Below are 110800 nucleotides of genomic sequence, written 5' to 3'. Positions count from 1 at the left end.
CGTGAAAATCGAGCGCTTGCGCCACGCGCTGGGAGACGTCCATCACGCGTCCGCCATGATAGGGTCCACGATCGTTGACGCGCACCACGATCGAACGGTCATTGCGCAAATTGGTGACCCGCGCATAGCTCGGCAGCGGCATCGTGGGATGGGCGGCGGAAATCGACGCCCGGTCGAATATTTCGCCATTGGCGGTGCGTCGCCCATGGAAGTCCGAGCCATACCAGGAAGCCGTTCCTGTCGCCTTATAGGGCCTCTCGCTCGGATAATAGGTTCGGCCGGCGATTTTGTACGGCTTGCCGACCATATAGGCGCCGCCGCCCTTCGGCACTTCTTCGCCCTCCGCGATGACCCTCGGGCTGGGACGCACGCCGTAACGCGGGTCGATCTGACCGAATCCGCCGAGGCCGGCGCTTCTATGCGATCCCGTAGTGGAAGAGCATCCGGCGAGCGCGCCGAGACAGACAAGAGGCAGTAGTTTGGAAAGGATGATTGAGGAGCGAACCAGCGGACGCGGCGCATGAGCAGCGCTTTTAAAGACGACAAATCGCATCCAGACAGTCCTTGCCACCAAACTTCGATCCGCCGCCGACTGCACTGAAGCACGCCCCATAAGCGGCGACGCGTCCTTCATTTTCGGCGCGACGTGGAACCGCCGCGCGGCACAATCCGCGGAGTGTCTCGTTGATGTGTGAAGTTGTCGTTAAACGCAGTTACGCTGACGTCAGCAGGCGTCGCGAATGAGACCAAAATGCGACACTCGCCCTCTAAAAGCGTGCGCGCACCGAGATTGAAAACAGATGTGGCCCTGGCGCCACAGTCTTCTCGGCTTCATTGAACGCGCGCGAGATCGACGATTCGCGTCTCGACGCGCTCGATGCCGCGAAAGACATTGCGCGACAGTTTCGCCGCGACGTGAAGCTGTGCGCCGTCCCCCCTCAATAGGGCTTCGCCCAGCGGCGAGTGCAGGGCGCGAAAGGCGATTGCGTCAACCGTCGCGCCGTCGCGCGAGCGCAAGCGGGCGCGCACATGATCGGCCCCAACCGTCTGAGCGAATGTGACCTGCTGCTCAGGCAGAGCAAACAAGGGTTCAGGGTTGCCCTGCCCGAATGGCCCCGCCCGCTCGACCCGTCGCAGCAGTTCGAGACAGACTCCTCGTCCGGCGACTGCCGCATCGACAACCAGCGCATCGTCGAGACGCGCGGCGTCGACGGCCGCTCCCAGCGCCTCATCGAGAAAAGCGCGAAAGTCGTCGATTTTGCCCCGGGCCAAAGTCACGCCGGCGGCCATCGCATGGCCGCCCCCCTTGACCGCCAAGCCCAGATCGACGGCGCGCCGTACCGCCGCTCCGAGGTCGACGCCACTTAAACTCCTACCTGAACCTGTTCCATATTCTCCATTGAAAGCAATAACAAATGCGGGAGTATTAAAGCGCTCCTTTAAGCGTGATGCGATCAGCCCGACAACGCCCGGATGCCAATCCTGGCCGTGCACGACGAGACATGACAGGCGATTGGATCCCGCCACTTGCGCTTCCGCCGCGGCCACCGCCTGCTCCAAAATCGCCTTCTCGACGACCTGCCGTTCGCCATTCAGCCGGTCCAGCTCGAGGGCGATACGACGCGCGTCCGCGCCGTCGGCGAGGGTGAGAAGCCTTGCGCCGAGGCCAGCGTCGCCGATCCGACCGCCGGCGTTAATGCGTGGACCGAGCGCGAAGCCAAGATGATAGGCGCGCGGCGGCCCATCCAGACGGGCGGCGTCCATCAGCGCGGCGAGCCCTGGACGGGATCGCCGCGCCATCACCATCAAACCCTTGGCGACGAGCGCCCTGTTGAGCCGCGCAAGCGGCGAGACGTCGGCGACTGTCGCCAGCGCGACGAGATCGAGCGCGGCGAGAAGATCCGGCTCTGGTCGATCGTCGCTCCACCAGCCGCGCGCGCGCAGCGTCCTCGACAATCCGATGAGGACAAGAAAAACGACCCCTGCGGCGCAAAGCGCCCCCTGCCCCGAAAGGTCGTCGAGCCTGTTGGGGTTGACGACCAGCGCGTCCGGCAGGACTTCCGGCGCCTGATGATGGTCGAGGACGATCACATCGAGGCCAAGCGCCCGCGCCACGGCGAACGCCTCGTGACTTGAGGTCCCGCAGTCGACGGTCGCCAGCAGAGTCGCGCCACGCGCCGCGAGATCGCGGATCGCCTCGACGTTCGGCCCATAGCCCTCGATGATCCGGTCGGGAATATGGAGCAAGGGCTCCGGCGCGCCGGCCACGCGCCAAAAGTCGATGAGCAACGCGGAGGAGCAGGCGCCGTCGACGTCATAGTCGCCAAAAACGGCGATCTGCTCGGACTTTTCGATCGCCTCCGCGAGCCGGTTCGTCGCGGCGTCCATGTCGCGCAGCGACGACGGGTCCGGCAGGAGGTCGCGCAGCTTGGGATCGAGATAGCCAGCGGCGTCGGCGACCGTCACGCCGCGCCCGGCGATCACCCGCGCAAGGAAATCGTCGATGCCGTGCGCCTGGGTCAGCGCGAGCGCCTGCGCTTCGCCTCGAGCGTCGAGCCGCCCGCGCCAACGTCGACCGAGCACGGAACGCTCGACTCCAAGAAAGGCGGGAACCATCGAATCGGACATTGGCGCCTCAAATCGAATCGCTAAGCCTCGCCGGCAAGCGACGCAAGTTCTTCCGATCGCGATGAGCGCGGGACTCTCCGAGTGGCGCAAATCGTTCATCAATTCTAACGTCTTGGGAATTCACTCGATATCACTGTCCATTGGCTGCGTCAGAATGCTGGTGAAAAATTTCCAATCCAGTCCGTTTTGATGAGGCGAACATCCAACTGAAGTTTGTAGATTTTTCGCGCACTTAAAGCCTTCGCGCTTACAGCTTCGTCGGATTGCATAAAAGGAATCGTGCGGAGAGCTTATGGAGACCAAGAAGCTCGCGACGGGCGCCGCCCCTCGCAAACTCAGCGACTATCTCACGCGAGCGCGCGACAAAGCGCCAGCGCACGCTGGTCATGGCGCGGGCGGCGCGCAGTCGGTGCGCCAGGACAATTATCGCGGCCACGAGATCGAAATTGTCACGACCTACAAGATCCTGGTCGACGGAAAGAAAGTCCGCGCGCCGCTCGGCGTCGATGCCTCCGGCCAGGTTCATTGTCATTCATTGCCGAACTACCAGACCGCGTCGGCGGTCGACATGGTGCGGGCGCTGATTGACGGCTTTCCCGAGGAGTTCGAGCGAAAGCCGGCCCGGGCAAAGAGGCGGCCCCCAGCCAGCCGCAAGCGCCGGCCCCCTCCTGCTCGCAAAAGCAGGCCCGCCGCGAAGAAAGGTGCAAAACACGAGCATTGATTTTTCAGGAGGGCATTGATTTTCAGGAGAGAGACGATGGCCGTCGTCAGAAGCAACATATCAACGAACCCAGGAGTTCGGGACCAATATATTGAAGGCGTTAAGCTGTTGAAAAATGAGGCGTCCGGCCGAACGACCGATGAATTCGGCATTCCCGGCGCGGCGCGCTCAGTGAGCACCTACGATCTTTTCGTCATCTGGCACGTCACCGCCATGATGATCGAGACCCCGCCCGGAAATCCCGCGCAGCGAAACGCGGCGCACCGCGGGCCAATTTTCGCGCCATGGCACCGTGTGATGCTGATGGTTTTCGAGCAAAACCTCCAGCGGGTCCTGGACGACGCGAATTTTGGTCTGCCCTACTGGGATTGGGCGGAAGACGGCGACCTGCCGCCGCAGGAGCAGAGCGCGGCCACGATCTGGGGCGCTGACTGCATGGGCGGCGAGGGAAATCCGGTCGCTACCGGCCCGTTCGCGTTTCGCGCAAACGATCCGTCCGCGTTCAGAGTGCGCGTCTCCACGAATATTTCCGGAGAGTTGCGTTCGGTGAACCGCGGCCTCCGACGCGCCTTTGGCGTGAGCGCCGACGCGCTGCCGAGAACGGCGCATGTGGCGAATGCGCTGGCGCTGTCGCCCTATGATTCGCCAGATTGGGACGCCGACGCGAACAGCTTTCGTAATCGCATCGAAGGGTGGATGAACGACGACGGCGATTCCGCGACCTCGATGCACAATCTCGTCCACGTCTGGGTCGGCGGAGAGATGCTGCTCGGATCCTCGCCCAACGATCCGGTTTTTTTTCTCAATCACTGCAACATCGATCGCCTCTGGGAGAGCTGGATGTCCCGAAATGGGCGCGTTTACGTTCCCGATATGGCGGCGGGCGCGGATCTCAAGGGTCACCGCATAGATGATCCGATCAGCTCGCCGCTCGGTCGCAGCGCGACTCCGCGCGAAACGCTCGACGTGAGCGAAATCTATGAATATGACGCGCTCGCCTGAGCGCCGAAGCATTTTGATTTTCGATAGAATTCGGATCGGCGATGGCGCTCAAGTCCACTCATATCATTTTCGTGCATGATTTCTTCGGCTGGGGGCCTCAAGAGTTCGGACTTCCCTATTGGGGCGACGCGCTCGATGAGGTCGGCGAACCCTTCGCGGTTCACGAAGCGAAGGTAGGTCCGGTCAGCTCCTTCCATGATCGCGCCTGCGAGCTTTTCGCTCAGATTGCCGGCGGACGCGTGGACTATGGCGCCCGGCATAGCGATGAGGCCCGTCACGCCCGCTATTCGCGGGAATATACAGAGCCTTTCGCGCCCGAGTGGTCGGCGGAAAACCCGGTGATCCTCGTCGGCCATGGCGCGGGCGCCCAGACCGCCATGCAGTTGCAGGCGCTGCTCGCCAGCGATTTCTGGGGGCAAGGGACCAACGCCGGCTGGGTGGAAGGGGTGATCAGCGTCGCCGGCGCCATCAACGGCTCATTGCTGCCCTACGGCTTCGGCTGCGACCGTGAAGACGGACGGCTCAAGCGCAGGCCGAGCCAGTTCATTTCGGAATCATTCAATTTTCTCGGAATGGCCGCCGGCGTGCCGAGCGCCATGCGCAAGCCCTTCGATCTCCATCTCGACCAATGGACAGATGGCGAAGCCGACGCGAAAGCGGCGATGGCGCGTCTGGACGCAGGCGCCTTCGTTGCCGGCGAGGACAATCTCGCCTTCGACATGACGCTGCAGGGCTGCCGCAAGGCCAACGCCCGGTTCAGATCGCATCCGGGCACCTATTATCTGTCGCTGGTGACCAACGCCACGCATGTTCGCGCATCTGGCTTTTTCAGCAAGACCTGGCGGCCCGACCCGACGATCCATCCCATTCTCTGGCAGCCGGCGCTCTATCAGGCGCGCGAGGCCAACTTCGCCAAGGCGCCGATCGTCGGTTGGGGCGGCGGCGACCTTTCGCTGCCGCAGTGGCGGCCCAATGATGGCGCGGTGAGCGTCATTTCGCAAAGATATCCCTTCACGGCGCGGGAAGAGCCGGTGGGAGGCGAAGGCGTTTTTAAACGCCAAAGACTCAAGCCGGGGCGCTGGTATTACGAATATCTCGACAAAGCCATCGGACAGCGGTTCGACCATTTCGACGCGGTCGTCGGCGCGCGGCTCAAGCCGTGGGTTCCCGGACTGCGCGACGCGCATCGGGAGATCTATCTGAGGCTCGGCGAGACCTTGCGCAGCCTCTAGCCTTGTCTGAAGAGCGGCTAATGCAAGCCGCCAAAGCCTGCCGACCGAAGCGCGTCCATGACGCCGTTGAAGATCAACGATACGCCCATCGCCGAGACGAAGAAGCCGACGATCCTGGTCGCCGCGTCAATCCCCAGCGGCCCCAGCATCGTGGTCAACCGCGTCGCGAAGGCGAGGCAGGCGTAAGTGACGGCCACGGCGAGAAATATCGCGCCGAGAATGACGCCGAACGCCAACGCCTCATGAGACGAGTGCTCCACGGTGGCCATCATCCCGAGCACGGTGGCGATCGGGCCGGGGCCGATCATGAGCGGCATCGCAAGCGGCATGAAGGCGATATTGCCCGTCGATCGGGCAAACGCTGGCGTTCCGTCGCCGTCCGACGAGGGTAAAAAAAGCTCAAAGCCGATCTTCATCAGCACGATCCCGCCGGCGATGCGCACCATGCTGAGCGAGACGCCGAAGATTTTTAAGATCACCGCGCCAAAGAACAAGAAGAAGAGGATCAGCAGCAGCGCATAGAGACAGGCCATGAAGGCCACGCGACCGCGCTCATGGTTGCTCTTATCGCGCAGGAGCAACAGGAAGACCGGGAGCACCTCAAAAGGATTGATGACCGCCAGCAGCGTCGTGAACGTCGAGAAAAAGAGCGTCAACTCGGTTCTGAAAACTCCGGCGCCGATGTCCGAGACGAGACTGCTGTTCATAAGGCCTTCTCATTGGCGTTGCGCTGCGCCAACATGCGTGGCGGGTATGGCGGCAGCGGCGTGGCGGCGCGACCTTATTGCGGCGGGCGCCGCCGCTCAAGCGCCGCGCTGGAGGATCGCGCTGATTTTGTCAGCATTCGCTTGGACTTGTGTCTCACGATGGAATTGACCCATGACCGACGCGATTCAGCTCACCCATGCCTCTGGCGACGGCGCGGAGATCCTGGCTTTCGGCGCGGAGCTTTCGAGCTGGCGCGCGCGGGGAGTCGACATGATCTGGGCGAAGGACCCTAAGGTCTGGGAGCAGACCGCGCCCGTGCTGTTTCCCGTCGTCGGCTGGACGCGCGACGGCCGCGTGCGCGTCGACGGCGAGACCTATCCGCTTGCGCTCCATGGCTTCGCCTGGAAAAAGCGCTTCGACGTCGCCGAGCGGCGCGACGACTATCTGCGCCTCGCGCTCGTCGACGACGCCGAGACCCGCGCGCTCTATCCCTTCGCCTTCCGGTTCGAAGTGGAGTTCCAGCTTCGCGCCGGGGCGCTCGAAAATAATCTCATCGTCATAAACGCCGACTCGCGACCCCTGCCCTACGCCTGCGGCTTGCATCCCGCCTTTCGCTGGCCGCTCGCCGGCTCTTCCTCGCCGCATACGATCATATTCGAGAAGGCCGAGCGCGCCGAAGTTCCCATCATCGGACCGGGCGGGCTTTTCTCGAAACCCATCCGCAAAACGCCGCTTGTCGGCCGGCGACTGCCGCTCGAACCGGAAATGTTCACCCGCGACGCGCTGTGCTTTCTCAATCTTGCGAGCCACGGCCTGGTGTTTGACAATGGCGAAGGCGCGCGTCTTTCGGTCACGCTCGATGATTTCCCCCATGTCGGATTTTGGACGCTGCCGCCCGCCCCTTATCTGTGCATAGAGCCCTGGACAGGCCATGGCGATCCGGACGACTTTTACGGCGATCTCTACGAAAAGCCCTCGATGCGAATTCTGGCGCCGGGCGCGCAGGCGCGGCATGGCGCGATTTTCGCCTTTGAGCGGGAGCCGCCGGTCGGCTAGGAACGAACCGCCACTCGCCAGGAATCATAAATGACCGTCGCCTCCAGCGTCATCGAAGCCATCGGGCGCACGCCGCTCATTGAATTGCACGGCGCCTCGAAAGCGACCGGCTGCCGCATTCTCGGCAAGGCCGAGTTCATGAACCCGGGCGGCTCGGTCAAGGACCGCGCGGCGCTGTCCATCGTCGAAGATGCGCGCGCGAAAGGATTGTTGAAGCCGGGAGGAGTCATCGTCGAAGGCACCGCCGGCAACACCGGCATCGGGCTCGCGCTCGTCGCCAACGCGCTCGGCTTTCGCACTGTAATCGTGATTCCCGACACCCAGAGCCAGGAAAAGAAGGACATGCTGCGCCTGCAGGGCGCGCAGCTCGTCGAAGTGCCGGCGGTTCCCTACGCCAACCCCAATAATTATGTGAAGCTTTCCGGCCGCCTCGCCGAGCGCCTCGCCAAGGAAGAGCCGAACGGCGCCGTCTGGGCCAATCAATTCGACAATGTCGCCAACCGCGTCGCCCATCTCACCACCACCGGGCCCGAGATTTACGAAGCGCTGGAGGGCGCGGTGGACGCCTTCATTTGCGCCTGCGGCACCGGCGGCACGCTCGCCGGCGTCGGCATGGCGCTCAAGGAGAGAAATCCGGACGTGAAGATCGGGCTGGCCGATCCTTTTGGTGCGGCGCTCTATTCCTATTACACGACCGGCGAGTTGAAGGCTGAGGGCTCATCCATCACGGAAGGGATTGGCCAGGGCCGGATCACCGCCAATCTCGAGGGCGCGCCGGTCGACGTCGCCTACCGCATCCCCGACGACGAGGCGCTGCGCATCGTTTTCGATCTCGCCGAGCAGGAGGGCCTGTTGCTGGGCGGCTCTTCGGGAATCAACGTCGCGGGCGCCATCAGACTGGCGCGCGATATGGGCCCCGGCAATACGATTGTGACCGTGCTGTGCGACGGCGGCGCAAGATACGCCTCGAAGCTCTTCAACGCCGACTTCCTGCGCAGCCAAAACCTGCCGACGCCGCCCTGGCTCGAAGGCGCCGTCGCGATGGATCCGGGCTTCGTTTAGCCCTCGATCGGTTCCACGGGCGCGCGCGACGCCGCAGGTTCGGCCTCGCGCTGCGGTACGAAATTCTCGCGACGCACGAAGAGCACCTTTCGCAGCTCCGCCTCCCCGACCAGCTTGGCGAATTCGCGGAAGCCAAAGAACGGGATCAGCGCGGCGAAGGTGACCAGTCCGACCGACAGTAGCGTGCGCAGATTGTCGAGATTCACGGGGTCATGGTCGGCATGGGCCGGCCAAAAATGCTCCAGCAGCGCCTGTTCGATGACGTCCATGCCGATGAGCAGCAGACCGAACAGCAGCGACTTGGCCAGAATCGGCACGATCAGCGGCTTTTTGTCGAAGACGCGCCAGATGCCAAACTTGTTGGCGACAAACAGCACCTTCGCGAACGCAAGCGCCTTGGCGGCGGCGAAGCCCTGATGCTGCACGATATGCGCTTGCGACAGAACAACCGATTTGTGCACGCCGAGCACGGCGAGCAGGAACCACACGTAGAGGAACACCGGGTAAAAGGCCCTGGCTTCCTCTTTCACCTTGCTCGTCAATCCCTTTTTTGTCCGCTCGCTCATGTCCCATCCTGCGCCGGTCTCTTCAGCCTTGGCTGCGCGTCAATTTAGCCGCGCGACTCGTCCTTGGCTATCGCATCGGCGCGCGCCAGATCCTCCGGTCGGTTGACGTTGAAGAAAGGGTCGTAGGGCTCGATCGGCCAATCGACGATCACATTCGCATACCGCCCGATGAAGGCCGACACTCTGCGCTCGTCTTCCGCAACGAGCGCGCGCCGCAAATCGTCGCGCAGCGCGACCGGCCACAGCGCCACGGCGTGATGGGTTCGCCCGTTCGAGGCGGCGACGGCGATCGTCGCGCCTGTGCGCGTTCGGGCGGCTTGAAGTCGCGAGAGAAGATCGGCGGGCAGGAACGGGGTGTCGCCCGGCGCGCTCAGCACATGCGCCGCGCCTTTCGCCGCGCCAAACTCCATGCCGGCGAGAACGCCGGCGAGCGGGCCCGCGAAACCTTCAACGCTGTCGGAGATGACGGGCAGTCCGAAGGCGGAAAAGCGTGCGGGGTCGCCGTTGGCGTTGATCGCGAGACGTCCGCACTGCGGCTTCAGGCGGTCGATCACATGCTGAAGGATCGACCGGCCGGCGATCTCGACGAGCGGCTTGTCGCCCCCGCCCATGCGCCGCGCCAACCCGCCGGCGAGGATGACGCCGATGCAGTCGTTCATGCGCTGTCCGGTTTGGTTTCAAAGAGGGGCGCCATTATGTTCGTTCATAATCCCGAGCGCCGCTCGCGCAAGGGGCAGCCTTTCGAGGGAAGCACATGATCTCGCGTCGCCGACTCGCCGTTTCCGCCTTTCTTTTCGTTTCCGCAATCCTTTATTCGGCCGCGCCCGCCGGCGCCGCGGAACAGAGTTTTACGCCCCAGGCCTTCGCGGCCGCGCAAACGGCCGGCAAGTCGATCATCGTGCATGTTTATGCGCCGTGGTGTCCAACCTGCCGCGCGCAGGAGCCGGCGGTGCAGCGCGTCGAGGCCGATCCGAAATATGCCGACGTCGCCATGTTCCGCGTCGATTTCGACGGCCAGAAGAGCGCTCTCCGCTCGCTGAAGGCCAACCGGCAAAGCACGATCATCGTCTTCAAAGGCGATAAGGAAGTCGGGCGCTCTGTCGGAGTGACCGATCCGGGCGAGATTTCGGCGCTTCTCTCAAAGGCTCTGTAAATCGATGGATGCGAGCGCGCTTGGCGCCTTCGGCGTCGCCTTTGTCGCCGGCCTGTTATCGATTTTGTCGCCCTGCGTCCTGCCGCTTTTGCCTCTGGTGCTCGGCGCCGCGGCGGCGGAGCATCGCTACGCGCCGGCGCTTCTGGCGCTGGGCGTCGCCCTGTCCTTCGTGGCCATCGGCCTTTTCATGGCGACGATCGGCTTCGCCGTCGGGCTCGATGGAGATTCGCTGCGGCTCGTCGCGGCGGCTTTGCTGATCGGGCTGGGCGTGATCCTGCTCGCGCCTGAGCTGCAGGCGCGCGTCGCCGCCGCCGGGGGCCCGATCAGCGACAGATTGAATGCGGCCTTTGGCGAGGGGGCTCGCGGCGGAATGTTCGGTCAGTTTGGCGTCGGTCTGCTGCTCGGCGCCGTTTGGAGCCCGTGCGTGGGTCCGACGCTCGGCGCCGCATCGGTGCTCGCGTCGCGCGGCGAAGACCTGAGCGCCGTCGCGGCGACGATGGCCGCGTTCGGTCTCGGCGCGGCTGCGCCGCTGATGTTGCTTGGAGCCCTATCACGGCAAGCGATGGCGCGTTGGCGGGACCGGCTGCTGACCGTTGGAAAACAGGCGAAGCAAGCGCTCGGCGCGTCGCTCGTGCTGATCGGCGTGTTGATCGTGTCAGGCTACGACAAGACGTTGGAGGCGGCGCTTGTCACGGCTTCGCCAGAATGGTTGACGCAGTTAACGACGCGTTTTTAGCGCTTCGCCAAATCAATACGGTCGATGCTCGAGATGCTAACCTTGCCGGGTCAGCGCAAGACGCTCGATGCAAGCAAACCCAGGCAAAAGCAGACGCCGCTCTGGTATTGGCGGTTGCGCGGTCGGCGCGCCAAGTCTCCGAACGCCGCATATTCCTAAAATTTAGTTTATTTTCCATTGCTTATAGAGGCTATCCGTTTAGGCAATTCTTAAAGCGGCGCCTCTATAAAGACGCTACAACGTGGCTGTTTGAGTAGCGAGTGAGTGAGATGACCGAGACGCACCGTCCCCGTGTCAAATATGTCATCGGTCCCGATGGCAGTCCGCTGACCATTGCGGATCTACCCCCCGCTTCGACCAAACGCTGGGTGATACGGCGTAAAGCGGAAGTGGTGGCGGCGGTGCGCGGCGGCCTGCTCTCGCTCGACGAAGCCTGCAGTCGCTACACGCTGACCGTGGACGAATTCCTGAGCTGGCAGATGTCGATCGACCAGCACGGCCTCGCCGGACTGCGGACCACGCGCCTTCAGCAATATCGCATGTGAGCGCGGCGGCGACAGACGCCAAGAAATTCGAAACGCCGGTCCGCGATGGCCGGCGTTTTTTTATTTTTGAGGCTGTTCCTCTATCCGGCGCCAGCGCTCGACGAGTTTCCTGCGTTCGAAGAGCGCGACAACGACGAGCGCGATCAGCAGCGGGACGATGAGATAGAAGAGTCGCCAGACGAGCAGCGCAGCCAGGACCTTCAGCCGCGGCACATCCGGCATGACATTGATGAACAGCAGCTCGAAGACGCCGAGCCCGCCCGGCGCATGGGACACCAAAGCCGCCGAAAAGGACAAGAGAAACGCGCCGAGCACGACGAGAAAGCCGGGATTGCCCTGCTCCGGCAGCGCGAAATAGATGATGCCGGCGGCGCCGATCAACTCCAAGGGAGCCGCGAAGAGCTGGCGCAGCATGATGCCGGGGCGCGGGTAGAGAATTTCGAAACGCCCGAACAGCCGGATCGCGCGGAAATGCATGAGCGATCCGAGAATGTATAGAACGACGAAGGCCAGGCAGGACAAACCGACGACGAGCGCTGTGCTCGGGTTTGTAATTATGTCCGGAAGGAAGCCCGACAGTCTTTGCATGATCGCGGGGTCATAGGTCAGCAACAGTCCGGCGAGCAGCACATTGCCGAAGCCGAAGGTGTAGGAGCACAACACCACCAGCGTGGCGACCTGCGTCGCTGTCAGCCCCTTGGTGGAATAGGCGCGATAGCGCACCATGGCGCCCGAGAAAACGCTTGCGCCAATGTTGTGCGACAAGGCGTAGGTCGTGAACGAACAGACCGAAATAAACAGCCAATTTATGTGTTTGACGCCTAAGTGCAGCAGCGCGATGCGATCGTACCAGGCGAGCGCCGCATAGGCGACAAGCGTCGACAGCCCAGCGAGCAGATAGCGGCTTGTCGGAATGGCCTGGAGATTGGCCCAAACCTCGGCGCCGACCGACTCTCCTTTGAATTCGTGATAGAGAAGGAAGAACGAGGCGACGACCGCGACGAGGCCGACGGCCGGCCAAAAATATTCCAGCAGTTTTCTCATGCGGCCCGTCGCGTTAGATTTCACCGTCGATCATCGAACCGGCCGCAGCTGGCCGCACTCTCCCTCGCATGGAGGACCCGGCGCCCGCAAGCCCCGCTCCATGACCGCCTCGGTAATGAGCGCTTGCGGCGAATCAATGGAGGGCGAAATGCAATTGCTATCGCGGATCAAGGGCTTAATCCTGGCCCCGCAGACCGAATGGGCAAAGATCTCGGAAGAGGAGACGTCCGTCTTCGATCTCTACCGAAATTATATTGCGATATTGGCGCTGCTTCCGCCGTTCGCGAGCTTCTTCGGCTCGTGGCTTTTCGGCTTCTCCTACGGCTCGCAAGGAATCATGCACCCGACGTTCGCGGGCGGGCTTTATCGCGCCTTCGTGCAGTATCTGCTGAGCCTGCCGGCGATTTTTATCGTCGCCTTCGTCATATCGGCCATTGCGCCGCATTTCGAAGGGAAGACCGACGACCGCCGCGCCCTGTTGCTGACGGCCTATTCCTACACGCCGGTCTGGCTCGCCTCGCTGTTCGGCTTGATTCCCGGCCTTCGATGGCTGGACGTGCTCGGCTTCTATGGAATTTATGTTTTCTCCGTCGGTCTGCCGCCCATGATGCGCGTGCCCAGGGAAAATCTCGACGTCTTCACCCTCGCGACGCTGTTTCTCGTCGTCGCGACCGTCGCGCTGCACGGCTGGCTGGTGCATCTCATCGCGCCGCAGCAGCTGATCTAGCGCCAACGCTCCGCGGCCGCTTCGTCCTCGGATGTCGCGCTGACCCAATCGCCCGACGCGCCATCGGCGCGGCGCTCCTTTTTCCAGAAGGGCGCGCGGGTTTTAAGAAAATCCATCAGAAACGCTGCGGCGGCGAAAGCGTCAGCGCGGTGGCGCGCCGCCGCGAGCACGAGGACGATCTGTTCGCCCGGTTGGATGCGGCCGAAGCGGTGAATGACGGTCAATCCCTGCAAAGGCCATCGTTCGAGCGCTTCGTCGGCGACGCGACCGATCTCGGCCTCGGCCATTCCGGGATAATGTTCGAGCTCCAAAGCCTCGAGCGCGCCGTCCTCGTCCCTGCAGAGGCCTAGGAAGCTGACGAGCGCGCCGACGTCTCGCCGCCCGCCCGTCAGCAGCGCCTGCTCCCGCCCAAGATCGAAATCTTCCGCTTGCACGCGCACCGCCGGAGTCGGCCGCGGCGTCATCTCAGCCGCCCGTCATCGGCGGGAAGAAGGCGATCTCCCTTGCTGCGCCGATTGGCGCGTCAGGCGCCGCATGCGTCTTGTCGAGGGCCGCGCGGATCGTCGCCGGATTGGCGAAAGCGGCGGCATATCCCTCGTCCCGCGCGGACAGCCATTCGATCAGCTCACGGACCGTGACCACTTCACGCGGCGGCGCGATCTCCTCTTCCGCCAGACCGATGCGCTCGCGCACCCAAGCGAAATACAGCGCCTTCATGTCGCCTCGTCTTCTCCGAAATGGTTCCACGCCGACTGCAGGTAGTCGAACCCGGTATAAAGCGTCAGAATCGCCGCGGCCCACAAGAGCGCCGCGCCGATCTTGACCGTGCCGGGGAGAACGACTTCGCCGGCCGGTCCGGCGATCAGGAAGCCGAGCGCCACGAGCTGCGCCGCTGTTTTCCATTTGGCGATCGCGGAGACGGGCAAGCGCACCTTGAGCTCGGCCAAGTGTTCCCGCAAACCAGACACCAGAATTTCACGACACAGAATGATGATCGCCGCCCAGATCGTCCAGCCGGCGACCGTTCGATCGGCGACAAGCGCCATCAGGGTCGTCGCGACGAGCAACTTGTCCGCGATGGGGTCCAGCATCCGCCCGAGCGGCGACTGCTGCTGCCAGATTCTCGCGAAATAGCCGTCGAGAAAGTCCGTCACCCCCGCGGCGATGAAAATGCCGAGCGCGGCCCAGCGCGCCCAGTGCTCCGTAAAGCCCAGGAGCAGCCCCGCCACCACCGGGACGGCGGCCATGCGGCCATAGGTCAGCAGATTAGGCAGCGCCAAGGCTTGAGACCGACGCTTGGCGGTGAGGGCCGTCTGAGACATACCGCAAGGGAATATGTCCCCCGCCCCCAATGTCAATAGAAAGGGCGTCGCCGCCGGAAATCGTTTGCGAAATGCGAAGTCACTCGCGGTCGAGCGCGAAGGCGCCGGGCCCTGCCGCTGCAAAAAACAGAAATACGAAGCAGTAGAGCGCGGCAAGCTCGCCCTTGTTGAGGAGCGGCCACAGATCCTGGCCGGCGTGGAAAAAGAAGTAAGCGACCGCCATTTGGCCCGAAAGAATAAAGGCGACGGGCCGCGTGAAGAGGCCGAGCAGCAGCAGCAGTCCGCCGACAAGCTCAAGGACTCCAGCCGCGCCCAAGAGCGAGAACAGCTTCAAATTGTCGAACATCGCGACATGTGGGACGCCGAAAAGCTTGGCCGCGCCGTGCTGCATGAACAGCAAAGCGGCGGCGATGCGCAGCAGTCCCTGCGCGTGCGGGGCGAAGCGTTGGGGAATAATCCGCAGAGTCATGGAATTGGCCTCCTAAAGAATCGTCGCGATTTCCTCACAAGCGAGCCGCGGGCCGCGAGGATAGAGCTTTGCGGGATCACCGTATCCGATGTTGATCAGAAAATTCGACTTTATCCGCGTTCCTTGGAAGAATTCCGCGTCGACCTTCGCCCTGTCGAAACCGCTCATCGGTCCGCAATCGAGACCCACCGCGCGCAGCGCGAGAAGAAGATAGGCGCCCTGCAGCGAGCCGTTGCGAAAGGCCGTCTCCTCGATCAGCGTCTCATTGCCGACGAACCAGGAGCGCGCGTCCGTCGCCGGATAAAGGTGTGGGAGACTCTCAGGGAAATCGAGATCATAGCCGACGATCGCCGTGGCGGGCGCGGCCATGGTCTTCGGACGATTGGCGTCCGACATCGCCGGCGCGAGCCGGGCCTTCGCCTCCGGCGAGCGCACGAAGATGATGCGCATCGGCGAGCAGTTGGCGCTTGTCGGGCCCCATTTCGCGTAGTCAACGGCGAGTTCGAGCAGGCTGTCCGGCACCTCTTTGGGAAGCCAGCCATTATGGGTTCGCGCTCCCGTAAAGATCTGCTCCAGCGCTTCGGGCGCAACCGGACCCGGAGCGTGCCTCTCAATCGTCGTCATCGCATTCCCCGCAGCGTTCAGATGTCGCGCCCCTCGACGTCAATATGCAGACGCTCCTCGACTTTGCGGAGCGACTCCTGCTGGGGCGAGATCGCCAGCGACTTCCGATAGGCCGCGAGCGCCCCTCTCTTGTCGCCGGTCTTCTCCTTGAGCGCGCCAAGAGCGGCGAGCGCGTCAAAACGCTTCGGCTCAAGCGTCGCCGCGGTTTCGAGGTCGGCGATCGCGCCGCCGTCGTCCCCCTGCTCCGCCCGCACCTTAGCGCGCTGAACATAGCCTTCCGCCCACTTCGGCGAGAGCGCGACCACATAGTCGAGAAGCTTCAGGGCGAGAGGCGGCGCGCCGGCCGCGTCCGCCGCAAGGGCGCGCGCCGCAAGCAGGCTGATCGTGTCCGACTCCGAACGCGCCCAGCGGTTGACGATCGCCGCCGAAACGCCCTTCGCCTCCCGCTCGTCTTCGGCCTGCTCCAGGCGAAGGTAAAGCCGCGCCATCTCTTCGGCCCGCTGCTGATCGGGGTCCTTGGGCGGCGGGGGCGGCGCCGCCGCGGCCGGCGCGCGGCGCTCTGGATCAAGATCGCGTCCGCCTTGTCCGGGGCCGAGCGCGCGGGTCCCAGGAGGCAGCGGAATCCTTCCAATCCCAGGGATGAAAAGGAAATCGCCCTCTTCCTCGCCAAATGATTCGATCGACGGCGCCTCCGACGCCTGCGCCAGCGCGAATCCGGCCGGCAGGGCTCCAAGAAAGACCACGATCGTCAGCGGAAGAAGTAGCGGCGTTCGCATCGCCGCTAACATAGCGCAGGTCAACAGAAACGGCCACAGAGCCGAGCATTAGATTAACCATTTGTAAGCCACGACTCGCCCGACGCGCGGCGAATTCATCCTGCGTTCAGGCGAGGCGCCCGAATCCTTGGCGCGCTAGTTCAGGTTGTTAGGAAACCCTCGCGCTTATCGCGACAACAACGCTGCAGCCCGCTTCAACCGCGGAGCTCATGGAGTTGGATCGATGATTGATAAGATACGCGGTTTGCTGCAAGAGCACGGCCGTCTGCATACCCCGGTGGAACATCTGTCTGATTCGGACGATCTCTACAGCGCAGGGCTGACGCCTTTTGCCGCCATCCGCACGATGCTCGCGCTGGAAGAAGCCTTCGACGTCGAGTTCCCAGTCTCCATGCTCCAGCGGCAAAGCTTCGTTTCGATCGCCGCCATACATGATTGCGTCAGCAAATTGGCGCCGTCGGCGGAGCGCCGCGCCGCTTAAGCAGCGCGCGCTTCAGCTCATGCAGGGCGCGAGAGCTCGCGCCCACGCTGACCTTGTCCTGCTCGGCGCACGCGCAGGGCTAAACGCCGCGAAAGCCGCGGCTTCGGCTGCTCCCACCGCAGTTGCGGCGGTTCGTTGGCTGCGATAGTCGTCTTTGGAAAGGCTCGAATGACGAGCCTTCGCGACGGCGAGAGTTCAATGCCTCCTTATCATTCACGCACGACGACCCACGGCCGCAACATGGCCGGCGCGCGCGGCCTCTGGCGCGCGACAGGCATGAAGGAGGAGGACTTCGGCAAGCCGATCATCGCGGTCGCCAATTCCTTCACCCAATTCGTTCCGGGCCATGTGCATTTGAAGGATCTCGGCCAGCTCGTCGCCGCCGAAATCGAAAAGGCCGGCGGCGTCGCGAAGGAATTCAACACCATCGCGATCGATGACGGAATCGCCATGGGCCACGATGGGATGCTCTATTCCCTGCCCTCGCGCGATCTCATCGCCGACAGCGTCGAATTTATGGTCAACGCGCATTGCGCCGACGCGCTGGTCTGCATCTCGAATTGCGACAAGATCACGCCGGGCATGCTGATGGCGGCGCTGCGCCTCAACATTCCGACGGTGTTCGTTTCCGGCGGTCCGATGGAGGCCGGCAAGGTCGTGCTGGCTGGCAAGGAGCACGCGCTCGATCTTGTCGATGCGATCGTCGCCGGCGTGGACGACACGGTCAGCGAAGCGGACGTCGCGACGATCGAGCGCTCGGCCTGTCCGACCTGCGGATCATGCTCCGGCATGTTCACGGCGAACAGCATGAACTGCCTGACCGAGGCGCTGGGGCTGTCGCTTCCCGGCAATGGTTCGATTCTCGCGACCCATGTCGATCGCCGGCGCCTGTTCGTCGAAGCCGGCCATCTCATCGTCGATCTCGCGCGCCGCTACTATGAGCAGGACGACGAAAGCGTGCTGCCGCGTTCGATCGCGCGTTTTGAAGCCTTCGAGAACGCCATCACGCTCGACATCGCCATGGGCGGCTCGACCAACACCATCCTGCACCTGCTGGCCGCGGCCCAGGAAGCCGAGATCGACTTCGACCTGCGCGACATCGACCGCCTGTCGCGCAAGGTGCCGCAGCTGTGCAAGGTCGCGCCGAATATCCAGAAGTACCATATGGAAGACGTCCATCGCGCCGGCGGCATCTTCAGCATCCTCGGCGAGCTGGCCCGGGGCGGCCTGCTGCACACCGACGTAGCCACCGTGCACAGCCCGAGCATGAGCGACGCCATCGCCCAGTGGGACATCACCCAGACCGACGACGAGGCCGTGCATACCTTCTTCAAGGCGGGCCCGGCCGGCATCCCCACCCAGACCGCGTTCAGCCAGAGCACCCGCTGGCCGAGCCTGGACATTGATCGCGCCGAGGGCTGCATCCGCAGCGTCGAGCATGCCTACTCCCAGGAAGGCGGGCTGGCCGTGCTCTACGGCAATATCGCCCTCGACGGCTGCGTGGTGAAGACCGCCGGGGTCGACGAGTCGATCCTGGTGTTCGAGGGCAGCGCGAAGATCTACGAGAGCCAGGACAGCGCGGTACGCGGCATCCTCGCCGACGAGGTCAAGGCCGGCGACATCGTGATCATCCGCTACGAAGGCCCGAAGGGCGGCCCGGGCATGCAGGAGATGCTCTACCCGACCAGCTACCTGAAATCCAAGGGCCTGGGCAAACAATGCGCCCTGCTCACCGACGGCCGCTTCTCCGGCGGCACCTCGGGCCTGTCGATCGGCCACGCCTCACCGGAAGCCGCTGCGGGCGGCGCCATTGGTCTGGTGCGCGCAGGCGACAAGATCTTGATCAATATCCACGAGCGCTCGATCAACCTGCTGATCAGCGATGAAGAGCTGGCCGCACGCCGGGTGGAACAGGACAAGAAGGGCTGGAAGCCGGTGGAAAACCGCCCACGCAAGGTCACCACCGCGCTCAAGGCCTACGCCCTGCTCGCCACCAGCGCCGACAAGGGCGCTGTTCGTGACAAGGCGCTGCTGGAAAAGCTGGTGCCCTAAGCAGCTCACCCCTGCAGAAGCCCGGCCCTGTGCCGGGCTTCTGCATTGTGCGGTTAACGGCCGCTGGAAAATGTAACGCTTAAGACGAACATGGCGAAGCCGCGGCATATTCCCCAACACACCCAGCCAACAGGACGATGCATGAGCGGCACACGCCTCAGCTTTGATAGGCTCCCAGACAACTGCCAAGCCGCGCTCTTCGCCCTGGTCACCGCCTTCCCCGGCAAGGGCAAGACGGCGCTGCTCAAGCCGCTCAGGGCGATGAGCGTCCAGGACGACAAAGGCAAACTGCTCGATGCCAGCAAGCTGCCCCCCCTGCTCGACACCTTGGGAAAACTTGGCTGGCTGATCATTGAACGGCGTAGCTCGGGAGAGCTGTTCTGCCTGCCCGCCCAGCAACGTACCCTGGTGTTGCAGCATCTGCTCCAGCACAACCAGTGCAACGCCTGGCTGCATTGCCTTCAGCTCGATCTGCCAACACCCCAGCCTTGGCAAGCCCCCAGCCAAGGGTACGCGCTGCAGACACTCTGGCTGGCCCTGCTCAAACCCGAAAGCAAGCTACTGCAGGCGTCCCTGCTGCGCTTCGCCCAGCTGATACCCAGAACTCAGCAGCTGGAATTGCACCCCGTCACCATCCTGCAGCGCGACGCCGCTGGCCAGCAGGTATTCGAGCGTCTCGCGCAACAGGCACGCCAACTGTTGCTGGAAGACTTCCTCGCCCTGTGCAACGCCCCGCTGATGCCGGTCGGCCAGGCTTACAAGCTGGGCCTGGCGCATTTCACCACGCGTACGCTGGACACTACTCTGGGCCTGCAGCTGTTGCTGCAGGCATTCTGGCGCGGCGACTGGAATACCCTGGAACAGCTCGGCGAGCATGGCCTGGACATGATGCAGCAGGCCATCCAGTACCTGCTGCGCGGGCAGAAAGAGGCGGTGGTGACACTGATCGACGCCTGGCTCAAGGAAGTACGCAAGCAGACCAAGAAACGCAAGATCGACCTGCCGCCCACCCTCAATGCCCTGTACTGCCTGGCCCTGATCGGCATCCCCGAACAACGGCAGTCGGCCAAGCTCGCCCAGGCCCTGGATAGCGGACTGAGATCGGGCTATGACGCTGCCTATCAAGGCCTCTCTTGCCTGTATGAGCGCTTTCAGGGCAACAACCTGGCGCTGCAGGGCAGCCTGCACCAGCTGCCCCAGCAGCTGAACGGCCTGCACGGGCTGCTCCTGGCCCTGGCGCTGTACTGGCTGGATGAACCCTTGGCCAAGCAAGAGGCCTGGAAAAACCGCCTGCAGGACTACCGAGACGAGCTCAGCGAACAGGGCTATGCCTGGCTGGCGGCGGAGTTCGATGCGCTGCGGGCCGTGCAGTTCAACCAGCCTCCGTTATTCGCCGAGCTGCACCAGAGCGCCGGCCTGCAGCCCCTGGTCAACCTCTACCAGCGCCAGGAAACCTGGCAGCACGCCCTCACCGCGCTGAGCCTGCTCAAGCCGGGCAAAGCCGCGACCAGCTCGAACACCCCCAAGACCTCGCGCCTGGCCTGGTTTATCAGCCTCGGCAGCTATATGGACAAGGTCGAACCGCGGGAACAGAAGCTCGGCGCCAAAGGCCAATGGAGCAAAGGCCGCGCCGTTGCGCTCAAGCGCCTGCTGGAAGACGGCGAGGCCATGGACTTCCTCTGCGAGCAGGATCGCCAGGCCATCCGCATGATTCAAATGAGTCACGCCTACTACGGCAGTGTCCACTATGAACTGCCGGCCGAACTGGCCCTGCCCCGACTGGTCGGCCATCCGGCGCTGTATTGGAGCGATGCACCGGACGTGCGCATCGACCTGGTAAGCGGTCAAGCCAGCCTGCAGCTGCAAGCCAGGGACGGTCAGATCCACCTGCGCCTGCAACCGGAAAATATCGCCGAGCAGGACGGGCTGATGCTGCACAAGGAAACCCCGACCCGCCTGCTGCTCTACCCGATCAGCCGCGAACTGCGGCAGATCGCCGATATCGTCGGCGCCGGTCTGAGCGTGCCGCAGTCGGCCAAGGCGCAACTGGTCGAAGCCATCGGCGCCATCGCCCCGCTGCTGCCGATCCACTCGGACATCCCCGAACTGGCCAGCCACCTCGAGCAGATCCCGGCCGACGCGACCCTCTACGCCCACCTGCTGCCGCTGCAAGCGGGGCTACGCCTGCAACTGCTGATGCGCCCGCTGGCCGAGGGCGGCTGGTTGCGCCCCGGCCATGGCGCACAAAACCTGCTGGGCGAGCTGGACGGCAAGGCGGTGCAAGCGTGCCGTGACCTGACCGGCGAGCGCCAGGCCCTGCAGCGGGTGCTGGACGCCTGCCCCGGCCTGGCCCGCGCCGACAGCGATGGCCAGGAATGGCAACTGGATCAGCCCCAGGACGCCCTGCAGGTGCTCAGCGAGTTGCACGCCCTGGATGGCCAACAGCTGCAGTGCGTATGGCCGGAAGGCGAGCGCATGCGCATCAAGGCCAAGACCGGACTGAGTCAGCTCAAGCTCGGCCTCAAGCAGCAGGGTGACTGGTTCGTTCTGCAGGGCGAAATCCGCCTGGACGACGGCAAGGTGCTGCAACTGCGGCAGCTGCTGGAACTGCTCAAGGCCAGCCCGGGCCGCTTCCTCAAGCTCGACGAGCGCGACTGGCTGGCTCTCGACGACAACCTGCGCAAACGCCTGGACGAACTGGCGCACCTGGCCGACCGGATCACCGACCAAGGCGCCCGCCTGAGCCCGCTGACCGCACCGCTGCTGGCCAGCCTGGCCGGGGAAGTCGGCGAATTCAACGCCGATGCCCGCTGGCAGGCGCACCTGGATAAGCTCGAATCGCTGCGCAGCTACCAACCCCGGCTACCCGGCACCCTGCAGGCACAACTGCGCGACTACCAACTGGAAGGCTTCGCCTGGCTGGCGCGTCTGGCGCGCTGGGGCGTCGGCGCCTGCCTGGCCGACGACATGGGCCTGGGCAAGACCGTGCAGACCCTCGCCCTGCTGCTCTACCGCGCCGCGCAAGGCCCACAGCTGGTGGTGGCGCCGACCTCGGTGTGCCTCAACTGGCAAGCCGAGAGCCGGCGTTTCGCGCCCAGCCTGCAACTGCGCGACTACCAGCAGGAACGCCGCCTGGACGACCTCGGCCCGCTCGACCTGGTGATCGTCAGCTACGGCCTGCTGCAGCAGGACAGCGCTGCCTTCGCCGCCCAGCCCTGGACCAGCGTGGTGCTCGACGAAGCCCAGGCGATCAAGAACGTCCAGACCAAGCGCTCCCAGGCCGCCATGGCCCTGCGGGCCGACTTCCGCCTGATCGCCACCGGCACCCCGCTGGAAAACCACCTGGGCGAGCTGTGGAACCTGTTCCGCTTCATCAACCCCGGCCTGCTCGGCAGCCAGGACAGCTTCGCCCAGCGCTTCGCCACCCCCATCGAACAGGGCGACGCGGGCAGCCGGCGCGCCCTCAAGACGCTGATCCAGCCCTTCATCCTGCGCCGCCTGAAAAGCCAGGTGCTCGACGAACTGCCGGCACGCACCGAGATCACCTACAAGGTGCCGCTGTCCGAGGACGAAGCGCACCAGTACGAGGCCCTGCGCCAAGAGGCCGTGGACGGCCTCGGCGAGGCCGGCCCCGAGAACGGCCAGGCGATGCGCGTGCTGGCGGCCATCACCCGCCTGCGCCGCTTCTGCTGCCACCCCGCGCTGGTCATGCCCGGCAGCCCGCTGCAGGGCAGCAAGCTGCAGGCGTTCGGCGAAATCGTCGAGGAGCTGCTGGAGAACCAGCACAGGGCCCTGGTCTTCAGCCAGTTCGTCGACCACCTGAGCATCGTCCGCGCCTGGCTGGACGAGCGCGGCATCGCCTACCAGTACCTCGACGGTGCCACCCCGGCCAAGGAGCGCCAGGCGCGGGTACAGGCCTTCCAGGCCGGCGTTGGCGAGGTCTTCCTGATCAGCCTCAAGGCCGGCGGCAGCGGCCTCAACCTGACCGCCGCCGACTACGTGATCCACCTCGACCCCTGGTGGAACCCGGCGGTGGAGGACCAGGCCAGCGACCGCGCCCACCGCATGGGCCAGCAGCGCCCGGTGACCATCTACCGGCTGGTCACCGAACACACCATCGAGGAGCAGATAGTCGCCCTGCACGGACGCAAGCGCGATCTGGCCGACAGCCTGCTGCAGGGCGGCGAACTGAGCGCCAAGCTGGACGCCGAGGCGCTGCTGCAATTGCTGCGCGGCGCCTGAATAGCCAGGCGCCTCCGCGGCAGATCAATGGCTCGGGTTTTGTGGGGTGCTGGTTTTTGTTCGGAGCGGGGACGCGCCTCTTAGAACGCCGGACCGCAGTTGTCCGGGGAAAGCGCTACCGCCCGCTAATGCCGCTCAGCTCACCCCCATATAGCGCCCGGCACGGTGATTGATCGCCAGCACCATGTTCAACGCCAGCGCGCCGAGCACCGACAGCGCGACCTTGTCCAGCGGCACGCTGAACACCGCCGCCAGCACGATGGCCGCGTCTATGCCCATCTGCACCTTGCCGGCGCGCAGGCCATAGCGCTCCTGCAGGTACAGCGCGAGGATGTTCACCCCACCGAGGCTGGCGCGGTGGCGGAACAGCATCAGCAGGCCGAGGCCCATGGCGAAGCCACCGAACAGCGCGGCATAGAGGACGTTCAGCTGGGCGAAGGCGACCCACTGCGGGGTCAGCTCGGCCAGCAGCGACACCAGGCCGACCGCGCAGACCGTGCGCAGGGTGAACTTCCAGCCCATGCGCCAGATGGCCAGGCCGTAGAACGGCAGGTTGATCAGGAAGAACGACCAGCCGAACGACCAGCCCAGCAGGTACTTGAGCAGGAAGGCCAGGCCCACGGTGCCGCCGGTCAGCAGCCCCGCATGGGCGTAGAAGGCGATGCCCAGGGCGACCATGGCGGTGCCCATCAGCAACGCCAGGGCATCCTCCCACAGCGGATGACGGATGATGATCGCGGCCAGGGTATCCGCCTGCGGACTTTCGGATTTGACTGCAGCCATGATGCAAGCCTGTAGGTGCAATGGACGAGCCGTAAAGGCTAGACCACCGGGCGCCCGGGCGAATTGGCCAGGGTCAAGAAAACCGCCGGCAGGCCAATCGCCCTGCTCAGCGGCGTACCCAGGTCTCGAAGGCATGGGCCGGCGTATCCGCCGTGGCGGGGTACTCTTCCAGGGAGTCACGCCGCCAGTCGGCCTCGCTGAACGCGGGGAACCAGGCGTCGCCCTCGGGGCTCAGCGCCACCCGGGTCAGGTACAGCCGCTCGGCCCGGGCCAGGGCCTGGCCGTAGAGCTGTGCGCCGCCGATCAGCATCAGCTCGCCGGCGCCCCGCTCGCGGGCCCATTGCTCGGCACGCTCGACGGCCGCATCCAGCGTGGCGAAGACCTCCGCGCCTTCGAGCTGCAAGCCGGGCTGGCGGCTGACCACCAGGTTGAGCCGGCCCGGCAGCGGCCGGCCGAGCGAGTCCCAGGTCTTGCGGCCCATGATGATCGGCTTGCCCAGGGTCAGCGCCTTGAAGTGCTTGAGGTCCGCCGGCAGGTGCCAGGGCAGTTGGTTGTCGCGGCCGATCACGCGGTTCTGCGCGAGGGCGGCGATCAGGCAGAGGGGGAGGGTCTTGTTCATGGCGGCGAGGATACCGACTGCCGCGAAGGAGAGAAAGCCAACGGCGGATCGGTGCACCCCATTGGGCACCCGATCAGTCGGTCGGTAACCTGCCGGCTCCCCCCAGGGAAGGTCCGGCGGCCTTTGCCGCTGCCATTCGTCGATCTTGCAATTGCTGATCAATGGGTCAGATACCTACTCCATGCATTTCCACGAATTTTGCGACAAGTTCAGGAAATTCGCCGAATTAACGCGCCAATAAAATGTATACAAACAACTAGCCAATACACCATGTAGTTGTCTACAGTCGCCGAACAAATACAACCGCGAGAGCCCATCATGACAGCTCCATCCGCACGGCCGTCTTCCACCCAACGCCCGGAAGACGAAAACCTCGGCATCGGTGCAAACCTCGCCTACGGTTTGCAGCATGTCCTGACCATGTACGGCGGCATCGTCGCGGTCCCCCTGATCATTGGCCAGGCCGCCGGGCTGTCGCCGGCAGACATCGGCCTGCTGATCGCCGCCTCGCTGTTCGCCGGCGGCCTGGCGACCCTGCTGCAGACCATCGGCCTGCCCTTCTTCGGCTGTCAGCTGCCGCTGGTCCAGGGCGTCTCGTTTGCCGGCGTGGCGACCATGATCGCGATCATCGGCAGCAACGGTGCCGGCGGCATTCCCGCCGTGCTCGGCGCGGTGATCGCCGCCTCGCTGATCGGCCTGTTGATCACCCCGGTGTTCTCGCGGATCACCCGCTTCTTCCCGCCGCTGGTGACCGGCATCGTCATCACCACCATCGGCCTCACCCTGATGCCAGTCGCGGCGCGCTGGGCGATGGGCGGCAACAGCCGGTCACCCGACTTCGGCAGCACGGCCAATATCGGCCTGGCCGCGTTCACCCTCGCGACCGTACTGCTGCTGAGCAAGCTGGGCAGCTCCGGCATCTCGCGACTGTCGATCCTCCTGGCGATGGTGATCGGCACCATCGTCGCGGTGTTCTTCGGCATGGCCGACTTCTCCAAGGTGCTCGACGGCCCGTTGATGGCGCTGCCGACGCCGCTGCACTTCGGCATGCCGGAGTTCCACGTCGCGGCGATCCTGTCGATGCTGATCGTGATCATCGTCACCCTGGTGGAAACCTCGGCGGATATCCTCGCGGTCGGCGAGATCATCGGCACCAAGGTCGACTCCAAGCGCCTGGGCAACGGCCTGCGTGCAGACATGATCTCCAGCAGCCTGGCACCGCTGTTCGGCTCCTTCACCCAGAGCGCCTTCGCCCAGAACGTCGGCCTGGTGGCCGTGACCGGCGTGAAGAGCCGCTACGTGGTGGCGAGCGCCGGTCTGATCCTGGTCACACTCGGGCTGCTGCCGGTGATGGGCCGACTGATCGCCGCAGTCCCCACCTCGGTCCTCGGCGGCGCCGGCGTGGTCCTGTTCGGCACCGTGGCGGCTTCCGGCATCCGCACCCTGGCGCAGGTCGATTACCGCAACAACATGAACCTGATCATCGTCGCCACCTCGATCGGCTTCGGCATGATCCCCATCGCCGCGCCGACCTTCTACCAGCACTTCCCCGCCTGGTTCGAAACCATCTTCCACTCGGGCATCAGCTCGGCAGCGATCATGGCGATCGCGCTGAACCTGATCTTCAACCACCTGCAAGCCGGCAACTCCGACCAGCAGTCGGTGTTCGTCGCCGCCAGCGAGCGCACCCTGCACTACCAGGACATCGCCGCGCTGAACGAGGGCGACTACTTCCGCGACGGCAAGCTCTACGACGCCGACGGTAACGAAGTACGGGTCACCGGCGCCGACGACCACCACGGCGCGCCGCCAGTACCGCGCCTCAAGATCGCTGCGGCCAGCACCACGGAAGGCTGATTCGGCAAGGCCGGCGTCCTGCGCCGGCCTTCTCATGGTGATGGGTTGCGCATCAGCGGTTATCCTCTGGGTTCACCCTTGGCCTTGAGGCCCTTCGTGAGCGAGCCCGACCCCGTCCCCATGCCCCTCTCCCCACTCGACCGGCTGTGGCTGACCGAAGCCATTCGCCTGCGCGAGGAACACGCCGGCCCGCTGGAGGACGGCGAGGCCAACCGCCGCGCCCGGGCCGCCGGCGGCAGCCTGGCGGTGCGTATCGAGCGGCGTGCCCTGCTGCTGGCCGAACGCGACGGCCAGTTGCAGGCGCTGCGCCACTGGCGCCAGGGCGCGCAACTGGCCCTGGCCGCGCTGTTGCTGCTGGCGATGCTCAGCGGCGCCGGCCTGGCACTGGCGGCCCTGGGCGACGGCCAGCGCCCGGTCAATGTGTTCTGGGCCCTGGGCAGCCTGCTCGGCCTCGACCTGCTGCTGTTGCTCGGCTGGGCCCTGGGCCTGCTGCTCGGTGGCGACAGGGCCGGAGCACTGGGCCGATTGTGGCTGTGGCTGAGCGAGAAACTCGCCCGCGACGCCAGCGCCGCGCAACTGGCCCCGGCGCTGCTGCTGGTGCTGCAACGCCGGTGCCTGGGCCGCTGGGGCCTGGGCCTGCTGGTGCACGGCCTGTGGCTGCTGGCCCTGCTCGCGGCGCTGGCGACCCTGCTGGCCCTGCTGGTGACCCGCCGCTACGGCTTCGTCTGGGAAAGCACCCTGCTCGGCGGCGAGACCTTCATCGCCCTGACCCAGGCGCTCGGCGCATTGCCGGCGCTGCTCGGCTTCAACCTGCCGGACGCCGAGCTGATCCGCGCCAGCGGCGACACCGCCCTGGCCAGCGAGGCGGCGCGCCACGCCTGGGCCGGCTGGCTGCTCGGCGTAGTGCTGGTCTACGGCCTGCTGCCGCGCCTGTTGTTGCTGCTGCTGTGCCTGTGGCGCTGGCGCCGCGGCTGCGCGGCGCTGCAGCTGGATGTCGAGCTGCCCGGCTACGGCCTGCTGCGCGAACGGCTGCAGCCGGGCAGCGAACGCCTGGGCGTCTGCGATGCGGCGCCGGCCCGGCTGCACCAGCCGCCGGCCGGCAGCCATGCGCGCGACAGCCAGGGCGCGCTGCTGGTGGCCGTCGAGCTGGACCCGCAGCGCCCCTGGCCGCCGGCGCTGCCCCAGGGCATCGGCGATGCCGGGGTGATCGACAGCCGCGAACAGCGCCAGCGCCTGCTCGAACAACTGACCCGCTTCCCGCCGGCGCGCCTGGCGATCGCCTGCGACCCGCGCCGCTCGCCGGATCGCGGCAGCCTGGCGCTGCTCGGCGAACTGGCGCGCAGCGCCGGCAGCACGCGGGTCTGGCTGTTGCCGGCACCGCCCGGCGAGAGCCTCGACGGCGCCCGCCTCGGCGACTGGCACGACGCACTGGACCAGCTGCACCTGGCGCATAGCGACAGCGCGCCGTTGCGCTGGCTGGAGAGCGGCCATGACTGACAGCGATCAATCCGGGCTACGCGACCTGGGTAGGGTGGATGACGCCTTTTTCATCCACCATCGTTGTTGGTGGATGGGTAAAGCGTCAGCTACGCGCCCCGATCCACCCCGGAGCCTACGATGAACCAGCCGCTGAAGCTGGCCGTGGTCGGCCACACCAATGTCGGCAAGACCTCGCTGCTGCGCACCCTGACCCGCGACGTCGGCTTCGGCGAGGTCTCACATAGTCCCAGCACCACCCGGCATGTCGAGGGCGCGCGCCTGTCGGTGGACGGCCAGGCGCTGCTGGAGCTGTACGACACCCCCGGCCTGGAAGACGCCATCGCCCTGCTCGACTACCTGGAGCGCCTCGACCGCCCCGGCGAACGGCTGGACGGCCCGGCGCGGCTGGCGCGCTTCCTCGACGCCAGCGAGGCGCGCCAGCGTTTCGAGCAGGAGGCCAAGGTGCTGCGCCAGTTGCTCGCCTCGGATGCCGGCCTCTACGTGATCGACGCCCGCGAGCCGGTGCTGGCCAAGTACCGCGACGAACTGGCGGTGCTGGCCATGGCCGGCCGGCCGCTGTTGCCGGTGCTGAATTTCGTCGCCGCCGGCCAGCACCGCGAGGACGACTGGCGCGAGGCCCTGGCCCGCCTCGGCCTGCACGCACGGGTCGCCTTCGACACGGTGGCGCCGCCGCTGGACGGCGAACGGCGGCTCTACGAGAGCCTGGCGCTGCTGCTGGAAACGGCCCGTCCGCCATTGCAGCGGCTGATCGACGACCACGAGGCGCAGCGCCAGGCCCGCCGCCACAGCGGCGCCCGCCTGATCGCCGAACTGCTGCTCGACTGCGCGGCCTGCCGGCGCGGCGTGGCGCCCCAGCCGACCCTGGAGCAGGGGGCGATCCGCGAGTTGCGCGAGGCCGTTCGCCAGCGCGAGCAACGCTGCGTCGAGGCGCTGCTGCGGCTGTACGCCTTCCGCCCGCAGGACGCCCGAGCCGGCGAGCTACCGCTACTCGACGGGCGCTGGGGCGACGACCTGTTCAACCCCGAGACCCTCAAACAGCTCGGCCTCAAGGTCGGCGGCGGCATGGCCGCCGGCGCGGCCACCGGGGTCGGCATCGACCTGCTGGTCGGCGGCGTCACCCTCGGCGCCGCCGCAGCCCTCGGCGCCGTGCTCGGCGGCGGCGCACAGACCCTGCGCAGCTACGGGGCGCGGTTGATGGGCAAGCTCAAGGGCCAGCGCGAGCTGAGCGTCGACGACGCCGTGTTGCGCCTGCTCGCGCTGCGCCAGCAACAGCTGCTGCAGGCCCTGGAACGGCGCGGACATGCGGCGGTGGACGCCATCGAACTGGCAGCGCCGCAGGACACCACCTGGCGCCAGGGAAAGCTGCCCGAGGCCCTGCACAGGGCCCGCGCCCATCCCGAATGGTCGTCGCTCAATCCCGGGGCGCGGCTGGAAGACGGCGAACGCCAGGAACAGGTGCAGCAGTTGGCGGCGGAGTTGCGCTAGGCCTTTCAGGCGTCGCGGCTAAAGCCCCTCCCACAGACAGGTAGCCGTCTATGTGGGAGGGGCTTTAGCCGCGATTGCGCTTCGATAGGGCCAGGCAGAACAGTAGTGCTCTCATCGAGGCGTTCTTCACTGCCATGAGCCGTAGGGGATGCCGTGCTGTTCGATATAGGTTTTGGCTTGTTCCGATAGAAAGTAGTACTCGCCCTCGGACAGCCCTTCGTATGGTCCCTTGGGCTCAATTTCCGCCTGCGCCTGAAACACCTCGATCAGCTTGCCGCAGGTGCTTGTTACCCAGCCCTTGACCACTCCGCCGGGTGCTAACCCAATCGCCATCGCCTCGCGGTACTCACTGGCCTGACAGGGCGGGTCGAGCCGCTCGCTCATCAATTGCCGGGCACGCTCGGGAATATCCACAATCACTCGATAGGTCTGGGGCTCCGCCAACGACTGCCAGCGCACATAGATGCGTTTAGGCAGGTCGGCACCATTGACGTAACGGCCTTTACCCCATGTTTCTCTCCAGCCCGTGGCATTACCGCTTCCGTCATTGGGTAGATGTACTGAGACAGTTCCACCACCCATCTTGAAGAATCTTTGCCCACGAATATCTTCGACATCCGCGGTTTCCACCCAGACCTCCATATAGTCCGGCGCCAGGAAACCAAGCCGCCAATACGTGTAGGGCAGGCTGCCAGGGCCCTTGTCGGCATGGGCACAGCCACCGAGCATCGATAGGGCCAGGCAGAACAGTAGTGCTCTCATCGAGTGTTTCCTCCAGGAGTGGAGGCATGGCGTGCCCGCTCGTGCTCGGCCGGGGCGTTGATAAAGACCACGTCAAGTGTGCTGCCACCTTGGCCGGCACCGGCGTTCCAGTTGGCGGACAGGTGGATATAACGTTGGCGTAATAGACGTTCTTCTTCCTCATCCAATGCACCATTGCCGCCTCTCGCCCATGCCACCAATTTTTTGCTGACAGATTCCAGCTCTTTAGGTAGCGTCAAAGAAGGGTCTTTCTCTTGAATCCTGTTCAAAGGAACACCCGCCTCCAAAGCCAGCGCATGCATAACCCTCAGGTAAGCCCGCGACAGATGGCCGTAGACCTTGCGCTCGATAAAGGGTGCGGCCAGCACGTATTTCATCTGGTCGGCACGCCCGCCGCTGAAGGGTAGAAAATGCTCCCATACATCGGTGCCCAGCTTGGCTGAAGGGTCTTGCGGGTCGAGCAAGCCAAGCTCATGGGCGTGGCGGGTATCGATCAGCGCGTCACGGTAAGCCGGGGTATTTTCCGGGAGCGTGGCCCGGCTTACCCAGTTGCTGCGCGGGCGCATCAGGTACAGCCGTTCCGTGGCCTCGGGCTGATAGCCGCCGCCCAAGTCGGAATGTGCGCCGGGCAAGATGATCTCCCTATGGGGCGACGCCACCCGGTTGAGGGCGAAGTTGCGCCGGTATTCGTCACGGGCGACCAAGTGCACCACCTGGCGTGCACAGTTGGGTGCCAGATACAGCTCGACACCGCCGTTGATCGCATCCCCCGGGTTGCCCCAGTCGTCCCAGCCACCGATAGCCGCCACGGTATCGAACAGGCCAATGAAGTTGATGGTTACATCTGTTTGCCAATCAAAGCCTGTGGCCAACTTGACCTTCCCCGGCAACAGCAAGTCGCCCAGCGGGCCTTGTTCACGTTTGAGAACCTGATTGGCGAAATGTCGGGCGGCGGCGGCGCCTCGGCTGAAGCCGAAGATATCCAGTTCCAGTTTGGCCAAGCCGACGCCGGTATTTTCATCCTTGAAACGAATCAACGCCTTTTCCAGCGAGCGAACCCCTTCCGCTACTTTAGCCAGCACTCCAGTAGCGCCTTGGCCCCATGCCTGGCCTGGAATCAACGTATCCTTTTCTCCTGAAACAGTGCCGATACCTGTGACATAAACCGGTAGGTAGGCCCTAGACTCTCCATCGTTATGCGTTGCTTTGGCGTCCTCTCGATACAACTCATACAGCCGCCAGATATTGCTGACATCGTTGGCATAACTGCTGTCCGTGTCGAGTTGATATGACTTGCAGCGTTGGTAGATGGCGAGGCTTTCCTGCTCGCCGATATTCAGGGCGGCGGCGCGGCATTGGGCACCGACCTCGCTGTTGCTCGAGTTGTTGCCGGTACCGTCGAAGAAGACGCCAATGCGCAGGGTGATGCCCTGTTGCACCTGCTCTTCCAGTTCCTCTTCCTCCTCCTCTTCCTCCAGGCCCAGCGGCGCCGGGTCGTCGGGCGTCTCCTGCCAGGTGCGGGCTACGGGCGGCGAGGGGCGTTGCGGCAGGCTCGGCAGGGAGGGGCTGGCGGGCATGGCGCGGGCGGCAGCGCCGAGGTTCATCGGTGCAGGCGGGGTAAAGGGTGCCGGGGTGAAGCTGTTGCCGATGAGCACGCTGCCGGCGCCGCTTGTCACCACGCTGCCATGGCTGCCGGTACTGCCCTGCGTTGCCGCTGGGAACCCGCCGATAAGCACGTTGGGAATCACATTGCCAGTGATGGTCGAGCCGCAGGCACAGCCTTGGGTCGCGGTGGCGGCGGGCATGTTCTCGAGGATGACGCTGGAAATCCCGGTGACGACGGCGTTTTGGCCGCATTTGGGGCAGATGACGGTGTCGCCGATACGCGCGGCGGGTTTGCCGGACATGACCAATCTCCTTATCGGTTACGGCAAAGCCGGGACCTTGCCGCAATAGGACGGTTTGGCGCAATCGGAAGCGTCCGATCCATGCGCTGTTTCGCAGTCAAAAGCCAGATTGCGCAAGAACTTGCGCAACTTTAGGGCGGGCGGCTCGCCGTACAGCGGCAGCCCGCCAATGCCGGCGGACCGCCTGCGACGAGTGACGCCTTTTCTGCTCAGAGCTGCAAACAGGTCTTGCGCGCCTGGTGATTGCCGCCGTAGGGCGAACACAGGCGCTGGTGCACCCGGCTGAGAAAACCGATCTCGAAGGCGCGGCGCTGCGCCCCCGGGGGCAGCGTGTCGCGCTCGATGATCAGGTTGGCCCACAGCCAGCCGGTGTCGTCGCTCGTCAGCCAGGTCTGGGCGCTGGCCACGCCCTTGTCGAAGGCCTGGTGACAGTTCACCGGCCACTTGATCACCGCGCCGCGATGGCCGTCGTGGGTCGGCAGGTAGCTGGTGCTGGGCCTATTCATCGGCGGCCCTCCCGGCGGATTGCGCCAGCGAGCTGCGGTACAGCACCACCACATCGTTGAGCATTTCGCGGGCACCCTGGCAGAGCTCGTGCAAATCCTTTGCGGTGGAAGCAGTCGCCTCCGAGCGGGCCAGAATCGAGAACAGCTTGTGCAACATCGCCACCCGCAACTCGGCCGCCGCCTGGAAATGGCAGACAGGGCCATCGAGGCAATCGAGCGGCTCGCAGCGTTTCGGGAAGGGGATTACAGCGGGGTTGGAGCTAGTCATGGCGCACCTCCAGGGCGGAGGGAAACGACAAGACGAACGGCCCAAGGTGGAGCCCTTGGGTAAAAGGTGGATAGCGCATTTTCCTTATGCTCCTCGAACTGATTAAGGAGCCGCCGACCGACCTTCCTACGGGTTTGGGTGGCGGACCGTACAAGGGTAGGAAACCGGCGTCCGAGGGAACCGGCCAGGCCGAAGCCTGCCTTGCACGGCCCACCATAGAAATGCGGCAACCGGGCACAAAAAAAGCGCCGGCTACACAGCTATGGCGCTTCCGCGCCTCAGACACAACAGGTTCCTACACCCGATCACGGGATTGACCGTGACCGGCGAACTCTAGCCCGGCGAGGCGTGATGGGCAAGCGCAAACAGGAATGGCGATTCGCCATGGAAATACTTGTGAGCTAAGTCACTCTCGACTAGCGTCAATTGAGGCGATGACGCCCCGCGCAGGCTGGATGCCGGTTATCTACCTACCTGCTTGGCAGTTACAGAATGTCAGTGGGCTTTCAGCCGGTGGTGAAAAGCCCTTGTAATGAAGGACCAGACCATGATCTGCGCGACAGTACTCCGCAGAGAAATCGTGGTCTATCCCCGTACTTTTCATCCACCAAGACAAGGAGGTCGCTATGCTTTCCACCAGCCCCCCGGGAAGTAAACACGCCTCGATAGACCTTAAGGTGATCATGCTGATGACCTCAGTTCTCCCATCCATCAGCATGGCAATCGAGGACAAAGAGGTAATGGCATGTGCGGCAATTTCCAATGATGTCTCCAGGCTTGAATGCTTCGACTCCATATCAGCACGCCATAACTTGGCGCCACATACGCAACTAGGGCCGATCAGCGGTGTAGGCAAATGGTACGTCAGCTCGAAAGTTAACCCTTTGGACGACCAGAGCATCCATTACGCAATTCTGGACGCAACAGATGCAAAGAATCGTTGGGGCAAGCCAGTCTCCTTGACTGTGCGGTGTGAATCTAATCGAACAGAGATGTACATCAACTGGAACGATTTCCTCGGCAGCGATGCCTATACGACCTTCAGGGTGGACAAGGATGCGGCAAAAAAGTCCAACTGGCAGCTATCCACTGACAAGACAGCAGCGTTCCATCCAGGGTCTCCGGTCGGCCTTCTGAAACGCATAGCAAAAAGCAATTCTTTCATTGCCAGCATTACTCCGTACAACGAAAGCCCCGTTACTGCAGTTTTTGAAACTTCCAGCGCTGCCGGTGCGTTTGCCGAAATTCGTAAGTCATGTAACTGGTAAGTCCAGTCTGGCAAGGAGACCGCTATGCGGAAAGTCTCAATCGTAGTCGCCACCCTCCTACTGGTAGCAATTGTTTACACACAGTTAACTATTTTTGTTGTGCCGCCGATCGGCGCGCTGCCGGAGGGGAGAACTGTCGTCATACTCCGCCTCAATAAGACTCAATTCATAGACAGCCCTGACGCGATGTGTAATCGCATTCAGGGCGGGGTCAGCCTGTTGTGCCGCGGAATGGTTTTGGGGGCGGTCGTGGAGAAAACCAAAATATTAATCAGGCTTCCCTACATGGATTGGCTCTATCTAATTTCGACAGATGGAAAGCGTTTCGAGCGATGAAGCAATCCGCCCTAGGCAAGGATGTGCCCAACTAAATTAGCCGGGGTCGTTTAGCCAAAATTAACTGATCAAAAACAAATAACTCCGCCCCATTTAGTTAGCCCAACAAATACTTTGACAAAATACTCACATAGACAGCAAATGTAAGCTAAGACCGAAAAGGTGATTGACACGCTAAAACATGAGGAGTGCAATCCATGCCAATAATGAAGATCGTGAAAGCACACACCCCCGAGGCTGTTGTTATAGCGATCAGCGTGTTCTCCATCGCTCTTATATGGCTGCTCTCCGCCGTCCACACCATGAATGCAACTTTAACGGCAGTAGATGTAAAGACAGCTGGGACCAACCAGAGAGTGGATGATACAAATCTACGAATCGACCGAATTGCCGCAGTTCTTCCCGATGTGCGAATTAAGATCGCGCATGAAGAAATATCAAAGCCCATTCAAGCTGCAATTGTAGTCACTGAACCATCTGAAATATCGGCAGGAAATTGGGTCACTGCTATTCATCTTCTGGAGACCGCAAAGCAGAAGCGTCGAACATACTTCGTCCCCGTAAAGGGGCCCAATGACAACACAGCTGCATACCTAGCAAGTGGCGCTGCCGTTTCGTTGGATTCGGACTCCATATCTTTTGAAACCCTGAGTTCCCTATCTGCAGATGCCGGTGAGCCTACATTTGCACCAACCTTTGTCATTTCAAGAAACAGCATGGCTCTAAGAAAACTCTCGCCAGAGTTTGAAAAGGCGCTGGAAAAAGCACTAACGAACTTCGAACCAGCGCTAAATGCCAAGAATGCAACCCTCCGTTCAAAGACAACCTCATGGGACACACTGTCTGCGGAGCTTACCGAGAACGCTGAAAGCTATGAAGTACCCAGAAATTAAAGATACAAATCAAGCACGTAGTTAAGGGACAGACCACGATCTACGCAACAATACTTAGCCAAGAAACTTTGACCTACCCCCAAACACAATAGCTCCCAAGAGCACTGGTGATAATTTATGGAAGGAAAAAACACCCTAGACATTGCCGCTCTAGTTGAACTAAAAAAGAAAGAGCTGGGCCAGCCAGACCATGCTGAAATTCAGTGCTTGGAGATCACCCTTCAATCAATAGCGAAGCGGCTTAATTATTGCAAATATCACTATGATCAGCTAATTGCTCATTCAGACAAAAAATCACTATTAATTGACAGACTGCACCGGTCCAACCCTGAAATTATCTCAATCAGAACAATATACGAAGCAAACATTGTCGCTTTTTTACAAAACTTACACTCACTAATTGACTCCCTACCTTATGCGGTAAATATTATTTTTCGGGTAGTCGATGACATTGAAAGCATACACATAGACTGGAAAGACGACCTCATAAACAAATATAACTCACATGACTTCTTTTATGCTTTAAGCGACTTGCATCACGATGAAACCTTCCAGAAAATAAAAGGATTCACAAACAGAACAAAGCACAAACATTTGATTCGAATAAAAAACAAAATCCAACGACTTGTTTTTGAAGATTTCTCATACTTCCACAACAAACAACGCAAGACATTGAAAAATCAGGATGTTAATTCATTCATCGTAGATTGCCACGATAACTTAATTCCGAAATTTCTATCTCTATATAACGCTGTGAAAGCAAGTAAAGAGAGAGCACTCTGCGATGGTGAATCTGCGCAAAATCAGTCATAACAGTCGACTACAGTGGACAAAGTTCTACTGCGCAAAACTTGCCCACTGAGTTTAGCGTTGTCCTGCCTATGCCCTACAACTCCCCCCGCAATGCCTTCTCGAACAACCGGCCGTACTCGCTCGCACTAAAACCAATCGGATTGGTCCCCGCCGATGGGTCGACCTCGGCCATCTGCCCGACCTGTTCGATGCGGCTGTCGTCGATGCCGATCTCGGCCAGGCTGTGGGGAATGCCGACTTCGTGGCGCAGCTGCAGCACCCAGTCGAGCACGCCGGCGAAGCCGGGTTTGGCCAGGTTGAGGTAGCGCGCCAGGCGTTCCATCTGGGGTTCGATGCTGGCGCGGTTGGCCTGCAGGACGTAGGGCATCAGCACCGCGTTGAGCAAGCCGTGGTGGGCGTCGTACAGCGCACCGAGGGGATGGGCCAGGGCATGCATGGCGCCGAGGCCGCGCTGGAAGGCGGTGGCGCCCATGCTCGAGGCCACCAGCATGTGCAGGCGCGCCTCGACGTCGCTGCCCTTGGCCACTGCGCGCGGCAGGTACTGCTGGACCAGGCGCATGCCTTCCAGGGCGATGCCTTCGGCCATGGGGTGGAACAGCGGCGAGCAGTAGGCTTCCAGGCAATGCGACAGGGCGTCCATGCCGGTGGCGGCGGTGATCTTCGGCGGCAGGCCGAGGCACAGTTGCGGATCGAGGATGACCAGCGCCGGGAGCATCCTGGGGTGGAAGATGATGCGCTTGATGTGCTCGGCCTCGTCGGTGATCACCGAGGCGCGGCCGACTTCCGAGCCGGTGCCGGCGGTGGTCGGCACCGCCACCACCGGGGCCATGCCGGCGACGTCGACCCGGCCCGCGTTGTCGCCGACGTCCTCGAAGTCCCACAGCGGGCGGCTCTGGCCGGCCATCAGGGCGATGGCCTTGCCGGCGTCCAACGCCGAGCCGCCGCCGAAGGCGATCACCCCGTCGTGGCCGCCGGCCTTGAAGGCGGCGATGCCGTCCATCACGTTCTGCCCGGTGGGGTTGCCCTTGATCGCGGCGAACAGTTCGGTCTTGAGGCCGTCGTCGCGGCACTGCAGCAGCGCCCGGTCGATCAGCGGCAAGGCGGCCAGGCCTGGGTCGGTGACCAGCAGCGGCGCCTGCATGCCGAGGGCGCGGCAGGCGGCGGGCAGTTCGACGATGCGCCCGGCGCCGACGCGGATCGAGGTCGGGTAGTTCCAGTTCATGCGGTACTGATTCAGGTCCATGGCGCGCCTCACAGTTGAGAGGTTGTGAAAAATCTCCCGCCTACTGCGACCGCCTCCAGGCGCCCGCTGCGGCGTTGCGCCACGCAAAAAACAGGGTCATTTAGCTCACTAAACTCCCCCATTTTTCGCCTAGCGCGCCTTGCCGCGAACGCCTGGAGGCGCTCTCGCCACGGCGCTCGATATTTTCACAACCTCTGGGTTTTGAAGTGGAAGGATTTCGGCCGGGTCAGGTGCTCGTAGCCGAGGCTCGAGAGGCTGCAGCCGCGTCCGGAGTGCTTCACCCCGCTCCAGGCCAGGGCCGGGTCGAGGTAGTCGCAGCGGTTGAGGAACACGGTGCCGGCCGCGACCCGCTCGGCCAGGGCCAGGGCAGCGGCTTCGTCGCGGCTGAAGATGGCGGCGGTGAGGCCGAACTCGCTGTCGTTCATCAGCGCCAGCGCCTCCTCGTCGTCCGCGACCTTCTGGATGCCGACCACCGGGCCGAAGGATTCCTCGGTCATCACCCGCATGCCGTGGTGCACGCCGGTCAGCACCTGCGGCGCCAGGTAGGCGCTGCCGGGTTGGTCGAGGGCGAAGCTGTCCGGGTCGATGTGCGCGGTGGCGCCCTGGGCCACCGCCTCGGCGATCTGCTCGCGGACGAAATCCGCCGCTTCGGCGCGCACCAGCGGGCCGAGGGTAGTCTGCGGGTCGTCGGAGCGACCAAGCTGGTATTGCTTGACCAGCGCCACCGCCTGTTCGACGAAGGCCTCGAACAGCGACTGGTGCACATAGATGCGCTCGATGCCGCAGCAGGATTGCCCGGAGTTGAAGAAGGCGCCGTCGATAGCGGTGGCCACCGCATGGGCCAGGTCGGCGTCGGCGCGCACGTAGGCCGGGTCCTTGCCGCCCAGCTCCAGGCCGACGCTGATGAAGCGCCCCGCCGCCGCGTGCTCGACCATGGCGCCGCCCGCCACCGAGCCGGTGAAGGACACGTGCTGGATCGCCGGCGCCTTGATCAACCGCTCGGTATCGGCGTGGCTGAGGTGCAGGTACTGGAACACGCCGTCGGGCAGGCCGGCCTCGGCGAAGGCCGCGACCATGCGTTCGGCGCACAGCGGGGTCTGCGCCGAATGCTTGAGCAGCACCGCGTTGCCGGCCAGCAGCGCCGGCACCACGGCGTTCACCGCGGTCAGGTAGGGGTAGTTCCAGGGTGCGACGACCAGCGCCACGCCCAGCGGTTCGCGGCGGATGAAGCGGGTGAAGCCGGGCTTGTCCGGCAGCTGGATGTCGGCCAGGGCGCTCTCGGCGATGTCGGCCATGTAGCTGGCGCGCTCGACGAAGCCGCGGATCTCGCCGGCGGCGTAGCGGATCGGCCGGCCCATCATCCAGCACAGCTCCTCGGCGAGCTGGTCTTCCTTGGCGGCGAAGGCGGCGATGGCCCGGCGGCCGATGGCCACGCGCTCGGCCACCGGGGTGCGCTGCCAGCGCTGCTGGGCCTGCTCGGCCCTGGCCAGGGCCGCCTGGATCTCACCGGCCGAAGCCAGCTCGCGCTCGACATACAGCGAGCCGTCGATCGGGGATATGCATTGCAGTTTGTTCATTGCGTGCTCCGTGGGATGTTGTTCCGATCAACCCGTAGATCCTATGTTCATGTGCAAGCCTCGCCGGACGTAGGAGCGGCGGGGGCGCCTAGCCCATGGCCGCGATAGAGTGCGCCCGCAAAAAGCATCGCGGGCATGGCCCGCTCCTACGCAATGCCCGAGAACTGTTCCATTCAACCCATCCTGGATTGCATCCGGGCTATGGGTTTTCGGGGTTTCGTAGGTGCGCATAAAAATAGGCTCTACGCACAGGACTACCGATCATTCAGATGATCTCGAAGTAGCGATCCAGCTCCCAGTCGCTGACGTGCCGCCGGTATTCACGTTCCTCCCATTCGCGGCTGGCGGCGAAATGCTCGACGAACGGATCGCCGAACAGCTCGCGTGCCGCCTGGGAGGCCTTCAGGCGTTGCGCCGCATCCCACAGGGTGCGTGGCAGGGCCAGTTCCTCGGGGTGCTTCATAGCGTAGGCGTTGCCGGACACCGGCTCGGTCGGCTGCCACTGCTGCATTACTCCGTACAGGCCGGAGCCGATGGCTACGGCGAGGGTCAGGTAGGGATTGCCGTCCGCCGCGCCGAGCCGGTACTCCTGGCGCTGCGACTTGTCGCTGCCGGGGATCACGCGCAGCGCCGCGGTGCGGTTTTCCACGCCCCAGGTGGCGTCGGTCGGCGCCCAGAAGCCGGGAATCAGGCGCCGGTAGCTGTTCAGGGTCGGCGCCACCATGCACAGGAACTCGGGCATCAGGCGCTGCTGGCCGGCGATGAACTGGCGCTGGACCTGGCTCATGTTGTGCGCCTGGCTCGGGTCGTAGAAGGCCGACTTGCCGCTCGCGCGATCGCGCAGGGAGACGTGGATGTGTCCGCTCTGCCCCGGGTACTTGCCCGACCACTTGGCCATGAAGGTGGCCATCAGGCCGTTGCGCTGGGCCAGCACCTTCATGAAGGTCTTGAACAGCGCGCCCTTGTCCGCCGCGGCTTCGGCGTGGTCGTAGGCGATGGCGGCTTCGATCACACCGGGACCGGTCTCGGTGTGCAGGCCTTCGATGGGGAAGTCCATCTGCTCGGCCAGCTCGAGAATCTCGTGGTACAGCTCGGCATGCACCGAGTTGCGGATGGTCGAGTAGCCGAACCAGTCCGGGGTGAACGGTTTGAGGTTACGGAAGCCCTTCTCGCGGGCCGACTCCGGGGTTTCGTCGAACATGAAGAACTCGTATTCCAGCGCGGCATAGGCGTCGAAGCCCAGCGCCTGGCAGCGTTCGAGCACCCGCCGCAGGGTGGCGCGCGGGCAGACCTTCTCGGCGCCCTCGGCGAACTCGCAGATGAACAGCAGCATGCCGCCCTCGAACGGAATATCCCGGCAGGTGTGCGGCAGCACGCGCACCGGCGCGTCCGGGTAGCCGGTGTGCCAGCCGGTGTAGCTGGCGTTGTCGTAGAGCTGGTCCTTGACGTCCCAGCCCAGCACCACGTCGCAGAAGGCGAAGCCGCTGTCGAGGGCGGAGAAGAATTTGCTGCGGCTCAGGTACTTGCCGCGCATCACGCCGTCGTTGTCGAAGACCCCGACCTTGACGTGGCTGAGACCGCGTTCTTCGACGATGCGCTTGGCATCGCCGATGGTTTTCACATCCCGCGGATTGAGCATAGGCACCCCTGTCTCTTGTTATGGTTCTGTTCTCATTGCCCCATAGCGCTGGCCATGCCTGCGATTCGCGGCCTCACGGGACATTTCGCGGCCATGGGCCGCTCCTACATTGACCAGGCGTGGCGCAGGCACGCCTTGCCCCCAGACGACGCGGACCCAGGAACCTGTCGGCTGGCATGATTCCCGGCAACCCTCGGCGAAACCGGCCCAGCGGCCCGGCAGTGGCCGCGCACCACGCCAGGGCCACGGCTCGGCCGCCGCGGCCCGGGCCTGGCATCAGTAGCGGTAGGGCGGGCCGGCCTTGACCATCAGGGCGTTGTACTTCTTGAAGATCTCGACGACCTTGGCTGCACGTGGGCTGGTCTTGGCGATCTCGTCCCAGAACTTCTGCGCTTCGGCCTCCACCGTCTGCCATTCGGCATCGGGAATGGTGGTCAGCTGCAGCTTGCCGCCCTCGACCCGCAACTGCGCCTCGCCGCCCCAGTACCAGTACTGGCGGTAGTAGTGGGAGCTGTCCATGCACAGCTTGAACAGGGTCTTGAGGTGCTCGGGCACCGCGGCCCACTTGTCCGAGTTGGCGAAATAGGAGCCGATCCAGGCGCCGGAGATGTTGTTGGTGAGGAAGTACTTGGTGACGTTGGCCCAGCCGACGGTGTAGTCCTCGGTGATGCCCGACCAGGTGATGCCGTCCAGTTCGCCGGTCTGCACCGCCACTTCGACGTCTTCCCAGGGCAGGGTCACCGGGATCACGCCGAAACGCGACAGGAACTTGCCGGCGGTGGGGAAGGTGAAGATGCGCTTGCCCTTGAGGTCGGCCAGGCTGTTGATCGGCTCGACCGTGGCGAAATGGCAAGGGTCCCAGGCGCCGGCACCGAGCCAGGTGACGCCCTTGACCTCGCCGTAGGCTTCCTCCCAGATTTCCTTCAGGCCGTAGCGGTGGAACAGCACCGGTACGTCCAGGCTGTAGCGGGTGGCGAAGGGGAAGTAGCCGCCGAACACCGAGACGTCCACCGGCGCGGCGATCGAGTCGTCGTCGCTCTGCACCGCGTCGATGGTGCCGCGCTGCATGGCGCGGAACAGCTCGCCGGTGGGCACCAGCTGGTCGGCGTAGTAGAGCTGGATCTCCATCTCGCCCTTGGCCGCCTGGTTGAAGGCATCGATGGACGGCTTGATCACGTGTTCGCCGAGCGCCGGGCCGGCGTAGGTCTGCAGCCGCCAGGTGATTTTCTTCGGCTCCTCGGCGTAGATGTGCGCCGAGCCCAGGGCGGTGGCGCCCACCGCGCCGGTGGTGACCGCGGCAGTCTTGAGGAAGTTGCGTCTCGTACTCATGCTGTTATCTCCAATTAGGTGTCGATCCAGATGTCATACAGCCGCATAGCACCACTGCGACCGCTAGGAGCCTGTCGGGCTTGACCGTTCGTAGCGAGGGAAAGTCCGGGTTGAGGCAGTTTTGTTGCTTTTCCGAGGCGAATAGCTGGCTATTTAACGAGGGAAAGCAGCAAAAATGACCAAATCCGGCTTTTCCGCAGTAGAACAGTGTTAAGTCCGACAGGCTCCTAGGGTCGGTGCAGCGTGTTCAGGTGGGCAAAGGGGTCCTCATAGGGGGCATGCCTGTCTCAACGATCCAACGGTCTCTTACTGCCTTTCCTGAATTCTTGGGGTCAGCGCGCGTAGTGCCACTGCGGCAGCCACAGGGCGATCTGCGGGTAAATCATCACCAGCGCCAGGGCCAGGGCCATGATCAGCACGAAGGGGGTGACCGAAGCATAGATGTCCCGCAGGCTCACCTCCGGCGGCGCCATGGCACGCATGAGGAACAGGTTGTAGCCGAACGGCGGGGTCATGTAGGCCATCTGGCAGGTGATGGTGTAGAGCACGCCGTACCAGATCAGGTCGAAGCCCAGGGCTCCGACCAGCGGCACATAGAGCGGCGCGACGATCACCAGCATGGCGGTGTCGTCGAGAAAGGTGCCCATGAGGATGAACGACAGCTGCATCAGGATCAGGATCTGCCAGGGCCCCAGGCCCAGGCGGTCGACGAAGAAGGTCTCGATCGCGCGCACCGCGCCGAGCCCGTCGAACACCGCGCCGAAGCACAGGGCGGCGAGGATGATCCACATGAACATGCAACTGATGCCGAGGGTCTTGCGCAGGGTTTCTTCCATCACCTTGGCGGTCAGCCGGCGCTTGGCCAGGGCGGCCAGGGTGGCGGCGGCGGCGCCCACCGCCGAGCTCTCCACCAGGCTGGTGAAGCCCAGCAGGAACAGGCCGGTCATGGAGAGGAAGATGAACAGCGGCACCAGGCCGGCCTGGAGCAGGCGCAGCTTCTCGCTCCGGCTGATCTGCCGGCGCTCCTCCTCCGGCAGCGCCGGCCCGAGCTCGGGCCGCAGGCGGCAGCGGATGGCGATGTAGAGGACGAACAGGCCGGCCATCATCAACCCGGGAAACACCCCGGCCAGCCACAGTTGCCCCACCGGCTGGCGGGCGATCATGCCGTACAGCACCAGCACCACGCTCGGTGGAATCAGGATGCCCAGCGAGCTGCCGGCCTGGATCACCCCGGTGACCATGATCTTGTCGTAGCCGCGGCGCAGCAGCTCGGGCAGGGCGATGCTGGCGCCGATCGCCATGCCGGCCACGCTCAGCCCGTTCATCGCCGAGATCACCACCATCAGGCCGATGGTGCCGATGGCCAGGCCGCCGTGCAGCGGGCCCATCCAGACGTGGAACATCCGGTAGAGGTCTTCGGCGATCCCCGACTCGGAGAGCATGTAGCCCATGTAGACGAACATCGGCAGGGTCAGCAGCGGATACCACTTCATCAGCTTCATGGCCGCGTTGAACGCCACTTCCGCACCGCCGTCGCCCCACAGCAGCAAGGCGGCGAGCACCGCGACGAAACCGATGGCGCCGAACACCCGCTTGCCGGTGAGCAGCAATACCATCATCGAGGAGAACATCAGCAGCGCGATGAACTCGTAGCTCATTACAGCTGCTCCCCGCGTGCCGCAGCGAGGTCCTTGAAGAAGGTCGCGATCGCCTGCAGCAGCATCAGCGCCACGCCGATGGTCATGATGATCTTGATCGGCGCCATCCGCGGCGACCAGGAGGAATAGCTGGTTTCCCCGTATTCCAGGGCGTACTGGGTCGAGGAAATGCCGCCGTAGAGGAGCAGCGCCAGGTAGAAGATCAGGAAGCCCACGGTCAGGGCATCCATGATCGCCTGGGTCCGCGGCTGCCAGTGGCTGTACAGCAGGTCCATGCGCACATGGGCATCGAGCTGCATGGAATAGCCACCGCCGAGGAGGAAATAGGCGACCATCAGGAACTGCGCGGTTTCCAGGGTCCAGAGCGCCGGATCGGCGAAGGTCTTGCTGATCGAGGAATACAGCAGCACGCCGAGCATGGCGAAGATCAGGTACATGGCGAAGCGGCCGATGACCCGGTTCAGCGCGTCCACCGCCCTTACGAACACCCGTATGGCCCTAGGCATGCAAATCTCGGCGAATTAGTCGTTATCTGGTCAGACTAGTCGAAGATTGCACAATGCCAACTGGCCCCCAAAAGGTGCGCGGCTCGACAACGCCGGCCGCCATGAGCAAGTAGGGTGTGCGGGGCCGCCCAGGCCGTGCGCACCAATAGCCCTCGGCCAGCGGTGCGCACGGCGCACCCTACCCGGCCACGCGGGCCACATGTGCGGGAGCGCTCTCCGCGAGCGGCGGAACGGACCAGCCCTACAGCCCAGCCTCGCGCAGACGCCGGGCATGCTCGACGAACAGGCCCACCGGATCGGCGCCCTTGCCGACCAGGCCGAAGCTCTGGTTGATGCTATCGAAGTGGTCCAGCGGGAAGTCGTCGCCGATCACCTTGCCCAGGTGCGAGCTGTAGCGCCCGACCATGCCGTCGCACTGCCCGGCCTCGCGGCGAAAGCTGCGGGCGAACAGGCGGCAGAAGAAATTCGGCCCGTCCAGGCGGTTGCCGCCGCGATCGGTGATGCCAGGTTGCAGGGTGCCGGACCAGGAGTAGTAGCGCACGCCATCGACCTCCTCCGCGCCCTCGCCGCCCCATGTGCCGGGCAGGCCCTGCGGGTAGCGCGCGTTGAACGCGGCGACGCCGGCGGTGGTCAGCGACTGCTGCGCGGCCACGGTATCGATCGGCAGACGCGGGCCGCGATAGCCGGTCTCCAGCCAGGCCATGCAGCGCGCCACCCAGCGCAGCAGCAGCGCCAGCAGCCGCTCGCGCAGGCTGCCCTGGGGCGCCAGGCGCTGGAGAAAATCGGCCAGCTCGGAGCCGTGGTTGGGCCCGGCCACCGAGGTCACCGAGGCCACCCACTGCGGCATCCGCGCGGCGGCGTAACGGGCCGTCAACGCGCCCTGGCTGTGGCCGATCAGGTGCACCTTGTCGGCGCCGGTTTCACGCAGCACCTGGGCGATCCGTTCGAGCAACTGCTCGCCGCGCACCTCGCTGGAATGCACCGCGGACACCAGCACCGGGAAGACCTTGGCGCCCTGTCGGCGCAGCGCCGCGACTATGCCGAACCAGTAGGGATAACCGAGCAGGCGGATGAAGCCGAGCAGGCCCGGCACCAGGACCAAGGGGTAACGCGGCGCGCTTGAGTTCGACATGACGGAGCTTCCCTGTGCGAAAAACGGGCGGAGCAGCACGCTCGGCGGCGCTACCGACAAGTACGCAAGACGCGGCCAACGCTTCGCCAAGATCGGCCAACGACGCCGATCTCAACACGAACCTGCGACCATCAAGGGAATCGATGGGCACTATCGAGCCACTCGACTTCTTATTCGCCGCCAAGTCCCTAGTATTGCCTCCCGTAGCCATTGATTCCCATCTGGAGGAGCCAATCATGAAACGCACACTCGCTCTCAGCCTGCTGCTGGGCCTGTTCGCCAGCAACGCCTTCGCGCTGCCGAGCAGCAACCCGATGCCGCTGCTCGGCGAAGTGAAGGACAGCCAGCCAGAAGTCCTGCCGCAGGACCGCCACGTCGCCGAAGGCGGCGCCGAGCGCACCCTGCAACAGCGCCTGCGGATCGCCGAGGATGGCTCGCAGCGCACCCCGGGCCAGCAACGCCTGCGCATTGCCGAAGGTGGCGCCGAGCGCCTGCTGGAGCAGCGGCATAACGGCTGAGCCTGCGCTCAGACCACCAGCAACATCCACAGCGGCAGCGTCAGCGCCGCCAGCAGGGTGGAGAGGAACACCGCCGAGCTGACGCTGCGGGTGTCTTCCGGGGTCTTGGCGAAGGCCAGCACATTGACCCCGCTCGGGCAGGCGGCGAGCAGCACCAGCACACTGCGCGCCGCCTCGCTGAGCCCCGGCAACAGGCCGCTCAGCCACCAGACCAGGGCCGGAAACAGCAGCAACTTGGCCATCGCCAGGCCCAGCACGCCGCGACTGGGCCGCAGCCGATAGCGCGACAGGCTGACGCCCAGCACGATCAACGCGCAGGGCAAGGCCGCCTGGGCCAACCACTCGACCATGCGCCACAGCGGCTGCGGCACGACCAGCCCGGACAGGTTGAGCAGCGCGCCGAGCAGCAGGCCGATGATCATCGGGTTGGCCAGGTTCTTCAGCAGCGCCCGCCCATCGACCCGCTCCTGGCCGCCCAGGGCGGCATAGACGCTGTGCAGGGAAAACAGCGTGAGGCTGTGGAACACCAGGATGGCGAATACATAGACCAGCCCCGCCGGTCCCATCAGGCTGGTCACCAGCGGAATGCCGACCAGCACGTTGTTGGAGAAGGCCGCGACCAGGCCCAACGGCGTCGGTGCACCCCGCCGCCTATGGGCGACCAGGTTGACCAGGCCGAACACCAGCAGCACCGGCAGGTAGTAGGCCAGCAGCAGCAGCGGCGACAGGCCGTCGGCCAGGGGCGCCTTGGCGATGCCGGCGAACAGCAGAGTCGGCATGAACAGCTTGAAGGTGATGTTGGCCAGGCCCGCCGCCGACTCGCCGCTCAGCCACTGGCGCCAGCCGAGCAGGTAGCCCAGCACAATCAACCCGAAGATCGGCAGAATCGCCTGAACGACCAGCATAAATCGACACGCTCCAACAGTACCCAACGGAACCGCCAGCATGCGCTATGAATGCCGGGCTTGAGGGGTCGCAAGCATACCCGGGCGGCCAGGGGATTTCGACCGGACACGGCGCGAGACACCGCAGCGCCGGAACGCGCCATGCGCACCAAAAAAATGCGCACAGCTCGGATGCGCACCAAACAAAACCCGCCCAACGCCCCAACTCCAGCCACACCACCAGCACAGACCGCCTCCGTGCGGCGCCATGCCGGCTTGGCAAGCCCCTTGCTGTACTCTGTATGTCTGTCATCGAGCCACCGGAAACTGCCCCATGCTGGTGATCCACCAACGCCTCACCGCCCAGCAGCACTGGGACGCCGAGCTGGAACTGAGCTTCGAAGCACGCAGCAAGAGCCGTCTGCGCTGCTTCACCACCCAGGACGAGGAAGTCGGCCTGTTCCTCGAACGCGGCCAGCCGCCGCTGCACCACGGCGAATGCCTGCAGGCCGACGACGGCCGCATCGTCCGCGTCTGCGCCCGCGCCGAACAATTGCTGCACGTCACCTGCGCCAGCCCCTTCGAGCTGATGCGCGCCGCCTATCACCTGGGCAACCGCCACGTCGCTCTGCAACTCGGCGACGGCTGGCTGCGCCTGCCCGACGACTATGTGCTCAAGGCCATGCTCGAACAGCTCGGTGCCCGGGTCGAAGCGATCGAGGCGCCCTACCAGCCCGAGCACGGCGCCTACGGCGGCGGCCACCACCACTCGCACGCCGGAGACGCCGAATTCAGCTACGCGCCGCGCCTGCATCAGTTCGGGGCGCGCAAGTGAACCCGGCCTGGGCGTTGCTCAGATTGGCCAGCCCGCAGCTGCCGATCGGCGGCTACAGCTACTCCCAGGGGCTGGAGCTGGCGGTCGAACAGGGCCTGGTCGACAGCCCGGACAGCGCCCAGCGCTGGATCGCCGATCAGCTGCTGCTGAACCTGGCGCGCTTCGAGGCGCCGCTGCTGCTGGCCCATTGCGAGGCGGCGGCCGCCGCCGACTGGACGCGCCTGCGGGATCTCGCCGCGCAGCAGCGCGCCAGCCGCGAAAGCCGCGAGCTGCGGCTGGAAAGCCGGCAGATGGGCTATTCCCTAGAGCAGCTGCTGGCCGGCCTACCGGAGCTGGACGAAGCGTCGCGCGCGCTGTTCGCCGCGCTGCCCGAGCCCGGCCTGGCCGTGGCCTGGGCCCTGGCCGCACGCGCCTGGCACATCGACCCGCAGGACGCCCTGGCCGCCTGGCTGTGGGGCTGGCTGGAGAACCAGTTGGCGGTCTTGATGAAAACCCTGCCGCTCGGCCAGCAAGCCGCGCAGCGCCTGACCTCGGCGCTGCTGCCGCAGCTCGAACAGGCGCAGCGCCGGGCCAGCGAACTGCCGGCCGAACACTGGGGCGGCGCCGCCTTCGGCCTGGCCCTGGCGAGCATGGCCCACGAGCGCCAGTACAGCCGGCTGTTTAGATCGTAGGAGCGGGGGCGACGCCTAGTTCCAGGCCCGCGATTGGTTTTTCGCGGGCATGGCCCGCTCCTACAAAAAAAAAGGCTATGTCCCAATGATGTGTTGCATGGGGGATTCAGACCTGATCCCTTCTCGCGGAGGCGGCAATGGGTAGGGTGCGCGGGGCCGCCTAGGCCGTGCGCACCAGCGCAGGCGACGAATCACTGGTGCGCACGGCGCACCCTACGGGCCCAGGCAATCTCAAACTTAGTGACGGCAGCCGAACGCAACACGCTATTGGGACATAGCCGGGTGGAAGCCCCGCAGGGGCTTCCACCGTTTACCGCGAAATACTGCCGGTAAGCGACGGATTACGCTTCGCTAATCCAGCCTACGCCTGGCCGAACCAATGCTGCCAGGCTAGCCGCGCAGTCAGCGCCAAGACCACCAGGATGAACACCGGGCGGATAAACTTCGAGCCGCCCTTGATCGCCGTCCGCGCCCCCAGAAAGGCGCCGACCATCAGCGCCATGCCCATGCAGACTCCCAGTAACCAGGCCACCTGCCCGCTGATGATGAAAATCGACAGGGCGCAGACGTTGCTGACGAAGTTCATGCTGCGCGCCACTCCGCTGGCGCGCAGCAGATCGAGCGGGTAGAGGAGCAGGCTGCTGACCGTCCAGAACGCCCCGGTACCAGGTCCCGCGACACCGTCGTAGAAGCCCAGGCTGATGCTTTGCGGCCACTGGCGGTAGCGTGGAATGGGCGCGTCCGCGTTGAGCGGGGCGTCCGGCGTGCGGCCGAACAGCAGGTAAAGACCGCAGGCGAAGACCACGGCTGGCAGCATCTGGTTGAGCCACTCCGCGGGCAGCCACTGGGCAATCGCTGCGCCGAGAAAAGCGCCGACAGCGGTTCCGCTCAACGCATTGCGCCACTGCAAGGGCGAGAACAGCCTGCGCCGGTAAAAGGTGTAGCTGGCGGTGGCGGCACCGAAGGTGGCGCAGAGCTTGTTGGTGCCGAGCACCAGGTGCGGCGGCAGGCCTGCGGTGAGCAATGCCGGGATGGTGAGCAGCCCGCCGCCACCGGCGATGGCGTCGATAAAACCGGCGAGGAAGGCCACCAGGGCGAGAATGGCCAGCGTTGCCGGGTCAACGGCAAGCTCGAAGGGGAAGGGCATGAAAAAGACGACCTATGTCAGATTGCGCAGCGATCCTGCTGTTCGGGGGCGAGGCAGCTGCGCATAATGCCGGCATTTTCACGCGGAAGGAATTGACTCGATGCAGTATGACGCTCTGGCATGGGCGACGGCGTTGCTGGCACTGCTGGCAGTGTTGGTCGCGGCGCGCATCCTGTTCGGCGGCCAGTGGTTGCTCGGCTGGTTGCGCGGCACCTGTGGCCTGGCTTTTCTCGGGCTGGCCGGGCTGGTCGGCCTGGTCGCCTATGACCTGTCCAGCTATGCGCCGCTGCCGCAGGACAAGCCGCTGCTGACCTTGAGCTTCAAGGCCGATGGGCCGTTGTACCGGGTCAACCTGCTCGAGGGCGGCCGGGAGCGCAGCGTTACCCTGGAAGGCGATCTATGGCAGCTGGACGCGCGCCTGTTGCAGTGGAAGGGGCTGGCGGCACTGATCGGCTTGCGGCCGGGCTATCGTCTGGAAAAACTCACCGGACGTTTCCTCGCCATCGAACAGCAGACCCTGGCCCAGCATGCGCGGGCCGAACTGGCGCACAGCCCCTATGGCGTCGACCTGTGGCGCCGGCTGCGCCAGGGCCAGCACGACCTGTTGATGTTCGATGCGCAGGCGCGCCGGGTCACCTACCTGCCGATCGCCGACGATGCGGTGTACGCCGTCAGCCTGACGCCGACCGGCCTGCTCGCGCAGCCGATGAACCAGGCGGCCAAGCAGGCGCTGCAGGACTGGCAGTAGAACAAGGTGAGTCCGGGCGGCGATCCGCTTCAACCCACCTGATGAGGCCTGGTGGGCTCGCACCCTGGGACTCGTGAAAGTAAAAAGGGACCCGCAGGTCCCTTTTTCGTGTCACCAGCCTTCGTCAGGACAGGAAGCCGCCGTCGACGTTCAGCGATACGCCGGTGGTGTAGCTGGAGGCGTCGCTGGCCAGATAGAGCACGGCGCCGGCCATCTCGCTCGGATCGGCCACGCGCTTGAGCGGGATCTGCGCCAGGGCGGTATTCAGGATGGCGTCGTTCTTCACCAGCGCCGAGGCGAACTTGGTGTCGGTCAGGCCCGGCAGCAGGGCGTTGCAGCGGATGCCGAACTGCGCGCACTCCTTGGCGAAGACCTTGGTCATGTTGATCACCGCGGCCTTGGTCACCGAGTAGATGCCCTGGAAGATGCCGGGGGAGATGCCGTTGATCGAGGCGACGTTGATGATGCTGCCGCCGCCCTGCTCGCGCATCAGCTTGCCGGCTTCGATGGACATGAAGAAGTAGCCGCGGATGTTCACGTCGATGGTCTTCTGGAAGGCCGACAGGTCGGTGTCCAGCACGTTGCAGAACTGCGGGTTGGTGGCGGCGTTGTTGACCAGGATGTCCAGGCGGCCGAACTGCTCGCGGATCTGCGCGAACACCTGCTGGATCTGCTCCATCTCGCCGATGTGGCAGGCGATCGCGGTGGCTTTGCCGCCCTCGGCGATGATCGCGTCGGCGACGCCCTGGCAGCCTTCGAGCTTGCGACTCGAGACGATCACATGGGCACCCTGCTGGGCCAACAGCTTGGCGATGGCCTCGCCGATGCCGCGGCTGGCGCCGGAAACGAAAGCGATCTTGCCGTCGAGGTCGAACAGATGGGTCTTGGACATGGGCTTTTCCTTTCTGGTTGAAGGCCTGTTCGGCCGATTACAACTGCGATTTGGCGATGACCTGCAGGCTCATCTGCTCCAGCAGCTTGTTCATCTGGATGAACTGGGCGAAGCGTTTGTCCTGGGTTTGGCCGTGGTAAAAGCGGTAGTAGATCTGCTGCACGATGCCGGCCAGACGGAACAGGCCGTAGGTGTAGTAGAAGTCGATGCTGGCGATCTGGATGCCGGCGCGCTCAGCGTAGTAGTCGACGAACTCCTGGCGGGTCAGCATGCCAGGGGCGTTGCTCGGCTGGCGGCGCATCAGTTGCACCGGTGGCGGGTCGCCGGCCTCGATCCAGTAGGCGAGGGTATTGCCGAGGTCCATCAGCGGATCGCCGATGGTGGTCAGCTCCCAGTCCAGCACGCCGATGATCTGCATCGGGTTGTGCGGGTCGAGGATCACGTTGTCGAAGCGGTAGTCGTTGTGCACGATGCCCGGCTTGGGGTGGTCGGCCGGCATCTTGTCCCTCAGCCAGGCCTTGACCGGCTCCCACAGCGGCGCATCGGGGGTCAGGGCTTTCTCGTAGCGATCGCTCCAGCCGCCGATCTGCCGCTGCACGTAGCCTTCCGGCTTGCCCAGGTCGCCGAGGCCGCAGGCCTGGTAATCGACGTTGTGCAGTTCGACCAGCTTGTCGATAAAGCTCTGGCACAGGGCGCGGGTCTTGTCGGCATCGAGGTTCAGTTCGGCCGGCATGTCCGAGCGCAGGATGATGCCGTTGACCCGCTGCATGACGTAGAACTCGACGCCGATCACCGACTCGTCGGTGCAGTGCAGGTAGGCCTTCGGGCAGTAGGGGAAGGCCTCGTAGAGCTGGTTGAGGATGCGGTACTCGCGGCCCATGTCATGCGCGGACTTGGCTTTGTGGCCAAACGGCGGGCGGCGCAGGACGAACTCCTGGTCCGGGTATTCGAGCAGGTAGGTCAGGTTCGAGGCGCCGCCGGGGAACTGGCTGATGCGCGGCTCGCCGCTCAGGCCGGGAATATGCGCCTTGAGATACGGGTCGATGATCGCCGCGTCGAGTTCTTCGCCTGCGCGGATGCGGGTGGACTGGTCAGTAAGCGCCATGCTTATCCCTTCTACTTATGATGGGTGCCCGAGATTATTGGCTAATCTAATACTGCACCCTGGCCGTCACAAGCAATACGCGCCGTTATAGGCGGGCGTGTTGCCGCACAATCAAGCTGCCTGATTCGCCACTTTCAGGCGAAAAAAAACCGGAGTCCAAGGACTCCGGTTCTGCGTTTCCACGATCAGCCTAGACGCTTAAACCGGGAACAGTTCGCCCAGTTTCATCGCCAGCATCATGTCGCCTTCGGCGCGCAGCTTGCCGGCCATGAAGGCCTGCATGCCGTCGGTTTCGCCGCTGGTGATGCCTTTCAGGGTGTCGCTGTCCATGATCAGGGTCACGTTGGCGTTCGGGTTGTCACCTTGCTGGACCTCGCAGGTGCCGTCCTTGACGACCAGGTAGTGGTTCTCGCCGTCTTCGATGTTGAACTGGAACACCAGGTCCAGGCCCGCAGCGGCAGCGGCGTTGAACTTGGACTGCATGGTTTTGACGATGTCAGCAACGCTCATGGTTTCTTCCTTTGTTTTCAGGTTTTTCTCGCGCCCTTGCGGGAGCAGTGGGCCGGTACTCAGCGAAAGGTGATGAGTTCCGGCGCCTTCAACAGCTGCAGATGCACATGGCTGTTGAAGGAAGCCAGGCTCACCTGCTTGCCGCGGAACTTCAGGCAGCTCAGTGAGGTGTTGACGATTTGCCAGTTCAGCTCGAAGGCCTTGTCCGCCGGCACGCCGGTGATCAGGTGCAGCAACGCGGTGATGGTGCCGCCGGAGGTGAACACGGCAATGTTCTGTTTGCTCTCGGCCTGCTCCAGCAGGCGCGTCAGGCCGCCCTGGACCTGTTCGACGAAGGCCTGCCAGCTCTGCAGGTCCGCTTGGTCGTGCTCGCCGGAAATCCAGCGGCCGATCAGCCTGGCGAACAGGCGCTGGAACTCGGCACGGTTTTGCGCGGCATTGCGCAGCACATGCAAGGCTTCGGGTTCTTCCGGGAGCAAGCCGGGGAGCAGGGCGCGGATCACCGCATCGGCGTCGAATTCATTGAAGGCTGTATCGATTTCCAGGGCGGGAATCTGCAGGCCGGCGTTATGTAATTGGTTCAAGGCGGCCTTGGCGGTGTGCTGCTGGCGGCGCAGGTCGCCGCTCAGGCTGCGATCGATGCGGATTCCGAGTTGCGCCAGGTGTGCGCCCAGCACTTCGGCCTGGCGAATACCGACGGGCGATAGCACATCGTAGTCGTCGGCGCCGAAGGAGGCCTGGCCATGTCGAATCAGGTAAATGCTGCCCACGTCCGCTGCGATCCCGGTCCGGTGAAGGTTTTCGCGAGGGTATGAGGATCGCTGGGGCCTGTCAACGAAAAAACATACGCTTGTTTGAATCCGTCGCCGGCGATTGCCGCGCAAGCCTGGCTGCTGGCCGTCAACCCGGGCCGCCGGTATGCTTGCTCGCTACGAGCGGCGCTCAAGGCTGGGCGCAGGCATGAAAAACAAGGGGGAATGCGTGGAGTTCTTTGCTGAGTACGCGAGCTTTCTGGCCAAGACGATCACCCTGGTGGTCGCCATTCTGGTCCTGCTGGTGGCGGCTTCTGTGGTGCGCAGCAAGGGCCGGCGGCCGGCCGGGCACTTGCAGGTGAACAAGCTCAATGACTTCTACAAGCAGCTGCGCCAGCGCCTCGAGCACTCGGTGCTGGACAAGGATCAGCTCAAGGCCACGCACAAGGCCGAGGCCAAGGCGGCCAAGCAGGCGAAGAAAGCCGGCCTCCACAAGCCGCGAGTGTTCGTGCTGGACTTCGACGGCGACATCAAGGCCTCGGCGACCGACCACCTGCGCCACGAAATCACCGCCTTGCTCAGCCTGGCCACGCCGCAGGACGAGGTGGTGCTGCGCCTGGAAAGCGGCGGCGGGATGGTCCACAGCTATGGCCTGGCTTCCTCGCAACTGGCGCGGATTCGTCAGGCCGGCGTGCCCTTGACCGTCTGCATCGACAAGGTGGCGGCCAGCGGCGGCTACATGATGGCCTGCATCGGCGACAAAGTGATTGCCGCGCCCTTTGCCGTGCTCGGCTCGATCGGTGTGGTCGCGCAGCTGCCCAACGTGCACCGCCTGCTGAAAAAGCACGACATCGACTTCGAGGTACACACGGCGGGCGAATACAAGCGCACCCTGACGATATTCGGGGAGAACACCGAGAAGGGCCGGGAGAAGTTCCAGCAGGATCTGGAAACCATCCACGAACTGTTCAAGAACTTCGTCGCCCGCTATCGGCCCAACCTGAACATCGATGAAATCGCTACGGGCGAGGTTTGGCTGGGGCTTTCGGCCCTGGAAAAGCGCCTGGTCGACGAACTCCGGACCAGCGACGAATACCTCGCCGAGCGGGCCCTGAAGGCCGAGCTGTTCCATCTGCACTACGTCGAGAAGAAAACCCTGCAGGAGCGGGTCGGTTTGGCGGCCAGCGTGGCGCTGGATCGCTTCACCCTGAACTGGCTGAGTCGTCTCAACCAGCAGCGCTTCTGGTAATCAGCGTTCTGTCACAGGAGAGGGAAATGACTAGGTTCATCGCACTGCAGGCGCGCGAAAACGCGACCGGTGAATTCGAACAAGCGCTGGTCGAGCGCGATATCGATGAGTTGCCGGCCGGCGAGTTACTGATTCGGGTCCGTTATTCCTCGCTGAACTACAAGGATGCCCTCTCCGCCAGCGGCAACCGCGGGGTGACCAAGCACTTCCCGCATACCCCGGGCATCGATGCGGCCGGAGTAGTCGAGGCGTCCAGTGTCGCCGAGTTCAGCGTCGGCGATGAGGTGATCGTCACCGGCTATGACCTGGGCATGAATACCGCAGGCGGTTTCGCCCAGTACATTCGCATCCCGGCCAGTTGGGCGCTGAAGCGCCCGCAGGGCTTGTCGTTGCGCGAGGCGATGGTGCTCGGCACCGCCGGGCTGACCGCGGCGCTGTGCGTCGACAAGCTCGAGCAGGCCGGCGTGACGCCAGATGCCGGACCGGTCCTGGTGACCGGCGCCACCGGCGGGGTGGGCAGCATCGCCGTGGCCCTGCTGGCCAAGCTCGGTTATCGGGTGGCGGCGTCCACCGGCAAGGCGCAGCAGGGCGAGTTCCTCACGAGCTTGGGCGCCCAGCAGATCGTGCTGCGCAGCGAGTTGCTGGAGGGCAGCGAGCGGCCACTGCTCAAGGAGCAATGGGCTGGCGCGGTGGATACGGTGGGCGGCGACATTCTGTTCAACGTGGTCAAGTCGTTGCGCTATGGCGGCAGTGCGGCCTGTTGCGGCTTGACCGCCGGGGTCGCCTTCAAGGGCAGCGTGCTGCCGTTCATCCTGCGCGGGGTCAACCTGCTCGGGGTCGACTCGGTCGAGTTGCCACTGGTGGTCAAGGCATCCATGTGGGACAAGCTGTCGCTGCAATGGAAACTCGGTGGACTGGACAAGCTGGTCAGCGAAGTCGGCCTGGCGCAACTGCCGGAGGCGATCGCCCAGATACTCGCCGGCAGGCTGGTGGGGCGGGTGCTGGTGCGAGTGGATTGAATCCGCCGCCGCTCCCGTTTTGATGACGGCCCGGTTCTGCCGGGCCGTCGCGTTTCAGGCACGGCTGACGTACATGGTGATCTCGGCGCGCAGTACCGGTTTGTCGCCGACATAGGCCATGACCGGCACCTTCACATCGCCCAGGCTGCTCCAGTCCAGCGCGCCGCCGTCGGCGACCGCGCGGATATCGCCGTCGGCCTTGGCCAGGTACTCCACGCTCATGCCGCGTGGAATCCAGCGGCAGCCCGCCGGGATCGAGGCGTCGGTCATGGTGCCGGCAGCCAGTTCGGCGGCGTTGCACAGGGCGATGGCGTGCACGGTGCCGATGTGGTTGAGCACCTCGCGGCGCTTGGCGAAGCTGACTTCGGCATAGCCCGGGCGCAATTCGACGATTTGTGGGGCAATGCTGGCGAAATAGGGCGCGACCTGGCCGATCATGGTGCTGAACTGGGCCGGACCGACCTGCTGGTACATCTGCATCATCTGACTCATGGGGTGCTCCTGGCGGTGGATCGATTGAGAATGAATGCGCGCCGGGGCAATATACGAACAGCTAGAAAATAATTCTAGAAAAATATTCCAATTCATTTGAATCCGGGAACTGCATGGCACGTCCATCGCGCAAAGACGACATTCTCCAGGCCGCGCTGGCCTGCTTCACCGAGGTGGGCGTGGATGCCACCACCATCGAAATGATCCGCGACCGCTCCGGTGCCAGCATCGGCAGCCTGTATCACCACTTCGGCAACAAGGAGCGCATCATCGCCGCACTCTACCTGGCGGGAACCGGGCAGTACGCGGCATTGCTGGAACAGGGCTTCGCCGCAGCCGACAGTGCCGAAGCCTGCATCAAACTGCTGGTGACCAGTTACATCGACTGGGTGGCGGCCAACCCGGATTGGGCACGCTTCATCCTGCACAGTCGTGGCCGGGTAGAGGCGAGCGAGCTGGGCGAGCAACTGCACGAGGCCAATCGCCTGCACTACGGGCGAATTCACCAGGAGCTGGCCGGTTATCGTGCGCAGGGGCTGTTCAAGGCGATGCCGAGCGATTGCTTCGCCTCGGTGATCATCGGTCCGAGCCACGACTTCGCGCGTAATTGGCTGGCTGGACGGACGCACACCCAGCTGGCCGACTGCCGCGAGCTGTTGGCCCAGGTGGCGTGGGACAGCGTGAAGGCCTGAAACGAACCAGCCCCGCGGTGCGGGGCTGGTGGGGCGACAATCAGCTGCGGCGGCGGAACAGCGGTTGCGGCTGGTCGGCGGCGGCCTGGTAGACCTCATCGAAGTCGTTCAGGCTGGCCAGCGCTTCGTACGGGTCGCGATCCGGGCGAACGGCATAGGCGTCGAAGCCACAGCGCTTCATGAAGAACAGCTGGTCGCGCAGCACGTCGCCGATTGCCCGCACCTCGCCACGGTAGCCGTAGCGCTCGCGCAGCAGGCGTGCGCTGGAGTAGTGGCGGCCGTCGGTGAAGCTGGGGAAGTTCAGCGCGATCACCTGGAAGTGGCCGAGCTCGTCGGCAATTTCCTCGACTTCCTCGTCGGCGTCCAGCCATACGCCCAGGCCGCCGTCGCGGGCCTTGAGGGCATGGCTGTGCTCGCGCCAGAGCGCCAGCGGGACGATCAGGTCGGCGCAGTTGGACAGGCCTTCCAGGGTCGCGTCCTTGGCCAGCAGGTGCCAGGTTTCGTCGATGACTTGGTCGTTCTTAATGATTCGCTGCATAGACGCGCTCCTTGAAGGGGTCGATGCCGATACGGCGGTAGGTGTCGATGAAACGCTCGTCTTCGGTGCGCTGTTCGACGTAGACCTTGATGACCTTTTCGATGACATCGGCCATGTCCTCCTGGGCGAATGACGGGCCGAGGATCTTGCCCAGGCTGGCGTCGCGGTTGGCGCTGCCGCCGAGGGAGACCTGGTAGAACTCCTCGCCCTTCTTGTCGACCCCGAGAATGCCGATATGGCCGACATGGTGGTGGCCGCAGGCGTTCATGCAGCCGGAGATGTTCAGGTCCACTTCGCCGATGTCGAACAGGTAGTCGAGGTCATCGAAGCGGCGCTGGATGGCTTCGGCGATCGGGATCGACTTGGCGTTGGCCAGGGAGCAGAAATCGCCGCCCGGGCAGCAGATGATGTCGGTCAACAGGCCGATGTTCGGCGTGGCGAAGCCATGCTCGCGCAGTTCGCCCCAGAGCTGGAACAGCTGCGTCTGTTCGACGTCGGCGAGGATCATGTTCTGTTCGTGGGAGTTGCGCACTTCGCCGAAGCTGTAGCGCTCGGCCAGGTCGGCGATCGCCTCGAGCTGCTTGTCGGTGACATCGCCGGGCGCCACGCCGGTAGGCTTGAGCGACAGGGTCACGGCGACATAGCCGGGCTTCTTGTGCGCCGCGGTGTTGCGGGCGCGCCAGCGGGCAAAGCCCGGGTGCTCGGAATCCAGGGCGGCGAGGGCGGCGCTCTGATCCTGCAGCGGCTGGTAGGCCGGGTCGACGAAGAACTGCGCAACGCGCTGCACTTCCGCCTCGGTGAGGGTGGTCGGACCGTCCTTCAGGTGCGCCCACTCGGCGTCGACTTTTTCCGCGAAGACTTCCGGGGTCAGCGCCTTGACCAGGATCTTGATCCGCGCCTTGAACTTGTTATCGCGACGGCCATAGCGGTTGTAAACGCGCAGGATGGCGTCGAGGTAGCTGAGCAGGTGCTGCCAGGGCAGGAATTCATTGATGAAGCTGCCGACTATCGGGGTACGACCGAGCCCCCCGCCGACGGAGACGCGGAAACCCAGCTCGCCCGCGTCGTTGCTGATCGCTTCCAGGCCGATGTCATGCACTTCGATGGCCGCCCGGTCGCTGACCGCGCCGTTCACCGCGATCTTGAACTTGCGCGGCAGGAATGAGAACTCCGAATGCAGGCTCGACCATTGGCGGAGGAACTCCGCCGTCGGCCGAGGATCTTCGATCTCATCCGGCGCGACGCCGGCGAAATGATCGGCCGTCACATTGCGAATGCAGTTGCCCGACGTCTGGATGGCGTGCATCTCGACGTCCGCCAGCGATTCCAGAATGTCCGGCGTATCGACGAGCTTGGGCCAATTATATTGGAGGTTCTGGCGCGTCGTGAAATGGCCGTAGCCCTTGTCCCATCTATCCGCGATATCGGCGAGCCGGCGCATCTGCCGCGCCGTCAGCGTGCCATAGGGAATAGCGACGCGCAGCATATAGGCGTGCAGCTGCAGATAGAGCCCGTTCATCAGCCGGAACGGACGGAACTCCTCTTCCGTCAGCGCGCCGGAAAGCCGCCGATTGACCTGCTCACGAAACTCCGCCACCCGTTCACGCACGAAGGCAGAGTCATATTCATCGTAGCGATAGGTGGTCATCGGCGCATTGGGCCGCTGCGCCACACGCAGATCGACCGCCGTCATAACGCGCCCTCGCCCGCTTGTTTGCCGAGATCAAGGCGAACGCTCGGTCCCTTCACGCGCATCTTTTCTCGATAATGTAACGGCGTCGGCGCGCCGTCGCTCCCGATCTCGACATCGGCGAGATAGACGTCGACCACGCGATTGGCTGAAATGTCGCACTTGCCCAAGGCTTCGAGCGCGGTCGCCTCGTCGGCCTTCCGCGCGATGCGCGCGCGGCGGTGGTCGCGCTCCCAGCCCGAGGGGCCGAGAAACACCACTTCGCCGTCCGTCAAATTCGAGGCGATGAGGATCTGGGGATGTTTGAAGATGGGCATCACGTTTCCTGCGCCAGCTTTAGCCGAAGGCCGCTCATCTCATCGGACCAGATGATCTGGCAGGAGAGACGCGAATTTTCGTAAAGCATCGGCAATTCATCGAGCTTTTCGACTTCCTCTTCGCGCGGCGGCGGCACGCGGCGGGCCGAGTCCGCGTCGAGGACGACGTGGCACTCCGCACATGCAAGAGCGCCGCCACAGGTGTTGACCATGCCGACGCCATGGTCGCGCAAGATTTCCATCAGCCGCCAGCCTTCGACGGCTTCGAGTTCATGGATAACGCCGTCGCGATCCTCGACGTGCAGGGTCGGCAGACTCTGCTGCGACGATTCGGCGGGCCGCCGCGCGACGATATTCTCGATATTGCTCATGCCTTGACGCGCCGACCTGGTCCGCGCCAGCGAGTAGCCACGGACGTTCTGTATTTCGAACGCATAAACCTCCAAACCGCACGAATGTCAATTCACGATCTTATTGTGGTGCTTGTATTTAATAACATATTTGTTGTGTTGTTTTAAGCGCGTCACAATTGGAGCGCCATCCGCAGTTAGCTGAAACAGAACATGACAAGCGCCAAAAACCATGTTTGTTGAGCGCTTGTCATTCACGAACAGCGGCGCCAGCGCGACATGCGATAGGAGCACCCATGGTTAAGAAGCCGGTCAAAATCACCAGGGAAGCGCCAGCCAAACGGGAGCCGGAAAGCCGGCCGCGTAAGGCCGAGGCTCCGGCCGCCCCCGCGAACGCCGCCGCTCGCCCGGCGGTCATCGTCGTTGGCGCGGACAAGGGCGGCGTCGGCAAAACCACGATCGCCAGAGCCATCCTCGATTTTCTTTCGCTTAATGACATCCATACGCGCGCGTTCGACACCGAAACGCCGCGAGGAACGCTTCATCGCTTCCATCCCGACGAGACGATGATCGTCGATCTGACCGAACCCTCGGACCAGATGAAGATCATCGACACGCTGAATACGTCGCAGGCCAAGGTCAGCGTCATCGACGTGCGCGCCGGCGGATTGAGCCCGGCGCTCGGGGCGCTCGACGAAATCGGCTTTTTCGACGCGGTGAAAGGCGGCGAATTCCGCTTCGTGCTGCTGCATGTGATCGGGCCCTCCATCGCTTCGCTGGAGGAGATCGCCGAAATCGCGCCCTACGTCACGGACGCCAACTATTTCATGGTGAAGAATCACGTCAACGACACGACCTTCTTCGAGTGGGATCCACAAACGCACGCGAAATATTTCGAGCATGTCGTCACCTCGGGCGAGATCACGATCCCCAAGCTCAGCGAACTCGCCTACGAGCAGGTCGAGCTGTCCGGCACGCCGTTCTCGACATTCATCGGCAATCAGGACGCGCAGGGCCGCCCGGCGGAGCATTCGTTCGTGTTGCGCGGCTACGTCCGCACGTGGCTGGCGCGCGTCGCCGACGAGTTCGAACGGGTCGGCCTTCTCGATCTTGTTGGCGAGAAGAGGCGATAGAGGGTCGCGTCGGCGGCGCGCATCTCTCCGCGAAGACCACATGGCGCGTCGCACTCTTGCGTTCTTCGTTTGCTCGCCGCACTCGCGAACAGGCGTGACGACAGCGGCGCGTTTGCTGACCGATTATTATTTGTCGCACAATGTCGACGTCGAAGGCTTCGACACGGATTTCCGGGAGCCGCTTTATGCAGTGTTCTTTCCGGAAGCGACGCACATCGTCGACCTCAGCGAGATCAAGGGGCAGATGTCGCTCTTCGACCGCCTGCTCGTCGCCGACGAGACGCCGAAGATCGTCGACGTCTGGCATCGCTCCTACGAGCGCCTGTTCGCGACCATCGCCGAAATTGGCTTTCTCGAAGAAGCGCGGCGGCGCGGCGTTGAGCCGATCGTGCTCTTTCAGACGGACGTCACGGAGAGCGCGGCGAACAGCGCGCTCACGCTCAAGACCACATGGCCGGATCTCACCATGAGCGTCATTCACAATCGCGGCGCCTCGCCGCTCGGCCGCGACTGCTTGGCGATTCTTGCGCGCTATCCCGCGAGCGGCAAATTCGTGATCCCGCGTCTTGAGGCGCCGATCGCGCGCGCGCTCGACGACGTCGATCTGTCGCTGTCCCGCTTCATGAGGGAGCCGCCGCCAGGGATGTCGATCGTGGTTCGCGCGGCGCTCAAGGCATGGCTCTTGCCTATCTTCATCCAATTCCAAAGCTTCGAATTGCGGCTCGAGCTGCAGTCGAGCGAATGGCTTCGTTAAGGGACGCGCCCCGTGGAATACCGCAAACTCGGCGACAGCGAGCTCTCCGTCTCCGCCATCTGTCTCGGCTCAATGACGTGGGGACAGCAGAACAGCGAGGCCGAAGGCCATGCGCAACTGGACTATGCGTTCGATTGCGGCGTCAATTTCATCGACACGGCGGAAATCTATTCCATTCCGCCGAAGCGAGAAACTCAAGGCTCCTCCGAGCGCATCATCGGAAGTTGGCTCGCCGCACGTAAGAACCGCGACAAGGCGATCATCGCAACAAAAGTCGCCGGCCGTGGCGACGCCAACTGGCTGCGTCCGGGGCGCGTGGGAACGGTTCTCGACGCCAAGAACATCGACTCTGCGATCGAGGGATCGCTGAGGCGGCTACAGACCGATTACATCGATCTTTATCAATTGCATTGGCCGGATCGTTCGCTACCGCTTTGGGGCGCGGGCGGAACGGTCTATCGACGGCCGACGAAGCGCGACGAAATCCCGATTGAAGAGACGCTGGAAGCGCTAACGCGGCTCGTCAAAGCCGGCAAGGTTCGTCACATCGGCCTTTCCAATGAAACGCCGTGGGGCGTGGCGCGCTTCCTGCGCGCTGCGGAACTCGGCCATGCGCCGCGCGTCGTCTCGATTCAAAACGCCTACAACCTCGTCAATCGCACCTTCGAGATCGGGCTCGCTGAGTTCGCTGAGCGCGAGCACGTCGGATTGCTCGCCTATTCGCCGCTCGCGCAAGGATACCTCACCGGCAAATATCAAGGCGGCGCGCGGCCGCCCGGCGCGCGCACGACGCTGTTTGAGCGCGCGCAGCGTTATGAAAAGCCGGAAGTCGAACACGCGGTCGCCGCCTATCTGACGCTCGCGCAAGATATTGGAGTCGATCCGGCGCAGCTCGCCATCGCCTTCGTGACGTCCCGGCCCTTCGTGACGTCGAATATTATTGGCGCGACGACGATGTCGCAGCTCAGAACCGACCTCGCGTCGACGGAGTTCAGGATCACGCCTGAAATCGAGCGGCGTATTGACGCCATCCACCATCTCCACAGCAACCCCGCGCCATGACCGGAAGCGCAACTCCTCGCGCGGAGACGCCGGAGGATCATTCCGCCATACGCGGGCTGCTTGTTGCGGCTTTCGACCGATACGGCGAGGCCGAACTCGTCGAGGCGCTGCGCAAGGAAGGCGACCTGGTCTTTGGCGGCGTCGCGGCTGTCAACGGCGTCATCGTCGGCTACGCCGCCCTGTCCAGGATGAACGCTCCCTTTGCGGCGCTCGGACTCGGTCCTGTCGCCGTCGCCGCGGCATATCGCGGAAAAGGAATCGCCAACGCGCTTTTGTGCTGGAGCTTGGCGCGTGCGCAGGACGACCAGTGGCGCGCGTTTTTTGTGTTGGGCGACAGCGCCTTTTACGGCCGTTTCGGATTTCGACCGGAGCTTGCAGCCGGCTTCGGCACGCCATACGCGGGGCCGTGTTTTCTAGCCCTGGCGGTCAACGGCGAGCTTCCAGCCAAGGAGGGACAGGTCAACTACGCGCCAGCCTTCGACCGACTCTGAGTCCGATGCTCAGGCGTGTCCCGCGTGTGTCGACAGCCGTTCTGGATCGACGCCGATCGAGCGCAACGCGCGCGCATATTTCGTCCCAAGATCGTGATCGAACAGCAAAGCGGGATCGGTCGGACAGTTCAGCCATCCATTGCGCTGAATCTCTTCTTCGAGCTGACCCGGGTCCCAACCCGCATAGCCGAGCGCGAGCAGCGCGCGGTCCGGGCCGCGCCCTGCGGCGATGGCGCGCAGAATGTCGATCGTCGCCGTGAGCGAGACGCCGTCGTCGATCGGCAAGGTGGAATTGTCCAGGAAGAAATCCGGCGTATGCAGCACGAAACCGCGGTCGGTCTGCACCGGCCCGCCGGACAGCACCTGGATGTCTTCGGCGCGGCTCGGTAGGCTGATGCGCTCCTGAGGCGCAATCACTTGCAGCTGAACGAGCAAATCGGGAAAATTGCGCACACGGGCCGGCTGGTTGACAATAATGCCCATGGCCCCTTCTTCGGAATGGGCGCATAGATAGATCACCGAGCGCGCGAAGCGCTGATCCAACATGCTCGGCATCGCGATCAGCAATTGGCCGTCAAGAAAGCGGCGCTCCTCGAGTCGCCCGCTGCGGCGCTCGCTCACTCTCTCCGCGAAATCTTGCTTCTTTCCGCTCGGCCTCATAGGGTCATGCTACGCCCGCCGCGTCCTCAGGACAAGCCGCGCAAATCACGTAACTGACTGCCTTGACTGGGGGACGGGGGCGCCGAAGGGTCACGATGCGCTCAAAATTCTTTCTCTTCGCGCCGCTAGCCGTCACGCTGGCGCAGAGCTTTCCGGCGGCGTCGCTGGCGGAGAACACAGCCTTCGCGTCTGCGATCGCAAAGGGGACGGCGTCGAGCGCTCGGCTCTTGTCCGCCGGCCCTCCGCAGGGCGGGGCTTACCGCGCCGCCGTCGAGATCGCGCTCGCTCCGGAAACCATCACCTATTGGCGCCAGCCTGGCGAGTCGGGCTCGGCGCCCGCGTTCGATTTCTCGAGATCGGTCAATGTCGCCAAGGTCGAACCGTCCTTTCCTGCGCCGAAACATATCGACGAGGCCGGAACCATCGTCGCCGGCTATGATGCGCGCGTCGTCCTGCCGTTGAAGGTGACGCCGCGCGATCCCAACGCGCCGGTGACGCTCAATCTCGTGCTCGACTACGCCTCCTGCGGCAAGATCTGCCTGCCGGGCCGCGCCGATCTTTCTCTGGAGCTGCCGCGCGCCGGAGCATCGCCTCATGCGGCGGCGATCGCCGAAGCCGAACGCCTGGTGCCAAAGAAACTCAGCGCGGCCGACGCCAAAAAGCGCTTTACGGTTTCGCGGAATAGCGCGGACGGGTCGTGGCGGCTGCGCTACCTTGGACCCGGCAAGGTCGAGGACGTCTTCGCCGAAGCGCCTGAGCCGCTCTTCATTGAAAGCACGCGCGCGGGAGAGGGCTTCGAGCTTAAGCTCTTTTCCGGCAGCGCGCCCGCCAAGGCCGCCGACGCGACGTTAACGATCGTCACCGACGCCGGCGCTTTCGAGGCCCCGGCGCGGCTGGAGTGAGCGCGACCGGCCTTCGCCCTACTCCACCTCAGCGTCGATCGGCGTCGCAGCTTCATGGTCGAGCTTGGGCGTGCGCTTGAACGTCGATTTACGCCCGCGCAGAGTCTGGAGGATCTTCGCGCCATTGGCGAAGGCGAGATAGATCATCAGCGGCGGAATCGACGCGACCGTTTTCACAAAATCGGCGAGGGTCCCGCGCTTGAGCGCCAGATAGGGCGGCAGCGTGATGCCGAGCGCCACCAGGACCGTCATGAGTCCGATGATCTCCAACATCCCGGCGAAGGGCGCGAGCGATCCGTGCAGGATCACGCCAAGGAAGAAGGCGATGAGTCCGATGGCGGCTGTGGGGAAGAAAATCTGATGAGCGATCAGCGAGATCGCCATCACGCGGCGCGTCAGGCTCCATGGCGAACGCCAGATCGGCAGGACGGTCTTTTGCGCGACCTGCACGAATCCGTTCGACCATCGCCTTTGCTGGCGGCGGAAATCGCGGATTCCCTCCGGCACCTGACCGGGAATCGGCGGCTCCGAGACAAACAGCCCATGCCATCCCTGGAGCGCCGCGCGCACGGTGAGGTCAAGGTCCTCGCACAGCGAATAGTCGGACCAGCCGCCGGCGTCCTCGACCGTCGCGCGTCGCCAAATTCCGCCGGTGCCGTTGAATTGAAAGAGCCAGCCGGCATGCGCGCGTGAGCGCTGTTCGACGAGATAATGGCCGTCCTGCACGAGGCCCTGGGCGCGCGTCAGCCAGTTTTTCTCGAAATTCTGGAACTCGCAGCGCGACTGCACGAAGCCGATGCGATCATCGGTCAAAAAAAGCGGGACCGTTCGCTTCAGCCAATTGGGCGGCGGACGGAAGTCGGCGTCGAGCATTGCGATGAAGGGCTCGTCCGTCAGCGTGAGGCCATGCGCGCAGGCGCCCGCCTTGAAGCCCGAGCGATCGGCGCGCCGCACATGGTCGATCACGGCGCCGCCGATGCGAAGCTCCGCCGCCACTACGTCTGCCCGCGCGCTTGTCTCGTCCGTCGAATCGTCGAGAAGCTGGATGCGCAGCCTGTCCTTGGGCCAGTCGAGAAGCGCGACGCAGCGCAACGACTGCTCGGTGACGAGCGGCTCGTTGAAAACGGGGATCTGAAGCACGACCCGCGGCAGATCCGCGTCAGGGATGGCAGGCGCTTCGGGATCGCGCACGCCGCGCAGCTGGTCGTAACAGAAGCGGCCGATGACGATCAGATAGCCGATTCCGATCGCTACCAGGATTGAAGCGCAGACCATCGCGACCGCGTCGACGAGGAATTGAAAAAGCCCCAGCACCAAACGGCCTATCCTTCTTCGTGCGGAACCGGCGAGGGCTTCGCCCCGGCGCGCGCGTTCACGCTGTCCCTCGCCCAAACCACCTGGTCAGTGACCCAGGCGTTCAACCAGACCGCCAGCATCGTCGCCTCGCGGACCACAAACACCGCGGGCGCGGCCCACGATAACTGCCATCCTTTGGCCACAGAAAGCAATGTCTCAAGCGCAAACCACAGCATAAGCGTCGCCGACGCGGCTACAATTGGCGCGATCCCGACGAGCGGCGCCGCGAGCGCCGAAGCGATAACTGCTGGAACTGCTTGGCATATTGGCTCGGCGAGGAAGGAGATGAGCTCATCGCTGCGGCGAACGACGCTCCAGCGCAATTGCCGCTGATAAACATCGTCGAACGCGCGCGCGCCGAGCTCCTGGCGCACAAGCCTGTGAGAAAAGACCGGCCGTTTGCCGATCCGCCGCATCGCCTTGGCCAAGGCGTTATCTTCGCCGACCGTATGGGAAATCGCGTCAAAGCCTCCCGCGCGCAGGAAGTCCGACCGTCGAAACAACATGATTTTGCCGACGCCATGCCCCTGTCCCAGCGCCGAGGCGAGAAACAGAATGCGGGCATGCGGACCGTTAATGATCGCTGCCTCGACATGCGCGGCGAAATTCTCGAGTCGCGCGCAATACGGAATGGCGCAGACGAGCCCGACGTCGTCCGTCAGCTGCCTGACGTGCTGCGCCAGCGCGTCCGGCTCAAGCAGCACATTGGCGTCCTTCATCAGTATGACGTCATGCGTCGCCTGCATGAACGGCGCATAAAGATTATCGACCTTCGGACTGACGGCGAATTTCGCTGTCGAACGCAGGATGCGCGAAGGCACAGACGGGTGGCGCGCGAGAATGGCGCGCATGCGCTGGACGGCCGGTCCATCGACCTCGGTTGCGGAGACGGTCACGTCGAAATCACGGTACTGCTGCGTCAGCGCGGACTCTTGCGTGCGGTCGAACTGGTCCTCGAGCATCTTGACGGGAAGGACCACGGAGATCGGCGGCTGGTCTTGGCGCGTGGCGCGGCGCGCGGCGAGCCAGGGCTGCGCGATCGTCGCCGCGACAGAGACGACAAGCAAAACGACGGCGATCATCCAATAGCCGCCTGCGGCCCAAGTAAGGACGGTGTAGGCCGTCACGAATTCTCCCGTTCCGGCGTCTCCGGCACTTCGGCGGGAAACTGGCGCATGACGCCGTCGACGAGCGCCGCCGGCAAGAGGGAGAAGAGGCGCATCGCCCAATACATGTAACGCGGAAAGGCGATGACGTTGCGGCGGCGGTCCAGCCCGTTCTTGATGATGCGCGCGGCTTCTCCGTCGGACATGGCGCTGGGCTGCCAGGATTCGACGCCCGCCGACGCCGATGTCTTTAGGAGAGTGTGCGCCGAAAGGGGCGTCTTCACGATGGTGCGCGCCGACATGGGCGTCTTCACATACCCGGGCACGATCAGCGCGACATGCACGCCATGGGCCGCGAGTTGGGCGCGCAGGGAGTCGGCCCACATGTGCACGCACGCCTTCGCCGCACAATAGGCCGGCGAATGCGGGAGCGCGCGCACCCCGGCCATCGACCCGACAATAGCGATTCTGCCGCTCTTACGGGCGCACATCGGCAGAATCGCCGGCTCGACCGTGTTGAAGACGCCCTCGACATTGATCTTGAGCATTGCTCGGACCGCCTCGGGCGTTTCGAGAAGCTGGCTGGGCGAAAGGCCCGTCGCGACGCCGGCATTGGCGACAAGAATGTCGATCGGGCGTTGTTCATGCGCAGACTGAACGATGCACGCCATCGCTTCGCGATCCCGCACATCGGCGACGTGAGTCTCCGCCTCTTCTGCGCCGGCTGCGAGACAGGCGCGCGCAGCGGCATCGAGGCGCTCGGCGTCGCGGCCAAGCAAGACAAGGCTCGCGCCTTCGTGCGCATAGGCGAGCGCCAAGGCGCGCCCTATGCCGCTTGAGGCGCCGGTGATAAGAACCCGAACAGCGCTTTTAGCCATACGCGCGCCCCGCCCCACGGCGCAGCCGATCATTCATGTGGCCGGCCTCGGCCGCAAGGTCGCTTCGCCGACGATGCCCGGCGCCCGCGCCGCGCCATAGGCCACCAGACGGACGAAAATCTCGTTTTCGGTGGCGCGCAGCACGCGGCCCGACAGCCTGACGGTCTCGCCGCGCAGGATCGGCTGCACGAACTTCCCGGCTATGGAGGAGATGACGAGGTCGCCGCGCCAGGCCCTCAGCATCGGTTCAAACGCGGCCAGGAGCTTCATGCCATGCACCGGCGGCGCGGCAAGCCCGATCGCCGCCGCCACGGCGTCGTCGAGATGCAATGGATTTGCGTCGCCAGAGACCTCGGCGTAGCGCGTAAGCGAAGGCGCGTCGAATGGGCCAATGACGGTCTCCGGCAGTTTGTCGCCGACCTTGATGGGATCGCTCATGACGCGCTCCCAAATCCCGCGCGCGGCACGAGCCGCAATATGGTTTCGATTCGTGCGCAAGGCTCCCCTTGGGGCGTTGCGACTGTCCCGACCATCGTCAGACGCGGCGGTTCTTCCTCGCTGCTCATGGTGACGCTCAAGTCGTAACTCTCGCCCGCGACGAGGGGCGCGTCATAGGAAAAGCTCTGAGACTCATGCACGGGCACGACGTCGCGCTTCGCGCAGACGTCGCGCACAACGGAAAATAGCGAAGGCTCGGCGAGCCAGACCGCTGGATAGGCGAGCGGAACGCTCGCGCCGTCGCCGCCGGTTTCTTGCGCATAGGCCGCGGCGCGCGCCGGATCGACGCGCAACCGGAAAGGCCCAAGCGCCAGCGGCGGCTCAGGCTGCATGACGCACGATCAACACGGCGTTGATCCCTCCGAAAGCGAAGGAGTTCGACATGGCGGCGTCGATCTTGTGCTTGCGCGCCGCATTCGGGACGACATCAAGCGGGCACCTGGGATCGGGCTCCAGAAAATTGATCGTCGGCGGCGCGATCTGTTCGCGAAGCGCGTGTATCGTGATGGCGAGCTCCAAGCTGCCGCTGGCGCCGAGCGCGTGACCGTGAATAGGTTTCGTGGACGAAACCGGCACGACCCGTCCATAATCGCCGAACACGCGCAGAATCGCTTCGGCCTCGGTGATGTCGTTGGCGTGGGTCGCGGTGCCGTGCGCGTTGACGTAATGAATCTCCTGCGGAGCCATTCCCGCGTCTTCGAGCGCCAGGGCGATCGCGTTCGACGCGCCTTCAAGATCCGGCCGCACGGGGTCCTTGGCGTCGCTCGTCGTGCCGTAGCCGGCGAGTTCGCATAGGGGCGCGTGGCCGCGCGCTCGCGCCGCCTCCTCCGTTTCCAGGACGAAAACCGCCGCGCCTTCGCCAAGCGACATGCCGTTGCGGCCCTTGGAGAAGGGGCGGCACAAATTCGGGCTCAGCACGCGAAGGCCTTCCCACGCGCGGATCGTCGCGTTGATGACGCAGGCCTCGGCGCCGCCGACGATGGCCTTGTCCACCAGGCCCTGGCGGATCATCTGCATGCCAAGTCCGATCGACTGCGTCGCCGAGGAGCAGGCGCTGCCGATCGAGAATGTCGGGCCGTGGCACGAAAAGCGCATCCCCAGGGTCGCAGGCGCCGCGCTCGGGATGAGCTTGGGAACGCTCAACATCTCGGGCCGCGTGCCTTCGACGTAATAGCGGTAGATGCCGTCCTCGATCGTCGTCATGCCGCCGATGCCGGAGCCGATGATGACGGCCGTTCTCGGCCCGGCGACGTCCTTGCGTCCGAAGCCTGCCTGCGCCACCGCTTCGTCGGCGGCGACGATGCAGAACTGCGTAAAGGGATCGCAGAACGGAAGAACGTTGGGTTCGATATAGTCGGCGGGATTGAAGTCGGGCACCTGCGCCGCGATCTTGATGCGCCCGTCATAAGGGCGCTCTGTCTTGAGCGGCCGTACTTGGGCGACGCCGCCGCGCGCCGCTTCCCAAAGCTTTTGCGCGCCGACTCCAGAGGCGCAGACCGCGCCCATGCCAGAAATAACGACGCGGCGCCCCTCGGCCCGCGCTCGCGAGAATGCCATTTACTGCTTCTCGCGCTCTTTCTGGATGTGGTCCGCGATCGCCTCGATCAGACTTTTGACGTCTTTGGCTTCCTGCAGCGACCCGTCCATGGGGATGTAGACGTTGAACTTCTCCTCCAGCGCCGTGAGAATCATAACGATGTCGACGGATTTGAGGTCGAGGCTCTCGATTGACGCGTCGGGGGTGATCTTGCTTTTGTCGACCATGCCTTCCGACGCGATCACTTCGATGATCTCGTCGACGAGCTGATTCTTGTCCTGCGGATTATCCGTCACGAATCCCTCCGTTTCAGGCTCTTCGCCGCCGACGACAACTCGCGCGCGAGCGCGACGCATTGACGCGGCGGCGCCGATCCGACGCCTTAATTCCGGGCGCGTGGCCAGAACCGCCCGCCTCTGGCTCTTCCGCTCCAGCGCCCTTTTTCCCGCCCTCGGGCGCAGTCGGCACTGGTTAAGGCGTTTGGCCTCGAAAATAAAGCCCGCCGCGCTCTCCGCGGATTTGCAGTGGCCGGGCGGAGCGCTTCATGCGAAAACGCCGCCCGAAACAACGGAGGGCGACAGCGAACATGACGGGACAGGAGACGGCGCTGGCGGGGGTCTTTCCGCAGGCCACCGACGCGCAGTGGCGCGTCCTCGTTGAGCGGGCGCTCAAAGGCGCGTCCTTCGAAACGCTCGTCTCCAAGAGCTATGACGGGCTTTCTATTGACCCCATCTACGCCCGCGCCGCGGGTTCGCCCGTCCCGGTCCTGCGCAAAAACCCCGGCCGCTGGGCGATTCTCGCGCGCGTCGACGTTCCCAACGCTGACGTCGCCAATCGCTTGGCTCTGCAGGACCTCGACGGCGGCGCCGACGGATTGCATCTCGTTTTCGCCGGCTCGATCGGCGCCTACGGCGGGGGGCTCGTCGGCGACGACGATGACGCAATCGCTCACGCGCTCGCCAATGTTCGCCTCGACTACGGCATTCCGCTGACGCTCGACTTTTCGCCGCGCGCGCCTGGCGCCGCGCAGGCGCTCATGCGCTTCGTCGACCGCCAACATATTGAACCGTCGCTCACCCGCGTCTCGATGGGCTTCGATCCGCTGGGGGCGCAGGCGCGCCACGGATTCGCTGCGCAGCCCTGGCCACAAGTCTCCCGGAGCTTCGCGCACGAGGTGAAGGCGGCCGCCGACGCCGGCTTCGTTTACGCGACCGCCGTCGCCGACGCCCGCGTCGTGCATTCGGCGGGCGGGACCGAGTCGCAGGAGCTGGCTTTCGCGCTTTCTTCCGGGCTCGCCTATCTACGTGCGCTGGCGGACGCCGGAGTCGACCTCGATTCGGCGCGCGATCTGATCGCGTTCCGATTCTGCGCCGACGCCGACGAATTGCTTGGCGTCGCGAAATTCCGCGCCGCGCGGCGCCTTTGGGCGCGCGTTGAAGAGGCCTGCGGCCTCTCTCCCAAGCCGGCGCTGGTCTTCGCCGAAACAGCCTGGCGGATGATGTCGCGGCGTGACCCGTGGAACAATATTTTGCGTGGGACGCTCGCCGCGTTCTCGGCGGCGATCGGCGGCGCCGACGCCGTCTCCGTCCTCCCCTTCACCCAGGCGCTCGGCGCCCCTGACGAATTCGCGCGGCGGCTGGCGCGAGACACCCAGCTCGTGCTGCAGGACGAATCCCATATCGACGCCGTCGACGATCCAACGAGCGGCGCGGGCGGCTTCGAGGCGCTGACAGACGCGCTGTGCGCGGGGGCGTGGGGGCTTTTTCAGCAGATCGAGGCGGAAGGCGGCCTTCCCAAAGCGTTGGAGACGGGAGCCTTTCAGTCGCGAGTCGCCGAAGCCGCCGCGTTGCGGGCGAAGAACGTCGCGCGCGCCAAGGATAAGCTCATCGGCGCAAACCAGTTTCCCGACATTCACGAGGGCGCGCTCGACGTTCTCGCGCCCTATGACGCTTCGGCTGAAACCATTGAGCCGCCAAAAGGCGCGCGAAAGAGCGCTCCGCTTGCGCCAAGCCGTCTCGCCGAGCCCTTCGAGCGGCTGCGTGAAGAGTCGGATGAGCGCCTCGCCGAGTTGGGCGTTCGCCCGAAGATTTTCCTCGCAAATCTCGGCCCCGTCGCGGCATTCACCGCGCGAGCGAATTTCGCCAAGAATTTTTTCGAGGCCGGCGGCGTCGAAGCGGTTTTTGGGCCTGAAACCGAGTCCACGACCGAATTGGTCGACGCCTACCGGGAGTGTGGCGCCAAACTCGCTTGCCTCTGTTCGTCCGACAGGATCTACGGAGACTCGGCGGAAACGGCGGCGCTGGCGCTAAAGGGCGCAGGCGCTGGGCTTTATCTGGCCGGCCGGCCGGGCGACCTCGAGGAGCGTCTGCGCCATGCGGGCGTGACGGAGTTTATCTACGCAGGCTGCGACATGCACGGCGCGCTGCGACGCGCGCTTTCGGAGGCCAAATGAGAATTCTAGCGTTGGCGCTTGCGGTCTGCGTAGCGGCCCAGGGAGCGTCCGCCAAGCAGCCGCGGGGCCAAAAGGCGCAGCCGGACAACGAACGAGCGCTGACCGGCCCGGTCGGCGATCCAAACGGCAGATGGAACATCGAAGCGACGACGACCGTCGGGGAGTGTCGCAGTCTCATTCCGCCGTCTTTTGATATCGTCGGCAATAAAATCGCGGCCGCGCCGGGGCCGGCTGCCTCATTTTGGGGCTATGTCGACGAGGAAGGCACAATCGTGGCGCGATTCACCGGCGAGAGCGAGCGGGTCGTGCGCTTCCACGGAACGCTACGGGGCGGCAGGGGCTCCGGCCCTTGGTCATCGTCGACCGACCTTTGCGGCGGAACCTGGCGCGCCTCGCGCAGCGACGCTGCGGCGCAATAGCGCCGCGCTTACCGGGGACGCTCCTCGAAGTAGCTGTCGTCGTCGCTGGGGAACAGCCCTTCGCCGCGCATCGGACGCGCCGCCTGCACGACCGTCGGGGCCGCCGAATCGGCGCCGGCAGAGCGCAGCCCGAGCCCGTCCCGCTGGTAGATGTCTTCGCGGAACTGGGTGACGCCGTCCGGCGCCGCCCACGCGGTGATATAGACCCAGTAGACCGGCACGGCGGGCGTGATCTTGACGTCCACGCGTTCGCCGGAGGCAATGACCTCGTCAATGTGGTCGCGGTCCCAGCCGGGCGTCTCCTTCAGGAGCCAGGCGACATAGTCGCGAACGTTCTGAAGCCGGATGCAGCCCGAAGAAACGAAGCGGAAGTCGTCGCCAAAAACGCCTTTAGCGGGCGTGTCGTGCATGTAAACGCCGTAGGGGTTGGCGATGTCGATGCGCACGACGCCAAGCGAGTTGAAATCCCCGCCGATGTCCTGGCGGAAGCGGAAATTGAGCGCGTCGAGCGAACGCCAATTGATCTGCTCGGGCTGTAGCTCCTGATTGTCCTTGCCGTAGACGCGGATGTGATTGGCGTTGAGATAGTTTGGATCCGCCTGCATCTTGGGGATCAAATCCTTGCGGATCACCGACGCCGGCACGGTCCAGAACGGATTGAAGTTGACCTGGATCGCCTTGGTCTGCATCACCGGCGACTGGCGGTCGATCTTGCCGACGCCGGCCATGTGATGGGTGACGACCTCGCCGTTCTCGACTGTCTCCACCGAAGCGGCCGGGATGTTGGCGGTGACGTAGCGGTTGCCGAGGTCGTGCGAAAAACTGCGCAGACGCACCAGATTGGTCTCGAGCTGCCTTAGCCGGGTCTCAGCCGGCACATTCAACGCCTGAACGGTCTGCTGATTGACGACGCCGGTCGGAATGATGCCGTGGCGCGCCTGGAACCGGCGCACCGCCGCTTCGACATAGGAGTCGAACACCGGGCTCGCGCCGGTTTCGGCCCCAATGTCGCCGGAGACGACCAGGCGGCGGCGTAACGCAGAGACCACTGGACTGTTCGAGCCCAGCCGCAGCTGTTGACCGGCCGGCACCTGCGGCCAGCCGCCTTCGGCGGCGATTTCGCGCAAACGCTCGATCGCCGCTTCGGTGGCGGCCACCGTATGAGTCGAAAGTATGGGGGTCGTCGAGCGCGAGACGGTCAGGCGGGCGTCGGCGTCATAGCGCTGCGCCCACTCGGCCTGTCCGTCCTGGTCCCAGGCGGCTGACGCGGGCGTGAGAGCGACCGCGCCAAGGACGAGCGCGGCGCAGCGGGCAAACTGGAAAATTGCGGATTCTCGCACAGATCGCTCCAATCGCATCGCCGAAGTGTGCTCCGGCGGTCAAGCCGAAAGACGACGCCGCCTGGAGGACCGCGCCGGCGCTTTCGATCGAGTTGTGCATCTTCGGCGTTAACAAGGCGCGAATAGTCCGGCGATTTTGTGGCCTGCCGGGGCTAGTCCACGCGGACCCAGCCGCTCATGCCCAGTCGCTCTTGAGGCAGGAAGCGCGACTTATATTCCATCTTGCGCGAACCTTCGACCCAATAGCCCAGGTACACATGCGGCAGACCAAAGGCGCGGGCGCGCTCCGCATGGTCCAGAATCATGAAGGCCCCGAGCGACCTGTGCTCGAGTTCAGGCTCATAGAAGGAATAGACCATCGACAGCCCGTCGGAGAGCCGGTCCGTCAAGCAGCAGGCGACGAGCGCGCCGATCTCGCCATTGCCTTGGGCGAGACGATATTCGACGAGCCGCGTGTCGACGTGGCTGTCTTCGATCATCATCTGATAGTCGATCATGCTCATGTCGGCCATGCCGCCGTCGGAATGGCGGGCGCTGACGTAGCGGCGAAACAAAGCGTATTGCTCAGGCGTCGCCCGCGCCGGGCGTGTTTCGGCGACAAGCTCGGCGTTACGCCGGCGGATGCGCCGCATGCCGCGCGACGGCGTGAACTCGTCGATCTTGACTCGCACCGACACGCAGGCTCGGCACTGCTCGCAAGCGGGGCGGTAGGCGATGGTCTGCGAGCGACGGAAGCCGGATTGCGTCAGCGTGTCATTGAGCGCGGGCGCGCGCAGCCCGATCAGATGCGTGAAGACCTTCCGCTCCTCGCGACCCGGCAGATAGGGGCACGGCGCCGGAGAGGTCAGATAGAATTGCGGCGCGTCGCGCGGCTCTTTCGTCACGCTCTAAGATCCCAGATCCACAACTAATCTAGAGCGCCCAGGTGGCGTGCGCCAAGGGAGATTTGCGGCGTCGAAGTTGCGGATTTTAAGACGACCGCCGTAAAACGATGACGTCCGCGAGCATGTCGTGCAGGCAGCGCTTGTCGCCTGCAAACAGCGAAACGAGCAGCAGCGGCGGGAATAGCCAGGTGACATAAAACAGCACGGCATGGACGGCCGCCTGCAGAAACGGCACCGGGTCTCCGTCCATGGTGCGCATCTCCAGGTCCATGAACGCCATGCCGGGAGTCGCCATTCTCCGCCCCGACACCGTCAGACCATTGTAGAAAAAGGCGACGATCGGGAACAGCGGCGGCAGGATGAATGCAGACAATCCGGCGCTGAGGATGAAGAGAGCGACGAACAACGCCGCCGACATGCCCGCGACAAGAATCAGATCGAGCGTGACGGCGATGATGCGGCGCGTCCGCACGCCCTCCAGCGCCTGTGGCGGAATGTAAGGCGCGGCGCGCGCCCCAATTGGGGCCATTGGGCGCTCGCGACTGGAAAAGGGATCCCGCTCGGTCATCAATTTAAGGCCTTTCTGGTGGCCCGCCAAAGATCGGCGACCTTAAGGCCGGTTTCAAGTGCGCCGCACGGGGTGCGGAATTCGGGGATTAGTGGCGCCGCCGCCTTGACGAGCGCCGCCGGTTTGTCGCAAGGCTCCCGCCCAGCCGGCGCGCGCCCCGCCCGCCCGGAGCAGCCTCGGGAATTGCACATGACCAGCAACGCCGTCGACGGCGGACATTTGCGCGCCTTCATCGAGCGGATCGAGAAGCTCGAGGAGGAAAAGCGTGCGATCAGCGACGACATCAAGGACGTCTACGCGGAAGCGAAAGGAACCGGCTTCGACCCCAAGGTGATGCGCAAGATCGTGTCGATACGCCGTTTGGATAAGCACAAGCGGCAGGAAGAGGAGGAAATCCTCGACCTCTATCTTTCCGCGCTCGGCATGGAATAGGCTCAATCAAACCCAAAGCGGACTGGCCGCGGGGGACGGTTCGCCTCATGATGGCGTCAGTGGGCGCGAGTTCCGAGACTCCACATGGATTTTGGCGCGCAAGATGAAGTCGTGCGCTTTCTCGCCTCGCTCGAGGGCGGCGCGGAGCGAATCGTCACGACTCACATTTCCGTCGTCGCGCTCTGCGGAACGCACGCCTATAAGCTGAAGAAGGCGGTGGTCTTCTCCTATCTCGACTTCTCGACGCCGAGTCGCCGATGGGAGATGTGCGAGCGTGAAGCGATGCTCAATAAAAGCTTCGCGCCCGAACTTTATCTCGGCGCGCATCGCGTGACCCGCGAGAGGGATGGGCGTCTGGCGCTCGACGGCGCGGGCGAGATGATTGACGCCGTGGTCGTCATGCGGCGCTTCGCCGACGAAGACCTCTTCGAGCAGATTGCGAAGAAGGATGGCCGCCTGACGCCCGCGATGGTGGAGGCTCTGGCGCGTCGAGTCGCCAAGACCCATGACGAGGCGGCGCCGGACTATAACAAGGGCGGCGCGGCGGCGATGCGCCGAACGCTGAACGACACGGCCTTGAGCTTGCGCAACGCGGCGGCTGCAAGCGCGGAGCACATCGATACGCTTGTCGCGCGCCTCAACGGAGTCCTCGACGCGCAAGGCGCGCTTCTCGACGCACGCAAGGCGCGGGGCAAGGTGCGCCGCTGCCATGGCGATCTGACGCTGCGCAACATCTGTCTGTTCGAGGGCGCGCCGACGCTCTTCGACTGCCTCGAGTTCGATGACGAAATCGCGACGATCGACGTGCTGTATGACGTCAGCTTCCTGCTGATGGATCTCTGGCGCGTTGGCGCCTTTGGATGCTCCAATCTGGCGTTGAACCGCTATCTCGACGCCCGCGACGAAACTGATGGCCTGCCGCTTCTTCCCTTCTTCATGTCGCTGCGCGCCGCCATACGCGCGCATGTCGAGGCGTCGCAACAAAACGCCGAACGCGCGCGCCTCTATTTCGATCTCGCGATGACTCTGCTTGCGCCGGCCAAAACCGCCGTCATTGCGATCGGAGGTCTCAGCGGGTCAGGGAAGTCGAGCGTCGCCGCGGCGCTTGCGCCCGTCGTCGGATGTCCGCCCGGCGCGCGCGTCATCAACAGCGATCGCATTCGCAAGCGGCTCTTCGGCGTCGCGCCGACGGCGCGTCTTCCGCAAGAGGCCTACGCCAGCGCCGTTTCGGCGCAGGTTTATGGCGAGATGTTCGACGTCGCGGCGCGAACGGCCGCGCTCGGCTGGCCCGTCATCGTCGACGCCGTCTTCGACCGTTTTCAAGATCGCGAAGCGATAAAAGCTGCGGCCGAAGGCGCGCAGGCGCTCTTCTTTGGGGCCTGGCTCGATCTCGATCTAGACCGGCGCGCGGCGCGCGTCGATGCGCGCGTCAACGACGTGTCCGACGCCACGCGCGACGTGCTTGAAACGCAGATGGAAAAAGCGACGGGCGAGATCGAGTGGCTCCAGATCGACGCCTCGAAAGATACGGCGACCATCGCCGCCCAAATAGGAAAGGCTTTCGAGTTCCGCCACGCGTCAACCTCGCAGGAATGATGCAGGCGTGATGCGTCGTCATTGCGAGCCGAAGGCGAAGCAATCCAGAATCGCGCAGCAACGCTTCGGCGCTGTCGCGTCCCCCAATGAGGGAAACATGTCGAAGCCTCATGCAACGCTGTCCTACGGAATGAGCACCGCGGCGCCTTGCAGCCGACCCTCGCGCAGATCGGCGAGCGCCTCATTCGCCCGCGCCAGCGGATAGCGCGTCGCATACATTTCCAGAGGAATCGTCGGCGCGAGCGCAAGGAACTCGCGCGCGTCTTCGCGCGTGAGATTGGCGACCGAAAGCAGTCGACGCTCCTCCCAAAGCAGCGCGTAAGGAAAGCTCGGAATGTCGCTCATGTGAATGCCGCCGCACACGACCGCGCCGCCTTTCTTCGTCGCGGCGAGCGCGCGTGGAATGAGCGCGCCGACCGGCGCAAAGATCAGCGCGGCGTCGAGCTTCTCCCGCGCCGGCGCGTCTGAGTCTTGCGCCGAGGCCGCGCCGAGCGAGAGCGCGAATTCCGCCGCCGCCTGATCGCCCGGCCGCACAAATGCATGAACGCGCTTGCCTTCCGCAATCGCAACCTGAGCAATGATGTGGGCGGCGGCGCCGAAGCCGTAGATGCCGATCGCTTCCGCCGGACCCGCCATCTTCAGCGTGCGCCAGCCGATGAGCCCCGCGCACAGCAGCGGCGCGAGCGTCGCCGGATCGCCGGTCTCGGGCAGCGGGAAACAGTAGGACGCGTCGGCGATCGTATGGGTGGCGTAGCCGCCATCGCGCGTATATCCGGTGAAGAGCGGATCGTCGCACAGATTTTCGCGCGCGCTCAGACAGTAGGGGCAATGCCCGCAGCTATGGCCAAGCCAGGGAACGCCGACCCGCTGTCCAAGCGAGAAACCGGTCACGCGAGGACCGATCGCCTCGACGCGCCCGACGATTTCATGGCCTGGAACGATCGGAAGCTTCGGCTGGGTCAGTTCGCCGTCGACGACATGGAGATCGGTGCGACAAACGCCGCACGCCTCGATCTTGAGCCGCACTTCGCCGACGCCGGGCGACGGGATCGGCCGCTCTTCCATGACGAGCGGCGCGTGGGGCCGCGGCAGGACCATGGCTTTCATGATCTCAGTCATCGGAGAGGCTTGCTTAGCGAGATGCGGCTGTGGCCCGGCGGAAAATCCGCGATTTCGCCCACGCGCGCGAAGCCGAGCCTCTCATAGAATGCGGCGACGCGTTTTTCGAATGTGTCGATATAGACGCCGACGCAACCACGATCCCGGGCGAGGCGCTCCGCCTCCCCCATCAGCCGGGCGCCGAGGCCCTGGCCGCGCCGCGACTCCGCCACCCAGAGATGGCGCACATAGGCCCATCGCCAATGGATGAGGCCATTGACCCCGCCGATCAGCGCGCCATCTTCCCCGCGCGCCAGAATGGAGAAAGCCGTTTCGTCCCGCACGCCGAACCGTTCGCCAAGCGCCGCGCCGAGACGCGCCGAAAGCTCCGCTGATTCCGCCGTTTCGATCGACAGAGCGAGCTTCTCAATCTCGATGCTTTTGGCCATGGTCTTGCGCATGACTCGGATGTTCGGACTCCTATTTTGCGCGCGGCTCGCCGGCGCCGCAACGGCCTATGGCGCGGAGGCCCCCTGCGCGCCGGTCGACATCGCGCCGTCTCCGACGCCGGCAGCTTCGCGCGTCAAGAATTATGCGCCGGTTTTCGAGAGCTGCGCGAGCGAAAGCCGCTCAACGCGGCTCGCCGTCCGGCGCATGAGCGTCGACGGGACGCCGCTGATCCTGACGGTCGACCCGCAATCGCTGCAGACGTCGCTGGAGCGGGCGGCATGCTGGCGCTGCGAAGCGACGAGCGATGCGGCGCAGGCCGCGACGCGCTATCTCCAGGCGTTGCATCCGCCGCAAGACCCGACGCGTCCGCCGGCGCTCGTCAACGCCGGCCTCATTCACGGCGCCGGCGGCGGCGGGGCCTTTGTGACCGGCGACCTCTGCCCGAGCCGCAAGCCGTTGGACCGCGCCTTTTTCGAAAAACTCGCCGCGCAAGGCAAGCATACGCCCGTGATGCTCGCCATCTCCGGCGGCTGGATCGCCCGCCACGGCGCCGACTTCGCCTGGCTGCGCGAGAAGGCGCGCAGCGGCGCGCTCGACATCGCCTGGGCCAATCATTCCTACAGCCATCCCTATGTTCGCCGCCTTCCGGACGGGCGGAATTACTTCCTGCGGCCAGGCGTGGACGTCGATCGCGAGATTTTCGAGACGGAAAAGCTCATGATCGCCCAGGGCGAAACGCCGTCGGCATTTTTTCGCTTTCCGGGTCTCGTCGCCGACGCCGCGCTGCTGGAGAACGTCCGCAGCCGGCATCTCATCGCGCTCGGCGCCGACTCCTGGCTGGCGCTCGGCTTAAGGCCCCGCCCCGGCTCGATCGTGCTCGTGCACCCGAACGGCAATGAGCCGGTGGGCATAAAGCTGTTTTTGCGGCTGATGCAGACCGGCGTGATGCCGTTGCCCCTACGCCCCATCAATGAGGCTCCGTGAGTCCCCTGTTTGATGAGCCCCTATTTGACGAGATTAACTGTGTAGTTGTTGTAGCTGCCGATATATTTCTCGCGGAAGCCGACCGTCCGGCATGTCGGCGAGCAACAGGCGTTGATGCACCACTCGTAGGCGCTCTGCGGCACGCATGTGTTGAAAGGGCCGCTCCACGCAGCGCCGTCGGTTCGACTCGGCGTACCAATAATAGTAGGTGTTGACGCTCCCCCGGCCGGGCGTCTTCTTCGCCGTAATCGGCTTCTCGCTCGCCGGCCCCAAGACCGCCTTTGGCGGCGGCTTGTCGCCGAAATGCTCAGTCCCGCTGACCGTCGCCTCGGAAGGCTCGCGGCGCTGGGCCTGCGCCTCTCCACAAGCGAGCAGAAGCGCGGCGGCGGAGAGCGCCGCGACGAGTTGAAAATTGCGTCTCATGAACGCACCCCCTCGAAAATCCGCCCGCGCCGCGACGCTAGCCCGGACGCGGGACGGTTGAGCGAGGCTAGGCCCCGGCGGCGCGCCGGTGTTCGTCCGTTGGGATCATAAGCGTCGGAACCGGCGAGATGGCGACGACCCGCCGCGCGACGGCTCCATCGTGCTGGCGCATCCCAACGGCAATGAGCCGGGCGGATTGCGGCTGCTCTCCCGTCTCATCAAGATGGGCAGGCTGCCCGGCCCGCTGCGGCCGATCAATGATGCGCCGTAGCCGCCGGCTTACGCCCAGCGCCGCACGCGCGCGCGATTAGCTTCGTATGTCTCGCCGAATTTCGCCGCGAGATAGGCCTCTTAGGGCAGGATCGCGAGGCGACAGAGCGCGCTGCCGAGCGGCGCGGCGAGCAGCAGCGTCCACCAGGAGTTGGCCAGGAAAGCCACGCCGACGAACAGCATCACCACCGAGAGGTAGGTCGGGTTACGGCTCACGGCGTAGGCGCCGGTCGTGACCAGCGCCGTCGACGATTTGCGCACGTCGAACGCCGTGCCCGCCCGCCTCAGTTCGAAAACAGCGGATAGGACAAGCGCGACCGAACAGATCACCGCCAAAGCGCCAAGAATCATGGCGCCGCCCTTGTCGAGAATGGGCGCGGGCGCAAACCAGCCGATCCCAAGGCCCGCCGCCAGAGTTGAGGCAAGCACGATCGGGGGCAAAATTCTCACCCTGGCCGAATCTTCCACGACGGCGTCCTCCAGCGGCCCCGAAGGATGGCTCAAGGACGCGGCGCGCGCAACGGGCCCGGGGCGCCGGGCCGCCAAATCCCTTACATTGACAAGGTTTCCGGCGGCTCTTATCTCTCCGGCGGAAACGCCGCGTCGATCTCGGCGCTCCGCCGTTGGCGCGATGTCGCAGGCGGATGTTATTCATGCATTATGCGACGTTCCGCCGGCCGCCGTTCCCCGGCGCGCCGAGAAGGCGGCAGACGCTGCTCGGGAGAAAGGTTCGCAAGGATGATCGGCGCACTCGCCAAGAAGATTTTCGGCTCGGCCAATGACCGCCGGCTCAAGACCTACGCGCCGAAGGTCAACGCGATCAACGCCCTGGAGGCGGACGTCGAAGCGCTGACCGACGATGAGTTGAAGGACCGAACCCACCAGTTCCGCGAAGAGCTCGCCGCCGGCAAGTCACTCGACGATCTGCTCGTTCCCGCATTCGCCACGGTGCGCGAGGCGGCCAAGCGCACCCTCGGCCAACGCCATTTCGACGTCCAGCTCGTCGGCGGCATGGTGCTGCATGAAGGCGCGATCGCCGAGATGCGCACCGGCGAAGGCAAGACTCTCGTCGCCACGCTCGCCGTCTATCTCAACGCGCTCGCCGGCAAAGGCGTCCATGTCGTCACGGTGAACGACTATCTCGCCAAGCGCGACTCCGAATGGATGGGGCAGATCTACAGATTTCTCGGCATGAGCGTCGGGGTCGTGGTGCATGACCTCATGGACGAGGATCGCGCCGCCGCCTACGCTTGCGACATCACCTACGGCACCAACAACGAATTCGGCTTCGACTATCTGCGCGACAATATGAAATATGAATTCTCGCAGATGGTTCAGCGCGGACATAATTATGCGATCGTCGACGAAGTGGACTCGATCCTCATCGACGAGGCGCGCACGCCGCTCATCATCTCGGGCGCGATCGACGACAAATCCGATCTTTACAACACGATCGACAAGCTGGTCCCCAAGCTCAACGCCGACGACTTCGAACTCGACGAGAAGCAGCGCACGGTTCATCTGACCGACGCCGGCAATGAGCATATGGAAGAGCTGCTGACCGAGGCCGGCGCACTGACCGAAGGCGCGCTGTACGAAGCGCACAACGTGACGCTCGTGCATCACGTCAATCAGGCGCTGCGCGCGCATAAGCTCTTCCAGAAGGACAAGGATTACATCGTCCGCAAGGGCGAGGTGGTGATCATCGACGAATTCACCGGCCGCATGATGCCGGGCCGCCGCTATTCGGAAGGCTTGCATCAGGCGCTCGAGGCGAAGGAGCATGTTCAGGTTCAGCCTGAAAACGTCACGCTCGCGTCGATCACCTTCCAAAATTACTTTCGTCTCTACGGCAAGCTCGCCGGCATGACCGGCACGGCGTCGACCGAGGCGAACGAATTCGCCGAAATCTACAAGCTGGACGTCGTCGAAATTCCAACGAACCGCGAGGTCTGCCGCCTCGACCAGGATGATGAGGTCTATCGCACGTCCAAGGAGAAGCTCGGCGCGATCGCCGCCGAAATCCAGGACGCGAACGGGCGGATGCAGCCGCTTCTCGTCGGCACGACGTCGATCGAGAAGTCGGAGCAGCTGGCGGAGTTCCTGCTCGCGCAGGGCTATACGATGATCGACTTCGTCGAATCCAAGGGACTGACCAAGCTCTACGAGGCGGCCCGTTCCGGCAAGCCGTCGAAGCTTTTCGCGGTGCTCAACGCGCGCTTCCACGAACAGGAAGCCTATATCGTCGCGGAAGCCGGCGTCCCCGGCGCGATCACCATCGCCACCAACATGGCCGGCCGCGGCACCGACATTCAGCTGGGCGGCAACGTCGAAATGCGCGTGACGCAGGAATGCGCCGGCCTCGAAGGCGATGCGCGCGCCAAGAAGGAAGCGGAAATCCGCGAGGAGGTCGCGGACTTCAAGGAGAAGGCCATCGCCGCCGGCGGCCTCTACATCATCGGCACCGAGCGTCACGAGAGCCGGCGCATCGATAATCAGCTGCGCGGCCGCTCCGGACGTCAGGGCGACCCGGGCCGCTCAAAATTCTTCCTGTCGCTGCAGGACGACCTCATGCGCATCTTCGGCTCCGAGCGCATGGATTCGATGCTGGTGAAGCTTGGCCTGCAGGAGGGCGAAGCCATCGTCCATACGTGGATCAACAAGGCGATCGAGAAGGCGCAGCATAAGGTCGAGGCGCGCAACTTCGACATCCGCAAGAACATCCTCAAGTTCGATAACGTCATGAACGACCAGCGCAAGGTGATCTTCGAGCGCCGGCTCGAAATCATGGATGAGGAGAGCGTCGAGGAGCAGACCGCCGACATGCGCGCCGACGTGGTCGACGCGATGGTGTCGCAGCACATTCCGCATGACGCCTACGCCGAGGCCTGGGACGTCAACGGGCTGGCGGAAGACGTCAAAACGAAGCTCAATCTGGATCTGCCGGTCGCCGACTGGGCGAAGGAAGAAGGCATCGCCGACGAGGAGCTCAAGGAGCGTCTGCTGGAGGCTGCCGACGCCGCTTACGCCGAGCGCGTCGAAAAGAACACCGAGCCGCTGATGCGCATGATCGAGAAGCAGGTCGTCCTGCAGTCTCTCGATACGCTGTGGCGTGAACATCTCATCGCCCTCGACCACCTTCGGCAGGTGATCGGCTGGCGCGGCTTGGCGCAGCGCGATCCGCTCAATGAGTATAAGTCCGAAGCGCTCGAGCTCTTCAAGGGCCTGATGACGCGGTGGGACGAAACGGTGACCACGCAACTGATGCGCGTCGAAGTGTCCTTCGAGGCCCCGCCTTCCGCGCCGCCGGAGCTGCCGCCGATGGAAATGTCGCATCCAAATCCCGAGGCGCTGATCGGCGGCGGACAGCAGCTTGCGCTCGATGAGCTCAATACGCGTCTCGCGGGGGTCGATTTCTCGGCGCGCGGGCTCGCGGTCAGCGAGGCGCCCCCTACGCGCGACGCGACCAATCCCGCCACTTGGGGCAAGGTGGGTCGCAATGAGCCCTGCCCTTGCGGCTCGGGTAAGAAATACAAGCATTGCCACGGCGCTCTTGTCTAAGCCGAGGATGCGGACAGCGATGTGGAAGATCAGCGTCTCGGCTCTCCTGTCGACGCTGGCGTCTTCCGCATCGGCCCGCGTCGAATGGGTGCAGGTCTCCAAGGACGATTTCTCGACCGTCTATCTGGACCCCGGCTCGCGTCGGACGTCGCCCGACGGAATCGTCTCGGTCGACGCGCTGACGGATTACAACGCCGCCTCGCCAAAAGCCGCCGCATTCGGCCTTGCCGAAAAGGGGCTGTCGGAAATCGAGAAAGTGTCGCTCGATTGCGCCAATCGGAAATACAGGTCCGAGGGCGGCGGCTGGCGGCAGAGCCAAATGGGCCAAGGAAAGATCACCAAGCCATATCCGCCGAAAGACGAATGGTCGCCGGTTCCGCCCTATTACGATGGACTCTTCGCCAAGGTCTGCGCGCGCACGTCCTCGGATGAGCGGTCGGATCGATTTGAACCGTCTGACGCCTGAGAATATAAGCGCAGCGCGGTTGAAGCGCCGCGGGTTTCCAGGAGCTTGTCGTGACCGCCATTGATTTTTCTAAAGTGCTCGTCGCTCAGGGCGGCGGCCCCACCGCCGTCATCAATCAGTCGCTCGTCGGCGCCGTGCTGGAGTCCCGCAAATTTCGCGAGGTCGAGCGGGTTTATGGCGCCTTCCACGGCGTTCGCGGCATCGTCAACGAGGATTTCGTCGACCTCACGCAGGAGACGACCCATAATCTCGAGCTCGTCGCCTGCACCCCGTCTTCGGCGCTTGGCTCGACGCGCGACAAGCCGGATCTCAAATATTGTCAGGAAATCTTCCGCGTCCTTCGCGCCCATGGAATCGGCTGCTTTTTCTATATCGGCGGCAATGATTCGTCGGACACGGTGCGCATCGTCTCGCAGGAGGCCCAAAGCGCCGGCTATCCGCTGCGGACGGTTCACATTCCAAAAACCATCGACAACGATCTGATGGTCAACGACCACACGCCGGGCTTCCCCTCGGCGGCGCGCTGGGTGGCGCAGGCGTTCGCCGGCGCGAATCTCGACAATTGGGCGCTCCCCGGGGTGTATATCGCGATCGTCATGGGCCGGCATGCGGGCTTTCTGACCGCCGCCTCGGCGCTCGGCAAGAAATTCCCCGACGACGGCCCGCATCTCATCTACATCCCTGAGCGCGCCTTCATCGTCGACAAATTCCTCGCCGACGTTAAGGCGACGATGGCGAAATACGGCCGCTGCGTCGTTGCGGCGTCAGAAGGCGTCTGCGACGAAAACCATACCCCCATCGCCGAGAAGCTGGCCAAGGCGGTGGAGCGCGACGATCACGGCAATGTCCATCTGGGCGGCGGCGCGCTGGCCGATGAACTCACCCGCCTCGTCAAGGATCGGCTCGGATTCAAGCGGGTGCGGGCCGATACATTCGGCTATGTGCAAAGGAGCTTCGTCGGCTGCGTTTCCGACGTCGACCAGCGCGAGGCGCGCGAGGTCGGTGAAAAGGCCGTGCAGTACGCCATTTGGGGCGACCGCGACGGCTCGGTGACGATCCACCGGACCGGCTTTTATTCGGTCGACTATCAGTTGACGCCGCTTGAAGAGATCGCCGCGAAGACAAAAGTCATGCCGGACGAATACATTAGCCCCTGCGGCACGGACGTCACCGACGCCTTCCGGATGTATCTCCGCCCCTTGCTTGGAAGCGGCATGCCGGACGCCTATCGCTTGCGGCTCAATCGGGTTCCCAAGATCCTGACCGCCTGAGCCGTCCGGCGAGGGCGCCTTTCTTGCTTCGATAGAGTTTCCAGTGAAGGTTGCAATTTAGCCGTCGTGTAAAATACACTCACTAGTCATGGTTCTCGGGCGCTCGTCGCTGACGACCGAAACTGGATGGGGAAACGGGCACGCCAGCCGCTTCCACTTTTTGTTAGTCTGGCGCCGGTACCACAGGTGTTCGGGCCGATTCGCCCGGCAGTCCGGCCCGATAGGAGAGCAATATGAGCAAGGTCGGCGGCGGCGATTCCAAGAACACGCTTTACTGCTCCTTTTGCGGCAAGAGCCAGCACGAGGTGCGTAAGCTCATCGCCGGACCGACGGTGTTCATCTGCGATGAATGCGTCGAATTGTGCATGGACATCATCCGCGAGGAGAACAAGTCCTCGCTGGTCAAGCAGCGCGACGGCATTCCGACCCCGCGAGAGATTTGTAAGGTTCTGGACGACTATGTCATCGGCCAGTCACAAGCCAAGCGCGTTCTCTCGGTGGCGGTCCACAACCATTACAAGCGCCTCAACCATGCCACCAAGCATGGCGACGTGGAGCTGGCGAAGTCCAACATTCTGCTGATCGGACCGACCGGCGTCGGCAAGACCATGCTGGCCCAGACTCTGGCGCGCATCCTTGATGTTCCGTTCACCATGGCCGACGCCACGACCCTGACCGAGGCGGGCTACGTCGGCGAGGACGTCGAAAATATCATCCTCAAGCTTCTGCAGGCGTCGGACTACAATGTCGAACGCGCCCAGCGCGGCATCGTCTATGTCGACGAAATCGATAAGATTTCGCGCAAGTCCGACAATCCTTCAATCACCCGCGACGTTTCGGGCGAAGGCGTGCAGCAGGCGCTCTTGAAGATCATGGAGGGCACCGTCGCCTCCGTGCCGCCGCAAGGCGGCCGCAAGCATCCCCAGCAGGAGTTCCTGCAGGTCGACACGACGAACATCCTGTTCATCTGTGGCGGCGCTTTCGCGGGGCTTGAAAAGATCATCTCCGCCCGCGGGCGCAACACGTCGATCGGCTTCGCCGCCACCGTGCAGTCGCCCGACGAACGGCGCACCGGCGACATTTTTAGGCAAGTGCAGCCGGAAGACCTGCTGAAATTTGGGCTCATCCCCGAATTCGTCGGCCGCCTCCCGGTCATTGCGACGCTCGAGGATCTTGACGAGGACGCCCTCAAGCGGATCCTGACCGAGCCTAAGAACGCGCTGGTCAAGCAGTATCAGCGGCTTTTCGAGATGGAAAACGTCGAGCTCACCTTCCAGGACGACGCGCTGTCGTCCGTCGCGCGCAAGGCGATCGAACGGCGCACCGGCGCCCGCGGCCTGCGCTCGATCATGGAAGGAATCTTGCTAGACACGATGTTCGATCTGCCAGGTTTGGAGGGAGTCGAACAGGTTGTGATCGGACCGGAAGTCGTCGAGGGCAAAGCCCGGCCGCTCTATATTTACTCCGAACGCAGCGAAAAAAGCGGCGCAAGCGCCTGACGCGCGAAGACGAAGCGACGATGTGGCGACGGCGACGCACGCGGGTTTAAGCTTGGGCGCCGCAGCGTCTTGAATCGATTATTCGCGTAACCATTTGCGTTAACAGGGCCGTCGGGCGCATCCGCCGGCGGTCTTCAACTGGCGCGAAATCGGCGGGCGACCGTATCGCGGCCTAAAGCCAAAGTCGCCCTGCGGACTCGCGCCGCCGCTTTAGCGGGACGCGTCAAGGACAGGACAAAAAGAATGTCGAACGAAAAGCGAGACGCCGTCATGCCCGGAACCATCGAAAGCTATCCGGTGCTGCCGCTGCGCGACATTGTCGTCTTCCCGCACATGATTGTTCCTCTGTTCGTCGCGCGCGAGAAATCCATCCGCGCGCTCGAAGAGGTGACGAAATCCGACAGGCTCATTCTGCTGGCGACGCAGAAGAACGCGGGCGACGACGATCCCTCGGCCGACGCGATCTACCCGATTGGAACGCTCGCCTCGGTGCTGCAGCTTCTGAAGCTGCCCGACGGCACGGTGAAGGTGCTGGTCGAAGGCGTCGCGCGCGCCAGCGTTCGCACCTACACGCGCGCAGACGATTATTACGAAGCGGACGCCGAAGTCGTCGCCGACGATCTCGCCTCTCCGGTCGAGGTCGAAGCGCTTGGCCGGTCTGTGATCGCCGAATTCGAAAGCTATGTGAAACTCAACAAGCGGGTCTCTTCCGAGGTCGTCGGCGCGGTGACGCAGATCGACGACTATTCGAAGCTCGCCGACACGGTCGCGTCTCACCTGTCGGTGAAGATCGCCGAGAAGCAGGACGTGCTTGAGACGGTCAGCGTCGCGCGCCGCCTCGAGAAATGTCTGTCGCTGATGGAGAGCGAGATCTCGGTCCTGCAGGTCGAGAAGCGCATTCGCACGCGCGTCAAGCGCCAGATGGAGAAGACGCAGCGCGAATACTATCTCAACGAGCAGATGAAGGCGATCCAGAAGGAATTGGGCGACGAGGACGGCAAGGACGATCTCGCCGAGCTCGAGGAGCGCATCAAGAACACCAAGCTATCCAAGGAAGCGCGCGACAAGGCCTTCGCCGAGTTCAAGAAGCTGCGGCAGATGTCGCCGATGTCGGCCGAAGCCACTGTCGTTCGCAACTACCTTGACTGGATCCTGTCGATCCCGTGGGGCAAGCGCTCCAAAGTGAAGCGGGATCTCGGACAGGCGGAGGAAGTGCTCGACGCCGAGCACTTCGGCCTCGACAAGGTCAAGGAGCGCATCCTTGAATATCTCGCCGTGCAGAGCCGCGCCAACAAGCTGACGGGACCGATCCTCTGCCTCGTCGGCCCGCCCGGCGTGGGCAAGACCTCGCTCGGCAAATCTATCGCCAAGGCCACGGGCCGCGACTTCGTGCGCATGTCGCTTGGCGGCGTGCGCGACGAAGCGGAAATCCGCGGCCATCGACGCACATACATCGGCTCGATGCCCGGCAAGATCATCCAGTCGATGCGCAAGGCGAAGACGTCCAATCCGCTCTTTCTCTTGGACGAGATCGACAAGATGGGCATGGACTTCCGCGGCGATCCATCGTCGGCCTTGCTCGAAGTGCTGGACCCAGAGCAGAACGCGACCTTCAACGACCATTACCTCGAAGTCGACTACGACCTTTCGAATGTGATGTTCGTGACGACGGCGAATACGCTCAATATTCCGGCGCCGCTGATGGACCGCATGGAGATCATTCGCATCGCCGGCTACACGGAAGATGAGAAGCTCGAGATCGCGCGCAGGCACCTCATCCCCAGTGCGGTGCATAAGCACGGCCTTTCGCCCGACGAATGGATGATCGCCGACGACGGGCTGCTCACCCTCATTCGCCGCTATACGCGCGAAGCGGGCGTGCGCAATCTGGAGCGCGAACTCTCGAACCTCGCGCGCAAGGCGGTGAAGGAAATCCTTCTTAAGAAGAAAGAGAAGATCCTCGTCACGAGCGAGAACCTCGCCGATTATCTCGGCGTGCCGAAGTTCCGCTATGGCGAGGCCGAACTCGAAGATCAGGTCGGCGTCGTGACCGGACTCGCCTGGACCGAGGTCGGCGGCGAATTGCTGACGATCGAAGGCGTCATGATGCCCGGCAAGGGCAAGATGACCGTGACGGGCAATCTGCGCGACGTCATGAAGGAGTCGATCTCCGCGGCGGCGTCCTATGTGCGCTCGCGCGCGGTCGACTTCGGCGTTGAACCGCCGGTCTTCGACCGACGCGATTTCCATGTGCATGTGCCGGAAGGCGCGACGCCCAAGGATGGACCGTCGGCGGGCGTGGCGATGGCGACCGCCATCGTCTCGATCATCACCGGCATTCCCGTCCGGCGCGACATCGCCATGACTGGCGAGATCACGCTGCGCGGCCGCGTCTTGCCGATCGGCGGCTTGAAGGAGAAGCTGCTGGCGGCGCTGCGTGGCGGCTTGAAGAAAGTGCTGATCCCAGAGGAGAACGCCAAGGATCTGGCGGAAATCCCGGACGCGGTGAAGAACCGCCTGGAAATCGTGCCCGTCGCGCGCATGGAAGAGGTGCTGCGGCACGCGCTGATCTCCCAGCCGACGCCGATCGAATGGCGGGAAGACGCCGCCGCGATCGCCAAGCACGCCGTCAGCGACGATGACGGCACCGGCGTCCGCGCGCACTGATCGCAGAGCCTTCAACACCTCAAGAGCCCCGCTCCTCCCAGAGCGGGGCTCTTTCCCTTTGGGCGGGTAGGATGCGCGCTGCAGCCCCCAGATTGCATGAGCATTTCGCCGCCGAGCCGCCATTTCCCCCGGAAAACCAGCGGTTCTGCGCCTTTGGCGGCCGCTAACCCTTGCTTTTCCTGCGATTCGCGACCAACACTCGCCCTCGCTGCGCAACGCCGATTCGAGGTCGCGCATTCTTACGCCGGGCGGCTCGCAGTGAAGGAGAAGGAAAAAGCCATGAACAAACTGGAACTCGTCGAGCACGTCGCGAGCGAGACGGACAGCTCGAAAGCGGCGGCGGCCGCCGCCATCGACGCCGTCATCGACGGCATCACGAAGGCCCTCAAGAAGGGCGACGAAGTTCGCCTCGTCGGCTTCGGCACCTTTTCGGTCAAGAAGCGCGCCGCCGGCAAAGGACGCAACCCGGCGACGGGCGAAGAAATCAAGATCGCCGCCTCCAAGAGCGCCCGCTTCAAGCCCGGCGCGACGCTGAAGACCGCGCTCAACAAAGCCAAGTAGCTGGGCGCGGGAGGGCGCTGGCGTCGCAGGCGTTTTTCGATACTTCGCACGACGGCCGTCGGAGCCCCGGCGGCCGTAGTTTTGAGCCGGCTTGCCTCGCGAGGCGCCCGCCCTTAAAACCCGGCGGGCGCGCATCGTGTCGGGGCGGTTAGCTCAGTTGGTAGAGCATCTCGTTTACACCGAGAGGGTCGGCGGTTCGAGACCGTCACCGCCCACCATTGGCGCCCTCGAGGCGGCGCGGGCTCGCTGCGGGAATTGGTGTTCCAAAGCCCAGGAATTCCTTTAGCTTGTTGGGACTAGGAAGGCCGCCCGGATGAGATCGATCAAGACCGTCCTCTTTGCGCTCTGCGTCGCCGCATTCGCCCCCATTTTCGCGCAAGCCGAAGAGATGAGCTTTCGCATCGTCGGCGTGAATTCCGACGGCTGCCGCGCAAATTGCCCACAAGTGATCGCGGCGCAAGGCGAAATGAGCTTAGAGACGCCCGAGGCCTTCATCGCTTTCGTGCGCGAAAATGCTCGTGGCGGCAATCTGCACGGAATTGTGCTGCTCGACTCGCCTGGCGGAAAGGTCGTCGCGTCGATGGAGCTCGGACAGGCCTTCCGCAAGCTCGGGATGGCGGTGATCGTCGCCCGTCCCGCGGCGGATCAATCTCGTACAATGGCGCTCGTATCGGGCCGCTGCTATTCGGCGTGCGTCTACGCATTGATGGGCGGCAGGAAACGCGTGATCCCGCCGCAGAGTAGCGTCGGCATCCACCGCATGTTCAATTATTCGACGAGTTTCGACATCGCCGAGGGGGGACTCGTGCGCGAGCGCAATTATGACGATGGCGGCATGCTCCAAACGCTTTCCCGCTACGCGGCGATGATGGGCGTGAGCACCGAACTCGTGAAGCTCGCCGAGCAGACGTCGCCCGATAAGCTTTACATGCTGACCGGCGCCGACATCGCCCGTTGGCGGCTTGGGTCGCGCAAGCTCTAGACGCGCCGGATTACAGGCATATCAGCAACCAGGTCAGAGCACATGAAACATATTCTCGACGGGCTTGAACGGCGGCGCGCGTCCGCCCGACTTGGCGGCGGCCAAAAGCGGATCGAAGCGCAGCACGCCCGCGGCAAGCTCACGGCGCGCGAACGAATCGAACTGCTGCTCGATCACGGCTCGTTCGAAGAATTCGACATGTTCGTCGCCCACCGCTGCACCGATTTCGGCATGGATCAGGGCGAGAAAATCTCGGGCGACGGCGTCGTCACCGGTTGGGGTACGGTCAACGGCCGCGCCGTCTTCGTCTTCGCCAAGGACTTCACCGTCTTCGGCGGCTCGCTTTCCGAGACTCACGCGCAAAAGATCACCAAGCTGCAGGACATGGCGCTGAAAAATCGCGCCCCCATCATCGGCCTGTTCGACGCCGGCGGCGCGCGCATTCAGGAAGGCGTCGCGGCGCTCGGCGGCTATGGCGAAGTCTTCCAGCGCAATGTCATGGCCTCTGGCGTCATTCCGCAAATCTCGGTGATCATGGGCCCATGCGCTGGCGGCGACGTCTACTCGCCGGCGATGACGGACTTCATCTTCATGGTGCGCGATACGAGCTATATGTTCGTGACCGGGCCCGATGTCGTGAAGACGGTGACAAATGAGACCGTCACGGCGGAAGAGCTCGGCGGCGCTTCGGTGCATACGACCAAAAGCTCGATCGCCGATCGCGCATATGACAACGACGTCGAAGCGCTCCTGCAGATGCGCAGGCTGATTGATTTCCTGCCTTCTTCCAACCAGGAAGAGGCGCCGGAATGGCCCGCTTTCGACGAGGTGGACCGGATCGACGAATCGCTCGACACGATTGTTCCGGATAATCCGAACAAGCCTTACGACATCAAGGAGCTCATCCATAAGATCGTCGATGAGGCCGACTTCTTCGAGATACAAGATGCGCACGCTCGCAATATCGTGATCGGCTTTGGCCGCATCGAAGGGCGCACGGTCGGTTTCGTCGCCAATCAACCTCTCGTGCTCGCCGGCGTGCTCGATATCGACGCCTCCAAGAAGGCCGCGCGTTTCGTGCGTTTTTGCGACTGCTTCAACATTCCGATCGTCACCTTTGTCGACGTGCCGGGTTTCCTGCCCGGGACGGCGCAAGAATACGGCGGCCTGATCAAGCATGGCGCGAAGCTGCTGTTCGCATACGCCGAAGCGACGGTGCCGAAAGTGACCGTCATCACACGAAAGGCGTTCGGCGGCGCCTATGACGTTATGGCGTCAAAACATCTTCGCGGCGACGTCAACTACGCCTGGCCGTCGGCGCAGATCGCCGTCATGGGCGCAAAGGGCGCGGTCGAAATCATCTTCCGCGCCGATCTCGGCGATCCGGAGAAGATCGCTCAGCGCACCAAGGAGTATGAAGATCGCTTCTTGTCGCCATTCGTCGCCGCAGAGCGTGGTTATATCGACGAAGTGATTACGCCGCGTTCGACCCGCAAGCGAATCGCTCGCGCGCTCGCGCTGCTTCGCCACAAGGAATTGGAGAATCCTTGGAAGAAGCACGACAACATTCCCCTGTGACGCGGCGCAATAGCGCCCGCGTCGCCGGCGCCGGCGTGATGGCGTTGCGCCATTTGCGTCGGGGTCCGCGCGATCAGCCTAATTCAGCGGCGCCCGATCACAAAATTCGTCAGACTGCACATTTTTGAAGTGACAGTCCGCCCGTTTTGTCCTAGTGTTCGCTCGCCAGGTTGGTTGGGGTAAAAGCCTAAGCGTCGAATGCGTCGCAGGAATTAAGCCCAGCTACGGTCCAAGTCGGGGAGGACGCCGAACAGAACGCAGTTCGCCGAGGCTCGCAAGATGAGCCGGCGCGAAAGGCTATCGGAGCGACTTAAGACTTCGGAGCTTGGCGTTTCAGTTCGGTTAAGGACGGGGTGCCAAAGAGCGGGGAGCGGCGGGACGCCATTCCCGCTCTTTGTGTTTTTGTCGTCGCGCGACTGATGCGTTTAATGAATCGCTAAGCGTCGAAGATTGATTCCAATCGGTCTGCACCGGATCTGCTTGGGACGTCGCCTTGACGGGCGATGACGCGCTTCCTACGTTCCGCGCACGTCTAACGAAAAGCCCAATGGAAGGCCGGCCATGTCCACGCAAAAAATCACTGACGCCACTTTCGAACAGGAAGTGCTCAAATCCGCCGAGCCGGTTGTTGTCGATTTTTGGGCGGAATGGTGCGGTCCCTGCCGCATGATCGCCCCGGCGCTGGAGGAGATCGCCGCGGAGATGAAGGGCAAGATCAAAGTCGTCAAGCTCAACATCGACGAAAACCCTGCCGTGGCGAGCAAGCTCGGCATCCGATCGATTCCGACGCTCATCCTGTTCAAGGACGGCAAAGCCGCCGCGCAAAAGGTCGGCGCCGCGCCCAAGGGCGAATTGTCGCGGTGGATCACTGCAGCCGTGTGAACGATTCTTGCAATTGGTGCCAGCGGCCGGCGCATCGCAACAGGCGTGCTCTCGAGCCATCAAACCTCGGGAGCTGCGTAGATGCGCCGACTGCATGAATTTCTTGCTTTCTGTTGCCTGATCGTTTTGACGCTCGCGCCGCTCCGCGCGGCGACAGCCAGCGAAATCACCATCGCGGCGGCGTCCGATCTCAAATTCGCGTTGCCGGAAATCGTCTCCAACTTTCAAGCCGCCCATAAGGGCGACAAGGTCGATGTTATTTACGGCTCGTCCGGCAAGCTGCAGACGCAGATCCGCGAGGGCGCGCCTTTCGACATTTTCTTTTCGGCCGACATCGCCTATGCGCGCGCGCTCCGCAAGGACGGCTTCGCGGCGACCGAGCCCACGCCCTACGCGGTCGGCAGGATCGTTTTGTGGAGCGCAACGCGGGACGCGACAAAAATGCGCCTGGAGGATCTTGCCGATCCCAAGATCGGCAAGATCGCGATCGCCAATCCGGCGCATGCGCCTTACGGCAGATGCGCGGAACAAGTGCTGCGCGCCGCCGGCCTTTGGGACAAGGTGAAGGACAAGCTTGTGTTCGGCGAGAACATCTCTCAGGCGACGCAATACGCCGAGACCGGCGCCGCCGATGTCGCGCTGACCGCTCTTTCGATCGCGTTGAGCAAGCAGGTCGCGGACAGAGGCGGCTATTCTCTGATCCCTGAGACGCTACATTCACGACTCGAACAAGCCTATGTCGTGACCCGCCAGGGCGCCGACAAACCTTTGGCGAAGACCTTTCTCGACTATCTCAAAACCGGACAGTCGCAGACGATCATGATAAAGTTTGGCTTCGCGCCCCCCGGCCAGGCCACGCGGTAGGCCGTTTTCGCCCATGCACGTATCCGCTAAAATGTGGAACAGGCGGACGCTGACAGTCTTCCGCCTGTCGTAACCTTACCGCCGCCGCTCGGCGGCAGGTCTCGCATGCCGACATCCGAAGATTTCGCCGCGATCTGGCTGACGCTGAAGCTCGCGACGATCGTCACCTTTCTGCTGCTCCTGATCGGCGCGCCGCTGGCGTGGTGGCTGGCGCGAACGGAGTCATGGCTCAAGGGACCATTAGGGGCCGTCGTGGCGCTGCCGCTGGTTCTGCCGCCGACGGTGCTGGGCTTCTACCTGCTGCTAACCATGGGCCCGCATGGACCATTGGGCAGGCTCACGGCGTTCCTGGGCGTCGCGCCCTTGCCGTTCACCTTCGCCGGCCTTGTCGTCGCGTCGCTCTTCTACTCGCTGCCCTTCGTCGTGCAGCCGATCCAGAACGCCTTCGAGGCGATGGGCGATCGTCCGCTGGAGGCCGCCGCCACACTGCGCGCCAGCCCGCTGGACGCCTTCTTCACGGTGGCGCTGCCGCTCGCCAGACCAGGTCTCGTCACGGCGGCCATCCTCGGCTTCGCGCATACGGTCGGTGAATTCGGCGTCGTTCTAATGATCGGCGGCGCCATTCCCGACAAGACTCGCGTGTTGTCGGTCCTGATCTATGACCAGGTCGAGTCGATGAACTACGAGCGCGCCCATTGGCTCGCCGGGGGCATGCTGCTGTTCAGTTTCTGCGTTCTCCTCGCGCTCTATGGGCGCCGACGGAACGGCCGCAATGGCTGACGGCGCCATCGCCGCGCGTTTCCGCCTCGCCTATCCCGGCTTCGCGCTCGACGTCGACCTCGAGCTGCCGGGACGCGGCGTCACGGCGCTTTTTGGCCCTTCCGGCTCCGGCAAGTCGACCGCCCTGCGCTGCATGGCGGGGCTGGCGCGCGCGCCCGACGGGCTTCTCAAGATCGGCGGCGACGTCTGGCAAGACGAGGCGCGTGGCGTCTTCGTGCCGACGCATCGCCGCGCGCTCGGCATGGTGTTCCAGGACGCGAGTCTGTTTTCCCATCTCACCGTCAAGGGAAACCTCGATTATGGAATGACCCGCGCGCGCGTCACGGCGGCCGAGGCGAGCCGCGACGCGCTCTGCGAAATGCTCGACATCGCCGCTCTCGCGGAACGATGGCCGGATACGCTTTCGGGCGGCGAGCGGCAGAGAGTGGCGATCGCCCGCGCCCTGCTGACGCGTCCACAACTGCTGCTCATGGATGAGCCGCTGGCGTCGCTCGACGTTGCGCGCCGTCTCGACGTGTTGCCCTATCTCGAACGGCTGCGCGACGAACTCGATATCCCGATTATCTACGTCAGCCATGCGCCGGAAGAAGTCACGCGCATCGCAGACGAGGCCGTCGTGCTCGATCGCGGTCGCGTCGTCGCGCGCGGCGCGCCGCTCGACGTGCTGCCGAGCGCGAGTCGTCTTGTCGAAGGCGGCCGTTTCGGCGTGGTTAACGCGCTCAAGACGCACGTCGTCGCCGTCGACGAAGCTTACGGCGTCACGCGGCTCGCCCATCCGGCGGGCGAGATATTGATCGCTGCGCGTCTGACGACGCAGCGCGAGGCGCGCGTCGTCATGCGCGCGACCGACGTTGCGCTTGCGACCGCCGAACCCCGCGACACCAGCGTGCGCACGATTTTGCGCGGCCGCATCGAGAAGATCGATACGACCGAGAGCGCCCTCGCCTTCGTCACGCTGACGCTCGTCGGCGGCGACCGTCTTGTCTCGGCGATCACGCGCCTCGCGCTCGACGAGTTGCGGCTGACCGTCGGCGCAGACGTATTCGCCCTGGTGAAGTCTGTCGCTCTCGATGAGCGCGGTCTATAGGCCTGCGAATTCCGCCAGCCACAACGCCATGAGCGCCCCGGCGACGGCGAGAGCGGAAGCCGCCGCGAGTCTTTGGCCCATCGCGGCGCCGCCGATCACCCAGCCCATCGCCACTTTCGACGCCGTGTTCGACAGCAGCGCCAGCAGCACCGCCCCCGCCGCCGCCCTTATGCCGATCTCGGTTGCGCCGAGCCGCGCCATGGTCAGTCCGATCGCGTCAACGTCGACGATGCCGGAAATGGCCGCGAGCGCATAGGCGCCGCCGCTTCCGGCGAAATGCGTCGCGAGCCGCGAGAGGATCATCACGCTCGCAAGGAGCGCGCCGAATTTGAGCACCGCCATCAAATCCAGCGGATTGCCGACAGAAAAGCCGCTCGATTCTGCGGGCCGCTCGCTTCGTCGCAGGAGAAAGACTCCGGCGAGCGCGAAGAGCACGCCGCCTGCAACGACCGGCGGCGCCAAACGCCACGCGAGCGTCGGATTGATAACCGCGATGACGGCGATGATTCGCGGCGCCATCATCGCATTCGCGAAGATGGCGCCCGCCGCCGAAGCGCCACTCTGCGCGGGATGTTCCCGCGCCAGCCGAGACATCGCCGCCGTCGCGGCCGTCGAGGACGCCAGCCCTCCCGCCATGCCGGCGACGGCGACGCCGCGCCGGTAGCCGACAGCTTTGACGGCGATGTAGCCGACAAAGGAAATCACGCCAATCAAAACGGTCATCAGCCACAATTCGAAAGGGTTCACCGCTTGCCACGGATCGATGGCGCGATTCGGCAAAACCGGCAGCAAGATGAAGCTCATCGCGAGCAGCGCCAGCCCGGAGCGCAGCTCGTCCCAGGTGATGCGCTTGACGAGGCCGTGCAGAAACGCCTTGAGCGCCAGGATTGCGGTCGTGGCGACCGCAGCCGCGGCCGCCGCCTGTATGTCGCCGATCACGGCGAAGGCGCCGAGCGAAAACGCAAGCGACGCCGCGACGACGGTCGTCGCGCCAAAGGTCTCGTCACGCACGTTTTCGCGGTAGCGATAGACCCCGACCAAAGCGCCGACGAAGGCGAAGGCGATCGCCAAAGCGACCACGCCGGAAGCGCCAAAAGGCTGCACGATTGCGCCCCACACGCCGCCGAGCAGTCCGGCAAGACCATGCGTGCGCAGGCCGGCGGCGCGCTCGCCTTCCGACTCGTCGCGTGACGTCCAGCCTCGCTCCAAGCCAATGAGCAGCCCGATCGCCAGCGCAATCGACAGTCTCTGAATCAGTTCGATGGCGCTTAATTCGTACATTTGTTTTTCTTTGCCGTCTTTTTCTTTGTGGCGTGACGCCAAGCCGTTTCCAGCGCGTCGCGCAGCTCCGAGACGTCGATCGCTGCGAGCAGAATCGTCGTCCATCCCTGCCGCCCCCAGGCGTTGGGGACGGGCGCAAACGCCTGCGGAGCCATCATGGATTTGAACGCCTGCTCTTCGGGCGCGAATTTCACATTCGCCGTTCGTCCGTCGGCGGCGAGAGTCGCGTAGATCCGCGCGACCTTAAAAGCAGCTCTGTCGAAATGCGGCGCTTCGCGCGTTCCCTCGAGAGACATTGCGATGCGCCGGAAATCATGGCTGCTGGCCATGTCTGCTCCATGAAAGGCCGGCGCGATGCGCGCCGCTCACGATAATATGGCGCGCGGCGGCGAGAGCGTGCGCACAACGGAGATTGGCAATAGAAGGCTCGTATGAACGCACCCCTGCCCCCATCCCGCCGCTCCCAAATCGCGCCCTTCATGGCGATGGACGTGCTGCGCGACGCGAAAGCCTTGGAGCGCGCCGGCCGCAGCATCATCCATTTGGAGCTTGGCGAACCCGGGGTCGCCGCGCCGCGCCACGTGCGCGAGGCCGCCACGGAGTCGCTGCGCCACGGCTCGATCGGCTATGGCGAGGCGCTCGGCGACGCGCCGCTGCGCGATCGCATCGCGCGCCACTATGGCGAGCGCTATGGCGTCGACGTCGCGCCCGACCGCGTCATCGTCACGACAGGCTCATCCGGCGGCTTTCTGCTCGCCTTCCTCGCGGCGTTCGACCCGGGAGCGCGCATCGCTGTCACCGCGCCTGGCTATCCGGCCTATGCGAACATCCTTTCCGCGCTCGGCCTGGAGCCGGTCCTGCTCGACGTCGGCCACGAGACGCGCTTTGCGCCCACTGCGGCGATGCTCGAAGCGGCCCATCGAGGCGGCAAGCTTCACGGCGCGCTCTTCATGAGCCCGGCCAATCCGACCGGCGCGATGATCGCGCGGGATGAATTGGCGCGGATCTGCGCCTTCTGCGACGAAGCCGAAATCGTGCTCGTCTCCGACGAGATCTATCACGGACTCGAATATGAGATGCGGGCGGAGACCGCGCTGCGCTTCTCGCAACGCGCCCTCGTCATCAATTCCTTTTCGAAATATTATGCGATGACCGGGTGGCGGCTCGGCTGGCTCGTCGCTCCGGCGGAATTGATGCGTCCGCTCGAGCGCTTGCAGCAGTCGCTGGCTATCTGCGCCCCGACCCTGTCGCAGCGGGCGGCCCTCGCCGCTTTCGACGCTGGCGACGAACTGGAGGCGAACCGCGCCGCTTATGCGCGAAACCGGGCGCTTCTGCTGGACCGGCTTCCCAAATTGGGATTGGACAATTTCGCCCCGCCCGACGGCGCTTTTTACATCTATGCCGACATCTCGCGCTTCACCGACGATTCGATCGGGTTCTGTCGGCGGATGTTGCACGAAGCCGGCGTCGCGACGACGCCCGGCCTCGATTTTGATCCGCGCCGCGGCGCAAAAACGCTGCGACTCTCTTACGCCGGGCCGGAGGCGGACGTGCGCGAGGGCGTCGTCCGCCTAGAAGCCTGGCTGCGGCCGTAAGAGCAGGTTCCGAAAAAGTTGACAGACTTTTTCGATGAGAACCTGCTCCACCATTTTGATTTTGAGCGATTCCTTATCGATCACATGATTCCATGTGATCGGGAAGCGCTCTAGCTTCCGAAAGGCGTGCGAACGCGCTGCCACCAGCCGCCCTTCTTCGGGCGGTCGGGGTCCGCTTGCGTAATGACCACTTCCGTGGGCTCGCGGGGGGCGACCGGCTGGGGAGCGGGCACGGGCGCCGGCGTCGGCGCCGCCTGAGATGGCGCGATCCGGGCGACCGGCTCGCTTGCGCGCTCTTGCTCGCTTGCGCGCTCTTGGGAGGGCGGCGCAATCTCGGCGCCGTTTACCGGCGGCGAAACCGGCAAAGGCGCCGGAAACTCCGGCGTCTGCGCGTCGCGCGGGGAGATCAGAGCACGAGCCTCCTCACCACCCTCATCGAGCGCGAAGACCGCGGAAGGGTCTTTGAATTCCTCCGGCAAGGGGGCGGATCGCCGCCAACGGCCAGGACCACGATCTGGACCGCGATCTGGACTGCGGTTGCCGCCGCGTCGGCCGCCGCGGCGGTCAGGCCGTTCCTCGGCGGGCGCCGGCGCGCCCTCAATCGCCGCCATGATCGCAAGGCCCTCATCGGACGGCTGCTCGGCGCCCGGCGCCAGGAGTTCGCCGCCCTGTGCGCCGCCGCCACGGCCTCGGCGACGGCGACGACGACGACCGCGCGACGCGTCTTCATCCGCGCCCAAGCGCGATCGTTCGCCGTTCTCGTCACGCTGTTCGCCGTTCGACTCGACGGCTTCCTCTTCCGCCTCGACGATTTCGCCAGCGATCACGTCTTCCGGCGCCTCTTCCTCAAGAGGTTCGGCGAGCACCGAATCGACGCGCAAAGGCGCGTCGCGCTGCGAAACGCGTGGCCCGGTCGCGAGTTCTCCGCGCTCGAGCGCGTGATATGTCGCGCCGGTGAGCGTGTCATCGGCGGCGACCGTGATATGGACGCCGAAGCGGCGTTCGAGTTCCTGCAGATGGGCGCGCTTCTGGTTGAGAATGTAGAGCGCCACCACCGCGCGGGTGCGCAAAGTCACGTCATGCGCGGCGCTCTTGACCAGCGCCTCCTCCAGCACGCGCAGCACATGCAGCGCAACGGAGGCGGTGGAGCGCACATGACCGGCGCCGATGCAGTGCGGACATGGCACCGTCGAGCCCTCGACGACGCCGGCGCGGATGCGCTGGCGCGACATTTCGAGCAAGCCGAAATGCGAGATGCGGCCAACCTGAATGCGGGCGCGGTCGTTTTTGAGCGCGTCCTTGAGGCGACGCTCGACAGCGCGATTGTTGCGGCTCTCCTCCATGTCGATGAAGTCGACGACGATCAGCCCGGCGAGATCGCGCAGTCGCAACTGCCGCGCGACTTCGTCCGCGGCTTCGAGATTGGTGCGAAGCGCCGTGTCCTCGATATTGTGCTCGCGCGTCGAACGTCCCGAGTTCACGTCGATCGCGACCAGCGCTTCTGTCTGGTTGATCACCAGATAGCCGCCCGATTTCAGCGTGACATGGTTAGAGAACATCGCGTCGAGCTGCGCCTCGACGCCGCTTTCGGCGAAGATCGGAAACGCCTCGCGATGCAGGCGCACGTTCTTGGCGTGGCTCGGCATCAGCATGCGCATGAAGTCTTTGGCCTCGCGATAGGCGTCTTCGCCCGAAACGACGACTTCCTCGACGTCGCGCCCATAAAGGTCGCGAATCGCCCGCTTGATGAGTGAGCCTTCTTCATAGACGAGAGTCGGCGCCGCGGAGCGCAGGGTCAATTCGCGCACGCTCTCCCACAGCCGCAGCAGATATTCGAAATCGCGCTTGACCTCCTGCTTGGTTCGCGTCGCGCCGGCGGTTCGCAGGATGACGCCCATCCCCTCCGGCACTTCGAGATCATGCACGATCTCCTTCAACCGCTTCCGGTCCGCGCCGTCAGTGATCTTGCGCGAAATGCCCCCGCCCCGCGCGGTGTTGGGCATGAGCACGGAATAACGGCCGGCGAGCGAAAGATAGGTCGTGAGCGCGGCGCCCTTGTTGCCGCGCTCTTCCTTGACGACCTGAACGAGCAGCACCTGACGCCGCTTGATGACCTCTTGAATCTTGTACTGGCGACGGGAGCGCGGCGCGCGATAGGGCGCTTCGTCCATCGCGTCCCCGCCGATGTGCTCGACGTGATCGTCCTCGTCGTCATGCTCTTCCTCGTCGTGCTCCTCAATCGGGGCGTCGACGCGGGCGTTGACCTCAACCGTTTCGTCTTCCGAATCTTCGCGGGCGCGTTCACGCGCCTCGTCGCGCTCGTCCTGTCGGCGCGCTTTCAGTTCGTGGTCAGGCTCTGGAGCCTGGAGGGCAAATTCCTCGGCCTCGCCGGTTTCGACCGAACCGAAGCCGGCGGGATCGATGGAAATCTGCTCATGCTGCGCCGTAGCGAGCCCCTGATCGCCCGCCTCGGCCTCGATGTCCGAGCTCTCCGACCGAACCTCGGCGGATTCAGGCTTCCCTGCGTCAGGCTCCTCCGCCCCGACGTCTTGACCACGCGCTTGGGTCTCGACGGCCGCTGGCCGAGCTTCAAGACGTTCTTGCGTCCCAGCCTGGGGCGCGAACTCCGGCGCGGCTTCAAACCGGTCCTCAGCCGATTCGGCAAAGGCTGTTTCGGCCTGATCCTCAATGACGACCGGCGAAGCGTCCGAATCCTCGAGGGGCTCGCTCGTCACAGCCTCGTCGGCGCTCACGCGCTTCTCAGCGCCCTCGTGTTGGCGGCGGCGCGAACGGCGCCCGCGACCATGCGGAACGCGCTCTTCCTCGTCGGCCTGCTGATGGGCGCGGCTCTCTTCGTCAAGCAGCGCCTGTCGATCGGCGACGGGGATCTGATAGTAGTCAGGGTGAATTTCCGCGAAGGCCAGAAAGCCGTGACGGTTTCCGCCATAGTCGACGAAGGCGGCCTGAAGGGACGGCTCAACCCGCGTGACCTTCGCGAGATAAATGTTGCCGCGTAGCGGTTTTTTGTCGGCAGCCTCGAAATCGAATTCCTGAACGCGGTTTCCACGTAGAACGACTACGCGGGTCTCCTCCGGGTGGGAGGCGTCGATGAGCATCTTGTTAGCCATGGGGGACTCTTCTGCGGCGTGGCGCGCAATAACGCCGACGGGGCAAGCCTGAGTCCTGGAAAGGACTCGGCGACCGCTCTTTGGCGCATCCTGACGGCGCGAACGCTTCTTGTGAGGATTAGGGAGACAGGCCTGAGGCCTGCGATACGCTTGCCGGCTTGCGAGCCGGCGGGACAAAGCGCATCGCGCCTCGTCCCCGTGAGATGACGAACGAGCCAAGAGCCCATGCTTTTAGCGAAGCTGCGCCCTGCCGCGCGGACATGCCACACGGAAGAATCGCCTGCTCTCGCGCCTATCACGGTCCTGGCCATGAGATCGTCAAAAAACCTTTCGCGCCGCCAGGTGGCGGCGACCAAACGTCACGACCTGCACGGGCGGCGTAACGGAAAGCAACTGTCCGAAATTCCGGTGGCTCGATTTGACGGCCGCATTTCGCGGCAAATATCGCGCCGCAGAATTCCGCAGCTATTCCCTTACATATCGGTCGACGTAGGCCGGCGCAAGCGCCGGCTCGGCTATTCACCGAAAAATTCGTGGAGAAAGGTCCCGGAGCTGACGGCTTTCAGATAAGCTAACGATGCGTTAACGGCGCTCCTCCAAAATCGACGATTGCCGGATCGAAACGCCACGTGACTCTAGGGACGAACATGAGGAGGACAGCTTTGCGCGCAGGGACGCCGCCACCGTTCATCGCCATGGCGGCTGCGCTCCTCGCGGTTCTGGGCGCGCTCGCGCGGCCCGCCGCGGCCGAGGAGCAGCAGAAGGAAATCTCTGCGCTGACCGCCCGCATTGAGGCGCTCCCCGATCGCTCCCGCCTCCTCTTCGATCTCACCGGCCTGCCGCCGGTGACCGCGCATCCCGTGGCGAACCCGCCGCGCATCATCGTCGATTTGCCCGAAGTGCTCTTCCGCATGGAGGCGAACGCGGGCCTGTCTCCCGGCGACAAGCTCATAAAATCATACCGTTATGGCATCTTCGCGCCGGGACGCTCGCGCGTCGTGATCAATCTCGCGGCGCCCGCCAAAATTCTCAAGGCGGACAGCGAGGCGGCGGCGGGGGGACCGCGGCTTGTCATCGAGCTCGCCCCGACCAGCGCCGGGCATTTCGCCGCGACCGTCGCCGAACAGGCGCGCCTGCAGCCCGCAGAGCCGCCGAAACTGCCAGGGACGGCGGCCAAAGCGCCAACCGACAAGCCCATGGTCGTCATCGATCCGGGCCATGGCGGCGTCGATATGGGCGCGACCTCCAAGCACGGCGAAATGGAAAAGGACGTCGTGCTCGAGTTCGCCCGCGCGCTGCGGGACAAAATCCAGGAAACCGGCCGCGCCCGCGTGCTGTTGACCCGCGACCACGACATGTTTCTCCCGCTTGCCGAGCGGGTGCGAATCGCTCGTGAAAACAATGCTTCCCTGTTTGTCTCAATTCACGCGGACACGCTCGCCGCGTCCCGGGTCGAGGGCGCCACCGTGTATACCGTCTCCGAGCGCGCCTCGGACGCCGAAGCGGCGCGGATGGCCGAGAAGGAGAATCTCGCGGATCAGGCCGCCGGACTTGAAAGCAAGGCGGACGCCGAAGAGGTCGGCGACATATTGTTCGAACTCACGCGGCGCGAGACCCGCGCCTACAGTCGCCAGTTTTCGCATTCGCTGATCTCATTCTGGAGGGAAGTCGGGGCGCTGAATAAAAATCCGAGCCGCTCGGCCGGTTTCGTTGTGCTCAAAGCCTTCGATGTTCCCTCCGTGCTGCTCGAACTCGGGTATCTCTCGAGCGAGAAGGATCTGTCCCGGCTGACGTCCCAGGACTGGCGCGAGCGCGCCGCGCAGAAAACCGCCGAAGCTGTTGACGCCTTTATCAGCGCGCGTAGCCGTGAAGCGCGGGCCCCCGCCGAAGCGCCCTCCGGCGCGACGCGCCCACAATAAAACACAAAATCACGGCACATGGAGACGCTCGCGACGCACGATCGCCCGCGCGTCGCAGCCGCCGAAGAACGAGAAACGCAGACGCGGCGTCACATACTTGCGGATAAGCGCTTCTCGCCTCGCGGCAATTCGTGACCGGCGGCGATCGCAGTCAAACGCGCCGGGAACCGGCGCCGGGAATTCGCCAAACGGTGGAATGATCCAAACGGGCGTTGTTAAAGAAAATGACCCCGGAAAGTGCGATCGCTCACTATATCTGAGCTGAACGAGTCGCTCTCGCGCGCCGGCCAGTCTCAGGCGCCCGCTGTCGCGACTCGGACTTTGGCATTGAAACAATAGCCGACGCCAGCCGCCGGCCGCTCTAAGGGTGAGATTTCATGCGAATGCTCGCAAGGTTTTTGGGCTTCGTCTTCGCGACCGCGACGATCGTCTTCCTTATCGGAGCGATCGCCGGGTCCGGGCTGATCTATTATTTTTCCAAGGATCTGCCCGACACGGCCCAGCTGCGCGACTACGAGCCGCCAGTGACGACGCGGTTGCACGCCGGCGACGGCTCGATCCTCGCCGAATATTCGCATGAACGCCGCCTGTTCCTGCCGAGCTCCGCCATTCCGCAACTGGTCAAGCAAGCGTTCATCTCCGCCGAGGACAAGAACTTCTACAACCATGTCGGCGTCGACCCGGAAGGCGTGATGCGCGCCGTGACGGTGCTCGCCCAGGGCGGCCGCCATGTGCAAGGCGCCTCGACCATCACACAGCAGGTCGCCAAGAACTTCCTCGTCGGCAACGAGCGCTCGATCGAACGCAAGATTCGCGAAGCGCTCGTCGCCTTCCGCATCGAAGCCGCCTATCCCAAGGACAAGATTCTCGAGCTTTATCTCAACGAGATCTATCTCGGCCTTGGAAACTACGGCGTCGCCGCCGCGGCGCTCAATTATTTCAACAAATCGGTCAATGAGCTCACGCTCGCAGAAGCGGCCTATCTGGCGGCGCTTCCAAAGGCGCCGAGCAATTACAATCCGTTTCAAAACCGCGAGCGCGCCATCGAACGCCGCAACTACGTCATCGATCGCCTGATCGCCGACGACCATGTCACCGCCGAAGAAGGCGCGAAGGCGAAAGCGGAGCCGCTCGGAGTCAATCCGCGCGTTCTCTCGCCCAACACTTATGTCGCCGGCTATTTCGCCGAGGAAGTGCGGCGTCAGCTGCTGGAGCAACAAAGCGAGAAGAAGCTCTACGAGGGCGGCCTTTCGGTTCGCACGACGCTCGACCCGAAGATGCAGGCCTGGACGCGAAAGGCGCTGGCCGACGGCCTGGTTCGCTTCGACGAGGCGCATGGCTTCCGCGGCGCGATGAACCACATCGACATCTCCTCCGACTGGGGCGTGACGCTCTCCGCGATTCCGGCGCTTGGCGACGTCAAGCCGTGGCGCCTCGCCGTCGTGCTCGATGCGACCGGCGACGCCGCGCGCATCGGTCTTCAGCCGGGACGCGAGAAATCCGGCGAAGTGGCGCGCGAACGCGAGACCGGCCTTCTAACGGCCGAAGGCATGCGCTGGACCGGCCGCAGTCCGCGATCAGCTCTAAGCGCCGGCGACGTGATCTACGTCGAGCCGCTCGCGGGACGCGCCGGCCAATATCGTCTGCGCCAGATCCCCGACATCTCCGGCGCGATGGTGGCCATGGATCCTCACACCGGCCGCGTCTTTTCCATGGTCGGCGGCTTTTCCTTCGACCAGTCGTCATTCAATCGCGCGACTCAGGCGTGGCGCCAGCCTGGCTCCTCGTTCAAGCCCTTCGTCTATGCGACGGCGCTCGACAATGGCTACACGCCGTCGTCGTCAATCCTCGACGAGCCGATTTCCATCCAGCAGGCGGACGGCACCTATTGGACGCCGGAGAATTTCGAAGGCGGCCACGGCACCGGCGCGCATCCGCTGCGCTACGGAATCGAGCATTCCAAGAACATGATGACGGTGCGTCTGGCGAAAGACGTCGGCATGCCGCTCATCGCCGAATACGCCAAACGCTTCGGCGTCTACGACGAGATGACGCCCTATCTCTCCATGGCGCTCGGCGCCGGCGAAACGACGCTGCTGCGCATGGTCACCGGCTATTCGATGCTGGCGAATGGCGGCAAGCGCATCAAGCCCACGCTGATCGACCGCATTCAGGATCGCTGGGGCAAGACGCTCTACCGACATGACGAGCGTCAATGCATCGGCTGCGACTCCGCCAAATGGGAGAATCAGCTCGAACCGAAGCTCATCGACAAGCGCGAACAGGTGCTCGATCCGCTCACCGCCTATCAGATCACCTCGATCATGGAGGGCGTGATCCTACGCGGCACCGGCGTCTCGATCAGATCGGTCGGCAAGCACCTCGCCGGCAAGACCGGCACGACGAACGACGCGAAAGATCTTTGGTTCGTCGGCTTCTCGCCCGATCTCGCGGTCGGCGTCTTCATCGGCTACGATCGGCCGCGCTCGCTCGGCAGCCATGCCCAGGCCGCGCAGTTCGCCGCGCCGATCTTCCGCGACTTCATGACGGTGGCTCTGAAGGACAAGCCCGATACGCCGTTCCGCGTGCCGCCGGGGATCAAGCTCATTTCCGTCGACGCGCATTCCGGGCTGCGTTCGTCGGGAGCAGGCACGATCCTCGAAGCGTTCAAGCCGGGAACGGCGCCGCCCGACTCCTATTCCGGCGGCGGCGGCCCGCGTGCGCTCGATACGCCGCATGACGTGGATCAGCAGGTCGGCAGCGGCACCGGCGGCCTCTACTAGATCGCGCACGGCGGCCGGAGACCTTTGGTTTCCCGCCGCCGGACTTATATGCTCGAAGCGATGACCCCGGACGCCGAAACGACTGCGCATGTGACGCTGGAGACCGCGGCTGGCGTAGCGATCCTTACGCTGAACAGCCCCGCTTCGCGCAACGCCTTATCGCTCGCGATGATCGACGCCCTCTCGGGCCGTCTCGACGCGCTCGCCGGCCACGACGACGTTCGCGTCGTCGTGCTGCAGGCGGAAGGCCCCGCCTTCTGCGCCGGGCATGACCTCAAGGAGCTGACGGCGCATCGCAACGATCCTGACAGGGGCCGCGCCTTCTTCGATAGGACGATGCGCGCCTGCTCGGCCTTGATGCAGAAAATCGTGGCGCTGCCTCAGCCGGTCGTCGCGGCTGTCGATGAGATGGCCACGGCCGCCGGCTGCCAGCTCGTCGCGAGTTGCGATCTCGCCGTCGCCGGTCCGCGCGCCCGCTTCTGCACGCCGGGTGTCAATATCGGTCTTTTCTGCTCGACGCCGGCCGTGGCGCTCTCGCGCAACGTCGTGCCAAAACAGGCGATGGAGATGCTGCTCACGGGCGTTCCCATCGGCGCCGAGGAGGCGCTGCGCATCGGCCTCGTCAACCGCATGTCAGCCGATGGAGCCCGGATCGGCGCGCTGGCGCTGGCGCGGCTCATCGCGCAAAAATCCCCGCAGGCGATCCGCTTCGGCAAGAGGGCCTTCTACGCTCAAAGCGAGAAGCCGCTTTCGGACGCCTATGAGCTGGCGAGCGCCGTGATGGTCGAGAACATGCTGGCGGAAGACGCCAAGGAGGGCGTCGCGGCGTTTCTGGAGAAGCGTGCGCCTCTATGGGCCGAAAAGTGAGAACCGGCCTTATACGCTGCTGAAAGTCGCGCCGATAACGAGCGGCTCATGGCGATCGACCCAGGCGAAGCAGGCCCGCAAAGCCGCAGGCTCATGAAGAGTTGGGCGCGGCGCCATGCGGGGCGCGCAGCTCTCGGCTGCGCTGCGACGCTGATCTTTCTTTCGGCCTCTCTCAGCTAACCGGACGAGGCGCCCCACGCTATTTCGATCATAAATGATGTTCCCAGCGCGTGACCTGTTTCGCGCGGCGCGTCATTTTTGAAGGAAGAGAAAAATGTCCAGATTGCGCAATCGCGTCCTGCATCTGGCGCTGCTCCTCGCGCTCGCGATCGCTTTCACGCTCGCCGCCTTCCCGGCGCGCGCAGGCTGACCACCGGCGCGAAGAACGCGTCAGCTGTTTTGGCGGGCGTTGATGACTTGTCGCGAGTTTTTCAAGGCTCATTTTTTGGAGGGTGAAATGAATGCTTTTCGTCTTTCGATCGCGCTCGCCGTCGCATCCTGCGCTTTTGCGCCGCCCGCAAACGCGGATTTGACCGTCTGCAACAGAACGCCCGATCAAGTCACTGTCGCATCGGCCTGGGTGAGCCCCCGCGGCGGATTCACGTCGGAGGGATGGTGGAAGCTTCGCGCCTGCGGCGGCTGCGAAAGAGTCGTTTTGCGCAGCGAGACGTCGGACCCGCACAATTACTTTTTTTACGCGCATGGCGGCGGCAGGGAATGGCGCGGCGACTCGAATTTCTGCACGACACCGGGGGCGTTTAAGATCGGCGACGCCAAGCGCTGCGTGTTTGGACGACGCGGCCAGATGAAGAACTTCGTTCATGTCACGAGCCGCAGCGGCAATCATACGCACAGCCTGACCGGCCGTTCGAGCAGCGGCCGCGTGTGCATCGATTGAGCGCTTCTATTCGCCGAGATAGCGCAGCGCCGCGGCGGCCGCGAAGGGGCAGAGCGCGAGAGCGGCCAGCGTGATCGCGCAGAGGATCGCGAAGGGCGCGTAGAAGGGCACAGCGCCGCCGCTCGCCGCCTCCGCGGCGGAGACGCCGAAGATCAGCACCGGGATCGTCAGCGGCAGGACGAGCAACGCCATGAGCAGGCCGCCCCGGCGCACGGTGACGGTCGCCGCCGCGCCGATCGCGCCGATCAGAGTCAGCGCCGGCGTGCCGACAAGCAGCGTCGCGACGACGCCGAGAAGCGCGATGGCCTCCTGTTGCAGCATCAGCCCCAAAAACGGCGCGGCGAGAACGAGCGGCAAGCCGGTCGCCGCCCAATGCGCCGCGCATTTGACGAGCACCGCCAATTCGAGCGGCGTCTCGGAAAGATGGAAGAGATCGAGAGAGCCATCCTCGGCGTCGGCCTGAAACAGGCGGTCGAGACAGAGCAGCGTCGCCAGCAGCGCCGCGATCCACAGGATCGCCGGGCCGATGCGGGCGAGCAGATTGGGGTCGGGCCCGACGGCGAAGGGAACGATCGCGACGAGCGTCAGGAAGAACACGACGCCCATCGCGCCGGAGCCGCCGATGCGGCGCGCGACGCGCCATTCGCGCAGGAAAAGCGCGGCGAGCGGCGCGCTCACGAGGCGCCGCCCAAGGCAAGCGACGCCGCCTCTTCGAGCCCAAGCGGCTCATGCGTCGCGGCGACGATCAATCCGCCGTGGGCGCAATGATCGCGCATCGCCACGGCGAATTTTTCGCGTGAGGCGCGGTCGAGCGCGGTCAGCGGCTCATCGAGGAGCCAGAGCGGCCGAAAGGCGACGAGAAGACGCGCGAGCGCCGCGCGCCGTTTCTGTCCGGCGGACAGCACGCCGAACGGCGCGGCGGCGACATGGCCAAGGCCGACGATCGCGAGGGCGGCGTCGATCGTATGGCTGCGTTGGTCTGGCTCTCGGGCGAGATAGCGCGACCAGAAATCGAGGTTCTCCTCAACCGTCAGCGCCGACTTCATCCCGTCGCTATGCGCAAGATAATGCGCCTGCTGCGGCAGTTCGACGTCGGGCGGCCCACCTTCGAGAGCGATCGAGCCGCCCGCGCGCGGCAGGAGTCCCGCCAAGGCCCGCAGCAGCGTCGATTTCCCGGCGCCGTTGGGACCCGTCACGATCAG

110 protein-coding genes and 1 tRNA gene (2 of these 111 only partly in view) are annotated in these 110800 nt (G+C 64.2%); 55 read left to right on the top strand and 56 right to left on the bottom strand.

Going from position 1 to position 110800, the window contains the following annotated elements:
- Together ACR65W_RS16455 and recJ are read right to left on the bottom strand one after the other, a co-directional pair.
- Positions 1-553, bottom strand: the 5' portion of a protein-coding gene (locus ACR65W_RS16455) for a septal ring lytic transglycosylase RlpA family protein (protein ID WP_434500301.1). The gene continues 452 nt to the left of window position 1, outside the view; only the first 553 of its 1005 coding nucleotides appear in the window; it begins with the start codon at positions 551-553; its stop codon lies off the left edge, out of view.
- Positions 554-831: 278 nt separating this feature from the next.
- Positions 832-2628 (bottom strand): single-stranded-DNA-specific exonuclease RecJ, encoded by a 1797-nt coding sequence (recJ, locus tag ACR65W_RS16450; protein WP_434500302.1) that lies wholly within the window; start codon positions 2626-2628, stop codon positions 832-834.
- A 409-nt stretch (positions 2629-3037) separates the two neighbouring features.
- Here recJ and ACR65W_RS16445 point away from each other — a divergent pair, with 409 nt between their 5' ends.
- From ACR65W_RS16445 to ACR65W_RS16435, 3 genes are all read left to right on the top strand, one after another.
- Positions 3038-3349: a hypothetical protein gene (locus tag ACR65W_RS16445; protein ID WP_434500303.1), complete on the top strand. Its 312-nt coding sequence runs from the start codon at positions 3038-3040 to the stop codon at positions 3347-3349.
- Between the two features lie 108 nt (positions 3350-3457).
- Entirely contained in the window at positions 3458-4351 is an 894-nt protein-coding gene (locus ACR65W_RS16440; RefSeq protein WP_434500304.1) for a tyrosinase family protein, read from the top strand.
- 41 nt (positions 4352-4392) lie between these two features.
- Positions 4393-5583: a lipase-like domain-containing protein gene (locus ACR65W_RS16435; protein ID WP_434500305.1), complete on the top strand. Its 1191-nt coding sequence runs from the start codon at positions 4393-4395 to the stop codon at positions 5581-5583.
- Positions 5584-5600: 17 nt separating this feature from the next.
- Here the strand turns inward: ACR65W_RS16435 and ACR65W_RS16430 are convergent, their stop codons facing one another.
- Positions 5601-6290, bottom strand: a complete 690-nt coding sequence (locus tag ACR65W_RS16430; protein ID WP_434500306.1) for a MarC family protein — start codon at positions 6288-6290, stop codon at positions 5601-5603.
- 172 nt (positions 6291-6462) lie between these two features.
- On the opposite strand from ACR65W_RS16430, the gene ACR65W_RS16425 reads away from it, so the two are divergent.
- Both ACR65W_RS16425 and ACR65W_RS16420 read left to right on the top strand, forming a co-directional pair.
- On the top strand, positions 6463-7347 hold the full coding sequence (locus ACR65W_RS16425) for an aldose 1-epimerase family protein (protein ID WP_434500307.1): 885 nt from the start codon (positions 6463-6465) through the stop codon (positions 7345-7347).
- A 30-nt stretch (positions 7348-7377) separates the two neighbouring features.
- Positions 7378-8409 carry a cysteine synthase A gene (locus ACR65W_RS16420; protein ID WP_434500308.1) on the top strand — a complete coding sequence of 344 codons (1032 nt, stop codon included), beginning with the start codon at positions 7378-7380 and terminating at the stop codon, positions 8407-8409.
- Here the strand turns inward: ACR65W_RS16420 and ACR65W_RS16415 are convergent.
- A complete protein-coding gene (locus ACR65W_RS16415) occupies positions 8406-8975 on the bottom strand; it encodes a hypothetical protein (protein WP_434500310.1) in 570 nt (189 codons plus the stop codon). The two genes, ACR65W_RS16420 and ACR65W_RS16415, sit on opposite strands and share 4 nt — an antisense overlap.
- Positions 8976-9019: 44 nt before the next feature.
- Positions 9020-9634, bottom strand: coding sequence for a molybdenum cofactor guanylyltransferase MobA (gene mobA / locus ACR65W_RS16410; RefSeq protein WP_434500311.1), 615 nt, complete (start codon positions 9632-9634; stop codon positions 9020-9022).
- 95 nt (positions 9635-9729) lie between these two features.
- On the opposite strand from mobA, the gene ACR65W_RS16405 reads away from it, so the two are divergent.
- From ACR65W_RS16405 to ACR65W_RS16395, 3 genes are all read left to right on the top strand, one after another.
- Complete coding sequence (locus ACR65W_RS16405; protein ID WP_434500312.1) at positions 9730-10128, top strand: thioredoxin family protein; 399 nt, start codon at positions 9730-9732, stop codon at positions 10126-10128.
- A gap of 4 nt (positions 10129-10132) precedes the next feature.
- Positions 10133-10864 carry a cytochrome c biogenesis CcdA family protein gene (locus ACR65W_RS16400; protein WP_434500314.1) on the top strand — a complete coding sequence of 244 codons (732 nt, stop codon included), beginning with the start codon at positions 10133-10135 and terminating at the stop codon, positions 10862-10864.
- Positions 10865-11133: 269 nt separating this feature from the next.
- Positions 11134-11409 carry a DUF1153 domain-containing protein gene (locus tag ACR65W_RS16395; protein ID WP_014889772.1) on the top strand — a complete coding sequence of 92 codons (276 nt, stop codon included), beginning with the start codon at positions 11134-11136 and terminating at the stop codon, positions 11407-11409.
- Between the two features lie 60 nt (positions 11410-11469).
- On the opposite strand, the gene ACR65W_RS16390 is transcribed toward ACR65W_RS16395, so the two are convergent.
- Positions 11470-12453 (bottom strand): UPF0104 family protein, encoded by a 984-nt coding sequence (locus ACR65W_RS16390; protein ID WP_434500315.1) that lies wholly within the window; start codon positions 12451-12453, stop codon positions 11470-11472.
- Between the two features lie 148 nt (positions 12454-12601).
- On the opposite strand from ACR65W_RS16390, the gene ACR65W_RS16385 reads away from it, so the two are divergent.
- Positions 12602-13180: a Yip1 family protein gene (locus ACR65W_RS16385; RefSeq protein ID WP_434500316.1), complete on the top strand. Its 579-nt coding sequence runs from the start codon at positions 12602-12604 to the stop codon at positions 13178-13180.
- Here ACR65W_RS16385 and ACR65W_RS16380 read toward each other — a convergent pair.
- The 6 genes from ACR65W_RS16380 to ACR65W_RS16355 form a co-directional block, all read right to left on the bottom strand.
- Positions 13177-13644, bottom strand: coding sequence for a molybdenum cofactor biosynthesis protein MoaE (locus tag ACR65W_RS16380; RefSeq protein ID WP_434500317.1), 468 nt, complete (start codon positions 13642-13644; stop codon positions 13177-13179). The two genes, ACR65W_RS16385 and ACR65W_RS16380, sit on opposite strands and share 4 nt — an antisense overlap.
- A gap of 1 nt (position 13645) precedes the next feature.
- Positions 13646-13897 (bottom strand): molybdopterin converting factor subunit 1, encoded by a 252-nt coding sequence (gene moaD / locus ACR65W_RS16375; RefSeq protein ID WP_014889776.1) that lies wholly within the window; start codon positions 13895-13897, stop codon positions 13646-13648.
- Complete coding sequence (gene pgsA / locus ACR65W_RS16370) at positions 13894-14502, bottom strand: CDP-diacylglycerol--glycerol-3-phosphate 3-phosphatidyltransferase (protein ID WP_175094538.1); 609 nt, start codon at positions 14500-14502, stop codon at positions 13894-13896. The genes moaD and pgsA overlap by 4 nt, the downstream gene beginning before the upstream one ends.
- Before the next feature lie 79 nt (positions 14503-14581).
- Positions 14582-14971 (bottom strand): DoxX family protein, encoded by a 390-nt coding sequence (locus ACR65W_RS16365; protein WP_434500318.1) that lies wholly within the window; start codon positions 14969-14971, stop codon positions 14582-14584.
- A 12-nt stretch (positions 14972-14983) separates the two neighbouring features.
- Positions 14984-15595, bottom strand: coding sequence for a malonic semialdehyde reductase (locus ACR65W_RS16360; protein WP_434500319.1), 612 nt, complete (start codon positions 15593-15595; stop codon positions 14984-14986).
- Between the two features lie 17 nt (positions 15596-15612).
- On the bottom strand, positions 15613-16383 hold the full coding sequence (locus ACR65W_RS16355) for a hypothetical protein (protein ID WP_434500320.1): 771 nt from the start codon (positions 16381-16383) through the stop codon (positions 15613-15615).
- Between the two features lie 211 nt (positions 16384-16594).
- Here ACR65W_RS16355 and ACR65W_RS16350 point away from each other — a divergent pair, with 211 nt between their 5' ends.
- The 3 genes from ACR65W_RS16350 to ACR65W_RS16340 all read left to right on the top strand — a co-directional run bounded on the left by ACR65W_RS16350 (position 16595) and on the right by ACR65W_RS16340 (position 23146).
- Positions 16595-16852: an acyl carrier protein gene (locus ACR65W_RS16350; RefSeq protein ID WP_434500321.1), complete on the top strand. Its 258-nt coding sequence runs from the start codon at positions 16595-16597 to the stop codon at positions 16850-16852.
- Between the two features lie 198 nt (positions 16853-17050).
- Complete coding sequence (gene ilvD, locus ACR65W_RS16345) at positions 17051-18904, top strand: dihydroxy-acid dehydratase (protein ID WP_434502879.1); 1854 nt, start codon at positions 17051-17053, stop codon at positions 18902-18904.
- Positions 18905-19045: 141 nt separating this feature from the next.
- Complete coding sequence (locus tag ACR65W_RS16340; RefSeq protein ID WP_434502873.1) at positions 19046-23146, top strand: DEAD/DEAH box helicase; 4101 nt, start codon at positions 19046-19048, stop codon at positions 23144-23146.
- A 135-nt stretch (positions 23147-23281) separates the two neighbouring features.
- On the opposite strand, the gene ACR65W_RS16335 is transcribed toward ACR65W_RS16340, so the two are convergent.
- Both ACR65W_RS16335 and ACR65W_RS16330 read right to left on the bottom strand, forming a co-directional pair.
- Entirely contained in the window at positions 23282-23929 is a 648-nt protein-coding gene (locus ACR65W_RS16335; protein WP_434502871.1) for a YitT family protein, read from the bottom strand.
- Positions 23930-24035: 106 nt separating this feature from the next.
- A complete protein-coding gene (locus ACR65W_RS16330) occupies positions 24036-24548 on the bottom strand; it encodes a dihydrofolate reductase (protein WP_434502877.1) in 513 nt (170 codons plus the stop codon).
- A 318-nt stretch (positions 24549-24866) separates the two neighbouring features.
- Between ACR65W_RS16330 and ACR65W_RS16325 the strand changes: the two genes are divergently transcribed.
- From ACR65W_RS16325 to ACR65W_RS16315, 3 genes are all read left to right on the top strand, one after another.
- Positions 24867-26405 carry a nucleobase:cation symporter-2 family protein gene (locus ACR65W_RS16325; RefSeq protein WP_434502869.1) on the top strand — a complete coding sequence of 513 codons (1539 nt, stop codon included), beginning with the start codon at positions 24867-24869 and terminating at the stop codon, positions 26403-26405.
- A 96-nt stretch (positions 26406-26501) separates the two neighbouring features.
- Positions 26502-27902 carry a DUF2868 domain-containing protein gene (locus ACR65W_RS16320; protein ID WP_434502867.1) on the top strand — a complete coding sequence of 467 codons (1401 nt, stop codon included), beginning with the start codon at positions 26502-26504 and terminating at the stop codon, positions 27900-27902.
- Positions 27903-28022: 120 nt separating this feature from the next.
- Positions 28023-29390 (top strand): GTPase/DUF3482 domain-containing protein, encoded by a 1368-nt coding sequence (locus ACR65W_RS16315; protein ID WP_434502865.1) that lies wholly within the window; start codon positions 28023-28025, stop codon positions 29388-29390.
- Between the two features lie 126 nt (positions 29391-29516).
- On the opposite strand, the gene ACR65W_RS16310 is transcribed toward ACR65W_RS16315, so the two are convergent.
- From ACR65W_RS16310 to ACR65W_RS16295, 4 genes are all read right to left on the bottom strand, one after another.
- The gene (locus ACR65W_RS16310) at positions 29517-30152 is read right to left on the bottom strand and encodes a DUF2931 family protein (protein ID WP_434502863.1); all 636 of its coding nucleotides are present in this window, start codon (positions 30150-30152) and stop codon (positions 29517-29519) included.
- Positions 30149-32059 carry a phospholipase effector Tle1 domain-containing protein gene (locus ACR65W_RS16305; RefSeq protein WP_434502861.1) on the bottom strand — a complete coding sequence of 637 codons (1911 nt, stop codon included), beginning with the start codon at positions 32057-32059 and terminating at the stop codon, positions 30149-30151. Before ACR65W_RS16305 ends, ACR65W_RS16310 begins: the two co-directional genes overlap by 4 nt.
- Positions 32060-32268: 209 nt before the next feature.
- Positions 32269-32565, bottom strand: a complete 297-nt coding sequence (locus ACR65W_RS16300; protein ID WP_434502859.1) for a LasR-specific antiactivator QslA — start codon at positions 32563-32565, stop codon at positions 32269-32271.
- Entirely contained in the window at positions 32558-32833 is a 276-nt protein-coding gene (locus ACR65W_RS16295) for a hypothetical protein (protein WP_434502857.1), read from the bottom strand. Before ACR65W_RS16295 ends, ACR65W_RS16300 begins: the two co-directional genes overlap by 8 nt.
- 626 nt (positions 32834-33459) lie before the next feature.
- Here ACR65W_RS16295 and ACR65W_RS16290 point away from each other — a divergent pair.
- The 4 genes from ACR65W_RS16290 (at position 33460) to ACR65W_RS16275 (ending at position 36143) form a co-directional block, all read left to right on the top strand.
- On the top strand, positions 33460-34101 hold the full coding sequence (locus tag ACR65W_RS16290) for a hypothetical protein (protein WP_434502855.1): 642 nt from the start codon (positions 33460-33462) through the stop codon (positions 34099-34101).
- 24 nt (positions 34102-34125) lie between these two features.
- Positions 34126-34437 (top strand): hypothetical protein, encoded by a 312-nt coding sequence (locus ACR65W_RS16285; protein WP_434502854.1) that lies wholly within the window; start codon positions 34126-34128, stop codon positions 34435-34437.
- A 197-nt stretch (positions 34438-34634) separates the two neighbouring features.
- On the top strand, positions 34635-35330 hold the full coding sequence (locus ACR65W_RS16280) for a hypothetical protein (protein WP_434502852.1): 696 nt from the start codon (positions 34635-34637) through the stop codon (positions 35328-35330).
- A 117-nt stretch (positions 35331-35447) separates the two neighbouring features.
- On the top strand, positions 35448-36143 hold the full coding sequence (locus tag ACR65W_RS16275) for a hypothetical protein (RefSeq protein ID WP_434502850.1): 696 nt from the start codon (positions 35448-35450) through the stop codon (positions 36141-36143).
- Between the two features lie 73 nt (positions 36144-36216).
- Here the strand turns inward: ACR65W_RS16275 and ACR65W_RS16270 are convergent, their stop codons facing one another.
- The 7 genes from ACR65W_RS16270 to ACR65W_RS16240 all read right to left on the bottom strand — a co-directional run bounded on the left by ACR65W_RS16270 (position 36217) and on the right by ACR65W_RS16240 (position 45227).
- Positions 36217-37386 (bottom strand): iron-containing alcohol dehydrogenase, encoded by a 1170-nt coding sequence (locus ACR65W_RS16270; protein ID WP_434502848.1) that lies wholly within the window; start codon positions 37384-37386, stop codon positions 36217-36219.
- Between the two features lie 185 nt (positions 37387-37571).
- Entirely contained in the window at positions 37572-38963 is a 1392-nt protein-coding gene (locus tag ACR65W_RS16265; RefSeq protein WP_434502846.1) for an aldehyde dehydrogenase family protein, read from the bottom strand.
- 265 nt (positions 38964-39228) lie between these two features.
- Positions 39229-40602, bottom strand: coding sequence for a glutamine synthetase family protein (locus tag ACR65W_RS16260; RefSeq protein WP_434502844.1), 1374 nt, complete (start codon positions 40600-40602; stop codon positions 39229-39231).
- A 276-nt stretch (positions 40603-40878) separates the two neighbouring features.
- Positions 40879-41931, bottom strand: coding sequence for a TRAP transporter substrate-binding protein DctP (dctP, locus tag ACR65W_RS16255; RefSeq protein WP_434502842.1), 1053 nt, complete (start codon positions 41929-41931; stop codon positions 40879-40881).
- A gap of 332 nt (positions 41932-42263) precedes the next feature.
- On the bottom strand, positions 42264-43589 hold the full coding sequence (locus ACR65W_RS16250; protein WP_434502840.1) for a TRAP transporter large permease: 1326 nt from the start codon (positions 43587-43589) through the stop codon (positions 42264-42266).
- On the bottom strand, positions 43589-44095 hold the full coding sequence (locus tag ACR65W_RS16245) for a TRAP transporter small permease subunit (protein WP_434502838.1): 507 nt from the start codon (positions 44093-44095) through the stop codon (positions 43589-43591). Before ACR65W_RS16245 ends, ACR65W_RS16250 begins: the two co-directional genes overlap by 1 nt.
- Before the next feature lie 241 nt (positions 44096-44336).
- Entirely contained in the window at positions 44337-45227 is an 891-nt protein-coding gene (locus ACR65W_RS16240) for an esterase/lipase family protein (RefSeq protein ID WP_434502836.1), read from the bottom strand.
- Between the two features lie 236 nt (positions 45228-45463).
- Here ACR65W_RS16240 and ACR65W_RS16235 point away from each other — a divergent pair, with 236 nt between their 5' ends.
- Positions 45464-45745 carry a hypothetical protein gene (locus ACR65W_RS16235; protein WP_434502834.1) on the top strand — a complete coding sequence of 94 codons (282 nt, stop codon included), beginning with the start codon at positions 45464-45466 and terminating at the stop codon, positions 45743-45745.
- Between the two features lie 8 nt (positions 45746-45753).
- Here ACR65W_RS16235 and ACR65W_RS16230 read toward each other — a convergent pair whose 3' ends face one another.
- Complete coding sequence (locus ACR65W_RS16230; protein WP_434502832.1) at positions 45754-46650, bottom strand: AEC family transporter; 897 nt, start codon at positions 46648-46650, stop codon at positions 45754-45756.
- 313 nt (positions 46651-46963) lie between these two features.
- Here ACR65W_RS16230 and ureE point away from each other — a divergent pair, with 313 nt between their 5' ends.
- Both ureE and ACR65W_RS16220 read left to right on the top strand, forming a co-directional pair.
- Positions 46964-47464: an urease accessory protein UreE gene (gene ureE / locus ACR65W_RS16225; RefSeq protein ID WP_434502830.1), complete on the top strand. Its 501-nt coding sequence runs from the start codon at positions 46964-46966 to the stop codon at positions 47462-47464.
- Positions 47465-47487: 23 nt separating this feature from the next.
- On the top strand, positions 47488-48135 hold the full coding sequence (locus ACR65W_RS16220; RefSeq protein ID WP_434502828.1) for an urease accessory protein UreF: 648 nt from the start codon (positions 47488-47490) through the stop codon (positions 48133-48135).
- 361 nt (positions 48136-48496) lie between these two features.
- On the opposite strand, the gene ACR65W_RS16215 is transcribed toward ACR65W_RS16220, so the two are convergent.
- A complete protein-coding gene (locus tag ACR65W_RS16215) occupies positions 48497-49282 on the bottom strand; it encodes a TSUP family transporter (protein WP_434502826.1) in 786 nt (261 codons plus the stop codon).
- Between the two features lie 100 nt (positions 49283-49382).
- On the opposite strand from ACR65W_RS16215, the gene ACR65W_RS16210 reads away from it, so the two are divergent.
- The gene (locus ACR65W_RS16210; RefSeq protein WP_434502824.1) at positions 49383-50030 is read left to right on the top strand and encodes a hypothetical protein; all 648 of its coding nucleotides are present in this window, start codon (positions 49383-49385) and stop codon (positions 50028-50030) included.
- Positions 50031-50154: 124 nt separating this feature from the next.
- Here ACR65W_RS16210 and ACR65W_RS16205 read toward each other — a convergent pair whose 3' ends face one another.
- From ACR65W_RS16205 to ACR65W_RS16190, 4 genes are all read right to left on the bottom strand, one after another.
- The gene (locus ACR65W_RS16205) at positions 50155-50922 is read right to left on the bottom strand and encodes an SDR family oxidoreductase (RefSeq protein WP_434502822.1); all 768 of its coding nucleotides are present in this window, start codon (positions 50920-50922) and stop codon (positions 50155-50157) included.
- Positions 50923-50959: 37 nt separating this feature from the next.
- Entirely contained in the window at positions 50960-52027 is a 1068-nt protein-coding gene (locus ACR65W_RS16200; protein ID WP_434502820.1) for a phosphotransferase family protein, read from the bottom strand.
- A 198-nt stretch (positions 52028-52225) separates the two neighbouring features.
- Entirely contained in the window at positions 52226-52537 is a 312-nt protein-coding gene (locus ACR65W_RS16195) for an SCP2 sterol-binding domain-containing protein (protein ID WP_434502818.1), read from the bottom strand.
- 59 nt (positions 52538-52596) lie between these two features.
- Positions 52597-53307, bottom strand: coding sequence for a histidine phosphatase family protein (locus ACR65W_RS16190; protein WP_434502816.1), 711 nt, complete (start codon positions 53305-53307; stop codon positions 52597-52599).
- 190 nt (positions 53308-53497) lie between these two features.
- Between ACR65W_RS16190 and sohB the strand changes: the two genes are divergently transcribed.
- Together sohB and ACR65W_RS16180 are read left to right on the top strand one after the other, a co-directional pair.
- Entirely contained in the window at positions 53498-54538 is a 1041-nt protein-coding gene (sohB, locus tag ACR65W_RS16185) for a protease SohB (RefSeq protein WP_434502814.1), read from the top strand.
- Positions 54539-54564: 26 nt separating this feature from the next.
- A complete protein-coding gene (locus ACR65W_RS16180; protein WP_434502812.1) occupies positions 54565-55557 on the top strand; it encodes a YhdH/YhfP family quinone oxidoreductase in 993 nt (330 codons plus the stop codon).
- A 54-nt stretch (positions 55558-55611) separates the two neighbouring features.
- Here the strand turns inward: ACR65W_RS16180 and ACR65W_RS16175 are convergent, their stop codons facing one another.
- Complete coding sequence (locus tag ACR65W_RS16175) at positions 55612-56049, bottom strand: hotdog fold domain-containing protein (RefSeq protein ID WP_434502810.1); 438 nt, start codon at positions 56047-56049, stop codon at positions 55612-55614.
- Positions 56050-56162: 113 nt separating this feature from the next.
- Between ACR65W_RS16175 and ACR65W_RS16170 the strand changes: the two genes are divergently transcribed.
- The gene (locus ACR65W_RS16170; protein WP_434502808.1) at positions 56163-56741 is read left to right on the top strand and encodes a TetR/AcrR family transcriptional regulator; all 579 of its coding nucleotides are present in this window, start codon (positions 56163-56165) and stop codon (positions 56739-56741) included.
- 40 nt (positions 56742-56781) lie between these two features.
- Here the strand turns inward: ACR65W_RS16170 and ACR65W_RS16165 are convergent, their stop codons facing one another.
- The 4 genes from ACR65W_RS16165 to ACR65W_RS16150 are packed head-to-tail and all read right to left on the bottom strand — an operon-like array spanning position 56782 to position 59657.
- Positions 56782-57279, bottom strand: a complete 498-nt coding sequence (locus ACR65W_RS16165; protein WP_434502806.1) for a DUF934 domain-containing protein — start codon at positions 57277-57279, stop codon at positions 56782-56784.
- Entirely contained in the window at positions 57263-58972 is a 1710-nt protein-coding gene (locus ACR65W_RS16160; RefSeq protein ID WP_434502804.1) for a nitrite/sulfite reductase, read from the bottom strand. The genes ACR65W_RS16165 and ACR65W_RS16160 overlap by 17 nt, the downstream gene beginning before the upstream one ends.
- The gene (locus ACR65W_RS16155; RefSeq protein WP_434500032.1) at positions 58969-59286 is read right to left on the bottom strand and encodes a DUF2849 domain-containing protein; all 318 of its coding nucleotides are present in this window, start codon (positions 59284-59286) and stop codon (positions 58969-58971) included. Before ACR65W_RS16155 ends, ACR65W_RS16160 begins: the two co-directional genes overlap by 4 nt.
- Positions 59286-59657, bottom strand: coding sequence for a 2Fe-2S iron-sulfur cluster-binding protein (locus ACR65W_RS16150; RefSeq protein WP_434500031.1), 372 nt, complete (start codon positions 59655-59657; stop codon positions 59286-59288). Before ACR65W_RS16150 ends, ACR65W_RS16155 begins: the two co-directional genes overlap by 1 nt.
- 275 nt (positions 59658-59932) lie before the next feature.
- Here ACR65W_RS16150 and ACR65W_RS16145 point away from each other — a divergent pair, with 275 nt between their 5' ends.
- From ACR65W_RS16145 to ACR65W_RS16130, 4 genes are read left to right on the top strand one after another with little or no spacing between them, the layout of a single operon-like run.
- The gene (locus ACR65W_RS16145; RefSeq protein ID WP_434500030.1) at positions 59933-60769 is read left to right on the top strand and encodes a hypothetical protein; all 837 of its coding nucleotides are present in this window, start codon (positions 59933-59935) and stop codon (positions 60767-60769) included.
- Positions 60770-60809: 40 nt separating this feature from the next.
- Positions 60810-61523, top strand: coding sequence for a hypothetical protein (locus ACR65W_RS16140; RefSeq protein ID WP_434500029.1), 714 nt, complete (start codon positions 60810-60812; stop codon positions 61521-61523).
- 12 nt (positions 61524-61535) lie between these two features.
- Positions 61536-62585, top strand: a complete 1050-nt coding sequence (locus ACR65W_RS16135) for an aldo/keto reductase (RefSeq protein WP_434500028.1) — start codon at positions 61536-61538, stop codon at positions 62583-62585.
- Entirely contained in the window at positions 62582-63076 is a 495-nt protein-coding gene (locus ACR65W_RS16130) for a GNAT family N-acetyltransferase (protein ID WP_434500027.1), read from the top strand. The genes ACR65W_RS16135 and ACR65W_RS16130 overlap by 4 nt, the downstream gene beginning before the upstream one ends.
- A gap of 9 nt (positions 63077-63085) precedes the next feature.
- Here the strand turns inward: ACR65W_RS16130 and ACR65W_RS16125 are convergent, their stop codons facing one another.
- Entirely contained in the window at positions 63086-63736 is a 651-nt protein-coding gene (locus tag ACR65W_RS16125; RefSeq protein WP_434500026.1) for a YqgE/AlgH family protein, read from the bottom strand.
- Between the two features lie 95 nt (positions 63737-63831).
- On the opposite strand from ACR65W_RS16125, the gene ACR65W_RS16120 reads away from it, so the two are divergent.
- The gene (locus tag ACR65W_RS16120; RefSeq protein ID WP_434500025.1) at positions 63832-64638 is read left to right on the top strand and encodes a protein-disulfide reductase DsbD domain-containing protein; all 807 of its coding nucleotides are present in this window, start codon (positions 63832-63834) and stop codon (positions 64636-64638) included.
- Between the two features lie 18 nt (positions 64639-64656).
- On the opposite strand, the gene ACR65W_RS16115 is transcribed toward ACR65W_RS16120, so the two are convergent.
- From ACR65W_RS16115 to ACR65W_RS16085, 7 genes are read right to left on the bottom strand one after another with little or no spacing between them, the layout of a single operon-like run.
- Positions 64657-65952 carry a glycosyltransferase family 2 protein gene (locus tag ACR65W_RS16115; RefSeq protein WP_434500024.1) on the bottom strand — a complete coding sequence of 432 codons (1296 nt, stop codon included), beginning with the start codon at positions 65950-65952 and terminating at the stop codon, positions 64657-64659.
- Positions 65953-65960: 8 nt separating this feature from the next.
- Positions 65961-67121: a glycosyltransferase gene (locus ACR65W_RS16110; protein WP_434500023.1), complete on the bottom strand. Its 1161-nt coding sequence runs from the start codon at positions 67119-67121 to the stop codon at positions 65961-65963.
- Positions 67118-67978, bottom strand: coding sequence for an SDR family NAD(P)-dependent oxidoreductase (locus tag ACR65W_RS16105; RefSeq protein WP_434500022.1), 861 nt, complete (start codon positions 67976-67978; stop codon positions 67118-67120). The genes ACR65W_RS16110 and ACR65W_RS16105 overlap by 4 nt, the downstream gene beginning before the upstream one ends.
- 33 nt (positions 67979-68011) lie before the next feature.
- Entirely contained in the window at positions 68012-68416 is a 405-nt protein-coding gene (locus ACR65W_RS16100) for a MaoC family dehydratase (protein ID WP_434500021.1), read from the bottom strand.
- Positions 68413-68808, bottom strand: a complete 396-nt coding sequence (locus tag ACR65W_RS16095) for a hypothetical protein (RefSeq protein WP_434500020.1) — start codon at positions 68806-68808, stop codon at positions 68413-68415. The genes ACR65W_RS16100 and ACR65W_RS16095 overlap by 4 nt, the downstream gene beginning before the upstream one ends.
- Complete coding sequence (locus tag ACR65W_RS16090) at positions 68798-70033, bottom strand: beta-ketoacyl-[acyl-carrier-protein] synthase family protein (protein WP_434500019.1); 1236 nt, start codon at positions 70031-70033, stop codon at positions 68798-68800. The genes ACR65W_RS16095 and ACR65W_RS16090 overlap by 11 nt, the downstream gene beginning before the upstream one ends.
- Positions 70034-70309, bottom strand: coding sequence for an acyl carrier protein (locus ACR65W_RS16085; protein WP_014890237.1), 276 nt, complete (start codon positions 70307-70309; stop codon positions 70034-70036).
- 290 nt (positions 70310-70599) lie between these two features.
- Here ACR65W_RS16085 and ACR65W_RS16080 point away from each other — a divergent pair, with 290 nt between their 5' ends.
- Together ACR65W_RS16080 and ACR65W_RS16075 are read left to right on the top strand one after the other, a co-directional pair.
- Positions 70600-72465, top strand: a complete 1866-nt coding sequence (locus ACR65W_RS16080; protein WP_434500018.1) for a methylmalonyl-CoA mutase family protein — start codon at positions 70600-70602, stop codon at positions 72463-72465.
- Complete coding sequence (locus tag ACR65W_RS16075; RefSeq protein WP_434500017.1) at positions 72462-72884, top strand: hypothetical protein; 423 nt, start codon at positions 72462-72464, stop codon at positions 72882-72884. The genes ACR65W_RS16080 and ACR65W_RS16075 overlap by 4 nt, the downstream gene beginning before the upstream one ends.
- Positions 72885-72892: 8 nt before the next feature.
- Here ACR65W_RS16075 and ACR65W_RS16070 read toward each other — a convergent pair whose 3' ends face one another.
- From ACR65W_RS16070 to ACR65W_RS16060, 3 genes are all read right to left on the bottom strand, one after another.
- Entirely contained in the window at positions 72893-74242 is a 1350-nt protein-coding gene (locus ACR65W_RS16070; protein WP_434500016.1) for a L,D-transpeptidase family protein, read from the bottom strand.
- Between the two features lie 134 nt (positions 74243-74376).
- Positions 74377-75108, bottom strand: a complete 732-nt coding sequence (locus tag ACR65W_RS16065; RefSeq protein WP_175092672.1) for an arginyltransferase — start codon at positions 75106-75108, stop codon at positions 74377-74379.
- Between the two features lie 85 nt (positions 75109-75193).
- Complete coding sequence (locus ACR65W_RS16060; RefSeq protein WP_434500015.1) at positions 75194-75637, bottom strand: RDD family protein; 444 nt, start codon at positions 75635-75637, stop codon at positions 75194-75196.
- 228 nt (positions 75638-75865) lie between these two features.
- On the opposite strand from ACR65W_RS16060, the gene ACR65W_RS16055 reads away from it, so the two are divergent.
- The gene (locus ACR65W_RS16055) at positions 75866-76108 is read left to right on the top strand and encodes a DUF2312 domain-containing protein (RefSeq protein ID WP_205788961.1); all 243 of its coding nucleotides are present in this window, start codon (positions 75866-75868) and stop codon (positions 76106-76108) included.
- A gap of 84 nt (positions 76109-76192) precedes the next feature.
- Positions 76193-77704 (top strand): AAA family ATPase, encoded by a 1512-nt coding sequence (locus ACR65W_RS16050; RefSeq protein WP_434500014.1) that lies wholly within the window; start codon positions 76193-76195, stop codon positions 77702-77704.
- A 123-nt stretch (positions 77705-77827) separates the two neighbouring features.
- Here ACR65W_RS16050 and ACR65W_RS16045 read toward each other — a convergent pair whose 3' ends face one another.
- Together ACR65W_RS16045 and ACR65W_RS16040 are read right to left on the bottom strand one after the other, a co-directional pair.
- A complete protein-coding gene (locus ACR65W_RS16045; RefSeq protein ID WP_434500052.1) occupies positions 77828-78811 on the bottom strand; it encodes a zinc-dependent alcohol dehydrogenase family protein in 984 nt (327 codons plus the stop codon).
- An 8-nt stretch (positions 78812-78819) separates the two neighbouring features.
- The gene (locus tag ACR65W_RS16040) at positions 78820-79251 is read right to left on the bottom strand and encodes a GNAT family N-acetyltransferase (protein WP_434500013.1); all 432 of its coding nucleotides are present in this window, start codon (positions 79249-79251) and stop codon (positions 78820-78822) included.
- A gap of 10 nt (positions 79252-79261) precedes the next feature.
- On the opposite strand from ACR65W_RS16040, the gene ACR65W_RS16035 reads away from it, so the two are divergent.
- Complete coding sequence (locus ACR65W_RS16035; RefSeq protein WP_434500012.1) at positions 79262-80236, top strand: polysaccharide deacetylase family protein; 975 nt, start codon at positions 79262-79264, stop codon at positions 80234-80236.
- A 33-nt stretch (positions 80237-80269) separates the two neighbouring features.
- Here ACR65W_RS16035 and ACR65W_RS16030 read toward each other — a convergent pair whose 3' ends face one another.
- A complete protein-coding gene (locus tag ACR65W_RS16030; protein ID WP_434500011.1) occupies positions 80270-80659 on the bottom strand; it encodes a hypothetical protein in 390 nt (129 codons plus the stop codon).
- Positions 80660-80747: 88 nt separating this feature from the next.
- Between ACR65W_RS16030 and ACR65W_RS16025 the strand changes: the two genes are divergently transcribed.
- Positions 80748-80930, top strand: a complete 183-nt coding sequence (locus ACR65W_RS16025; protein ID WP_434500010.1) for a hypothetical protein — start codon at positions 80748-80750, stop codon at positions 80928-80930.
- Between the two features lie 80 nt (positions 80931-81010).
- Here the strand turns inward: ACR65W_RS16025 and ACR65W_RS16020 are convergent, their stop codons facing one another.
- The gene (locus tag ACR65W_RS16020; protein ID WP_434500009.1) at positions 81011-81379 is read right to left on the bottom strand and encodes a methyltransferase family protein; all 369 of its coding nucleotides are present in this window, start codon (positions 81377-81379) and stop codon (positions 81011-81013) included.
- 288 nt (positions 81380-81667) lie between these two features.
- Between ACR65W_RS16020 and secA the strand changes: the two genes are divergently transcribed.
- From secA to modC, 13 genes are all read left to right on the top strand, one after another.
- Positions 81668-84490, top strand: coding sequence for a preprotein translocase subunit SecA (gene secA, locus ACR65W_RS16015; RefSeq protein ID WP_434502801.1), 2823 nt, complete (start codon positions 81668-81670; stop codon positions 84488-84490).
- Between the two features lie 19 nt (positions 84491-84509).
- Positions 84510-84956: a surface-adhesin E family protein gene (locus ACR65W_RS16010; RefSeq protein ID WP_434500134.1), complete on the top strand. Its 447-nt coding sequence runs from the start codon at positions 84510-84512 to the stop codon at positions 84954-84956.
- A gap of 50 nt (positions 84957-85006) precedes the next feature.
- On the top strand, positions 85007-86227 hold the full coding sequence (locus ACR65W_RS16005) for a 6-phosphofructokinase (protein WP_434500133.1): 1221 nt from the start codon (positions 85007-85009) through the stop codon (positions 86225-86227).
- 233 nt (positions 86228-86460) lie between these two features.
- Positions 86461-87726, top strand: coding sequence for an ATP-dependent Clp protease ATP-binding subunit ClpX (gene clpX, locus ACR65W_RS16000; RefSeq protein ID WP_014890255.1), 1266 nt, complete (start codon positions 86461-86463; stop codon positions 87724-87726).
- 243 nt (positions 87727-87969) lie between these two features.
- The gene (gene lon / locus ACR65W_RS15995) at positions 87970-90393 is read left to right on the top strand and encodes an endopeptidase La (RefSeq protein WP_434500132.1); all 2424 of its coding nucleotides are present in this window, start codon (positions 87970-87972) and stop codon (positions 90391-90393) included.
- A gap of 279 nt (positions 90394-90672) precedes the next feature.
- Positions 90673-90954, top strand: a complete 282-nt coding sequence (locus ACR65W_RS15990) for an HU family DNA-binding protein (RefSeq protein WP_041927143.1) — start codon at positions 90673-90675, stop codon at positions 90952-90954.
- Positions 90955-91096: 142 nt separating this feature from the next.
- A tRNA-Val gene (locus ACR65W_RS15985) sits at positions 91097-91172 on the top strand.
- A 95-nt stretch (positions 91173-91267) separates the two neighbouring features.
- Positions 91268-91936: a hypothetical protein gene (locus tag ACR65W_RS15980; RefSeq protein ID WP_434500131.1), complete on the top strand. Its 669-nt coding sequence runs from the start codon at positions 91268-91270 to the stop codon at positions 91934-91936.
- Between the two features lie 42 nt (positions 91937-91978).
- Complete coding sequence (locus ACR65W_RS15975) at positions 91979-93514, top strand: acyl-CoA carboxylase subunit beta (protein WP_434500130.1); 1536 nt, start codon at positions 91979-91981, stop codon at positions 93512-93514.
- A gap of 561 nt (positions 93515-94075) precedes the next feature.
- Complete coding sequence (gene trxA, locus ACR65W_RS15970; protein ID WP_014890260.1) at positions 94076-94396, top strand: thioredoxin; 321 nt, start codon at positions 94076-94078, stop codon at positions 94394-94396.
- An 81-nt stretch (positions 94397-94477) separates the two neighbouring features.
- Entirely contained in the window at positions 94478-95260 is a 783-nt protein-coding gene (gene modA / locus ACR65W_RS15965) for a molybdate ABC transporter substrate-binding protein (RefSeq protein ID WP_434500129.1), read from the top strand.
- Positions 95261-95365: 105 nt separating this feature from the next.
- Entirely contained in the window at positions 95366-96040 is a 675-nt protein-coding gene (gene modB, locus ACR65W_RS15960; protein WP_434500128.1) for a molybdate ABC transporter permease subunit, read from the top strand.
- A complete protein-coding gene (modC, locus tag ACR65W_RS15955; protein ID WP_434500127.1) occupies positions 96033-97127 on the top strand; it encodes a molybdenum ABC transporter ATP-binding protein in 1095 nt (364 codons plus the stop codon). Before modB ends, modC begins: the two co-directional genes overlap by 8 nt.
- On the opposite strand, the gene ACR65W_RS15950 is transcribed toward modC, so the two are convergent.
- Together ACR65W_RS15950 and ACR65W_RS15945 are read right to left on the bottom strand one after the other, a co-directional pair.
- Positions 97122-98408 (bottom strand): MgtC/SapB family protein, encoded by a 1287-nt coding sequence (locus ACR65W_RS15950; protein WP_434500126.1) that lies wholly within the window; start codon positions 98406-98408, stop codon positions 97122-97124. The genes modC and ACR65W_RS15950 overlap by 6 nt on opposite strands.
- Positions 98396-98737 carry an MmcQ/YjbR family DNA-binding protein gene (locus ACR65W_RS15945; RefSeq protein WP_434500125.1) on the bottom strand — a complete coding sequence of 114 codons (342 nt, stop codon included), beginning with the start codon at positions 98735-98737 and terminating at the stop codon, positions 98396-98398. Before ACR65W_RS15945 ends, ACR65W_RS15950 begins: the two co-directional genes overlap by 13 nt.
- Positions 98738-98839: 102 nt before the next feature.
- On the opposite strand from ACR65W_RS15945, the gene ACR65W_RS15940 reads away from it, so the two are divergent.
- Positions 98840-100003: a pyridoxal phosphate-dependent aminotransferase gene (locus tag ACR65W_RS15940; RefSeq protein WP_434500124.1), complete on the top strand. Its 1164-nt coding sequence runs from the start codon at positions 98840-98842 to the stop codon at positions 100001-100003.
- A gap of 110 nt (positions 100004-100113) precedes the next feature.
- Here the strand turns inward: ACR65W_RS15940 and ACR65W_RS15935 are convergent, their stop codons facing one another.
- Positions 100114-103131 carry an Rne/Rng family ribonuclease gene (locus ACR65W_RS15935; RefSeq protein ID WP_434502799.1) on the bottom strand — a complete coding sequence of 1006 codons (3018 nt, stop codon included), beginning with the start codon at positions 103129-103131 and terminating at the stop codon, positions 100114-100116.
- Between the two features lie 662 nt (positions 103132-103793).
- Between ACR65W_RS15935 and ACR65W_RS15930 the strand changes: the two genes are divergently transcribed.
- The 4 genes from ACR65W_RS15930 to ACR65W_RS15915 all read left to right on the top strand — a co-directional run bounded on the left by ACR65W_RS15930 (position 103794) and on the right by ACR65W_RS15915 (position 109598).
- Positions 103794-105050 (top strand): N-acetylmuramoyl-L-alanine amidase, encoded by a 1257-nt coding sequence (locus ACR65W_RS15930; RefSeq protein WP_434498633.1) that lies wholly within the window; start codon positions 103794-103796, stop codon positions 105048-105050.
- 377 nt (positions 105051-105427) lie between these two features.
- Positions 105428-107833: a penicillin-binding protein 1A gene (locus ACR65W_RS15925; RefSeq protein ID WP_434498632.1), complete on the top strand. Its 2406-nt coding sequence runs from the start codon at positions 105428-105430 to the stop codon at positions 107831-107833.
- A 60-nt stretch (positions 107834-107893) separates the two neighbouring features.
- Positions 107894-108700: an enoyl-CoA hydratase gene (locus tag ACR65W_RS15920; protein ID WP_434498635.1), complete on the top strand. Its 807-nt coding sequence runs from the start codon at positions 107894-107896 to the stop codon at positions 108698-108700.
- 457 nt (positions 108701-109157) lie between these two features.
- Positions 109158-109598, top strand: coding sequence for a DUF1036 domain-containing protein (locus tag ACR65W_RS15915; protein WP_434498631.1), 441 nt, complete (start codon positions 109158-109160; stop codon positions 109596-109598).
- A gap of 6 nt (positions 109599-109604) precedes the next feature.
- On the opposite strand, the gene ccmB is transcribed toward ACR65W_RS15915, so the two are convergent.
- A complete protein-coding gene (gene ccmB, locus ACR65W_RS15910) occupies positions 109605-110276 on the bottom strand; it encodes a heme exporter protein CcmB (RefSeq protein WP_434498630.1) in 672 nt (223 codons plus the stop codon).
- A protein-coding gene (gene ccmA / locus ACR65W_RS15905) for a heme ABC exporter ATP-binding protein CcmA (RefSeq protein ID WP_434498629.1) crosses the window boundary here: on the bottom strand, positions 110273-110800 show its 3' portion. Its footprint extends 138 nt past the window's final position; 528 of the gene's 666 nt are visible here — the last part of the coding sequence; its start codon lies off the right edge, out of view; its stop codon occupies positions 110273-110275. The genes ccmB and ccmA overlap by 4 nt, the downstream gene beginning before the upstream one ends.

This window comes from Methylocystis sp., from assembly GCF_051062815.1.
In the GTDB taxonomy this organism is placed as follows: Bacteria; Pseudomonadota; Alphaproteobacteria; order Rhizobiales; family Beijerinckiaceae; genus Methylocystis.
Note: the sequence above shows the minus strand (reverse complement) of the source record. Positions and strands in the feature narration are given on the sequence as shown.

Coding starts and splice junctions, on each gene's coding strand:
- recJ (WP_434500302.1), bottom strand. CDS start 2,628: ATGTCCGATTCGATGGTTCCCGCCTTTCTTGGAGTCGAGCGTTCCGTG.
- ACR65W_RS16435 (WP_434500305.1), top strand. CDS start 4,393: ATGGCGCTCAAGTCCACTCATATCATTTTCGTGCATGATTTCTTCGGC.
- ACR65W_RS16430 (WP_434500306.1), bottom strand. CDS start 6,290: ATGAACAGCAGTCTCGTCTCGGACATCGGCGCCGGAGTTTTCAGAACC.
- ACR65W_RS16425 (WP_434500307.1), top strand. CDS start 6,463: ATGACCGACGCGATTCAGCTCACCCATGCCTCTGGCGACGGCGCGGAG.
- ACR65W_RS16420 (WP_434500308.1), top strand. CDS start 7,378: ATGACCGTCGCCTCCAGCGTCATCGAAGCCATCGGGCGCACGCCGCTC.
- ACR65W_RS16415 (WP_434500310.1), bottom strand. CDS start 8,975: ATGAGCGAGCGGACAAAAAAGGGATTGACGAGCAAGGTGAAAGAGGAA.
- mobA (WP_434500311.1), bottom strand. CDS start 9,634: ATGAACGACTGCATCGGCGTCATCCTCGCCGGCGGGTTGGCGCGGCGC.
- ACR65W_RS16405 (WP_434500312.1), top strand. CDS start 9,730: ATGATCTCGCGTCGCCGACTCGCCGTTTCCGCCTTTCTTTTCGTTTCC.
- ACR65W_RS16400 (WP_434500314.1), top strand. CDS start 10,133: ATGGATGCGAGCGCGCTTGGCGCCTTCGGCGTCGCCTTTGTCGCCGGC.
- ACR65W_RS16395 (WP_014889772.1), top strand. CDS start 11,134: ATGACCGAGACGCACCGTCCCCGTGTCAAATATGTCATCGGTCCCGAT.
- ACR65W_RS16390 (WP_434500315.1), bottom strand. CDS start 12,453: ATGAGAAAACTGCTGGAATATTTTTGGCCGGCCGTCGGCCTCGTCGCG.
- ACR65W_RS16385 (WP_434500316.1), top strand. CDS start 12,602: ATGCAATTGCTATCGCGGATCAAGGGCTTAATCCTGGCCCCGCAGACC.
- ACR65W_RS16380 (WP_434500317.1), bottom strand. CDS start 13,644: ATGACGCCGCGGCCGACTCCGGCGGTGCGCGTGCAAGCGGAAGATTTC.
- moaD (WP_014889776.1), bottom strand. CDS start 13,897: ATGAAGGCGCTGTATTTCGCTTGGGTGCGCGAGCGCATCGGTCTGGCG.
- pgsA (WP_175094538.1), bottom strand. CDS start 14,502: ATGTCTCAGACGGCCCTCACCGCCAAGCGTCGGTCTCAAGCCTTGGCG.
- ACR65W_RS16365 (WP_434500318.1), bottom strand. CDS start 14,971: ATGACTCTGCGGATTATTCCCCAACGCTTCGCCCCGCACGCGCAGGGA.
- ACR65W_RS16360 (WP_434500319.1), bottom strand. CDS start 15,595: ATGACGACGATTGAGAGGCACGCTCCGGGTCCGGTTGCGCCCGAAGCG.
- ACR65W_RS16355 (WP_434500320.1), bottom strand. CDS start 16,383: ATGTTAGCGGCGATGCGAACGCCGCTACTTCTTCCGCTGACGATCGTG.
- ACR65W_RS16350 (WP_434500321.1), top strand. CDS start 16,595: ATGATTGATAAGATACGCGGTTTGCTGCAAGAGCACGGCCGTCTGCAT.
- ilvD (WP_434502879.1), top strand. CDS start 17,051: ATGCCTCCTTATCATTCACGCACGACGACCCACGGCCGCAACATGGCC.
- ACR65W_RS16340 (WP_434502873.1), top strand. CDS start 19,046: ATGAGCGGCACACGCCTCAGCTTTGATAGGCTCCCAGACAACTGCCAA.
- ACR65W_RS16335 (WP_434502871.1), bottom strand. CDS start 23,929: ATGGCTGCAGTCAAATCCGAAAGTCCGCAGGCGGATACCCTGGCCGCG.
- ACR65W_RS16330 (WP_434502877.1), bottom strand. CDS start 24,548: ATGAACAAGACCCTCCCCCTCTGCCTGATCGCCGCCCTCGCGCAGAAC.
- ACR65W_RS16325 (WP_434502869.1), top strand. CDS start 24,867: ATGACAGCTCCATCCGCACGGCCGTCTTCCACCCAACGCCCGGAAGAC.
- ACR65W_RS16315 (WP_434502865.1), top strand. CDS start 28,023: ATGAACCAGCCGCTGAAGCTGGCCGTGGTCGGCCACACCAATGTCGGC.
- ACR65W_RS16310 (WP_434502863.1), bottom strand. CDS start 30,152: ATGAGAGCACTACTGTTCTGCCTGGCCCTATCGATGCTCGGTGGCTGT.
- ACR65W_RS16305 (WP_434502861.1), bottom strand. CDS start 32,059: ATGTCCGGCAAACCCGCCGCGCGTATCGGCGACACCGTCATCTGCCCC.
- ACR65W_RS16300 (WP_434502859.1), bottom strand. CDS start 32,565: ATGAATAGGCCCAGCACCAGCTACCTGCCGACCCACGACGGCCATCGC.
- ACR65W_RS16295 (WP_434502857.1), bottom strand. CDS start 32,833: ATGACTAGCTCCAACCCCGCTGTAATCCCCTTCCCGAAACGCTGCGAG.
- ACR65W_RS16290 (WP_434502855.1), top strand. CDS start 33,460: ATGCTTTCCACCAGCCCCCCGGGAAGTAAACACGCCTCGATAGACCTT.
- ACR65W_RS16285 (WP_434502854.1), top strand. CDS start 34,126: ATGCGGAAAGTCTCAATCGTAGTCGCCACCCTCCTACTGGTAGCAATT.
- ACR65W_RS16280 (WP_434502852.1), top strand. CDS start 34,635: ATGCCAATAATGAAGATCGTGAAAGCACACACCCCCGAGGCTGTTGTT.
- ACR65W_RS16275 (WP_434502850.1), top strand. CDS start 35,448: ATGGAAGGAAAAAACACCCTAGACATTGCCGCTCTAGTTGAACTAAAA.
- ACR65W_RS16270 (WP_434502848.1), bottom strand. CDS start 37,386: ATGGACCTGAATCAGTACCGCATGAACTGGAACTACCCGACCTCGATC.
- ACR65W_RS16265 (WP_434502846.1), bottom strand. CDS start 38,963: ATGAACAAACTGCAATGCATATCCCCGATCGACGGCTCGCTGTATGTC.
- ACR65W_RS16260 (WP_434502844.1), bottom strand. CDS start 40,602: ATGCTCAATCCGCGGGATGTGAAAACCATCGGCGATGCCAAGCGCATC.
- dctP (WP_434502842.1), bottom strand. CDS start 41,931: ATGAGTACGAGACGCAACTTCCTCAAGACTGCCGCGGTCACCACCGGC.
- ACR65W_RS16250 (WP_434502840.1), bottom strand. CDS start 43,589: ATGAGCTACGAGTTCATCGCGCTGCTGATGTTCTCCTCGATGATGGTA.
- ACR65W_RS16245 (WP_434502838.1), bottom strand. CDS start 44,095: ATGCCTAGGGCCATACGGGTGTTCGTAAGGGCGGTGGACGCGCTGAAC.
- ACR65W_RS16240 (WP_434502836.1), bottom strand. CDS start 45,227: ATGTCGAACTCAAGCGCGCCGCGTTACCCCTTGGTCCTGGTGCCGGGC.
- ACR65W_RS16235 (WP_434502834.1), top strand. CDS start 45,464: ATGAAACGCACACTCGCTCTCAGCCTGCTGCTGGGCCTGTTCGCCAGC.
- ACR65W_RS16230 (WP_434502832.1), bottom strand. CDS start 46,650: ATGCTGGTCGTTCAGGCGATTCTGCCGATCTTCGGGTTGATTGTGCTG.
- ureE (WP_434502830.1), top strand. CDS start 46,964: ATGCTGGTGATCCACCAACGCCTCACCGCCCAGCAGCACTGGGACGCC.
- ACR65W_RS16215 (WP_434502826.1), bottom strand. CDS start 49,282: ATGCCCTTCCCCTTCGAGCTTGCCGTTGACCCGGCAACGCTGGCCATT.
- ACR65W_RS16210 (WP_434502824.1), top strand. CDS start 49,383: ATGCAGTATGACGCTCTGGCATGGGCGACGGCGTTGCTGGCACTGCTG.
- ACR65W_RS16205 (WP_434502822.1), bottom strand. CDS start 50,922: ATGTCCAAGACCCATCTGTTCGACCTCGACGGCAAGATCGCTTTCGTT.
- ACR65W_RS16200 (WP_434502820.1), bottom strand. CDS start 52,027: ATGGCGCTTACTGACCAGTCCACCCGCATCCGCGCAGGCGAAGAACTC.
- ACR65W_RS16195 (WP_434502818.1), bottom strand. CDS start 52,537: ATGAGCGTTGCTGACATCGTCAAAACCATGCAGTCCAAGTTCAACGCC.
- sohB (WP_434502814.1), top strand. CDS start 53,498: ATGAAAAACAAGGGGGAATGCGTGGAGTTCTTTGCTGAGTACGCGAGC.
- ACR65W_RS16180 (WP_434502812.1), top strand. CDS start 54,565: ATGACTAGGTTCATCGCACTGCAGGCGCGCGAAAACGCGACCGGTGAA.
- ACR65W_RS16175 (WP_434502810.1), bottom strand. CDS start 56,049: ATGAGTCAGATGATGCAGATGTACCAGCAGGTCGGTCCGGCCCAGTTC.
- ACR65W_RS16170 (WP_434502808.1), top strand. CDS start 56,163: ATGGCACGTCCATCGCGCAAAGACGACATTCTCCAGGCCGCGCTGGCC.
- ACR65W_RS16165 (WP_434502806.1), bottom strand. CDS start 57,279: ATGCAGCGAATCATTAAGAACGACCAAGTCATCGACGAAACCTGGCAC.
- ACR65W_RS16160 (WP_434502804.1), bottom strand. CDS start 58,972: ATGACGGCGGTCGATCTGCGTGTGGCGCAGCGGCCCAATGCGCCGATG.
- ACR65W_RS16155 (WP_434500032.1), bottom strand. CDS start 59,286: ATGCCCATCTTCAAACATCCCCAGATCCTCATCGCCTCGAATTTGACG.
- ACR65W_RS16150 (WP_434500031.1), bottom strand. CDS start 59,657: ATGAGCAATATCGAGAATATCGTCGCGCGGCGGCCCGCCGAATCGTCG.
- ACR65W_RS16145 (WP_434500030.1), top strand. CDS start 59,933: ATGGTTAAGAAGCCGGTCAAAATCACCAGGGAAGCGCCAGCCAAACGG.
- ACR65W_RS16140 (WP_434500029.1), top strand. CDS start 60,810: ATGGCGCGTCGCACTCTTGCGTTCTTCGTTTGCTCGCCGCACTCGCGA.
- ACR65W_RS16130 (WP_434500027.1), top strand. CDS start 62,582: ATGACCGGAAGCGCAACTCCTCGCGCGGAGACGCCGGAGGATCATTCC.
- ACR65W_RS16125 (WP_434500026.1), bottom strand. CDS start 63,736: ATGAGGCCGAGCGGAAAGAAGCAAGATTTCGCGGAGAGAGTGAGCGAG.
- ACR65W_RS16120 (WP_434500025.1), top strand. CDS start 63,832: ATGCGCTCAAAATTCTTTCTCTTCGCGCCGCTAGCCGTCACGCTGGCG.
- ACR65W_RS16105 (WP_434500022.1), bottom strand. CDS start 67,978: ATGGCTAAAAGCGCTGTTCGGGTTCTTATCACCGGCGCCTCAAGCGGC.
- ACR65W_RS16100 (WP_434500021.1), bottom strand. CDS start 68,416: ATGAGCGATCCCATCAAGGTCGGCGACAAACTGCCGGAGACCGTCATT.
- ACR65W_RS16095 (WP_434500020.1), bottom strand. CDS start 68,808: ATGCAGCCTGAGCCGCCGCTGGCGCTTGGGCCTTTCCGGTTGCGCGTC.
- ACR65W_RS16090 (WP_434500019.1), bottom strand. CDS start 70,033: ATGGCATTCTCGCGAGCGCGGGCCGAGGGGCGCCGCGTCGTTATTTCT.
- ACR65W_RS16080 (WP_434500018.1), top strand. CDS start 70,600: ATGACGGGACAGGAGACGGCGCTGGCGGGGGTCTTTCCGCAGGCCACC.
- ACR65W_RS16075 (WP_434500017.1), top strand. CDS start 72,462: ATGAGAATTCTAGCGTTGGCGCTTGCGGTCTGCGTAGCGGCCCAGGGA.
- ACR65W_RS16070 (WP_434500016.1), bottom strand. CDS start 74,242: ATGCGATTGGAGCGATCTGTGCGAGAATCCGCAATTTTCCAGTTTGCC.
- ACR65W_RS16060 (WP_434500015.1), bottom strand. CDS start 75,637: ATGGCCCCAATTGGGGCGCGCGCCGCGCCTTACATTCCGCCACAGGCG.
- ACR65W_RS16055 (WP_205788961.1), top strand. CDS start 75,866: ATGACCAGCAACGCCGTCGACGGCGGACATTTGCGCGCCTTCATCGAG.
- ACR65W_RS16050 (WP_434500014.1), top strand. CDS start 76,193: ATGGATTTTGGCGCGCAAGATGAAGTCGTGCGCTTTCTCGCCTCGCTC.
- ACR65W_RS16045 (WP_434500052.1), bottom strand. CDS start 78,811: ATGAAAGCCATGGTCCTGCCGCGGCCCCACGCGCCGCTCGTCATGGAA.
- ACR65W_RS16040 (WP_434500013.1), bottom strand. CDS start 79,251: ATGGCCAAAAGCATCGAGATTGAGAAGCTCGCTCTGTCGATCGAAACG.
- ACR65W_RS16035 (WP_434500012.1), top strand. CDS start 79,262: ATGACTCGGATGTTCGGACTCCTATTTTGCGCGCGGCTCGCCGGCGCC.
- ACR65W_RS16030 (WP_434500011.1), bottom strand. CDS start 80,659: ATGAGACGCAATTTTCAACTCGTCGCGGCGCTCTCCGCCGCCGCGCTT.
- secA (WP_434502801.1), top strand. CDS start 81,668: ATGATCGGCGCACTCGCCAAGAAGATTTTCGGCTCGGCCAATGACCGC.
- ACR65W_RS16010 (WP_434500134.1), top strand. CDS start 84,510: ATGTGGAAGATCAGCGTCTCGGCTCTCCTGTCGACGCTGGCGTCTTCC.
- clpX (WP_014890255.1), top strand. CDS start 86,461: ATGAGCAAGGTCGGCGGCGGCGATTCCAAGAACACGCTTTACTGCTCC.
- lon (WP_434500132.1), top strand. CDS start 87,970: ATGTCGAACGAAAAGCGAGACGCCGTCATGCCCGGAACCATCGAAAGC.
- ACR65W_RS15990 (WP_041927143.1), top strand. CDS start 90,673: ATGAACAAACTGGAACTCGTCGAGCACGTCGCGAGCGAGACGGACAGC.
- ACR65W_RS15980 (WP_434500131.1), top strand. CDS start 91,268: ATGAGATCGATCAAGACCGTCCTCTTTGCGCTCTGCGTCGCCGCATTC.
- ACR65W_RS15975 (WP_434500130.1), top strand. CDS start 91,979: ATGAAACATATTCTCGACGGGCTTGAACGGCGGCGCGCGTCCGCCCGA.
- trxA (WP_014890260.1), top strand. CDS start 94,076: ATGTCCACGCAAAAAATCACTGACGCCACTTTCGAACAGGAAGTGCTC.
- modA (WP_434500129.1), top strand. CDS start 94,478: ATGCGCCGACTGCATGAATTTCTTGCTTTCTGTTGCCTGATCGTTTTG.
- modB (WP_434500128.1), top strand. CDS start 95,366: ATGCCGACATCCGAAGATTTCGCCGCGATCTGGCTGACGCTGAAGCTC.
- modC (WP_434500127.1), top strand. CDS start 96,033: ATGGCTGACGGCGCCATCGCCGCGCGTTTCCGCCTCGCCTATCCCGGC.
- ACR65W_RS15950 (WP_434500126.1), bottom strand. CDS start 98,408: ATGTACGAATTAAGCGCCATCGAACTGATTCAGAGACTGTCGATTGCG.
- ACR65W_RS15945 (WP_434500125.1), bottom strand. CDS start 98,737: ATGGCCAGCAGCCATGATTTCCGGCGCATCGCAATGTCTCTCGAGGGA.
- ACR65W_RS15940 (WP_434500124.1), top strand. CDS start 98,840: ATGAACGCACCCCTGCCCCCATCCCGCCGCTCCCAAATCGCGCCCTTC.
- ACR65W_RS15935 (WP_434502799.1), bottom strand. CDS start 103,131: ATGGCTAACAAGATGCTCATCGACGCCTCCCACCCGGAGGAGACCCGC.
- ACR65W_RS15925 (WP_434498632.1), top strand. CDS start 105,428: ATGCGAATGCTCGCAAGGTTTTTGGGCTTCGTCTTCGCGACCGCGACG.
- ACR65W_RS15920 (WP_434498635.1), top strand. CDS start 107,894: ATGACCCCGGACGCCGAAACGACTGCGCATGTGACGCTGGAGACCGCG.
- ACR65W_RS15915 (WP_434498631.1), top strand. CDS start 109,158: ATGAATGCTTTTCGTCTTTCGATCGCGCTCGCCGTCGCATCCTGCGCT.